At 71.1% G+C, this 112,071-nt stretch carries 105 protein-coding genes, 4 tRNA genes and 1 pseudogene (2 of these 110 cut by a window edge); 52 read left to right on the top strand and 58 right to left on the bottom strand.

The features are described from left to right. The 3 genes in view from ACZ7LU_RS36395 to ACZ7LU_RS36385 are tightly spaced (at most 11 nt apart) and all read left to right on the top strand, a layout consistent with a single transcriptional unit that may run on beyond the window. Positions 1 to 5: the 3' portion of an ABC transporter permease gene (locus ACZ7LU_RS36395; RefSeq protein ID WP_468717044.1), read on the top strand. 817 nt of this gene lie to the left of the window's left edge; 5 of the gene's 822 nt are visible here — the last part of the coding sequence; its start codon lies beyond the left edge, outside the window; it ends in the stop codon at positions 3 to 5. 6 nt (positions 6 to 11) lie between these two features. After that, positions 12 to 1,013 carry an ATP-binding cassette domain-containing protein gene (locus ACZ7LU_RS36390; protein ID WP_398298205.1) on the top strand — a complete coding sequence of 334 codons (1,002 nt, stop codon included), beginning with the start codon at positions 12 to 14 and terminating at the stop codon, positions 1,011 to 1,013. 11 nt (positions 1,014 to 1,024) lie between these two features. Next, on the top strand, positions 1,025 to 1,753 hold the full coding sequence (locus tag ACZ7LU_RS36385; RefSeq protein WP_471919199.1) for a DUF1707 SHOCT-like domain-containing protein: 729 nt from the start codon (positions 1,025 to 1,027) through the stop codon (positions 1,751 to 1,753). Positions 1,754 to 1,951: 198 nt separating this feature from the next. On the opposite strand, the gene ACZ7LU_RS36380 is transcribed toward ACZ7LU_RS36385, so the two are convergent. Next, positions 1,952 to 3,274, bottom strand: coding sequence for an SGNH/GDSL hydrolase family protein (locus tag ACZ7LU_RS36380; protein ID WP_468560195.1), 1,323 nt, complete (start codon positions 3,272 to 3,274; stop codon positions 1,952 to 1,954). Between the two features lie 349 nt (positions 3,275 to 3,623). Between ACZ7LU_RS36380 and ACZ7LU_RS36375 the strand changes: the two genes are divergently transcribed. The 4 genes from ACZ7LU_RS36375 to ACZ7LU_RS36360 all read left to right on the top strand — a co-directional run bounded on the left by ACZ7LU_RS36375 (position 3,624) and on the right by ACZ7LU_RS36360 (position 8,187). After that, positions 3,624 to 4,904 (top strand): DUF445 domain-containing protein, encoded by a 1,281-nt coding sequence (locus ACZ7LU_RS36375; RefSeq protein ID WP_398298537.1) that lies wholly within the window; start codon positions 3,624 to 3,626, stop codon positions 4,902 to 4,904. Positions 4,905 to 5,160: 256 nt separating this feature from the next. Next, complete coding sequence (locus ACZ7LU_RS36370; protein WP_471919198.1) at positions 5,161 to 6,654, top strand: MFS transporter; 1,494 nt, start codon at positions 5,161 to 5,163, stop codon at positions 6,652 to 6,654. Between the two features lie 20 nt (positions 6,655 to 6,674). Beyond that, positions 6,675 to 7,682 (top strand): GlxA family transcriptional regulator, encoded by a 1,008-nt coding sequence (locus ACZ7LU_RS36365; protein ID WP_471919197.1) that lies wholly within the window; start codon positions 6,675 to 6,677, stop codon positions 7,680 to 7,682. 82 nt (positions 7,683 to 7,764) lie between these two features. Beyond that, positions 7,765 to 8,187 (top strand): hypothetical protein, encoded by a 423-nt coding sequence (locus ACZ7LU_RS36360; protein WP_471919196.1) that lies wholly within the window; start codon positions 7,765 to 7,767, stop codon positions 8,185 to 8,187. A gap of 40 nt (positions 8,188 to 8,227) precedes the next feature. On the opposite strand, the gene ACZ7LU_RS36355 is transcribed toward ACZ7LU_RS36360, so the two are convergent. From ACZ7LU_RS36355 to ACZ7LU_RS36335, 5 genes are all read right to left on the bottom strand, one after another. Beyond that, the gene (locus ACZ7LU_RS36355) at positions 8,228 to 8,530 is read right to left on the bottom strand and encodes a hypothetical protein (RefSeq protein ID WP_471144719.1); all 303 of its coding nucleotides are present in this window, start codon (positions 8,528 to 8,530) and stop codon (positions 8,228 to 8,230) included. 112 nt (positions 8,531 to 8,642) lie between these two features. Continuing rightward, the gene (locus tag ACZ7LU_RS36350) at positions 8,643 to 9,158 is read right to left on the bottom strand and encodes a nucleoside deaminase (protein ID WP_471919195.1); all 516 of its coding nucleotides are present in this window, start codon (positions 9,156 to 9,158) and stop codon (positions 8,643 to 8,645) included. Between the two features lie 49 nt (positions 9,159 to 9,207). Next, a complete protein-coding gene (locus ACZ7LU_RS36345) occupies positions 9,208 to 10,263 on the bottom strand; it encodes an SRA domain-containing endonuclease (protein WP_471919194.1) in 1,056 nt (351 codons plus the stop codon). 707 nt (positions 10,264 to 10,970) lie between these two features. Further along, positions 10,971 to 11,174, bottom strand: coding sequence for a DUF397 domain-containing protein (locus ACZ7LU_RS36340; RefSeq protein WP_468082737.1), 204 nt, complete (start codon positions 11,172 to 11,174; stop codon positions 10,971 to 10,973). Then, the gene (locus ACZ7LU_RS36335; RefSeq protein WP_471919193.1) at positions 11,171 to 12,019 is read right to left on the bottom strand and encodes a helix-turn-helix domain-containing protein; all 849 of its coding nucleotides are present in this window, start codon (positions 12,017 to 12,019) and stop codon (positions 11,171 to 11,173) included. The genes ACZ7LU_RS36340 and ACZ7LU_RS36335 overlap by 4 nt, the downstream gene beginning before the upstream one ends. Positions 12,020 to 12,246: 227 nt before the next feature. Between ACZ7LU_RS36335 and ACZ7LU_RS36330 the strand changes: the two genes are divergently transcribed. Beyond that, positions 12,247 to 12,858: an ATP-binding protein gene (locus ACZ7LU_RS36330; protein WP_471919192.1), complete on the top strand. Its 612-nt coding sequence runs from the start codon at positions 12,247 to 12,249 to the stop codon at positions 12,856 to 12,858. On the opposite strand, the pseudogene ACZ7LU_RS36325 reads toward ACZ7LU_RS36330, so the two are convergent. Continuing rightward, positions 12,848 to 15,025: pseudogene (locus ACZ7LU_RS36325) on the bottom strand (DUF3427 domain-containing protein); the annotation flags it as partial. The gene ACZ7LU_RS36330 and the pseudogene ACZ7LU_RS36325 sit on opposite strands and share 11 nt — an antisense overlap. 443 nt (positions 15,026 to 15,468) lie before the next feature. Further along, positions 15,469 to 16,509, bottom strand: a complete 1,041-nt coding sequence (locus ACZ7LU_RS36320; RefSeq protein ID WP_471919191.1) for an SEC-C domain-containing protein — start codon at positions 16,507 to 16,509, stop codon at positions 15,469 to 15,471. A gap of 200 nt (positions 16,510 to 16,709) precedes the next feature. Here ACZ7LU_RS36320 and ACZ7LU_RS36315 point away from each other — a divergent pair, with 200 nt between their 5' ends. From ACZ7LU_RS36315 to ACZ7LU_RS36305, 3 genes are all read left to right on the top strand, one after another. Continuing rightward, positions 16,710 to 17,552 carry a class E sortase gene (locus ACZ7LU_RS36315; protein ID WP_471919190.1) on the top strand — a complete coding sequence of 281 codons (843 nt, stop codon included), beginning with the start codon at positions 16,710 to 16,712 and terminating at the stop codon, positions 17,550 to 17,552. Positions 17,553 to 17,633: 81 nt separating this feature from the next. Further along, positions 17,634 to 17,873, top strand: coding sequence for a DUF3311 domain-containing protein (locus tag ACZ7LU_RS36310; RefSeq protein ID WP_471919189.1), 240 nt, complete (start codon positions 17,634 to 17,636; stop codon positions 17,871 to 17,873). Beyond that, on the top strand, positions 17,870 to 19,399 hold the full coding sequence (locus tag ACZ7LU_RS36305) for a sodium:solute symporter family protein (protein WP_468082745.1): 1,530 nt from the start codon (positions 17,870 to 17,872) through the stop codon (positions 19,397 to 19,399). The genes ACZ7LU_RS36310 and ACZ7LU_RS36305 overlap by 4 nt, the downstream gene beginning before the upstream one ends. Here the strand turns inward: ACZ7LU_RS36305 and ACZ7LU_RS36300 are convergent. Further along, positions 19,365 to 20,810: an MFS transporter gene (locus tag ACZ7LU_RS36300; RefSeq protein WP_471919188.1), complete on the bottom strand. Its 1,446-nt coding sequence runs from the start codon at positions 20,808 to 20,810 to the stop codon at positions 19,365 to 19,367. The two genes, ACZ7LU_RS36305 and ACZ7LU_RS36300, sit on opposite strands and share 35 nt — an antisense overlap. A gap of 107 nt (positions 20,811 to 20,917) precedes the next feature. Here ACZ7LU_RS36300 and ACZ7LU_RS36295 point away from each other — a divergent pair, with 107 nt between their 5' ends. The 7 genes from ACZ7LU_RS36295 (at position 20,918) to ACZ7LU_RS36265 (ending at position 27,105) form a co-directional block, all read left to right on the top strand. Then, the gene (locus tag ACZ7LU_RS36295; protein ID WP_468082748.1) at positions 20,918 to 21,448 is read left to right on the top strand and encodes a winged helix-turn-helix transcriptional regulator; all 531 of its coding nucleotides are present in this window, start codon (positions 20,918 to 20,920) and stop codon (positions 21,446 to 21,448) included. A gap of 48 nt (positions 21,449 to 21,496) precedes the next feature. Further along, a complete protein-coding gene (locus tag ACZ7LU_RS36290; protein ID WP_471919187.1) occupies positions 21,497 to 21,817 on the top strand; it encodes a DUF6412 domain-containing protein in 321 nt (106 codons plus the stop codon). A gap of 130 nt (positions 21,818 to 21,947) precedes the next feature. Continuing rightward, positions 21,948 to 22,715 carry a YidC/Oxa1 family membrane protein insertase gene (locus ACZ7LU_RS36285; protein ID WP_471919287.1) on the top strand — a complete coding sequence of 256 codons (768 nt, stop codon included), beginning with the start codon at positions 21,948 to 21,950 and terminating at the stop codon, positions 22,713 to 22,715. Positions 22,716 to 22,830: 115 nt separating this feature from the next. Then, complete coding sequence (locus ACZ7LU_RS36280) at positions 22,831 to 23,688, top strand: fumarylacetoacetate hydrolase family protein (RefSeq protein WP_468321574.1); 858 nt, start codon at positions 22,831 to 22,833, stop codon at positions 23,686 to 23,688. Positions 23,689 to 23,774: 86 nt separating this feature from the next. Further along, positions 23,775 to 24,359, top strand: coding sequence for a hypothetical protein (locus tag ACZ7LU_RS36275; protein ID WP_471919186.1), 585 nt, complete (start codon positions 23,775 to 23,777; stop codon positions 24,357 to 24,359). 176 nt (positions 24,360 to 24,535) lie between these two features. Beyond that, on the top strand, positions 24,536 to 25,366 hold the full coding sequence (locus tag ACZ7LU_RS36270) for a trypsin-like peptidase domain-containing protein (RefSeq protein WP_471919185.1): 831 nt from the start codon (positions 24,536 to 24,538) through the stop codon (positions 25,364 to 25,366). A gap of 44 nt (positions 25,367 to 25,410) precedes the next feature. Then, positions 25,411 to 27,105: a hypothetical protein gene (locus ACZ7LU_RS36265; protein WP_471919184.1), complete on the top strand. Its 1,695-nt coding sequence runs from the start codon at positions 25,411 to 25,413 to the stop codon at positions 27,103 to 27,105. Positions 27,106 to 27,120: 15 nt separating this feature from the next. On the opposite strand, the gene ACZ7LU_RS36260 is transcribed toward ACZ7LU_RS36265, so the two are convergent. The 4 genes from ACZ7LU_RS36260 to ACZ7LU_RS36245 form a co-directional block, all read right to left on the bottom strand. Further along, on the bottom strand, positions 27,121 to 27,531 hold the full coding sequence (locus ACZ7LU_RS36260) for an NUDIX hydrolase (RefSeq protein ID WP_398298143.1): 411 nt from the start codon (positions 27,529 to 27,531) through the stop codon (positions 27,121 to 27,123). A gap of 10 nt (positions 27,532 to 27,541) precedes the next feature. After that, entirely contained in the window at positions 27,542 to 28,432 is an 891-nt protein-coding gene (locus ACZ7LU_RS36255) for a radical SAM protein (RefSeq protein ID WP_471919183.1), read from the bottom strand. Positions 28,433 to 28,567: 135 nt separating this feature from the next. Beyond that, the gene (locus tag ACZ7LU_RS36250) at positions 28,568 to 29,047 is read right to left on the bottom strand and encodes a heme-degrading domain-containing protein (protein WP_398298139.1); all 480 of its coding nucleotides are present in this window, start codon (positions 29,045 to 29,047) and stop codon (positions 28,568 to 28,570) included. Further along, a complete protein-coding gene (locus ACZ7LU_RS36245; protein ID WP_471919182.1) occupies positions 29,044 to 30,156 on the bottom strand; it encodes a Gfo/Idh/MocA family oxidoreductase in 1,113 nt (370 codons plus the stop codon). Before ACZ7LU_RS36245 ends, ACZ7LU_RS36250 begins: the two co-directional genes overlap by 4 nt. Before the next feature lie 68 nt (positions 30,157 to 30,224). Here ACZ7LU_RS36245 and ACZ7LU_RS36240 point away from each other — a divergent pair, with 68 nt between their 5' ends. From ACZ7LU_RS36240 to ACZ7LU_RS36185, 12 genes are all read left to right on the top strand, one after another. Next, complete coding sequence (locus ACZ7LU_RS36240; protein ID WP_471919181.1) at positions 30,225 to 31,424, top strand: ROK family transcriptional regulator; 1,200 nt, start codon at positions 30,225 to 30,227, stop codon at positions 31,422 to 31,424. 1,147 nt (positions 31,425 to 32,571) lie between these two features. Further along, the gene (locus ACZ7LU_RS36235; RefSeq protein ID WP_471919180.1) at positions 32,572 to 33,291 is read left to right on the top strand and encodes a hypothetical protein; all 720 of its coding nucleotides are present in this window, start codon (positions 32,572 to 32,574) and stop codon (positions 33,289 to 33,291) included. A gap of 64 nt (positions 33,292 to 33,355) precedes the next feature. Beyond that, complete coding sequence (locus ACZ7LU_RS36230) at positions 33,356 to 34,138, top strand: GntR family transcriptional regulator (protein WP_471919179.1); 783 nt, start codon at positions 33,356 to 33,358, stop codon at positions 34,136 to 34,138. A gap of 148 nt (positions 34,139 to 34,286) precedes the next feature. Continuing rightward, positions 34,287 to 35,411, top strand: a complete 1,125-nt coding sequence (locus ACZ7LU_RS36225) for a TIGR03364 family FAD-dependent oxidoreductase (protein ID WP_471919178.1) — start codon at positions 34,287 to 34,289, stop codon at positions 35,409 to 35,411. Positions 35,412 to 35,416: 5 nt separating this feature from the next. Continuing rightward, a complete protein-coding gene (locus tag ACZ7LU_RS36220; RefSeq protein WP_468560244.1) occupies positions 35,417 to 36,112 on the top strand; it encodes an HAD family hydrolase in 696 nt (231 codons plus the stop codon). Continuing rightward, a complete protein-coding gene (locus ACZ7LU_RS36215) occupies positions 36,112 to 37,164 on the top strand; it encodes an ABC transporter ATP-binding protein (protein WP_470982001.1) in 1,053 nt (350 codons plus the stop codon). The genes ACZ7LU_RS36220 and ACZ7LU_RS36215 overlap by 1 nt, the downstream gene beginning before the upstream one ends. Continuing rightward, positions 37,157 to 38,029, top strand: a complete 873-nt coding sequence (locus tag ACZ7LU_RS36210) for a 2-aminoethylphosphonate ABC transporter permease subunit (protein ID WP_471919177.1) — start codon at positions 37,157 to 37,159, stop codon at positions 38,027 to 38,029. Before ACZ7LU_RS36215 ends, ACZ7LU_RS36210 begins: the two co-directional genes overlap by 8 nt. Further along, positions 38,016 to 38,813, top strand: coding sequence for an ABC transporter permease (locus tag ACZ7LU_RS36205; RefSeq protein ID WP_471919176.1), 798 nt, complete (start codon positions 38,016 to 38,018; stop codon positions 38,811 to 38,813). The genes ACZ7LU_RS36210 and ACZ7LU_RS36205 overlap by 14 nt, the downstream gene beginning before the upstream one ends. 66 nt (positions 38,814 to 38,879) lie before the next feature. After that, positions 38,880 to 39,962: a 2-aminoethylphosphonate ABC transporter substrate-binding protein gene (locus tag ACZ7LU_RS36200; RefSeq protein ID WP_471919175.1), complete on the top strand. Its 1,083-nt coding sequence runs from the start codon at positions 38,880 to 38,882 to the stop codon at positions 39,960 to 39,962. 154 nt (positions 39,963 to 40,116) lie between these two features. Then, entirely contained in the window at positions 40,117 to 40,896 is a 780-nt protein-coding gene (locus ACZ7LU_RS36195) for an HAD-IIA family hydrolase (RefSeq protein ID WP_398298117.1), read from the top strand. Between the two features lie 59 nt (positions 40,897 to 40,955). Beyond that, entirely contained in the window at positions 40,956 to 41,504 is a 549-nt protein-coding gene (locus ACZ7LU_RS36190; RefSeq protein ID WP_471919174.1) for a hypothetical protein, read from the top strand. 15 nt (positions 41,505 to 41,519) lie between these two features. Further along, positions 41,520 to 42,185 (top strand): class F sortase, encoded by a 666-nt coding sequence (locus ACZ7LU_RS36185; RefSeq protein ID WP_468716975.1) that lies wholly within the window; start codon positions 41,520 to 41,522, stop codon positions 42,183 to 42,185. A 307-nt stretch (positions 42,186 to 42,492) separates the two neighbouring features. Here ACZ7LU_RS36185 and ACZ7LU_RS36180 read toward each other — a convergent pair whose 3' ends face one another. After that, a complete protein-coding gene (locus ACZ7LU_RS36180; protein ID WP_468311804.1) occupies positions 42,493 to 43,269 on the bottom strand; it encodes a GAF and ANTAR domain-containing protein in 777 nt (258 codons plus the stop codon). Between the two features lie 158 nt (positions 43,270 to 43,427). Between ACZ7LU_RS36180 and ACZ7LU_RS36175 the strand changes: the two genes are divergently transcribed. Further along, the gene (locus ACZ7LU_RS36175) at positions 43,428 to 44,462 is read left to right on the top strand and encodes a glycoside hydrolase family 6 protein (protein WP_471919173.1); all 1,035 of its coding nucleotides are present in this window, start codon (positions 43,428 to 43,430) and stop codon (positions 44,460 to 44,462) included. A gap of 122 nt (positions 44,463 to 44,584) precedes the next feature. Here ACZ7LU_RS36175 and glxA read toward each other — a convergent pair whose 3' ends face one another. The 4 genes from glxA to ACZ7LU_RS36155 all read right to left on the bottom strand — a co-directional run bounded on the left by glxA (position 44,585) and on the right by ACZ7LU_RS36155 (position 49,394). After that, on the bottom strand, positions 44,585 to 46,522 hold the full coding sequence (glxA, locus tag ACZ7LU_RS36170; protein ID WP_471919172.1) for a radical copper oxidase GlxA: 1,938 nt from the start codon (positions 46,520 to 46,522) through the stop codon (positions 44,585 to 44,587). Continuing rightward, entirely contained in the window at positions 46,519 to 48,408 is a 1,890-nt protein-coding gene (locus ACZ7LU_RS36165; protein ID WP_471919286.1) for a glycosyltransferase family 2 protein, read from the bottom strand. The genes glxA and ACZ7LU_RS36165 overlap by 4 nt, the downstream gene beginning before the upstream one ends. Positions 48,409 to 48,517: 109 nt before the next feature. Next, on the bottom strand, positions 48,518 to 49,231 hold the full coding sequence (locus ACZ7LU_RS36160) for a FadR/GntR family transcriptional regulator (RefSeq protein WP_398298105.1): 714 nt from the start codon (positions 49,229 to 49,231) through the stop codon (positions 48,518 to 48,520). Positions 49,232 to 49,320: 89 nt separating this feature from the next. Then, a tRNA-Lys gene (locus tag ACZ7LU_RS36155) sits at positions 49,321 to 49,394 on the bottom strand. Between the two features lie 208 nt (positions 49,395 to 49,602). On the opposite strand from ACZ7LU_RS36155, the gene ACZ7LU_RS36150 reads away from it, so the two are divergent. The 8 genes from ACZ7LU_RS36150 (at position 49,603) to ACZ7LU_RS36115 (ending at position 57,787) form a co-directional block, all read left to right on the top strand. Then, a complete protein-coding gene (locus tag ACZ7LU_RS36150) occupies positions 49,603 to 50,709 on the top strand; it encodes a peptidoglycan-binding protein (RefSeq protein WP_471919171.1) in 1,107 nt (368 codons plus the stop codon). Between the two features lie 77 nt (positions 50,710 to 50,786). Next, a complete protein-coding gene (locus ACZ7LU_RS36145) occupies positions 50,787 to 51,959 on the top strand; it encodes an SPFH domain-containing protein (RefSeq protein WP_468311796.1) in 1,173 nt (390 codons plus the stop codon). After that, the gene (locus tag ACZ7LU_RS36140; RefSeq protein WP_471919170.1) at positions 51,943 to 52,587 is read left to right on the top strand and encodes an AAA family ATPase; all 645 of its coding nucleotides are present in this window, start codon (positions 51,943 to 51,945) and stop codon (positions 52,585 to 52,587) included. The genes ACZ7LU_RS36145 and ACZ7LU_RS36140 overlap by 17 nt, the downstream gene beginning before the upstream one ends. A gap of 78 nt (positions 52,588 to 52,665) precedes the next feature. After that, positions 52,666 to 53,268, top strand: a complete 603-nt coding sequence (locus ACZ7LU_RS36135; RefSeq protein ID WP_398298097.1) for a lytic polysaccharide monooxygenase auxiliary activity family 9 protein — start codon at positions 52,666 to 52,668, stop codon at positions 53,266 to 53,268. A gap of 168 nt (positions 53,269 to 53,436) precedes the next feature. Further along, complete coding sequence (locus ACZ7LU_RS36130; RefSeq protein WP_471919169.1) at positions 53,437 to 55,098, top strand: AMP-binding protein; 1,662 nt, start codon at positions 53,437 to 53,439, stop codon at positions 55,096 to 55,098. Positions 55,099 to 55,407: 309 nt separating this feature from the next. Then, on the top strand, positions 55,408 to 56,736 hold the full coding sequence (locus ACZ7LU_RS36125; RefSeq protein WP_471919168.1) for a sensor histidine kinase: 1,329 nt from the start codon (positions 55,408 to 55,410) through the stop codon (positions 56,734 to 56,736). After that, complete coding sequence (locus tag ACZ7LU_RS36120) at positions 56,700 to 57,374, top strand: LuxR C-terminal-related transcriptional regulator (RefSeq protein ID WP_468311785.1); 675 nt, start codon at positions 56,700 to 56,702, stop codon at positions 57,372 to 57,374. Before ACZ7LU_RS36125 ends, ACZ7LU_RS36120 begins: the two co-directional genes overlap by 37 nt. An 80-nt stretch (positions 57,375 to 57,454) precedes the next feature. Continuing rightward, a complete protein-coding gene (locus ACZ7LU_RS36115; protein WP_398298089.1) occupies positions 57,455 to 57,787 on the top strand; it encodes a hypothetical protein in 333 nt (110 codons plus the stop codon). On the opposite strand, the gene ACZ7LU_RS36110 is transcribed toward ACZ7LU_RS36115, so the two are convergent. The 12 genes from ACZ7LU_RS36110 to ehuB form a co-directional block, all read right to left on the bottom strand. Continuing rightward, complete coding sequence (locus ACZ7LU_RS36110) at positions 57,762 to 59,921, bottom strand: MMPL family transporter (protein WP_471919167.1); 2,160 nt, start codon at positions 59,919 to 59,921, stop codon at positions 57,762 to 57,764. The genes ACZ7LU_RS36115 and ACZ7LU_RS36110 overlap by 26 nt on opposite strands. A 151-nt stretch (positions 59,922 to 60,072) precedes the next feature. Further along, on the bottom strand, positions 60,073 to 60,744 hold the full coding sequence (locus tag ACZ7LU_RS36105; RefSeq protein ID WP_471919166.1) for a response regulator: 672 nt from the start codon (positions 60,742 to 60,744) through the stop codon (positions 60,073 to 60,075). Continuing rightward, positions 60,638 to 61,927, bottom strand: coding sequence for a sensor histidine kinase (locus ACZ7LU_RS36100; RefSeq protein ID WP_471919165.1), 1,290 nt, complete (start codon positions 61,925 to 61,927; stop codon positions 60,638 to 60,640). Before ACZ7LU_RS36100 ends, ACZ7LU_RS36105 begins: the two co-directional genes overlap by 107 nt. 88 nt (positions 61,928 to 62,015) lie before the next feature. Next, on the bottom strand, positions 62,016 to 62,660 hold the full coding sequence (locus ACZ7LU_RS36095) for a response regulator transcription factor (protein WP_398298080.1): 645 nt from the start codon (positions 62,658 to 62,660) through the stop codon (positions 62,016 to 62,018). Continuing rightward, positions 62,651 to 63,805: a sensor histidine kinase gene (locus ACZ7LU_RS36090; RefSeq protein WP_471919164.1), complete on the bottom strand. Its 1,155-nt coding sequence runs from the start codon at positions 63,803 to 63,805 to the stop codon at positions 62,651 to 62,653. Before ACZ7LU_RS36090 ends, ACZ7LU_RS36095 begins: the two co-directional genes overlap by 10 nt. A gap of 10 nt (positions 63,806 to 63,815) precedes the next feature. Continuing rightward, entirely contained in the window at positions 63,816 to 64,496 is a 681-nt protein-coding gene (locus ACZ7LU_RS36085; RefSeq protein WP_468716954.1) for a DedA family protein, read from the bottom strand. Between the two features lie 142 nt (positions 64,497 to 64,638). Next, positions 64,639 to 64,712: transfer RNA gene (locus ACZ7LU_RS36080), tRNA-Lys, on the bottom strand. 115 nt (positions 64,713 to 64,827) lie between these two features. Next, positions 64,828 to 65,595: an IclR family transcriptional regulator gene (locus ACZ7LU_RS36075; RefSeq protein ID WP_471919163.1), complete on the bottom strand. Its 768-nt coding sequence runs from the start codon at positions 65,593 to 65,595 to the stop codon at positions 64,828 to 64,830. Between the two features lie 179 nt (positions 65,596 to 65,774). Further along, a complete protein-coding gene (ehuA, locus tag ACZ7LU_RS36070; protein ID WP_471919162.1) occupies positions 65,775 to 66,590 on the bottom strand; it encodes an ectoine/hydroxyectoine ABC transporter ATP-binding protein EhuA in 816 nt (271 codons plus the stop codon). Beyond that, complete coding sequence (ehuD, locus tag ACZ7LU_RS36065) at positions 66,580 to 67,227, bottom strand: ectoine/hydroxyectoine ABC transporter permease subunit EhuD (RefSeq protein WP_398298072.1); 648 nt, start codon at positions 67,225 to 67,227, stop codon at positions 66,580 to 66,582. The genes ehuA and ehuD overlap by 11 nt, the downstream gene beginning before the upstream one ends. Next, positions 67,224 to 67,955 carry an ectoine/hydroxyectoine ABC transporter permease subunit EhuC gene (gene ehuC, locus ACZ7LU_RS36060; RefSeq protein WP_471919285.1) on the bottom strand — a complete coding sequence of 244 codons (732 nt, stop codon included), beginning with the start codon at positions 67,953 to 67,955 and terminating at the stop codon, positions 67,224 to 67,226. The genes ehuD and ehuC overlap by 4 nt, the downstream gene beginning before the upstream one ends. After that, positions 67,955 to 68,887, bottom strand: coding sequence for an ectoine/hydroxyectoine ABC transporter substrate-binding protein EhuB (gene ehuB, locus ACZ7LU_RS36055; RefSeq protein WP_398298070.1), 933 nt, complete (start codon positions 68,885 to 68,887; stop codon positions 67,955 to 67,957). The genes ehuC and ehuB overlap by 1 nt, the downstream gene beginning before the upstream one ends. A gap of 109 nt (positions 68,888 to 68,996) precedes the next feature. Here ehuB and ACZ7LU_RS36050 point away from each other — a divergent pair, with 109 nt between their 5' ends. Next, on the top strand, positions 68,997 to 69,497 hold the full coding sequence (locus tag ACZ7LU_RS36050) for a DUF3830 family protein (RefSeq protein WP_468560282.1): 501 nt from the start codon (positions 68,997 to 68,999) through the stop codon (positions 69,495 to 69,497). Here ACZ7LU_RS36050 and ACZ7LU_RS36045 read toward each other — a convergent pair. Next, complete coding sequence (locus tag ACZ7LU_RS36045) at positions 69,484 to 70,902, bottom strand: amidase (protein WP_471919161.1); 1,419 nt, start codon at positions 70,900 to 70,902, stop codon at positions 69,484 to 69,486. The two genes, ACZ7LU_RS36050 and ACZ7LU_RS36045, sit on opposite strands and share 14 nt — an antisense overlap. Before the next feature lie 54 nt (positions 70,903 to 70,956). After that, entirely contained in the window at positions 70,957 to 71,934 is a 978-nt protein-coding gene (locus ACZ7LU_RS36040; protein ID WP_471919160.1) for a D-2-hydroxyacid dehydrogenase, read from the bottom strand. Positions 71,935 to 72,222: 288 nt separating this feature from the next. On the opposite strand from ACZ7LU_RS36040, the gene ACZ7LU_RS36035 reads away from it, so the two are divergent. After that, a complete protein-coding gene (locus ACZ7LU_RS36035; protein ID WP_398298062.1) occupies positions 72,223 to 73,056 on the top strand; it encodes a maleate cis-trans isomerase family protein in 834 nt (277 codons plus the stop codon). Further along, a complete protein-coding gene (locus ACZ7LU_RS36030; RefSeq protein ID WP_471919159.1) occupies positions 73,053 to 73,790 on the top strand; it encodes a maleate cis-trans isomerase family protein in 738 nt (245 codons plus the stop codon). Before ACZ7LU_RS36035 ends, ACZ7LU_RS36030 begins: the two co-directional genes overlap by 4 nt. Before the next feature lie 21 nt (positions 73,791 to 73,811). Here ACZ7LU_RS36030 and ACZ7LU_RS36025 read toward each other — a convergent pair whose 3' ends face one another. Next, complete coding sequence (locus ACZ7LU_RS36025) at positions 73,812 to 74,003, bottom strand: hypothetical protein (protein WP_468083901.1); 192 nt, start codon at positions 74,001 to 74,003, stop codon at positions 73,812 to 73,814. Between the two features lie 65 nt (positions 74,004 to 74,068). Continuing rightward, positions 74,069 to 74,317 (bottom strand): hypothetical protein, encoded by a 249-nt coding sequence (locus ACZ7LU_RS36020; protein WP_398298058.1) that lies wholly within the window; start codon positions 74,315 to 74,317, stop codon positions 74,069 to 74,071. Positions 74,318 to 74,443: 126 nt separating this feature from the next. Between ACZ7LU_RS36020 and ACZ7LU_RS36015 the strand changes: the two genes are divergently transcribed. Further along, entirely contained in the window at positions 74,444 to 75,589 is a 1,146-nt protein-coding gene (locus tag ACZ7LU_RS36015) for an LLM class flavin-dependent oxidoreductase (RefSeq protein WP_471919158.1), read from the top strand. A gap of 17 nt (positions 75,590 to 75,606) precedes the next feature. Here the strand turns inward: ACZ7LU_RS36015 and ACZ7LU_RS36010 are convergent, their stop codons facing one another. The 4 genes from ACZ7LU_RS36010 to ACZ7LU_RS35995 form a co-directional block, all read right to left on the bottom strand. Further along, positions 75,607 to 77,094 carry an APC family permease gene (locus tag ACZ7LU_RS36010; RefSeq protein WP_471919157.1) on the bottom strand — a complete coding sequence of 496 codons (1,488 nt, stop codon included), beginning with the start codon at positions 77,092 to 77,094 and terminating at the stop codon, positions 75,607 to 75,609. Further along, the gene (locus tag ACZ7LU_RS36005; protein WP_471919156.1) at positions 77,091 to 78,659 is read right to left on the bottom strand and encodes a GMC family oxidoreductase; all 1,569 of its coding nucleotides are present in this window, start codon (positions 78,657 to 78,659) and stop codon (positions 77,091 to 77,093) included. The genes ACZ7LU_RS36010 and ACZ7LU_RS36005 overlap by 4 nt, the downstream gene beginning before the upstream one ends. A gap of 38 nt (positions 78,660 to 78,697) precedes the next feature. Beyond that, the gene (locus tag ACZ7LU_RS36000; RefSeq protein WP_471919155.1) at positions 78,698 to 80,164 is read right to left on the bottom strand and encodes an aldehyde dehydrogenase family protein; all 1,467 of its coding nucleotides are present in this window, start codon (positions 80,162 to 80,164) and stop codon (positions 78,698 to 78,700) included. Between the two features lie 264 nt (positions 80,165 to 80,428). Beyond that, complete coding sequence (locus tag ACZ7LU_RS35995; protein WP_468311756.1) at positions 80,429 to 82,243, bottom strand: putative bifunctional diguanylate cyclase/phosphodiesterase; 1,815 nt, start codon at positions 82,241 to 82,243, stop codon at positions 80,429 to 80,431. A gap of 328 nt (positions 82,244 to 82,571) precedes the next feature. Here ACZ7LU_RS35995 and ACZ7LU_RS35990 point away from each other — a divergent pair, with 328 nt between their 5' ends. Beyond that, positions 82,572 to 83,852 carry a M6 family metalloprotease domain-containing protein gene (locus ACZ7LU_RS35990; protein ID WP_471919154.1) on the top strand — a complete coding sequence of 427 codons (1,281 nt, stop codon included), beginning with the start codon at positions 82,572 to 82,574 and terminating at the stop codon, positions 83,850 to 83,852. A gap of 68 nt (positions 83,853 to 83,920) precedes the next feature. On the opposite strand, the gene ACZ7LU_RS35985 is transcribed toward ACZ7LU_RS35990, so the two are convergent. The 7 genes from ACZ7LU_RS35985 to ACZ7LU_RS35955 all read right to left on the bottom strand — a co-directional run bounded on the left by ACZ7LU_RS35985 (position 83,921) and on the right by ACZ7LU_RS35955 (position 90,798). Next, positions 83,921 to 83,994, bottom strand: a tRNA-Lys gene (locus ACZ7LU_RS35985). Beyond that, positions 83,985 to 84,572, bottom strand: coding sequence for a bifunctional DNA primase/polymerase (locus ACZ7LU_RS35980; protein WP_471919153.1), 588 nt, complete (start codon positions 84,570 to 84,572; stop codon positions 83,985 to 83,987). Before ACZ7LU_RS35980 ends, ACZ7LU_RS35985 begins: the two co-directional genes overlap by 10 nt. Positions 84,573 to 84,722: 150 nt before the next feature. Continuing rightward, complete coding sequence (locus tag ACZ7LU_RS35975; protein ID WP_398298042.1) at positions 84,723 to 85,085, bottom strand: hypothetical protein; 363 nt, start codon at positions 85,083 to 85,085, stop codon at positions 84,723 to 84,725. Positions 85,086 to 85,307: 222 nt separating this feature from the next. Next, on the bottom strand, positions 85,308 to 86,669 hold the full coding sequence (locus ACZ7LU_RS35970) for an AAA domain-containing protein (RefSeq protein ID WP_471919152.1): 1,362 nt from the start codon (positions 86,667 to 86,669) through the stop codon (positions 85,308 to 85,310). Beyond that, positions 86,669 to 88,273, bottom strand: coding sequence for a hypothetical protein (locus ACZ7LU_RS35965; protein WP_471919151.1), 1,605 nt, complete (start codon positions 88,271 to 88,273; stop codon positions 86,669 to 86,671). Before ACZ7LU_RS35965 ends, ACZ7LU_RS35970 begins: the two co-directional genes overlap by 1 nt. A 445-nt stretch (positions 88,274 to 88,718) precedes the next feature. After that, entirely contained in the window at positions 88,719 to 89,894 is a 1,176-nt protein-coding gene (locus ACZ7LU_RS35960; RefSeq protein ID WP_471919150.1) for a hypothetical protein, read from the bottom strand. Next, positions 89,827 to 90,798 carry a phosphatase PAP2 family protein gene (locus ACZ7LU_RS35955; protein ID WP_468082816.1) on the bottom strand — a complete coding sequence of 324 codons (972 nt, stop codon included), beginning with the start codon at positions 90,796 to 90,798 and terminating at the stop codon, positions 89,827 to 89,829. Before ACZ7LU_RS35955 ends, ACZ7LU_RS35960 begins: the two co-directional genes overlap by 68 nt. A gap of 253 nt (positions 90,799 to 91,051) precedes the next feature. Between ACZ7LU_RS35955 and ACZ7LU_RS35950 the strand changes: the two genes are divergently transcribed. Further along, on the top strand, positions 91,052 to 91,645 hold the full coding sequence (locus tag ACZ7LU_RS35950; RefSeq protein WP_398298032.1) for a histidine phosphatase family protein: 594 nt from the start codon (positions 91,052 to 91,054) through the stop codon (positions 91,643 to 91,645). Here ACZ7LU_RS35950 and ACZ7LU_RS35945 read toward each other — a convergent pair. Continuing rightward, positions 91,642 to 93,081, bottom strand: coding sequence for a tetratricopeptide repeat protein (locus tag ACZ7LU_RS35945; RefSeq protein ID WP_468082817.1), 1,440 nt, complete (start codon positions 93,079 to 93,081; stop codon positions 91,642 to 91,644). The genes ACZ7LU_RS35950 and ACZ7LU_RS35945 overlap by 4 nt on opposite strands. A gap of 306 nt (positions 93,082 to 93,387) precedes the next feature. Here ACZ7LU_RS35945 and ACZ7LU_RS35940 point away from each other — a divergent pair, with 306 nt between their 5' ends. Beyond that, complete coding sequence (locus ACZ7LU_RS35940; RefSeq protein ID WP_468560470.1) at positions 93,388 to 93,909, top strand: hypothetical protein; 522 nt, start codon at positions 93,388 to 93,390, stop codon at positions 93,907 to 93,909. Between the two features lie 94 nt (positions 93,910 to 94,003). Further along, entirely contained in the window at positions 94,004 to 94,864 is an 861-nt protein-coding gene (locus tag ACZ7LU_RS35935) for a spermidine synthase (protein WP_471919149.1), read from the top strand. A gap of 21 nt (positions 94,865 to 94,885) precedes the next feature. On the opposite strand, the gene ACZ7LU_RS35930 is transcribed toward ACZ7LU_RS35935, so the two are convergent. Then, positions 94,886 to 95,431: a hypothetical protein gene (locus ACZ7LU_RS35930; protein WP_471919148.1), complete on the bottom strand. Its 546-nt coding sequence runs from the start codon at positions 95,429 to 95,431 to the stop codon at positions 94,886 to 94,888. A 99-nt stretch (positions 95,432 to 95,530) separates the two neighbouring features. Between ACZ7LU_RS35930 and ACZ7LU_RS35925 the strand changes: the two genes are divergently transcribed. From ACZ7LU_RS35925 to ACZ7LU_RS35915, 3 genes are all read left to right on the top strand, one after another. Beyond that, positions 95,531 to 96,235: a response regulator transcription factor gene (locus ACZ7LU_RS35925; protein ID WP_468082822.1), complete on the top strand. Its 705-nt coding sequence runs from the start codon at positions 95,531 to 95,533 to the stop codon at positions 96,233 to 96,235. Further along, positions 96,232 to 97,638 (top strand): sensor histidine kinase, encoded by a 1,407-nt coding sequence (locus ACZ7LU_RS35920; RefSeq protein ID WP_398298020.1) that lies wholly within the window; start codon positions 96,232 to 96,234, stop codon positions 97,636 to 97,638. The genes ACZ7LU_RS35925 and ACZ7LU_RS35920 overlap by 4 nt, the downstream gene beginning before the upstream one ends. Positions 97,639 to 97,898: 260 nt before the next feature. Further along, on the top strand, positions 97,899 to 98,942 hold the full coding sequence (locus tag ACZ7LU_RS35915) for a chitinase (protein ID WP_471919147.1): 1,044 nt from the start codon (positions 97,899 to 97,901) through the stop codon (positions 98,940 to 98,942). 37 nt (positions 98,943 to 98,979) lie between these two features. On the opposite strand, the gene ACZ7LU_RS35910 is transcribed toward ACZ7LU_RS35915, so the two are convergent. The 4 genes from ACZ7LU_RS35910 to ACZ7LU_RS35895 form a co-directional block, all read right to left on the bottom strand. Next, positions 98,980 to 100,401, bottom strand: coding sequence for a GH1 family beta-glucosidase (locus ACZ7LU_RS35910; RefSeq protein WP_471919146.1), 1,422 nt, complete (start codon positions 100,399 to 100,401; stop codon positions 98,980 to 98,982). 98 nt (positions 100,402 to 100,499) lie between these two features. Beyond that, a complete protein-coding gene (locus ACZ7LU_RS35905; protein WP_468082829.1) occupies positions 100,500 to 101,378 on the bottom strand; it encodes a carbohydrate ABC transporter permease in 879 nt (292 codons plus the stop codon). Further along, complete coding sequence (locus ACZ7LU_RS35900) at positions 101,375 to 102,379, bottom strand: carbohydrate ABC transporter permease (RefSeq protein ID WP_468560308.1); 1,005 nt, start codon at positions 102,377 to 102,379, stop codon at positions 101,375 to 101,377. The genes ACZ7LU_RS35905 and ACZ7LU_RS35900 overlap by 4 nt, the downstream gene beginning before the upstream one ends. Positions 102,380 to 102,384: 5 nt before the next feature. After that, the gene (locus ACZ7LU_RS35895) at positions 102,385 to 103,698 is read right to left on the bottom strand and encodes an extracellular solute-binding protein (protein WP_471919145.1); all 1,314 of its coding nucleotides are present in this window, start codon (positions 103,696 to 103,698) and stop codon (positions 102,385 to 102,387) included. Between the two features lie 312 nt (positions 103,699 to 104,010). On the opposite strand from ACZ7LU_RS35895, the gene ACZ7LU_RS35890 reads away from it, so the two are divergent. Beyond that, on the top strand, positions 104,011 to 105,066 hold the full coding sequence (locus tag ACZ7LU_RS35890) for a LacI family DNA-binding transcriptional regulator (protein WP_398298013.1): 1,056 nt from the start codon (positions 104,011 to 104,013) through the stop codon (positions 105,064 to 105,066). Between the two features lie 104 nt (positions 105,067 to 105,170). Here the strand turns inward: ACZ7LU_RS35890 and ACZ7LU_RS35885 are convergent. The 4 genes from ACZ7LU_RS35885 to ACZ7LU_RS35870 form a co-directional block, all read right to left on the bottom strand. Next, positions 105,171 to 105,243, bottom strand: a tRNA-His gene (locus ACZ7LU_RS35885). 111 nt (positions 105,244 to 105,354) lie between these two features. Continuing rightward, complete coding sequence (orn, locus tag ACZ7LU_RS35880; protein ID WP_398298012.1) at positions 105,355 to 105,957, bottom strand: oligoribonuclease; 603 nt, start codon at positions 105,955 to 105,957, stop codon at positions 105,355 to 105,357. A 10-nt stretch (positions 105,958 to 105,967) separates the two neighbouring features. Continuing rightward, positions 105,968 to 107,197, bottom strand: coding sequence for a helix-turn-helix domain-containing protein (locus ACZ7LU_RS35875; RefSeq protein WP_398298011.1), 1,230 nt, complete (start codon positions 107,195 to 107,197; stop codon positions 105,968 to 105,970). A gap of 423 nt (positions 107,198 to 107,620) precedes the next feature. Beyond that, a complete protein-coding gene (locus ACZ7LU_RS35870) occupies positions 107,621 to 108,049 on the bottom strand; it encodes a hypothetical protein (protein ID WP_468082836.1) in 429 nt (142 codons plus the stop codon). A 376-nt stretch (positions 108,050 to 108,425) separates the two neighbouring features. Here ACZ7LU_RS35870 and ACZ7LU_RS35865 point away from each other — a divergent pair, with 376 nt between their 5' ends. Continuing rightward, entirely contained in the window at positions 108,426 to 108,950 is a 525-nt protein-coding gene (locus ACZ7LU_RS35865) for a universal stress protein (RefSeq protein ID WP_398298007.1), read from the top strand. A gap of 252 nt (positions 108,951 to 109,202) precedes the next feature. Here the strand turns inward: ACZ7LU_RS35865 and glmS are convergent, their stop codons facing one another. From glmS to ACZ7LU_RS35850, 3 genes are all read right to left on the bottom strand, one after another. Further along, positions 109,203 to 111,020: a glutamine--fructose-6-phosphate transaminase (isomerizing) gene (glmS, locus tag ACZ7LU_RS35860; RefSeq protein WP_468082837.1), complete on the bottom strand. Its 1,818-nt coding sequence runs from the start codon at positions 111,018 to 111,020 to the stop codon at positions 109,203 to 109,205. A gap of 10 nt (positions 111,021 to 111,030) precedes the next feature. Continuing rightward, a complete protein-coding gene (locus tag ACZ7LU_RS35855; RefSeq protein ID WP_398298003.1) occupies positions 111,031 to 111,288 on the bottom strand; it encodes a hypothetical protein in 258 nt (85 codons plus the stop codon). 165 nt (positions 111,289 to 111,453) lie between these two features. Further along, positions 111,454 to 112,071, bottom strand: the 3' portion of a protein-coding gene (locus ACZ7LU_RS35850; protein WP_471919144.1) for a DUF4429 domain-containing protein. Its footprint extends 264 nt past the window's final position; the window shows 618 of its 882 coding nt (coding positions 265-882); its start codon lies off the right edge, out of view; its stop codon occupies positions 111,454 to 111,456.

The following is a 112,071-nucleotide window of genomic DNA, read 5'->3' as shown; positions in this document are numbered from 1 at the left end:
GCTGAACCGCCTTGCACACAGACCTGACGGACCTGCCCACAGACCGGACGGACCTCATCGAGCTGGACGGCGTCGAGAAGGTCTTCGACGTACGCAGGAAGACGGGTTTCCTGCGCCGCGAGCGGCACCAGGTGCGGGCCGTGGACAACATCTCCTTCACCGTGCCGCGCGGCGAGATGGTCGGCTACATCGGCCCGAACGGCGCGGGCAAGTCGACGACGATCAAGATGCTGACGGGCATCCTCACACCGAGCGGCGGCCGCCTGCGGGTGGCGGGCATCGACCCGTCGCGGGAGCGCGCGAAGCTCGCCCGCCGCATCGGCGTCGTCTTCGGCCAGCGCACGACGCTCTGGTGGGACCTGCCGCTGATCGACTCGTACCGCCTGATGCACCGCATGTACCGCATCCCGGACGCTCGTTACGCCGAGAACCTCGACCGCTGCGTGGAACTCCTGGAGCTCTCCGCCCTGTTGGACGTCCCGGTACGCCAGCTCTCCCTCGGCCAGCGGATGCGCGGCGACATCGCGGCGGCGCTGCTGCACGACCCCGAGGTGCTGTACCTGGACGAGCCGACGATCGGCCTCGACGTCATCAGCAAGGCGAAAGTCCGTGGTTTCCTGCGGGACTTGAACGAGGAGGCGGGGACGACGGTCCTCCTCACCACCCACGACCTGACCGACATCGAGCAGCTCTGCAAGCGGGTGATGGTGATCGACCACGGGCGCCTGATGTACGACGGTCCGCTGGCGGGCCTGCACGAGGTGGGCGAGAGCGAGCGCACGCTGGTCGTGGACTTCGAACGCGAACTCCCGCCGATCGAGGTCGAATCGGAGTCGGCACGGGTGGTGAAGGTGGAGGGACCGCGGCAGTGGCTCGCCTTCCCGGCGGCGGAGTCGGCAGCTCCGCTTGTCGCACGGATCGCGGCACGCTATCCGCTGGCCGATCTCTCGGTCAGGGAACCGGACATCGAGGCGGTCATCGCGAAGATGTACGCCGAGAAGCCGACCTCGTAGGCTTCTGATTTATGAGTGACGACCTCACCGACCTGCCCAGCATCCCCGACCGGCCGGCCCTCCCCGACCTGCGGGCATCGGACGCCGACCGCGAGCGGGTGGCCGAACAGCTCCGGGACGCGATGGCCGAGGGCCGCCTCGACATGACGGAGTTCGAGGAGCGCCTGGACGCGACGTACAAGGCCCGTACGTACGGGGAGCTTGAGCCCCTCACCCGCGACCTGCCCTCGCACGGCGCCAAGGTGTCCATGGTGAAGCGGCCGGCCGGCGACAACCCCGCCGCCATCGACTGGGCCGAGCGGATGACGACCGGCGAACCGACGTCGACCGTCGGGATCGCCATCTGGAGCGGGTTCAGCCGCAAGGGCGGCTGGGTGGTCGGCCGGCAGTTCACCGGGTTCGCGCTGTGGGGCGGCGGCGACATCGACCTGCGCGAGGCACGGTTCACGGAGCGCGACGTCGAGATCCGCTGCTTCACGATCATGGGCGGCCTGCAGGTCACCGTGCCGCCCGAGATGACCGTCGTCGTCAAGGGCTTCGGCATCATGGGCGGCTTCGACGACAGGGCGACGGGTGAGGGCACGCCCGACTCGCCCCGCGTGGTGGTCAAGGGTTTCGCCCTGATGGGCGGCGTAGGCGTCGACCGAAAAATCCGCAAGGCCGAAAAACTCCGCCTGAAGGAAGAACGCCGCAAAGAAAAACTCCAACGCAAGGAGTCCCGCCGCCAGATCGACCCCTGACCCAGCACGTGACGCACCGAGCCCCCCGGCTACCCCAGGGGCGCGGGGAACTGCGCAACTCCAGCCCGGCCGACCCACAGTCAAGGCGCCGAGCACTCCGGGTAGCTCAGGGGCGCGGGGAACTGCGCGACCAGCCACAACCGACCCGCAGACAAAACCCCGCCCCCGGAGCCCCCGGGAAATCAGAGCTCAGGGAAATCAGAGCTCAGCCGCAGCCGACCCCTTCAGATCAGACAGATTGAACGTCTCCGCCATCCGGCGGAACCCCGCATCGGACGGATGCAAATGATCCCCGGAGTCATACTGCTTCCGCAGCCTCCGCGGATCGTACGGATCCCGCAACGCCCGGTCGAAGTCGACGACCTCGTCGAAGACCTTCCCGGAGCGGATCTCCGCGTTGACGGCCTGGCGCACGTCCTCCAGGGCGGGCTCGTACCCCCGGTGCCCCCCGAACGGCATGAGCGTCGCCCCGACGACCCGCAGCCCGCGCGTGTGCGCCTGCCGCGTCAGCTCGCGCAGCCCCTCGACGATCCGGTCGGGATCGTTCTGGTGCGGGTTGCGCAGGATGTCGTTGACGCCGAGCGCGATGACCACGGCCTTGACGCCGGTCCGGTCCAGCACGTCCCGGTCGAAGCGGGAGAGCCCGCTCGGGTTGACGGCGGGGTTGCCGTTCCCGTCGGAGAGGATGCGGTTGCCGCTGATGCCCTGGTTGGCGACGCCGTAGCGGGGCGCGCCCGACTCGGTGCGCAGCCGGTCGGCGAGGACGTCGGTCCAGCGCCGGTTGGCCCCCATCGTGGACGAGATGCCGTCGGTGATGGAGTCGCCGAAGACGACGACGGTGCCGTCGGTCTCGTTGCTGAGGACGTCCACCGCGGAGAGGTAGCGCCAGTACGGGCTCTGCTCGGTGTACGCGTCGCCCAGCTGGTCCTCGGTGCGGTCGCCCTCCGCGACGTAGCTGATCTGGCGCGCGTGCGGGTGGTAGGTGACCGGGCCGGACGGGGTCGGTGAGTACGTCGTGACGAGCAGGTCCGCGTCGTGCGGGACCCGGAGCCGCGCCGCGTCGCTCATCACCTGGGCGCCCGGCGGGATCACCACCGACGTGTTGCCGTTGAAGGTGAGCCTGCGCAGCGTGCCGGCCGCCGCGGCGGGGCTGTTCGACGCGGAGGCGAGGGCGATCGAGGCGTGCGTGATGCTGAGCGGTGTGGTCCCGTACAGGTTCGAAAGGGTGATGCGGGCGCTGGTGCCGCCGACGCTGGTGTGCACCACATTGCGGATCGAGCGGCCGGCGAACCCCTTCTGCGCCGTGCCCGGTTCGGACCCCGCGGGCGAGGCGGACCAGGAGCCGACCCAGATGCCGGAGGAGGCGGGTGCGGCGGAGTTGCGGGGGTTGCGGCCACCGGCGCTGATGGTGTCCTGCGAGCCGTCGTCCGTGCCGGAGACGCCGATGTATATGGCGCCTGAAATCACCACTATGACCGCGAGAACCGCGGCGAGAAGGGCATAACCGTGTCGCTTGGTCATGCGGGCTCTTTCTCCTCGGGCAGGGGGAGCCCCGAGGCTCCGGTGTGATCACCCCATGATGCGGCATGGGCCGGGAGACGGCCGACAGTGCCCCCCTCCGCTCTTTCAGACGCCGGGAACTTGTCGTTCGTTCCAGGAGTAGGTCAGAAGGGACGTAGAACACAGGGCATGGGAACGGCGGCAGGGGAACAGTGGCAGGGGAGCAGTGCGGACGAGGACGACGCGAACGGGCCGGGTGGAGTGAGTGGAACGCGCAAATGCGGAGGGTTCGACCGAGCGGGACGGCGCTTTCGGTGCCGATAACCCCACAAATGGCCCAAAGGGGCCCATACGGAAACCCGTGGGGCCCATGAAGGGCGGCCTCGGCGGCCTCGCCTACAGCCCCGCCGACGAGGAGAAGCGCCGGGGCGTCCGCCGCATGAAGATCACGGCGACGGGACTGCTCGTCCTGGTCGCCGTCGTCTACGTACTCGCGAAGTGGGCGCAGCACTCCGGAGCGGGCGCCTGGGCGGGGTATGTCGCCGCGGCGGCCGAGGCGGGCATGGTCGGCGCGCTCGCCGACTGGTTCGCGGTCACGGCGCTCTTCCGTCACCCGCTCGGCCTGCCCATCCCGCACACGGCGATCATCCCGAACAAGAAGGACCAGCTGGGCGCCTCCCTGGGCGACTTCGTGGGGGAGAACTTCCTCTCCGCCGATGTCGTACGAGGCCGCCTGCGCGCGGTCGGCATCGGCAGCCGCCTCGGCACCTGGCTCGCGCAGCCCGAACACGCCGACCGGGTGACCGCCGAACTGGCCACGGCCCTGCGCGGCGCGCTGACCGTGCTGCGCGACTCGGACGTGCAGGCCGTCGTCGGCGAGGCCATCACGCGGCGGGCCGACGCCCAGGAGATCGCCCCGGGCATGGGCAAGATGCTGGAGAAGGTCGTCGCGGACGGCGGCCACAAGCGGGTCGTGGACCTCGTCTGCGTACGCGCGCACGACTGGCTCGTCGAGCACGGCGACTCGGTGATGGACGCGGTGCAGGGCGGGGCGCCCGGCTGGACGCCGCGGTTCGTCGACAAGCGGGTCGGCGAGCGGGTCTACAAGGAACTGCTCCGCTTCGTCACCGAGATGCGGGACATGCCGGGGCACCCGGCGCGGGGCGCCGTCGACCGGTTCCTCGCCGACTTCGCCGCCGACCTGCAGTCCGACTCGGACACGCGGGAGCGCGTGGAGCGGCTGAAGCGCGAGGTCCTCGGACGCGGTGAGGTGCAGGACCTCATCGCCTCCGCCTGGTCGGCCGTGCGCGCCATGATCGTGGCCGCGGCGGAGGACGAGCGCAGCGAGCTGCGGCTGCGCGTGCGGGCGTCGCTGCTGTCGCTCGGCGCGCGGATGGCGAAGGACGGCCGGCTCCAGCAGAAGGTCGACGGCTGGGTCGAGGGCGCCGCGGTGTACGTGGTGACGACGTACCGCGACGAGATCACCTCGCTCATCAGTGACACCGTGGCCGGCTGGGATGCCGAGCACACCTCGAAGAAGATCGAGGCGCACATCGGCCGTGACCTGCAGTTCATCCGGATCAACGGCACGGTGGTCGGCTCCCTGGCGGGGCTCGCGATCTATACGGTGTCGCGGCTGCTGGGGGCGTAGCGGCTGCCGGGCGTGGGGCATGGGCGTACGTCTCAGGCGTACGTCTCAGGCGTACGCCTGAGGGGGGCGACGCGGGTCGGCGAGCGTGATCGGGGGATCGCTGGGCACTCTGGAGGAGCCCCTCGGCGTAGAGGTGGCCGTCGCCCGGTGGTGCGGGGTCGCAGCCCGTGTCCCGCGTAACGCGTCCGGCGCAACGCGACCGGCGTAACGCGTCCCGCGTCCGGCGACGTGGCTGCAGCGGAAGGAGTCACCCGCCATGACCGCGTCGTCCACGCCCGCGGAACCGCGTGACCAAGAGGGCTCGGGCAACACCGTCACCACCGCCGTCCCCGCCCGCCTGGACCGGCTGCCCTGGTCCCGCTGGCACTGGATGATCGTGATCGGCCTCGGCACGGTCTGGATCCTGGACGGCCTCGAAGTCACCACGGTCGGCAACATCGCGAGCCGCCTCTCCGAGGAAGGCAGCGGTCTTGCGATCAGCTCGGCCCAGGTCACCGGCCTCGCGGCGGCCCTCTACGTGGCGGGCGCCTGCGCCGGTGCGCTGTTCTTCGGGCGCCTCACCGACAAGTACGGCCGCAAGAAGCTCTTCATGGTCACCCTCGCGGTGTACCTCGCCGCCACGGCCCTCACGGCGCTCTCCTTCGACGCCTGGTGGTTCTTCCTCTTCCGGTTCCTGACGGGCTTCGGCATCGGCGGGGAGTACGCGGCGATCAACTCGGCCATCGACGAGCTCATCCCGTCCAAGTACCGGGGCCGCGTCGACCTGATCATCAACGGCAGCTACTGGCTGGGCGCGATCGGCGGCTCGCTGCTCTCGGTCGTCATGCTCAACACGAGCATCTTCCCGAAGGACCTGGGCTGGCGGCTGACGTTCGCCCTCGGCGTCGTACTCGGCCTGGTGATCCTCCTCGTACGCCGCCACGTCCCGGAGAGCCCGCGCTGGCAGCTGATCCACGGGCACGGGGAGAAGGCAGAGGAACTCGTCTCGTCGGTGGAACGGGAGATCGAGGAGGAGAAGGGCAAGCCGCTGCCGCCGCCCGACCGCGAGATCACCATCCACCAGCGCAAGAGCATCGGCTTCGGCCTCATCGCGAAGACGGTGTTCCGCGACTACCCGAAGCGCGCGACCCTCGGTCTGTCCCTCTTCATCGGCCAGGCGTTTCTCTACAACGCGATCACGTTCGGCTTCGGCGCGATCCTGACCAAGTTCTACGACGTCCCGTCGGGCAGCACCGGCTACTACTTCGCCGTCATCGCGGCGGGCAACTTCCTCGGCCCGCTCTTCCTCGGCAAGCTCTTCGACACGGTCGGCCGCCGCATCATGATCTCTTCCACATACATCCTCTCCGGCCTCCTCCTCTTCGCCACGGCCTGGCTCTTCGACCGCGGCTCGCTGAGCGCGGCGACGCTCACGGCCTGCTGGTGCGTGGTCCTGTTCTTCGCGTCGGCGGGCGCGAGCAGCGCGTACCTCACGGTCTCCGAGATCTTCCCGATGGAGACCCGAGCCATGGCCATCGCCTTCTTCTACGCGGTGGGCACGGCGGCAGGCGGCATCAGCGGCCCCCTGATCTTCGCCAAGCTGACGGAGTCGGGAGTCGTCGGCGACACGGTCCTGGCCTTCCAGATCGGCGCGGGCCTGATGTGCGCGGCGGGCCTGGTGGCGGCGGCGCTCGCGGTGCGGGCGGAGCGGAGGTCCCTTGAGGACATCGCGACACCCCTGTCGGCGACGACGGCGCCGACGGCGAAGTGAGGGGCCGCTAGGTTCTGCTCATGGCCATGAGTTCCGGGACGCACGGGGTGGCGGTGCTCGTACGAGACGGCGTACTGCCCATGGAACTGGGCCTGGTGCACCAGCTGTTCGGCGGCGCGCGGGGCCCGGCGGGGGAGCGGCTGTACGAGGTGCGGACGTGCGCGGTGACGGGTCCGGGCATGATCCGCACGGACGCGGACTTCCCGGTGGGCGCACCGCACGGCCCGGAGGCGCTGGCCTGGGCGGACACGGTGATCGTGCCCGCCTCGCACGAGGAGGACGAGCAACTGCCCCCGGGCGGCCTGCCGGCACCGCTGGCACGGGCACTGGAATCGGCGTCAGGGGCGAGGCTGGCGTCGATCTGCACGGGAGCGTTCGTCCTGGCGGCGGCGGGTCTGCTGGACGGCCGCAGGGCGACGACGCACTGGTTGTCGGCGGACTTGTTCGCCCGTACGTTCCCCTCGGTGACGGTCGACCCCGATGTCCTGTACGTGGACGAGGGCCGGATCCTCACCTCGGCGGGGGAGGCAGCGGGCGTGGACCTGTGCCTCCACATGATCCGCGGGGACCACGGCGCGGCGGTGGCGGCGGACGTGGCACGCCGCACGGTGGTGCCGCCGCACAGGGAGGGCGGCCAGGCGCAGTACATCCAACGGCCGGTTCCGGTCCGGGAGTCGACATCGACGACGAGCGCGGCGCGGGCGTGGGCGGAGGAGCACCTGTCCGACCCGCTGACGCTGGGTGAGCTGGCCGCCAGGGCCTCGATGAGCGTACGCACGTTCAGCCGCCGCTTCCGCGAGGAGACGGGCCTGACGCCGATGCAGTGGCTGACGCAGCGGAGGGTCGACCGCGCGCGGGAACTCCTCGAATCCACGGACCACACGGTGGACCGGGTGGCGACGGAGGCGGGCTTCGGCACGGCGGCGTCGCTGAGGGCGCACTTCGTGGCGGGGGTGGGGGTATCACCGGCGACGTACAGATCAACGTTCCGCGGCCAGGCCCCACTTCGGAAATGCCGAAGGGGCTGAGAGCTCAGCCCCTCCGAGGCGCTCCGGGAATGAGTACGCGTACTCTGTCGTGCCACGCGGCCGGGACGGCACCGTCGTACACATGAACGCGACGCTGATACCGCTCCGGCACACGGCACCGCTCCCCAGATACGCGACCCGCCTCCTGGGCGCGGCGCTGGCGGCCACGGCATACGTGGCGTGCCTCCCCTGGGACCTGCGCAACCGCGCGGAAACCGCGGGCGCACTCAACGAAACGTCCCCGGTGACGACGTCAGGAGCAGCACTCCTGGCCCTGTCGCTCCTGACCCTCGCGGCCTACTTCGGCATCAGAGACCGCCTTGTATGGACGCTACTGGTGGTGGCGGCTCCACCGGCGACGCTGATGTACGCCTCCTTCAACTCCCACCCCACGCAGGACGCGACCGCGTGGCCACTGGCGTGGGCGTTCTGCACGCTGGTGATGGGGGTGGGGGCGTTGGTGACGGCGGGGGCGGCGCGAAGCGCGGCCCGCCGCAAGGCATGAGGCAGGGCTGGGCCGCAGCACCCGCGCCCGCCCCCTCCCCTCAACTACGGCGGTCGGCGAGGACCCAGGAGGCGACCCCGACCCCACCCGCGACGCCGAACACGGCGGGCCAGGCGCCCACCTTCTTGGCGAGAGGATGCGACCCGGCGAACCCGGCGACGTAGGCCGCGCTGAGCGCGGCGGCGGTCTTCGCGCCGGCGGCCTCGCGCCACTGCCGAGCGGCGACGACTCCCGCGGCGGCGAGCACGGCGCCCCCGAGGGGCCGCTTCTTGGTGAACCGGGCGGTGGCGTACCCCCCGACCAGCCCACTCGCAGCCACGACTGCGCCGGGAATCCTCGCCATGATTTATCCGCCTCTCGGTATTACACCCACATTGTCTGTCTACGGATGAGGCTAACGCGGAGCAATGAGACGGCGGCCGACCCCCTCAGAGCTTCGGCTCAGGTTGGCACCCTCAAAGCTTCGGCTCGACCGGCTCCGGCTGCTCGGCGGCCCACGCGGCGAGCACCCCGACCGCATCGGACCGGACCTCCCCTTCGACGGGCACCTCGTCCAACAACCGCCGCTCCCTGTTGGGCAGCGCCAGCTCCCGATAGAACTGCAGGTCCGGGTGCCCGTTGCGGGCAGCGTCGTGCCGGTCGGCGGCGTAGACGAGACGACTGATCCCCGCCCAGTAACAGGCGGTGAGACACATGGGACAGGGCTCGCAACTGGAGTACAGCGTCGCCCCCTCCAAGAGATACGTCCCGAGCCGCTGCCCCGCGTCGCGCAGGGCATTGACCTCAGCATGAGCGGTCGCATCACATGACTCGACGACAGAGTTGCTCCCGGTCCCCACGACTTCCCCACCCTGGACGACGACGGCCCCGAAGGGCTTCTTGCTGCTGCCCTCCTCAAGCGAGCGCCGAGAGTTGGCGATGGCCATGTCCAGGAACTTGCGGTCTTGGTCGTTCTCACGGGCGTAAGGCACGGATCTCCCTCTCCATCGACACATCGAGCAGAACCACCGTAACTCGGCCCTAACGGGCGAGTGCAGGGCATTCAGCGCAGGGGTATGTCGGGTTCTCCGACATGCTGAATGTGGGACTTGAGCTGGAGAACTCGATGAATTCTCCAGCTTCGTCGCGATATATAATGCCGACGTTATTCGCTGCGAGAAGATCGCGAATGTCGTCATCAGGCAAGCCAGGCAGGAGGACCATGCGCCGCAGTGGCCTGTTGTCGGTTGACTCCACGTATCTACTGATTTCCAAGAGCTGTACAAAGGCGTCCTTGGTTGCCTGGCGGGAGGCGCTTCCGGAAGGTTCGTAGACGGCATGCTGGGTCTCGTCGAACAGTTCGGCGACTAGGGTGTCTTCGAGGCCTCGGGCCCGCACTTCAAGACGGCCAACGGAGTGTTGATCACCGCTGAGTGTGGCTGCATAGTCAACAGTCAAGTCCTCCCGTGTCTGAGCAGCAGCAGTTGCCGCCGAGGCGTCCCGCCCGCCGACTACCCTCCCTCGCTTGGGCGCCCTCGGGCGGCGTAGTGCCCCGCCTCGGACGAAGGTCACTTTCGTCTCCCGCGCGGGCGGAATTACGTCATCCTCCGACCGGTAGAATTCCCCGATAGGTCGCAGACGGAAAACGATGACATCGCGCTCTGTTTGGTTCTCGTCGAGCGCGCGGCGTATGACATACGGTCGATCTTCATCGACCCCGAAAGCCCCTATATAGCGGTGGGTCCTGATGCCCGTGCCCGGGACCTTTCCAGCCGCGATAAATAGATGAAGTATGCGCCCATCAGTGGCGTGCAGGGCAATCGCCGCGTTCCCTGACCCGCGCAGCCCTTCGAACGACTGGTTTCCGACAGCGCCCGCACCTGTGTACTCGAAAATGGGGCCAAATCTATCCGGCTCCCGCAGCCACCCGTCCCGGTACCCGTACTTCTCGCCAGCGCTGATGTCGGAGTAGAGAACTACCGTTCCCTTCTCCCTTGACGGGCAGATACCCCCTTGGGGGCTTCCTCCCAGTTCCGCACGAATTTCCGCACGTGTACGGATGTCTCCGGGTCTGAACGAAGGGGCGAGAGTCGTCATGCCTCAGAGGCTAGTCGGCCCGATCCAGCCTGAGAGTGAGGGGGCAAGGGGCCAAGCCAGGGGGGCCGTTGGGGCGTACTGGCGAGTCGGGGATGATGAACTCATGGACCAAGGACTCGCTGCGGTGATAGCTGGAGTGTCCGGAACCGCGGGGGCCGTCGCAGGCGCTTTCATCGGCGCGCTCGCTGGCCTCCGAGGCGCTCGCATTGGCGGAGAGAAGACAGTGGAGTCCGCTCGACTGCAGGTTGAGGGACAAGCTGCTGCCGGGCATGTCCAATGGGTTCGCAGCCAACAGCAGCAGGTCTACGCGAAGTTGCTCGACGCGCACTCCGCGGTGGAGGACTCGCTGCGTCGAGCAGCGGCTGGCGTGCGCGGGGGCGGAGTTCTCGCAAGCGACGCCCGTACTGAACTCGGTTCGCGCATATTGGCTATGCAGCCCTGCCTCAACCAACTCGCTCTGTGGGGGCCGCAGGAGGTGGTGGATCTCGCTCAGCTACTCAGAGCCGAGACGGCTGAGGCAGCACAGGCTCTCGTCGACGCTCAGCGTGGGATGCCCCAGACCGCAGGAGACCTGGACTCACGCTGGACCCAGTGGGAGCGAAAAATGCAGGTCGTGGCAGATCACCGCGCCCTCTTCCTGGAACGTGCCGGGGAGGTAGTCCGAGGTACGGAGCAGTCAGCCACCTAGAAGCTGAGCGGTTCGCTAGCTAGGCATCGATGGACTTCGCATCGCGAACGGCGCCTATGAAGCCCTCCCAGGCGCGAGCGCCCACGGTAATGCAAGGTCGCGTAGGCACCTTGGAGTCCCTCACGACAATGTCAGTCGACAACTGGGCGACCTCGACACACTCCCCGCCCATGCCATTGCTGTAACTGCTCTTCCGCCACTGGACGGTTGGAAGTGAGGTCATAGGGAGTGCTCCTTCAGGATTTGCTTGATCAGCAATACTGAGCGCTGTGGGCCGAGGGCCAAGGCCCTGAGGTGGTCGAAGGCCTTCGAGTAGAGGGCGACGTCCCTGGGCTCCTCGAGATAGACGGAGTCCGTCAGTCCTTCCCGGTACACCACGTCTGGGTCCTCTTGTTCCGGGAAGCCGAGCACAGTGAACGACCCGGTCGTGGGGTATGCGCCTGCGTCAAACGGCAAGACCTGGACCGTCACGTTCCTCAGCTCCGCCATTTCCAGCATACGTTCGAGCTGGCCGGCCATGACCCGCCGATTTCCGACGACATGCATCAGCGTGCTCTGGTGTACGACTGTCCACAGGTCAGGAGGGTAGTCGCCTACCAACAGAGCCTGGCGTCGCATGCGTACGTCGACCATCCGCTGGATCTCGTCGGCTGTGTGATCGACCCAGGAGCGACTCAACTCCGTTGCATAGTCATGCGTTTGAAGCAAGCCGGGGATGAACTCTCCCTGATAGCTACGCAGGCCGGATGCCGCCTGCTCCAGTCCCACGTAGACGGAGAACCAGGAGGGGACAGCAGTCCCGTGGGCGTGCCACCAACCCTTTGTCTTGGACTCCTTGGCCAGGGACTTGAGCAGGTCGCGCAGTTCATCCGAGGTTTCGTAGAAGCGGCACAGAGCGTCCACATCGGATGGTTGGACCCGCCCCTGCCCCGTCTCCATGCGGTTCACCTTGGAGCTGCTCCAGTCCAGCGCTTTGCCGACCTGGTTGCAGGTGAAGCCGTTCTCCTCGCGCAGCCTCTTGACCTCGATCGCCAGTCGTCGGCGGCGTGCGGTGGGCGAACCGGACACGTCAACTCCTCTTGCTGTAGCGGATGTGCCATCACATCGGAAGTGGCGCCAACTTCCAATCACTCCATCAGGGGAATCTCTTCGTGCATGTTGCACGGCGGGATGGTCACTGGGAGTCTCTCACTAAGAGTGACCCGTGGTCACGCAATGCACGGATGGTGTGGAAGGTAGGCATGGTGACCCCTGCAGGTAGCTGCCCTAGGCAGAAATCGTGGGACCTATCCTTCGTGGCAGATCTCGGCGAGGTAGCGGTACTGCGGCGCGCGTTGAAGAACCACCTCACCGGGTGGGGGGTTCCGGGGCTCGTCGATTCGGCTCAGACGTGCGTCACGGAATTGGCCTCGAACGTCATCAACCACGTGGGTGTGGGAACGCCCGCTACGCTCATGGTCTCCATGAAGTGCACGTATCTGCGCATCGAAATGCGAGACCCTGACGCGCGAGCGCTACCCACTCTCCACGCCGCCGGAAGTGACGCGGAATCGGGGCGTGGAATGCAGCTCATCGATGCCGTCACAGAGCAACGATGGGGCATTATCCTCCACGCGGATTCCAAGGTGGTGTGGTGTGAATTGGCAATGGACCTCGTTGCCACGAATGGTCATGGGGACTGCTCACCTACGCCGCGGGCGGTGCAGCCCCTTGCGGTGTACAGCGGCGCCTGCTTTGCGCAGCAACTAGGGCAGGGGCGCCTGAGAGCCGTGGTGGCGGAGGAAGCGGCAATCGGTCAGATCGCCGGCCTCCTCCATTGGCTCCGCGCGTACGGATGTGACCCCGACGAGGTGTTGGACCGTGCACAACTGCAGTTCGAGGCTGAGGAAGAGACTCCTAGGTTGTGACTGAGGAGTACGTCCAGACGTCGGCCGGGACCTCGTGCTGGAGTTGCCAGGTAATCGCCATCGGCTTGCTGCCCTCGTGGGATACGTACTGGGCGGGACCCAAGAACATCCATGGCTCGGCGCCACCGATGTCGGTGCTCTTGTAGCGGCGCACGAACAGCAGGATGTGACTGCCGCGTTGGGCGTGCTCGCGGTAGCGGCGGCCGGTGGCGGAGTTCTCATCCGTGGCGTTCTGCGACTCCCAGTGGAATAGCGTCGGGCTCATCGCGTAGTCCTTGTACCGGATGGTAGGAGTGAAGTCCTTGTCATCCTTTTCAAGAGTGATGAGGAGGGCGTCGGTGTTGAATTCCTTGGCCTCCACTACACCTTGCGCAAACGAACGCGGCATCTGCCCACCCAAGCGCGCCACGTTGAGGGCCGCAAGAATCTCCGAGCGGTTGTAGGAGCTGTGAATGTTCAAGGGGAGGCTGCTGTGCGGCTCTTCTAGGCGGATCGGGTAGTGATCTGCGTGGGCCAGGCAGTGTTCAAGGACCTGGCGTAGCTCGTCGCGTACAGCTTCATGCTCCTGTAGTGAGGCTAGGCCCTCCTGGTAGGACGAGTAACCACCGGCATTGTCCCAGAAGTTGAAGAACAGCATGCGGGCGAAGCTCTGCTCGATCGGACTCATGGCGTCGTAGATAGGTGCATCATCTGAAAGGAGACGCTGATACGCCTCGATGCGGTCACGATCGTCCACGTGGAGGAAAGACGAGATGCGCTTCAACAGGCCTAGCTCGCCATGAGGGGCCGCTTCCGGTAGCAGTTTCGCGCGGCGGAGAAGGCTGGTCCACGAGTTGCCGTTGCCGCCACGATAGATTTCCTTGATGTCTCGCCCGCTTTCTGTCAGATATGTAGACAGGTAGGGCTCGTCGTACTCCCTGACTTCGCGAGCAAGCGCATTGGCGTTGACGTTAAGTTGCTCCTTGATGTTCTTGATGATGGCTTGCTTGGCCTTGGGCTCCAGAATGATTTGGCAGGACGATGGCAGCGATGGGAAATCGTGCTCCAAGTTGTCCAGCAGGCGCTTCCTTGTGAGGTTCGTGAGCGCTCGAAATTGATTCTCGAAATGAAACTCTTTGCGGTGCTGGCCGATGAAGTCTAGAACGGTCAGAAACTCTTTATGGTCCGTGCGGCGCAGTCCGCGGCCGAGTTGCTGCAGGAACAGGGTCGCGCTTGCGGTGGGGCGGAGCAGCAGCAAAGTGTCTACATCGGGGATGTCGAGACCCTCATTGAACAGGTCAACAGAGAAGATCACTTGGATCTTTCCGGCCTTCAGGTCGCTTAGGGCTTCTTTTCGCTCATCGCGGTGGCTCGCGCCGGAGAGAGCGGTGGCCTTTATCCCAGCCTCTCGGAAGTAGTGGGCCATGAACTGCGCGTGAGAGACGGATACGCAGAATCCCAGGGCTCGCATACTTCCCAGGTCAGGAACCTTTTCCTTGACTGCTTCTACGACGAGTTGGGCTCTCTCACCGCTCTGCGTGAATATTTCACTGAGGGAGGCCAGATCGTAAGTGCCACGCTTCCACGCCACAGACCGCAGGTCAGTGTCATCGCTGATCCCGAAGTAACGGAAGGGGCTGAGGAGTTCGTTCTCTAGCGCCTCCCATAGGCGCATCTCTGCCGCGATGTGACCGTCAAAGAACTCATCCTGAACGTTCTTTCCGTCCATGCGCTCGGGGGTTGCGGTCAGGCCGAGAAGTTCCATCGGCGTGAAGTGATCGATGATCTTTCGGTATGTAGGGGAAGTGCTGTGGTGGAACTCGTCGATGACGATTACGTCAAAGTACTCTGGGGATATTCCCTCTAGCACTTGAGGGTTGAGAGATTGAACGCTCGCGAAGACATGTGACCACTTTTCAGGGCTGTCGCCACTGTGTAGTGATTCGCCGAACGTGGCATCATTAAGTACGCGTCGATATGTTTGCCGTGATTGATCCAGGATTTCCTTGCGGTGTGCGACGAAAAGAAGTCGCAGACTGCGTCCTGCTTCGCGGCACAGCTCCTGGTAGTCGAGCGCCGCCATCACCGTCTTGCCCGTTCCAGTCGCGGCAACCAGGAGGTTTCGGTGGCGGCCACGGACTGAGCGCTCTACTGCTAGACGCTCCAGCATGTCTTTCTGGTGCGGATAGGCAATCATTCCACGTTCAGCAGCTAGGCGATTGACCCAGTCACGGACACCGTCCAACGTTGCCACTGACTCCAGAAGGCTGTGTGCCGTGTGCACCCGTTCCTGCTCAGGCAGCTGCTGGAGTGCGCTGCGTATGGCCTCGGCAATGCGCCATGCGACGTCGCGAGGTGTCGACGCAGAACCGGTCAGGCCGTTGATGGTGGGCAAGTTGGCTGCATCGAGGCCCTTCAACTGGTCCTCGATGCGGAGCGCCACCAACTGCTCGTACAACCCAGAAGTGGCCTCGTTGGGCCCCAACGCCGCAGTCACGCCTCGTCCTCCCCAGGAAAGTGCCGCACGCGATATCACCTAGCGGGCGGTATGCCGAACCAGCCTATGGACTCGGTCGGCAGCAGGAGGATCTTTAACGTTGTGTCGGTGGGGCTAGTCAGAGGTCGTCCCGGTCAGGCGGAGGGAGCTCCGTGGCACGAGGCGTAAGTCTGGCCCGACCCGCACCAGCACACCCCACCCTTCTCCGGTGGCCAAGGGACCGCTCGGCCTCGGGCTGCCAGTGTCGTTGCGTACTGAGGGAGGAGGGACGGGTCCTCCGGGGATGTGGCTTCTGAGGCGGCGAAGGCTTCGTAGGAGGGGACTGTGCCTGTGACGATGCCGAGGTTCGGGGTGCCGGAGGTGGAGAGTTCGCGGAGGGAGGACTCTATGGTCGACAGGTGGGCCTCGTGGGACGGGTACTCCGAGGTCAGGGACGGGTATGCCGTCAGGAGTTCTGTCAGTTCCGCGGCCGGCCAGTGGAGGATTGCCACGGGGAACGGGCGGGACAGCGCCTCGCGGTAGGAGCCCAACTCCGCCTGGATGCGGGCGATTTCCGCGCGGAGTTCCGCGGGGTTCTCCGAGCCGAGGGACCAGGTCCGCTTCGGGTCGTGGAGTTCGTCCAGGGAGACGGAGGCCGTCGAGACGCGGTCCGCGAGCGCGTCCCACTCGTCGTGCTCCGCGCCCAGGAGGCGGCGTACGCGGTGGCGGCCGAAGAGGAGGGGGTGCGTCGCGTACGGGGGGTTCGTCGTGGTGGCGGGGATCAGGAGGGATGCCGCCTCTGTGAAGGTGGCCTGTGCCTGTTCCAGTTCGTCGTGTGCCTCCAGCGACTCCGCCACGATCACCCACGGTGCCGGGTCCCGGGGCGACGCCGTGCGGACTCCGTCGATGATCGCGCGGGCCTCGGCCTCGTGGCCGTACTCCCAGAGGTTCGAGGCCTTCAGCGCGCGGATCAGGAGCGGGGCGGACGCGGGGTGCGGCGCGGAGGGTGACAGGAGGCGGTCGTAGAGCGTCGTCGCGCGGTCGCGGGCGCCGGCCAGTTCGAGGTGGGCCGCGGCCTGGATGAGGAGCTGTTCGGCGTCCTCCGGATACAGGTCGGCCGTGCGTTCCAGGCGCGCGGCTTCGGCGATGTGGTCGACGTCGACGTGGTCGGCGGCAGCAGGCTTCTCGGGGCGCATACGGGACACGGTACTGCCGAGCGTGCCTCCCGCAGGAGGGTCGGGGCGGGGGCAGCGCTGAGTCGGTGCGGGGGCTGCTCCGGTTCGGCCATGGAATGTTGTCGGTGCAGCGCCTATCCTCCGGGCCGCCGGGGAACGTCGGCCTGCCGGGCAACGGCACCCCGCCGGGCCGGGCGGGGGCATCGGGCGGAGGAGGTCTTGTGCGTAGTCGCGTGCCCGTCGTTCAGCAAGGGGGCCGCCCCCGTCGCCCTCAGCAAGGGCGCCGCCCGCCTCGCCCCCTCGGCCTGCGGCTGCTCTGGAACGGCGCCGAAGTCGCCGTCACCCTCGGGCTCGTCCTGCTCCTCCTCGTCGCCCATCAGCTCTGGTGGACCAACCGGCAGGCCCGCGCCGCCGCCGAGCGGAAGGTCGAGGCCCTGGAGGAGGCGTGGGCCGCTTCCCCTGACGGGGAGCCTGGTCCGGCCGCCGGTTCCGGGCGGTCTTCGGGGTCCCCTCCCCGGGCCTCTTCGGAAGGTGGTGACCGACCATCGCCGCGTGACGGCCGCCCAGCCGCGGGGGCCACCGATGGGTCGACCGGCGCGTCCGAGCCCCGCTGGGACCAGGCCTACGCCGTCCTCCGCATCCCCCGCATCGGCATCCGCGTCCCCGTCGGCGAGGGCGTGAGCAAGGGGGCCGTGCTCAATCAGGGGTACGCCGGGCACTATCCCCGCACCGCCCAGCCCGGCCGGGCCGGGAACTTCGCTCTCGCCGGGCACCGCAACACCCACGGGGAGCCCTTCCGGTACATCAACCGGTTGCGGCGCGGGGACGAGATCGAGGTCCGGACCGCGGACGCCCGCTACACGTACGTCGTCGACAAGACCCTGGCGCGGACCTCCGCCCGCGACAGCGGTGTCATCCGGAGCGTGCCTCGTAGTGACGTGCGCGAGGGATACGGGTATCGCGACGCCGGGTACTACATCACGCTCACCACCTGCACCCCCGAGTACACCTCCAAATACCGGCTCGTCGTCTGGGGCAAGCTGCGGTCCATGCGGCCCGGGTAGGCCCAGGTAGGTCCGCGTAGGCCCGCGTAGGCCCGCGTAGGCCCGCGTAGGCCCGCGTAGGCCCGGATAGGGTCGGCTCTCGTGATCGCTCGCCGACCCCCGTCATACCTGTCCCGCCCCCATCTCCTCTGGCTCCTCGGACCCTTCGTGCTGTACCTCGGGGCCCTGCCCCTCGCCAACCGCGTCCGGCCCGTCGTCCTCGGGCTGCCCTTCCTCTTCTTCTGGCTCCTCTGCGCGACCCTCCTCACGCCGCTGTGCGTGTGGCTGGCCCACCGAGGGGATCGAAGGAAGGGCCGGCAGCAGAGGAAGGAACAGGCATGAGTGACGGAGCCGTCGCCACCCTCGTCTTCGGTGTCTTCATGGCCGGCACCGTCGCCCTCGGCCTCGCCGCCGTGCGCGGGCGCGGGCGGCAGGGCGGGATCGCCGAGTGGTCCGTGGGCGGGCGCAGCCTCGGGGCCGTGTTCATCTGGGTGCTGATGGCGGGGGAGGGCTACACCAGCTTCAGCTATCTGGGGGCGGCGGGCTGGGGGTACAACTACGGGGCGCCCGTGCTGTACGTCGTCGCGTACATGTCCTGCGGTTACGCCGTGGGGTACGTCGTCGGACCCATGCTGTGGGCCTACGCCCGGCGGCACGGGCTGGTCAGCATCTCCGACATGGTCGCCCACCGGTACGGGCGGCCCTGGCTCGGCGCGGGCGTCGCCCTGCTCGCCACCGTGTTCCTGCTGCCGTACATCCAGTTGCAGATCACCGGCATGGGCGTGGTCGTCTCCACCATTTCCTACGGTGCCATCAGCCTCAACTGGGCCTACTTCATCGGCTTCGCGGTCACGACCGGGTTCGTGGTGGTGAGCGGGCTGCGCGGCAGCGCCTGGGTGTCCGTGCTCAAGGACGTCCTCGTCGTGGGGACTCTTGCCTTCCTCGCCGTCTACGTACCCCTGCATTACTTCGACGGATACGGGCCGTTCCTCGACCGGGTCGTGAGCGAGAAGAGCGACTGGCTGACGTTGCCGGGGAGCGGAGGCAGTGCCTACGGAGAGGCGTGGTTCGCCACGACCTCGCTTCTCAACGCGCTCACCGTCGTCATCTTCCCCACCACCGTCGCCGGCTACCTCGGCGCCCGCAGCGCGGACGGGCTGCGGCGCAACGCCATCTGGCTGCCCGCCTACAACGTGCTGCTCTTCGTGCCCATGCTCCTCGGCATGGCCGCGCTCTTCGTCGTGCCGGGGCTCGTCGGCGCCGAGTCCAACCTCGCGCTCTTCAAGCTGGTCGTCGACTCGCTGCCCGCGTGGGCCGTGGGCGTGATCGGGGTCGCCGCCGCGCTCTCATCCATCGTGCCGATGGCCGTGTTCATGCTGGTCATCGGGACGATGTGGGGCAGCAGCGTGCTGTCGCTGCTGCCCCGGTGGCGTACTCCGCAGCGGCAGAAGCTCGCCTCGCAGGGCGTGGTCGTCGTCGCGGGCGCACTCGCCCTCGCCCTGACCTACGGGGCGCCCAACACCCTCGTACGGCTGTCTCTCATCTCTTACGAGGGGATGGCCCAGCTCGTACCGATGCTGCTGCTGGGTCTGGTGTGGCGGAAGTTGACCTTGGCGGGGGTGTTGAGCGGGCTCGTCGTGGGGGTCGGGATCGTGTGCGCACTCGTCTTCAGCGAGCACGACCCCGTCTTCGGGGTGAACGCGGGGATCGTCGCGCTCGCCGTCAATCTCGCCGTGGCGCTGACCGTGACGTACGTCGGTCCGGCCGGTCGTGTGGACGAGCGGCCGGACGCGGACGTGCTCGCGAGCGATCCGCTCGGCGACGAGGATGTTCTCAGCCCCGCCGTTCCCTCAGCAGCAGCACGATGACCGCGGCCAGCAGGCCGAGGCCCGCCGAGACCGCCATCGCCACGTCCGCGCCGTGCGCGAGGTCGTCCGTGGACGTCGACACCGCGATCATCAGCGCGACGCCCGCCGCCGAACCGATGTAGCGCGCCGTGTTGTTGGCGCCCGAGCCCATCGCGGCGCGCTCGGCCGGCACGGACTCGACCGCGAGCAGCGGGAGCGCGGCGTTCAGCAGGCCGCTGCCCACGCCCGAGAGGACGAGGCCCGGCAGCAGCCGGAGCCAGGAGCCGCCCCCGGCCGCGCCGAGCATCGTCAGGACGGCGACGGCGTGCAGGGCAAAGCCGACGGCCAGCTGGTGGCGGGGAGAGATCCGGCCCGCGAGACGCCTGGCCTGCAGCGCCGCCACGAAGGACGTGCCGGACCAGATCACGAACAGCCAGGCCGCGTGCATCGTCGACAGGCCCAGCGTGTGCTGGAGCAGGGTCGGCAGGTAGCTGAAGAGGGCGATCACGGAGAAGCCCGTGAACAGGCCGCCCGTCGTCGAGGCCAGGAAGAGCGGGCGGCGCAGCAGGCCGAGGTCGAGCATCGGGTTCCTGCCGCGGCGCTCCACGGCCACGAACGCGGCTAGCAGGGCGACCGTCGCGGCGAGGAGCGCGCCCACCGGCGCGCGCAGCCAGCCGTCCCTGCCGAGGGTGAGCGCGGCCACCAGGGAGGTCAGGGCGAGGCCGAGCGCCGACGCGCCCGCCAGGTCCGGGCGGCCGGGGTGCGCGGCGCGGGATTCCGTCACGGCCCGCGGGACGAAGGCGGCGACCACGAGTGCGGCGAGGCCGAGCACCGCGTACGCCCAGCGCCAGCCGTCCGGGCCCACGCTCGCGATGCCGCCCGCGACGGGCGGGCCCGCGGCGATGCCGCCGCTGACGAACGCGCCCCAGATGCCGGTCGCCCTGATCCGGCCGGGCCCCGCGGGGAACGCGTGCACGAGCAGGCCGAGGCTGCTCGCGAGGATCGCCGCGCTCGCCGCGCCCTGGGCGACGCGGGCCAGCGTGAACAGCCAGGTCGAATCGGCGAGCGCGGCGAGTGCGGTGGTGATGCCGAGCGCGACGGTGCCGGAGAGGAAGATCCGGCGCCTGCCGTGGTCGTCGGCGAGGCTCCCCGCGACCAGGAGCACGGCGGCGAGGCCGAGCGGTGTGCCGTTGAGCAGCCAGGCCTGGGCGGAGAGCGGGGTGTGCAGGGCGGCGGCCGTGTCGGGGAGCGTGATCATCGGCGCGGTGTACGTCATGAGGGCCACGGCGGTGGCGGCGCTGGTGACGGCGAGCGTGGCGGCGGCGCGCGGCGCGGTGGGCGTGCGGGCGCCGGGTGGCGGAGCGGTGGCGGTCGACGGAGCGGTGGCGGTCGAGGGAGCGGTGGTCGGCGTGTGGACGAGCCGGGTGGACATGGGTCAGCCCTTCGAGGTTCAGTCAATGAACTCGGTGAGGTGAGTGACCGTAGCATCCGAAGTTCGTTCACTGAACCTCGTATGGGAAAAGTGGTTAGAGTGGGGCCATGGCTCTCGGCAAGGACTACGCGGCGCAGGAGTGCTCGATCGCCCGCGCGCTGGAGGTGGTCGGCGAGCGCTGGACGCTGCTCGTCGTCCGCGACGCCCTCTACGGAGTGCGGCGGTACAACGACTTCCTCGTCCACCTCGGCATCCCGCGCGCCGTCCTCGCCGCGCGCCTCCAGGCGCTCGTCGCCGCCGGGGTCCTCGACAAGCGGCCGTGCGCCGAGGCGCCAAGACGGCACGAGTACGTGCTCACGGAGCGCGGCGAGGCCCTGTGGCCCGCGCTGCGCGCACTCGGCCTGTGGGGGCGCGACCACATCCCCGGCACCGCGCCGCTGCGGTACTTCCGGCACGCGCGGTGCGGCACGGAACTGGGCCTCGTGGGGGACTGCCCGGCCTGCGGCGGGCCCGTCCCCCTCGCGGACGTCGAGATGCTGCCCGGCCCCGGACTCGATCCGGAGCCGGCGGATCCGGTCAGCCGGGCGCTCGCCCGGCCCCGCAGGCTCCTTCAGCCGGTCGACCTCGATCCTGTATAAACGGCAGTACCGCTGAACGGCAGTACGACAGATGTGAGGAGGGGGGACATGCGCGACGTGATCCGTGGCTGGAAAGCAGCCGCACGCCCCGCCCTGCTCCTCCTGTTCCTCCTTGTCGAGGTCGTCCTCCTCGACACCGGCGGCCTCGCCTCCGCCGTCGCGCTCGCCGCGACCGCCGCCGCGGGCTCCGCGCTCGCCGCCTGCTCCGTGATCGCCGCGCGCTGCGCGCCCGCCGTGCCCCGCACCAGAGTGCGCACGGCCATCCGCGACCGCGAGATGCGCACCGCCTTCCTGCCGCAACGCGACCCCGACGCCCGGGGCCGCAGGCGCCCCCGAGCACCCGGCCGTCTCCTCCTGACGGCCGCGTAGGGGATCCCGCACCACAGCAACAGCCCCTGCCCCGACCCTTCGTGGGCCGTCACGCCGACGCGACGTCTTCCGTCGCTTTCTCCTTCCGGCACGACGGAACCCCTCGGAGGGCTTCTCCATGTCCGATCTCATGTCCGCGTTCATGTCCCTGTTCGCCGACCTGGTCGAGCACATCGCCGACCTGCTCGACCCGTTCTTCCACGGCTCGGCGACCGCCGCCGCGATCGTCCTGTTCACCGCCTGCGTACGACTCCTCGTACACCCGCTGTCGCGCGCCGCGGCCCGCGGGCAGAAGGCGCGCGCCAAGCTGTCGCCGCAGATCGCGGAGTTGCGCAGGAAGCACGCCAAGAACCCCGAGAAGCTCCAGCGGGCCGTCCTGGAACTGCACAGGAAGGAGCAGGTGTCGCCGCTCTCCGGCTGCCTGCCGAGCCTCTTCCAGCTGCCGGCCTTCTTCCTCCTCTACCACCTCTTCTCCAGCTCCCGCATCGGCGGCGAGGCGAACGCGCTGCTCGGCCACACCCTCTTCGCCGCGCCGCTCGGCGGCCGGTGGACGGACGCGCTGGCCGACGGCGGGTTCTTCGGGGCGCAGGGCCTCGTCTACGTGGCGCTGTTCGCGGTCGTCGCCGCCGTCGCCACCTTCAACTACCGGCGTACCAAGGCGCAGATGAGCGCGAATCCGCTGCCGCAGGGGCAGGCCGGGGACCAGCAGGTGCCCGGCATGGGCGCGATCACGAAGGTGATGCCGCTGATGTCGTTCATGACTCTGTTCACGGTGGCCGTGGTGCCGCTGGCCGCCGCGCTGTACGTGGTGACCAGTACGACGTGGAGCGCGGTCGAGCGGGCGGTGCTGTACCGGGACATGCCGGGCGGAGCGGGAGCGCTGGCTACCGCCGGGTAACGGTCCAGTACGTGAACCGGGTATTGCATACGGCACAGGGACCTTGGAGGATCGACCAATCCTCCGATGGCCGCACCCCATCGGCCGGGCCACGCTCGACCAAGGGAGACTGACCATGAAACTGCTGCGAGTCGGTACGGCGGGGGCGGAGCGCCCCGCGCTGCTGGACGCCGACGGGACCCTCAGGGACCTGTCCGGCGTGGTCGCCGACCTCGACGGCACCGTGCTCGCCGACGCGGCGGCGCTCGACCGGATCAGGGCCGCCGCCGACGCGGGCGACCTGCCCGTACTCGCGGCCGAGGGGCTCCGCGTCGGACCGCCGGTGGCGCGGATCGGCAAGGTCGTGTGCATCGGCCTCAACTACCACGACCACGCCCGGGAGACCGGCGCCGAGCCGCCCGCCGAACCCGTCGTCTTCTTCAAGGCGGCCGACACGGTGGTCGGCCCCGACGACACCGTCCTGGTGCCGCGCCGCTCGGTCAAGACGGACTGGGAGGTCGAGCTCGCCGTGGTCATCGGACGTACGGCGCGCTATCTGGAGTCGCACGAGGAGGCGCTGGCGCACGTCGCGGGGTACGCGGTGGCGCACGACGTCTCGGAGCGGGAGTTCCAGATCGAGCGGGGCGGCACCTGGGACAAGGGCAAGAACTGCGAGACGTTCAACCCGCTGGGCCCCTGGCTGGTCACCGCCGACGAGGTGCCGGACCCACAGGCCCTCTCCCTGAAGCTCTGGGTCAACGGCGAACTGAAGCAGGACGGCACGACCGCCGACCAGATCTTCCCGGTCGCCGAAGTGGTGCGGTACGTGAGCCAGTTCATGACGCTGTACCCGGGCGACGTCATCAACACGGGTACGCCCGCGGGGGTTGCGATGGGACAGCCCGAGCCGAAGCCGTACCTGCGGGCGGGCGATGTGGTGGAGCTGGAGATCGAGGGACTCGGGCGGCAGCGGCAGGAGTTGAAGGACGCGTAGCCCGTCCGGAACGCGCAGCCCCCCCGCCCGCACGCAGGGCCGGCGTTCCCGGTTCGCCGGGGGCGCCGGCGCGCCATGATGACGCCATGGGACTGACTCCGGCCGAAGCGGCGCTCACCGGCACGGCGTTCGGTGCCCTGGCCACGTTCTCCAGCGCGTGGCTCATTCAGCGGGCCACGACCAGACGCGAGCGCGAGAACCGCGTGTGGGACCGGCGGATGGCCGTCTACGACGAAGTGATGATCGTCGTCAGACGGATGGCCGACCTCAGGGAGGCCGTCCGGCGGACCGGCACCTTCCCCGAACGGCGGTCCGGTGAGACGGTCCCCACCGACGACATGTCCCCGCTCCTCGCCCGCCTGGAGATCTACGGCAGCGACGAGCTGCTCGCCGCCTGCAAGCACGCCTTCGCGGCCCGCAGGCGATGGAAACTCGCCTGGGGAAAATGGCACACCCAGCGCGAGAACAACCCCCGGATCAGCGACAACGACGCATTCTGGGTCGAGTTCAAGAAGGCCGTGAAGAAGTCACGGAAAGCCGACCGCAAGGTCCTTTCGCTGCTGCGCGCGGAGGTCCATCCCGAACGGATCTCCGCGAGACGCAAGATGTTGATGCGGCTGAAGCGGTTCAGGCTGCCGAATCCACGGCGCGGACGCTCGATCGACCCCTGAGTGATCCCTGGCCACCCGCCGGCCGAATATTCCAAGAGATGTGCCACAGGCCCATTCCACGGCAACCGATTCTGGCTACCATGGCGTCTTCCGGGTGAAAGCGGGAGTTCGCTCAGGGGTGGCGGGGGTTCGCTCAGGGGTCTCGCTCAGGGGTCCGGACGGGGGGCTGGTCCGCGGTGTACGACGAGCACTTCATCGAGATCTTCCGGAGCGGCTGCCGCCAGGGCGGCGAATGCCGACGGGGGGACGACTGCCGGCGGGACGAAGGCCTCGGTCAGGACGAGAGCTGCCGTCGGGGCTCGGGCGTGCGGCTCACCCGGGAGTTCGCCCTCACCGCCGCGCACTGCCTCAAGGCCCGCGAGCTCAAGGGCCTCGACCCGGTCATGCTCCGGCTCTCCGACGGCAAGCAGGTCACGGGCGCGGTCCTCGACTACGACCGGCGGTCCGACCTCGCCCTGCTCAACCTCAGCTTCGCCGAGGGCGAGGACGTCCAGCTCCCGGGAGTCTGCTTCGACGACGCCCGCCGCGACGAGCTGTGGAAGGCGACCCACCAGCCCCCGGAGACCGACGACGTCCTGACGGGCATCGTGGCCGACGTCTCCTACGAGTACGGCGAGCCCCAGAAGGGCGTGAAGATCTGCGCCCTGCGCCTCAACTGCCACGCCAGCCTCGAGGACTACGGGATGTACGCGGGCAGCCCGGTGGAGCGCGGCGACCCCTACCGCCCGACGGCGGTACTGGGACTCATCGTCGAGCGGCGCGCGGCGGCCGGCACGGCGGGCGACACGGTCTACGCCGGCACGATCCGCGAGGCCGTCCGGCAGTTCGACCGCTTCCGGTTCCGGATCGAGGACCTGGCGAGGGACCAGTGGCCCCTGGCCGTCCGGCCCTACTCGGTGGAGGCGACCGAGACGGAGCAGAAGCTCCGGGTCAGTGCCGCCGTGGCCGAGGCCCTCAAGAAAGCGGGCCACGACTCCGTGGTGGCAGTGCACTGGATACGCCGCTGACCCAGCAACCGGCACGTGGGCCGGCGACCTCCTGGGAGGGGACCATGACGACGATGCGGTACCTCGACGACGCCATAGCCGTCGCCGAAGAGATGCTCCTGGCCCCCGCCGGGCCGCGACGGCAGGACAAGGGCCGCCTCGCGGCCTATGTGAAGCACGTCCGCAGGCCCGATCCCTCCGACACGTCACAGCAGTTACGGGCGGGACAGCTCATCCACCTGGCCAAGCTGCTGAGCGCCCTCGGCATGAAGACGCTGTCCCTGTCGGTGGCCGACATGACGCTGCGGCACATGGAGATAGTGGAGGCGGACCGCGAGGTGTACGCGGCGTCCGTCTGGAACGAGCTGGGCTCGCTGCTCGCCGAGCACGGCGAACTGGAAAGGGCGCGGCTCGTCCTCGGCCGCGCGCTGAGCAGGGCCGAGCGGGGCAGCGAGGTCCCCGAGCGGGGCCGCATCCTCGCCAACCTGAGCGCCGTCAGCCTGCGCAGGGGCGACCTGGGGGACGCCGACTTCTGGGCGGAGAAGGCGCTGGAGGAGATGGACACGCGGCCGGGCGACGACCCCGATGCCCGGCTGACGGCGGACCTGGTGCGGCTGGAGGTCGCCAGGTCGGGCAAGGACATCGACCGGATCCACGACACCCTGCAGAAGTTCGACCGGTCGGCGGAGCACTCCATCGCCCTCAAGGGCGGCGACCACCCCGCGGCCATCGCCGCCCGGCGCGCCCTCGCCACGGCGACGTTCGAGGCGGCCGCGGCCGCGCACGACGTGGAGCTCAGCGAGCGGCAGCTGGGCGAGCTGGAGATCGTGAAGCTGAACGCGTCGGCGTTCCTGGGGGCGACCCACCGCGAGACCATCGTGGCCCAGGCGGCCCTGGCCGTCGCGGAGTTCGAGGCGGCGAGCGGCGGCTCGGGGAGTCTGCTGCGCCGGCGGCGGGCCGTGGTGCTGCTGGAGAGCGCCGAGGAGATGGCCGTGGAGGCGCTCGGCAGGGAGCACGCCCAGACCCTCGCGATCCGGGAGGCGCTCGCGCACTTACGGGCGGCCACGGTGCAGACGGACGATCTGCCGTACCGGATCGACCGCACGTACACCCCGCAGGAGAACGACGTACGCAACACCGCCAAGAAGAAGGCGATCGACGCGGAGCGGAACGTGATCCGGCTGACCGCGCACGCGGGCGCCTCCTATTTCCTCGCCGACCTGGACATCTTCTACTGGCAGATTCATCGCGCCCTGGAGCGCGGCACCTATTTCCACGTGATTCTGAGCAGTCCTTGGAACAATCTCGCGATCTTCATGCAGCACAGCGCGGACTCGGAGCCGGTGAGTCATCAGAACATCGTGGACCGGGTGCGGGCGAGCACGTATTACCAGGAGACGTTCCTGCCGGTCATCGCCTCCTATCAGGACCTGCGCGACCGATTCCCCGATCACATCGAACTGAAGCTGACGCCCACCGACATATCCGGCTCGACGCTGCTCACGTCGGAGGCGGGATTCTTCGAGCCGTACATCACGATGAATCCGCTGCAGCGCACCCGCAGGGGCCTGAGCGTCTTCGAGCACCAGTTCCTGAAGGACAGCAAGTACTACGAGGACAGCCTGGCGGCGTTCCGTACGCAGTGGGAACTGACCAGCACGTGGGAGCAGTTCGGCATGCACGAGGAGAAGCACAAGGAGAGGCTGCGCGCGCTGATGACGACACAGTCCGACGACCGGTGGAGCAAGAGCCAGGAATAGGGATGCCCCGGCAGGTCAGGGGCAGTGCACCGCGCCGTCCCTGATGCTTCTGAGGACACCCGCGGAGCCGACGAAGAGCGCATCGGGCAGCGCGTCCAGGGGCCAGAACTGCCAGCGCAGACAGCGGTCCGGTTCGCGTACGAGGATGTCGCCGGTGTAGTCGACGACCTCGACGCCGACCTGCATGTGGTGGTTGGCCGCCGGGTCCGGGTCGGTCACGCAGGCGACCCGCAGGTCCAGGGCGTGGATGCCGGTCTCCTCCGCCAGCTCCCTGCGGGCGGCGTCCGTCAGGGACTCGCCGACCTCCAGATGGCCGCCGGGCAGGCCCCAGGTGCCCGCGCCGAAACAGTTGGCCCGCAGACCGAGCAGGACGTCACCGCCGAGGCGGACGATCGCCTGGACACCTACGCGTACATGCGCTGTCATCGGGAGCTCCTCACAGGGCCGGCGTGCCGTCCGGGTCCGGATAGGTGCCGGCGAAGTTCTCGACGTTCCGGGCAGGGGTGATCAGCTCGGCGGGCCGGAGCGTGCGGTCGGCGAGCTTCTCGAAGAGATTCCCGATCCTCCGTTCCTCACCCTCGTCGACGACGACGATCTCGCAGTCCGGATCGATGAAGAAGTAGCTGCCGGTGCGGGTCGAGTTGCGGTACACCCGCAAGGTCACCCCGCGCCGCCGCGCGGCCTCCTCGCACTCCGCGACGACGTCCTCGAACTCCGCGTCGCCGATGGAGAGCCAGTCCCGGTTGTCCGCGCCGTAGTTGGTCTCGGACATCTGGTAGACCTTCCACACGTCGGGCAGCGAGGTCTCGTCCTCGATCAGGTCCAGGACGTGCGGCGCGCCCTTCACGTTGAGGCGCGTGACGACCGTGCCCAGCTTCACCCGGACGTGCGCGTGGTTCTTGCGCACTTCCCTCAGCAGGCCGAGCACCCTCTCGCGGTGCGGTGCCGGGCTGCCGGTGCGCAGCAGGCCGTGCTCCGCCGCGTCCTTGGACTCCAGTGGCAGGGCGAGCCACGAGAGGTGGGGGAGGATGCGCTGCATGGACTTCAGCGGGGCGAGGCCGTTGGTGCTGAGGACGACGCGGGGCGGCCGCCCGGACGGCAGTGGGCGGCTCAACTCCTCGGCCAGTTCGGGGAGGTAGGGCAGCAGTGTCGGTTCTCCACCGGAGATGACGACGCCTCGCACGCCCGAGTCCCGGAGGACGGAGGCGATCCGCAGCGCCGTTTCCCGGGGCATCGAGGGGACCTCGTGGCGGGGGCCGAAGCAGAAGGGGCAGCTGAGGTTGCAACGCCCGATGGGACGCAGGTCTACAAACGCGGGCAGTTGCATGGACGGACACTATGGGGTCCGTGGGGCCCCGGAGTATCGCTTCCCCTCATTCAAGCGAGTGGTTTTCACTCGTTGCGCTGAACAATCCCGGTTCGGGCTGCGAGGAACCGTTCCGGCGGTGACGAACCGTACCGTTCAGGCTGCGGTGAACCGCTCCAACGCCTCCACCACCAGCGCGTGGTCCTCCACCTGAGGCAGCCCCGACACCACCACCGTGCCGATCACCCCCGCGCCCTCCACCGCGATCGGGAACGCGCCGCCGTGGGCCGCGTACACGTCGGGGTCGAGGCGGGAGGAGTCCTCGAACGTCGTGCCCTTGGCGCGGAAGCGGGAGCCGACCAGGTAGGAGGAGCAGCCGTAGCGCTCCACGACGCGGCGCTTGCGGTCGATCCAGGCGTCGTTGTCCGGGGTGGAGCCGGGCAGCGCCGCGTGGAAGAGCTGCTGGCCGCCGCGCCGGATGTCGATCGCCACGGGGGCGCGGCGCTCGCGGGCCAGCTCCACCAGGAGCGTGCCGAGCGCCCACGCGTCGTCGTACGTGAAGTGGGGGAGGACCAGGCGGCGCTCCTGCGCCTCCAGCTCGTCGATGCTCGGCGGGGTCACCTCGTGCGCGGTCACAGTGTCACCGCCACGCCGTCGCGGGCCGAGCGGCGGGCCGCCTCGAGGACGTCCAGGGCAGCGGCGGCCTCGTGCGCGGTGACGGGGTTCTCGCCGGTGCCGTGCAGGGCGTTCGCCACCGCTTCGTAGTACGCGGGGTAGTCGCCCGGCAGGGTCGGCAGCGGGCGGCCGCCGCCGGTCAGCGGGGACTCGCCGGAGCCGACCGTCCCCCACATCGACTCCGGCTCCACGCCCCACGGGTCATCCGTGGCCGGGCGCCTGCCGTCGCGCAGGGCCGCCTCCTGCGGGTCCAGGCCGTACTTCACATAGCCCGCCTGCGAGCCGAGGACCCGGAAGCGCGGGCCGAGCTGGGCGGTGGTGGCGCTCACATAGAGGTGCGAGCGGACGCCGTTCGCGTGGGTGAGTGCGAGGAACGTGTCGTCGTCGGCCTCCGCGCCCGGGCGCCGGACGTCCGACTCGGCGTACACGCTCACGACCGGGCCGAAGAGCACCAGGGCCTGGTCGACGACGTGGCTGCCCAGGTCGTAGAGGAGACCGCCGATCTCCTCCGGGTTGCCGGACTCGCGCCAGCCGCCCTTCGGCTTCGGGCGCCACCGCTCGAAACGGGACTCGAAGCGCCATACGTCGCCGAGGTCGCCGTCGGCGAGCAGCTTGCGCAGGGTGCGGAAGTCGTTGTCCCAGCGGCGGTTCTGGAAGACGGAGAGGAGCAGTCCGCGCTCGTCGGCGAGGGCCGCGAGCCCGCGCGCCTCGGCGGCCGTGCCCGCGACCGGCTTGTCCACGACGGCCGGCAGGCCCGCCTTCAGGGCGGCGGTGGCCAGCGCCACGTGCGTCTTGTTCGGCGACGCGATGACGATCAGGTCGAGCTCGTCCGCCCGCTCCCACAGCTCGTCGGCCGAGGCCGCGCAGCGCAGGCCGTCGCCGAACTCGGCGCGGGCCTGCGCCTGCCGCTCGGGGTTCGACGTCACGACCGTGTCGAGGACGAGGCCCTCGGTGGCGGCGATCAGCGGGGCGTGGAAGACGGAACCCGCGAGGCCGTACCCGACGAGGCCGACGCGGAGGGGAGCACGCGTGCCTGTGCTCGTCTCAGTACCAGTACCTGTGCCAGTCATGTCCTCCACTTAAGCAACGGTGTTGCCAAAGTGCAAGCGGGCGGGACAATGGGCAGGTGAAGTCGTACGTGAACAGGGTGAACCCCGGAGTGAACCTCCCCGCCGTGCGCGGGCACAACGCCGCGCTCGTGCTCGATCTGCTGCGCGCCGCGGGCGACGAGGGCATCAGCCGACTGGAGCTCGCCGAGCGCACCGGGCTCACTCCGCAGGCCGTCAGCAAGATCACCGCGAGGCTGCGGGCCGAGGGTCTGGCCGCGGAGGCGGGCCGCCGCGCCTCGACGGGCGGCAAGCCCCGCACGGTGCTGCGCCTCGTCCCCGGCGCGGGCCACGCGGTCGGCCTCCACCTGGACCGCGACGAGCTGACGGCGGTCCTCGTAGACCTCACCGGCACAGTGGTCGCCGAACGCCGCGCCCCACTCGCCTTCCGCGCGGGCGCGGAGGCGGTGGTGGAGGTGGCGGTGGGGGAGGTGCGGGGGTTGCTCGCCGGGGGCGGCGGCATCGGTGCCGGTGCCGGTGCCGGTGGCAGTGGCACCGGCGGTGGCGGTGGTGGTGACGGCGTCGGTGGCGCCGGTGGCGCCGGTGGGGGTGTCGTGTCCGTCTCCGGGGTCGGGGTCGCGTTGCCCGGGCCGCTCGACCACGCGGCGGGGGTGCTGCACCGGGTCACCGGGTTCCCGGAGTGGGACGGGTTCGCGCTGCGGGACGTGCTGTCGGGGCGGCTCGGGCTGCCCGTCGTGGTCGACAAGGACACCAACGCCGCGGCTCTCGGCCTCGCTCTCGCGGGTGCCGCCGACTCCTTCGCGTACCTCCATCTGGGTACGGGGCTCGGCGCCGGGCTCGTGCTTGGCGGCGCCCTGCACCGCGGGGCCCGTACCGGCGCGGGCGAGTTCGGCCACCAGGTGCTCCAGCTGGACGGGCCGCCCTGCGAGTGCGGGGACCGGGGCTGCGTGGAGGCGCTCTGCCTCGCAGCCGTCGCCCGGGGCGACCTGGACGAGGCGGCGCGGGTGCTCGGCACGGCCGCCGGCAATCTCGTCGGCCTCCTCGACATCGACCACGTCCTCCTCGGCGGACGGACCGTCTTCGCGGCGGGTGACCTTTTCGTACGGGGAGTGGGCGCCGTCGTCGCCGAGCGCGTCCGACGCGGGGGCGGGACCCTCCGGGTGCCGGTGAGCCTCGCGCCCGGCGGGGAGCGGGGGGTGGCGGAAGGCGCGGCACAGCTCGTCCTCGCACCGCTCTTCGGGCGGGCTGAGGTGGCTTTTCCGGTGCGTTGAGGGCGGGTTGGCGGTTGGTAGGTGTCACGGCCGGGAGTTATGCGTGGGGTTGGGGATCTCGCCTGAACGGGGGGCTTGGGTGGGCCGGTCGGTCCTGTCCGGCGCTGGTGGGGTGGCCGCGCCGCACACGCATGGCAGGGTCAGAAGCGGGAGCGGTTCCGGGGCGGCGCGGTGTGGCGTCGGCTGGTGGTCCGGTGTCGTCCGGCGGTCGGTCCGGTGCCGCCCGGCGGTCCGGTCCGGTCTGGTCCGGTGCCGTCGGCGCCGTCCGGTGGTCCGGCTCGGTGCGGTCCGGTGCCGTCCGGCGGTCCGGTGGTCCGGTGTGGTCCGGTCCCGTGCGGTCCGGTGCCGTCCGGTGGTCCGGTCCGGTCTGGTCCGATGCGGTGAGGTCCGGTGGTCCGGGCCGTCCGGTGGTTCGGCCCGGCCCGGACCACCGGACGGCCCGGTCTGGTGCCGTCCGGCGGTCGGTCCGGTGGTCTGGTGCCGTCCGGTGGGCCGGCGCGGTCCGGTCCGGCCATGTCGGCTGCCGACCCCTGGGCCTCCGCTCCCCGTCCCCTGTCCGTCCACGTCGTCAGCCGGCCCCCGAGTCTCCGCTTTCATCCCCAGTCCGTCCGCGAAGTCCGCCAGTTCCTGCACGTTCGCCTTCGTCCCTCGTCCGTCCGTGTTGTCTGCCGGCCCCGAGTCTCCGCCCCCGTCCCTCGTCCGTCCCGTGTCGTCTGGCGGCTCCTGAGCCTGAGCCTCAGCCTCCCGTCCGACCGCTTGTCCCGTTGGCTGCCGAGTCTCCGCCTCCGTCCTCCGTCCGTCCGCCTGGTCAGCCAGCTCCCGAGCCTCCGTCTCCGTCCCCCGTCCGTCCGCCTCCCCAGTTGTTCGTACGCCCTGTCCCCGTCCCTCGTCCCCTGCCCCCGCGTCCCCCACCCGTCCCCATCTCCCTTCGCCAGCCGGCGCCGAGTAAAGGTCTTTCATGGGCTTCCGCAGTTCTCTCGCCTTCGGTGGCACCGCCGTGGTCGTCGCAGCCGCCGCTCTCGTGTCCGCCGTGCCCGGTGTGGCCGTGGAGGGGGGCGCGCGGGCTGGTGGCGGGGCGGGGTGTGTGGCGGCAGGGGGCTCGGTCCGGGATTCTTGCGCTGCCGCCCCCGGGGAGTCCGGGGTCCGTGTGGCCCAGAAGCGGGAGCGGGAGCGGGACCGGGAGCGGGGGCGGGGACCGGAGGAGGTCCGGGGTGGCGCCGGGTGGCGGCCCAGCTGTGTGGATGAGGAGCGTGTCGACTTTCCCATCGACACCCGTATTCGCCGGGGGCCCGCCGACTATGAACCCGGTGGCGGTCACGAGGAGTGGACCGTCGACCTCACCAACGCCACCGACGAACCCTGCGGCAACATCCACCCCATCCTCGTCCTGGTCGACGAGCAGCGGACGCTGACGGCCCGGCAGGTGCGGCTGCGGTTCGACGACGGGACGCGTTGGCGGGACGTCGCGTTCGAGCGGACCGGGCAGGGCGAGCACGTCGGTGTCTTCGACGACGGCTTCGCCGGCTTCACGGTCGCGCCCGGCCGTACCGTCACCGTCAAGGTCCGGCTCGCCTTCACCGCCGACGCCGGGCCCAACCACGTCGTGGCGTCCGCCGCCGTGGTGCAGCGCAGAGGCGGCGACGGCGACTGGGTCGGCGCCTCCAACGACTACCCCTTCGACCTCGTCCCCGTCGCATCCGCGGAACGGGACGCCGAGCCGCCCGCCGGCCTGCGCGCCGAACTCGCCGAGACCGGCCGGCACGTCCCGCTCGCCACGCGCATCGCCGCCGCCGGAGCCGTCGTCCTCGTCGGGTGCGGCGTCCTCGCCCTGTGGGGCGCCCGCCGCCTGCGGGCCCGGTCGCGCTGAACGCGGGCACGGGCACAGGCAGGCTCCGGCGCCTCCGTTCACGTACATCTGCGAACATCCCCGGGTGGACAACCCGAACACCGCGCACCACCCCGCCCACCTGCTCGACCAGGCGCCGGGCGCTCCCATCCGCTCCGGCATCCCCGAGCACGGCCGCATCCCGAAGTACTACGCCGTGAAGGCCAGGATCGCCGCGCTCATCGAGGAGTTGGGGGACGGACGGCCGCTGCCGACCGAGCGGGACCTCGCCGAGCGGTACGAAGTGGCGCGCGAGACCGTGCGGCAGGCGTTGCGCGAGCTGCTTCTGGAGGGGCGGCTGCGCAGGCAGGGGCGCGGCACCGTCGTGGCGGGGCCGAAGCTGGAGCAGCCGCTGTCGCTCGCGAGTTACACCGAGGGCGTGCGGCGGCAGGGGCGTACCCCCGGACGCAACCTCATCTCCCTCGACCGGTTCCCGTGCCCGGCCGCCCTCGCCCGCGAGATCGGCGCCGACGTGGGCGAGCCCGTCTGGCACATGGAGCGCGTGCTGCTCGCCGACGACGAGCGGGTGGGGCTGGAGAGCACGTACGTCTCCGTGGCGCGGGTGCCCCGGCTCGACGCGGACTTCGAGCCCGACTCCTCCTTCTACGCCTATCTGCGCGACAGCCTCGGCATCTCCTTCGGGGACGCCGACGAGCGGATCGAGACGGTCCTCGCCACCCCGCGCGAGGCCCTGCTCATCGGGACGCCGCCCGCGCTGCCCATGCTGCTGATCCACCGGCTGTCGCGGGACACCTCGGGCCGCCCGCTGGAGCGGGTGCGCACCCTCTACCGAGGTGACCGGTTCTCGTTCACCACGCGTCTCGGCTGAAGCGGCCGCCCCGCGAACCACCTCAGCCACATAATGGAAACGCGCATAACGGAAACGTAACGGGTCTAGGCCAAGCTTGGGTGGCCGTTCACCGTCCCGTTGCCGTCCGGCCCCGCGCGGGACACCGGTCCCCAGGAGCGTTGCCGCCGTGAGAGTCATCGTCGTAGGAGCCGGCGTGGTGGGAACCATGCACGCCTGGCACGCAGTGGAACGCGGCCACGAGGTCGTACAGATCGAGCGCGAGGGCGAGGCCCGCGGGGCGTCCCTGCGCAACTTCGGGCAGATATGGGTGAGCGGCCGGGCGGGCGGCGAGGAACTCGACACCGCCCTGCGCGCCCGCGAGCTGTGGGAGCACATCGGCGCACGCGTGCCGGGCCTCGGCTTCCGGGCCAACGGCTCCCTCACCCTCGTGCGCAACGAACACGAGCGCGCCGTCGCCGAGGCCGCCCTTGCCCGGCCGGACGCGGCGGCCCGCGGCTACAAGCTGCTGGGCGCCGACGAGGCGCGTGCCCTCAACCCGGCCCTGCGCGGCGGGTTCAGCGCCGCCCTGTGGTGCGAGCGGGACGCGGCCGTGGAGCCGCGCACCGCTCAACTCCGGCTGCGCGAGGCCCTCCTGGCCTCCCCGCGCTACACCTTCCTGCCCGGGCGTGAGGTGCGCGAGGTCGTCGGCGAGAGCGCGGTCCGCGACGACCACGGCGACGTGCACACCGGTGACGCCGTCGTCCTCGCCACCGGTGCCTGGCTCGGCGGCCTCGTCCGCGAGCTGGCGGGACCCGACCTGCCCGTGCGCCGCGTACGCCTGCAGATGATGCAGACCGAGCCCCTCGGCGAACCGCTCACCACCTCCGTCGCCGACGCCGACAGCTTCCGCTACTACCCGGCGTACAAGTCGCCGGCACTCGACGCGCTCAACGCCGGCCAGGCCCAGACGCCGACCGCCGCCGAGCACAAGATGCAGCTGCTCATGGTGCAGCGCGCGGACGGCGGCCTGACCATCGGCGACACCCACGAGTACGAGCACCCCTTCGCCTTCGACACCGTCGAGGAGCCCTACGACCACCTCACCGAGGTCGTCGAGGGCTTCCTCGGCCGCCCGCTGCCGAAGATCCGGCGGCGCTGGGCCGGGGTGTACGCGCAGTGCGTCGACACGAGCCGCGTCGTGCACCGGCAGCGGGTGCGCGACGGCGTGTGGCTGGTCACCGGGCCCGGCGGGCGCGGCATGACCTGCTCGCCCGCGATCGCCGAGCGGACCGCCGACGAACTGGGATGGTGAGGGAATTGACCGCGAACGAACACATCGGCCTGGTCGTGCTCGACATGGCCGGCACCACCGTCGCCGACGGCGGCCTCGTCGAACAGGCCTTCGCCGCCGCCGCGCGGGAGCTCGGCGTCGAACCGGACTCCGCGGACCACGCCGCGAAACTGGAGTACGTCCGCGCCACGATGGGCGAGTCCAAGATCTCCGTCTTCCGGCACCTGTTCGGCGAGGAGAAGCTCGCACAGCAGGCGAACATCGCCTTCGAGAAGGCGTACGGGACGCTGGTCGACGGCGGCCGCATCGCACCCGTCCCCGGGGCGCGCGAAGCCATCGAGGAGCTCGCGGACGACGGCCGCACCGTCGTCCTGACCACCGGGTTCGCCCGGGTCACCCAGGACGCCATCCTCGACGCGCTGGGGTGGCGGGACCTGGTCGGACTGACCCTGTGCCCCGCCGACGCGGGCGGCCGCGGCCGCCCCTACCCCGACATGGTGCTCAGCGCGTTCCTGCGGACCGGCGCCGTGGCCGGCGTCCGGGACGTCGCGGTCGCGGGCGACACGGCGTACGACATGCTCAGCGGCGTACGCGCAGGCGCATCCGTCGTCGCCGGAGTACTCACCGGCGCCCACGGTGCCGCCGCGCTCCGCGAGGCCGGGGCCACCCACGTGCTCGGCTCCGTCGCCGAACTGCCCGCGCTGCTCCGGGGAGCCGGCTGATGGGCAGCGGCATCCGCTTCGACGGGGTCTCCGTCGCGTACGACGGGCACACCGTCCTCGACTCCCTCGACCTGACCGTCGAGCCCGGCGAGGTCATGGCCCTGCTCGGACCCTCCGGCTCCGGCAAGACCACCGCGCTGCGGGCCGTCGCGGGCTTCGTGCGGCCCGCCGCGGGGCGGGTGTTCATCGGGGACCGCGACGTCACCGCGCTGCCGCCGCACCAGCGGGGCATCGGCATGGTCGTCCAGCAGTACGCCCTCTTCCCGCACATGCGGGTCGCCGACAACGTCGCCTTCGGCCTGAAGGCGCAGAAGACGCCGAAGACGGAGATCCCAGGGCGGGTCGCCGAGGCCCTGGAGATGACGGGCATGGCCGCGTACGCGAAGCGGTTCCCGCGCGAGCTGTCCGGCGGGCAGCAGCAGCGCGTCGCCATCGCGCGGGCGCTCGCCATCCGGCCCGGCGTGCTGCTCCTCGACGAGCCGCTCTCCGCGCTCGACGCGCAGCTGCGCTCCGGCATGCTGGCCGAACTCGCCCGGCTGCACCGCGAGTTGCCCGACGTGTCGATCCTGTACGTCACCCATGACCAGGTCGAGGCGCTGACCCTGGCCGACCGCATCGCCGTCATGGACCGGGCACGGCTGCGGGACTGCGGGACGCCGCAGGAGCTCTACCGGGCGCCGCGCACGGAGTTCACGGCGTCGTTCGTCGGCAACGCGAACCTCCTCGCGGTGACGGTGGGGACGGGGGCCGTCTCCTTCGGCGGGGTGTCGCTGAAGGTGGACACGGGGGAAGTCGCCCCGGGGGCCGCCGCCACGCTGTGCGTGCGGCCGCACCTGGTCGGCCTCGGGGACGGGCCCAACGCCCTGACCGGGCGGGTCGCCGAGGTGCAGTGGCGGGGCGCCACGCACCGGTTGTACGTCGAGGTGTCCGGGGAGCGGGTGAAGGCGGACGTCCGTGAGCTGCGGACGCCGCCGGCCATCGGGGACGAGGTCACGCTGCACTTCGCGCCCGACGACGCGGTGCTCCTGGCCGGAGGGGTGACCGATGGCTAGCTCGGCGCTCACCGCCGCACCCGTGAAGCAGTCAGGGCCGCCCCTGCGGGTCCCCCGCTGGGTATGGGTGCTGCCGCCCGTCGGCCTCCTCGGGGTGTTCTTTCTCTACCCCCTCTTCCTCGTCGTCCAGCAGTCCTTGCAGCCCGACACCGGCGGGACCTCCCTCCAGCCGTACGCCGACGTGTTCGCCTCCGAGGCGTTCCGGGAGGCGCTCGGGACCACCGTGTGGCTGGCGGCCGGGGCGACCGTGGGATGTCTCGTGCTCGGGTTCGCGCTCGCGCTGGTCATCGCGTTCGTGCCGTTCCCCGGCGGGAAGGCCGTCGCGAAGTTCATCGACGTCTTCCTCTCCTTCCCGTCCTTCCTGATCACCCTCGCCCTGCTGTTCATCTACGGCACGAAGGGCATGGCCAACGGAGTGTGGACGGACGCGACCGGCGCCGCCGAGGGACCGTTCCAGTTTCTGACCACCCCGTGGGGCGTGCTGCTCGCCGAGATCACGTACTTCACGCCCTTCGTGATGCGGCCGCTGCTCGCCGCGTTCTCGCAGCTCGACACCGCGCAGCTCGAGGTCGCGTCGAGCCTCGGGGCCAAGCCCGCCCGGATCGTGCGGCGCGTCATCCTGCCCGAGGCGCTGCCCGCGCTCGCCGCCGGCGGCAGCCTCGTCCTCGTCATGTGCCTGAACGAGTTCGGGATCGTCCTCTTCACGGGGGCGAAGGGCGTCACGACCCTGCCGATGCTCGTCTACAGCAAGGCGATGCTCGAAGCCGACTATCCCGCGGCGTGCGTCGTCGCCGTCGTCAACATCGCGATCTCCGTGGGCCTCTATGGCCTGTACCGGGTGGTGAGCCGTCGTGTTGGTGCATAGCCGCAAGGGCAAGTGGGCCACCTGGGCCCTGTTCGCCGTGCTCTTCCTGCCGCTCTTCGCGCTGCCGCTGCTCGTGATCCTCACGGCGTCGTTCTCCGAGCACTGGTCGGGGGCCTTCCCGTCCGGGCTCACCGGCGAGCACTACGCGTCGGCCACCCGCGGGGAGTCGCTGCACGCCCTCACCACCAGCCTGGTCACCGCCGTCGGCGCCAGTCTCCTCGCGCTGACCGTCGGCTCCTGGGCCGCGCTCGCCGCCGCATCCCTCAAGGGGAGCGGCCGCAAGCTGCTCGACGCGCTGTTCGTGCTGCCCGTCGCCGTGCCGTCCGTGGTCGTGGGCCTTGCGGTCCTCGTCGCCTTCTCCAAGCCGCCGATGATCCTCAACGGGACGCGGTGGATCGTGATCCTGGCGCACGCCCTGCTGGTCACGGCGTTCGCCTACCAGTCGGTCACGGCCGCGATCGCGCGGCTCGACCCGGCGTACGAACAGGCCGCAGCGTCGCTGGGCGCCCGTCCCTCGTACGTCCTGTGGAAGGTGAAGCTGCCGCTCCTGCTGCCGTCCCTCAACGCGGCCGCCGGGCTCTGCTTCGCCCTCTCCATGGGTGAGCTGAGCGCCACGATGATGCTCTACCCGCCGGACTGGACGCCGCTTCCCGTGCGGATCTACGCGGCCACCGACCGCGGGTCCACCTTCACCGGCGCCGCCCTCGCGGTGGTCCTGATGGCGGCCACGCTCCTCGTGCTCCTCGCCGTCTCCCGCGTCCGCACCCGCGCCTCCTACCGCTGACCCCGCCAAGCCGACCTCCGCAAGCCGACTTCTCCAAGCCGACTTCTTCAAGGAGTACGAAACGTCATGTCGCGTCACACCCGCATCCGCATCAGAACGCTCGCCGCCGTCACCGGCGGCCTCGTCCTCGCAGGATCCCTCACCGCGTGCGGCGGCGGCTCGGCCGCGTCCGACGACAAGGTCGTCACCGTCTACAGCGCCGACGGCCTCAAGGGCGAGAACGGCGACGGCTGGTACGACCGGGTCTTCAAGGACTTCGAGAAGAAGACCGGCATCAAGGTGAACTACGTCGAGGGCGGCTCCGGCGAGATGGTGCAGCGCGCCGTCCGCGAGAAGTCCAACACGCAGGCCGACGTCATCATCACCCTGCCTCCGTTCATCCAGCAGGCCGACGAGAAGGGCCTGTTGCAGGCGTACGAGCCCAAGGGGTCGGACCGGGTCAGCGGCGCGGACAAGGCCCCCGACGGCAAGTGGACCGCCGTGGTGAAGAACTACTTCGGGTTCATCCACAACAAGAAGGAACTGGCGGGCGGCAAGGCGCCGAAGACGTGGGAGGACCTCACCGACCCCGCGTACAAGAACAAGGTGCAGTACTCCACGCCGGGCGTCGCGGGCGACGGCACCGCCGTGCTCATCAAGGCGATGCACGACTTCGGCGGCAAGGAGCCGGCGATGGCGTACCTGAAGAAGCTGCAGACCAACAACGTCGGCCCGTCCGCCTCCACCGGCAAGCTCGCGCCCAAGGTCGACAAGGGCGAACTGCTCGCCGCCAACGGCGACGTCCAGATGAACTACGCGCAGTCCAAGGACATGCCGAACCTCGGCATCTGGTTCCCCGCGACGAAGAAGAACCCGGACAGGCCCACCACGTTCGCGCTGCCGTACGCCGCCGGCCTGGTCAGCAAGGCGCCCCACAACGCCAACGCGAAGAAGTTCCTCGACCACCTCCTGGGTGAGCAGGCCCAGCGGCAGGTCAGCGAGATCGGCGGCGGCTTCCCCGCCCGCGAGGACATCAAGGCCACCGACGCCAACGCCATCGCCCTCGACAAGATCATCGACGGTGTGGAGATCTTCGAGCCGGACTGGAAGGACATCTCCGAGAACCTCCAGTCGTACGTGGAGGACTGGAAGTCGGCGACGGGCAGCTGAGCCCTCCCGCCGGAACCGTCCTGCTCGGACCGTCACGCCCAGGCCGGACGTGATCGGCGGGGTCAAGATCACCGCATCCTGATTAGGCTGTGGGCTGTCGGCACAGCGCTGTTCCGGCGCCCCAGCCAACCCGTACACCGCAGGAGTGCACCCCATGGCAGAGCGCAAGCCCATCGAATCGTGGCTCACCGACATGGACGGCGTGCTCATCCACGAGGGAGTGCCGATCCCCGGCGCCGACGCCTTCATCAAGAAGCTGCGCGAGTCCGGCAAGCCCTTCCTGGTCCTGACGAACAACTCCATCTACACCGCGCGCGACCTCCAGGCCCGGCTGAAGCGCATGGGACTCGACGTGCCCGTCGAGAACATCTGGACCTCGGCGCTCGCCACCGCCAAGTTCCTCGACGATCAGCGCCCCGGCGGCACGGCGTACGTCATCGGCGAGGCGGGCCTGACCACCGCCCTGCACGACATCGGATACGTCCTCACCGACCACGACCCGGACTACGTGGTGCTCGGCGAGACCCGCACGTACTCCTTCGAGGCCATGACCAAGGCCGTCCGCCTCATCAACGGCGGCGCCCGCTTCATCTGCACCAACCCCGACGAGACGGGCCCCTCCACGGAGGGCCCGCTGCCCGCCACCGGAGCCGTCGCGGCGCTGATCACCAAGGCGACCGGCAAGAACCCGTACTTCGCGGGCAAGCCCAACCCGCTGATGATGCGGACCGGCCTGAACGCGATCGGCGCGCACTCGGAGACCAGCGCGATGATCGGCGACCGCATGGACACGGACGTCCTCGCCGGGCTCGAAGCCGGCATGGAGACGTTCCTGGTGCTCACCGGCCTGACGACCAGGGCCGACATCGACCGCCACCCCTTCCGCCCGTCGAACATCGTCGACTCCATCGCGGACCTCGTCGACCGCGTCTAGCGCCCCGCCGAGATGCGGAGTCGCCCGGGGCGGGTGAACCTCGTAGGTGGAGGTTCACGATGCGTATACGTTCCCTAGCTCTCCGTCGGGCCGGGGTGGCCGTCGTCCTGGCGGCCGCCCTGCCCGTCGGTGCGGCCCAGGCCCACGACAAGGACTCGGTGCGGGCCACTGTCACCCCGGCCAGTGCCGCGCCCGGCGCCACCGTGGAGGTGAGCGTCTCGGGCTGCGGGGGCACCACCGGTACGGCGGGGTCGGGCGCCTTCGAGGGCGACGCCGAGCTCACCGGCCGCGACGGCGGCAAGTACGCGCTCAACGGCAGCACCAAGATCAGGAGTGGTGTCACCGGGACGTTCGACGTCACGGTCACCTGTGACGGCCACCCGCACCAGGGTGTCGGCACGGTCCAGGTGGCCCGGCACGACGCGGCCCCGGTCTCCCCGGTGCGGGCCGGTGGCGGCGGCGCCGCGCAGCTGACCACCGCCACCTCGGCCGAGGCGGAGGAGGCGGGGCCCGGCACCCGGCACGCCGTGATCGGCCTGGTCCTCGCCGGTGTCGCCGCCGTGGCCGTCGCGTTCCGCAGCGTCCGCCGCCGACGACGCTCCGAGTGACGGGCGGGCGGAACCGTGTCCAGCGGTGGACGCGCGACCGGCTCGGGGCGCCTGCTGACCGGCGTCGCCTGGGCGGTCCTCCTGGTCGGCCTCTGGCTCTGGGGCAGTGACATCTCCGGCCTGCGCGGCGGGCTGTCCGCGCCCGCCACGGGTGACGTGGCCGCGGTCGGCCGCCCCCTCGGCGTGCAACTGCCGCCCGCGCACGAGCCGTTGACGCCCGCGCGTCCGCAACGTGTCGACGTGCCCTCGCTGGAGGTGCGGGCCCCGGTGGCGGCCCGCGGCCTGGACGCCGACGGCGCGATCGACCCGCCGTCCTTCGCACAGGCCGACACCGTCGGCTGGTACGCGGGCGGCGCCCGGCCCGGGGAGCCCGGCGCGGCCCTCTTCGTCGGCCACGTCGACACGGAGACCGAACCGGCCGTCTTCTACGACCTGAGCGCGCTGCGCGCCGGCGAGGAGATCAGGGTGGCCCGCGACGACGGCACGGTCGCGGAGTTCACGGTGGACGACGTCCGGGTCGTCACCCGGGCGCGCTTCGACGCGGAGAAGGCGTACGGCCCGCACCAGGAGGGCCGCGCCGAGCTGCGGCTCATCACCTGCGGCGGCGTCTTCGACAAGACCGCCCGCACCTACTCGGCCAACGTGATCGTCTCGGCCTACCTCACGGGCGTCCGGTCGTAGCGAAACTGCCGTGGCCTCCCGGTGTGCGGCTCCCGTACCTGGCCCGGTCGGCGGCCCGCTCCCCCCGGAGCCGCCGACCGGGCTGGTCCTCGACCGCGCGCGCACGGGCTGCGGGAGAAACCCGGCGCCGGCGCGGGAGGTACGGGGACCATTCCGGAACGCGGAATGGTCGACTGGCCGGGGGCTTGGGCCGTGCAAGAAACTGTAGAACGAATGAGCGCGTGGGCCTAGAGGGCGATCGGGGCGGAATGACGCCACGTCGCGGATCCCTCTCCCTGCGTGATCGGCGCAGGTGGAGGCCCGACCCTCAGGACGGTCCTCCCCTGTCCCGGCGGAGCGTCTCGGCGTCGATCAGCCCCTTGATCACCTGTGCCGCGACCACGTCGACGACCTGCCGTTCTCTGCGTGCGTAGCTCCGCATCGCCTCGAACGCCTCGTCCATGCCCGTCTGCCAGCGCTCGGCGAGTATGCCCTTGGCCTGTTCGACACGGATGCGGCTGTCCAGCGCGGTCTGGAGCTGCTCGGACAGGAGCCGGCACGCGAAGTGGGTGCGGTGGTTGTGCAGGCCGGTCGCCGCGGCGTTGGCGAGGGCCTGCGCGATCCGCACCTCGCGGTCGGACGTCGGCCCGCTCTCGTGGCCCACCGCGCGATGTGCCGCCGCCACGAAGACGTTGACCGCGCCCAGTACCGTGCCGTTCCGTCTGATCGGCACCGCGTACGTCTCCGCGATGCCGTACTTGCCGGCCCGCGCGGCGAACGCCGGCCAGCGGGCCCCCGCGCCGGCGGAGTCGATCCGCACCGGCGCCACGGGCTCGCCGGTGCCGAAGCTCTCCACGCACGGTCCGCCGAGGTGCTGGATCTCCAACAGCTCCTGGATCGCCGCCCTTGGGCGTCCGCAGGCGGCGAGGAGCACGTCGTCGGCACCGCCGGTGTACATCACCCCGGCGCCCCGGGCGCCGAGCAGCTCCACGCAGCGGTCGGCGAGCCGCCTCAGATAGCGGCCGAGGTCGAAGTCGTCGATCAGAGTGTCCGCGGTCTCCACCAGGACTTCCGCAAGCCGCAGTTCGCTGTCGCGGTCTCGCATGCCCCATGCACCTCCACTCCCCGCGGACTGCGCCTACCCCGCTGCGGCGGGCTGTAACAGCTCTCGTACAGCTCCCTGCGCCGGGCCTCGCGGGCCTCGTGGGGAGGGGGGAGGTATGCCAGGATTGGGGCAGGGCCAGTGCACCCGAGGGGGAGTGGATGGACCGCAAACACACCGGCCGCGCACGGGGTTTCGCGGCCCGGGGGGTGAGGACGGGAGCAGCGCTCGCGGGGGCCGCGCTGCTCCTCGCCGGGTGCTCCTCAGACGGCGGCTCGGAGGACGACGACACGTCGAGCCGGCCGGTGAAGCAGCAGCCCAAGGAGAAGGACCCGTACTGGGTCAACCCGGACGGCAACGCGGCCAAGCAGGTCGCCGCGTACGCCAAGGAGGGCAAGAAGGACGACGCCGAGCTGATCCGGAAGATAGCGGAGCAGCCGGTCGCCGAGTGGATCGTCCCGGAGAACGCGGAGGACCAGGCGCGCGGCTTCACCGAGGCGGCGGAGAAGGCCGACCGGGACGCGCTGTTGGTGGTCTACAACATCCCGCACCGCGACTGCGGCCAGTACTCGGGCGGCGGCGCGGCCGACGGCAACGCGTACCGCGCCTTCATCGACCAGGTCGCCAAGGGCATCGGCGACCGGCACGCCACGGTGATCCTGGAGCCCGACGCGGTCCTCCACCTGGTCGACAACTGCACGCCGGAGCAGTTCCACGAGGAGCGGTACGACCTCCTCAGGGGCGCCATCGAGAAGCTCAAGTCCCTGAAGAACACGAAGGTGTACCTCGACGCGGGCAACGCGGGCTGGCAGAACCCCGACGCACTCTGGGAGCCGCTGAAGCGGTCCGGCGTCGAGCAGGCCGACGGCTTCGCGGTGAACGTCTCCAACTTCCAGACCACGGAGGCCAGCACCGAGTTCGGCAAGAACCTCTCGGCGAAGATCGGCGACAAGCCGTTCGTCATCGACACGGGGCGCAACGGCGCGGGGCCGTACACCAAGGGCAAGGACCCCTGGTGCAATCCGCCGGGGCGGGCCCTCGGCGAGACGCCCACCACCAAGACGTCCGACCCGCTGGTCGACGCGTACCTCTGGGTCAAGCGCCCCGGCGAGTCCGACGGCACGTGCAGGGGTGGCCCGAAGGCGGGCGAGTGGTGGCCCGAATACGCGTTGGGCCTGGCTAAGGCGGCCCGTTAGGGGCGCGGGGAACTGCGCGCTCAGCCCGCGAAAAGCCGCAGGCGCGTCTGCCGAGTTGCTGTGCAGACGCGCCTGCGGCTTTGTTGTGGTTGCTCGCGCAGTTCCCCGCGCCCCTGACGGGGCTACGGCACCCGCACCCAGCGGGCCTTGCTGGGGGTGCCCTCGTCGTCCGTGACGAAGAGCATGTACCAGCCGGACTCGACCAGGCTCCGGTTCTTCGGGACCGTCACCGTGACCTCGCCCCGCGACTTCTTCAGGTCGAGCGCGATCGACGTCTGGTCGATGTCCGTGACATGCGTCGACGCACTCGGCTTGATGAGGCGGGCCGTCTTGACGGCCGACGCGCGCTTCGTCGGGAATGTGCCCGACTCGCCCCGTGCGATGGTCTTCGGGCCCGCGCCGAGCGCCGGCCGCGAACCGTGGTAGAGATACGGCGGCGTGTAGATCTCGATGCGCTGCTCGAAGACGCCGGGCTTGGTGTTGGCCTTGTCGGCGTAGAGCGAGTCGGAGCCGAAGAACATCACGCGGCCGTCGGGCAGCAGGACCGAACCGGAGTGGTAGTTGCGGCCCACCTCGGGGTCGGCCACCCGCCGCATCTTCCCGGTCTTCGCGTCGTAGATCCGCGCCTGGTGGATGTTGGAGTCGCCGCGCCCGCGGTAGTCCTCGGAGCCGCCCGAGATCAGCACGGTGTCGTCGGGCAGCGTCGAGATCTGCGGATAGCGCGTGCCCTTCTCCAGCGAGGGCCCGTCGACGAAGCGCGGCTCGTCCGCCTTCAGGTCGACGACGCGGGTCTTCTCGCTGGACTCCTCGGACTCGCCGACGCCACCCCCACCGACGACCATGTACTTCTGGTCCTGCGCGGGCGGCAGCTCGACCGTGCCGGAGGTCTCCAGGAGCTTCTGGTCGCTCAGGCCGGGGATGCCCCGCCACTTGTTGGTCCGCAGGTCCCAGATGCCGGGCTTGCGGCCGACGTCGTCGGGGCCGTAGCCCGCGTTCGAACCGGAGTAGAAGAGCTTGCCGTCGGGCAGCTGGAAGATCGCGGGGTACGTCGGGAACTGGCGGATCCCCTTCGTGTACGTCCACTTCTTCGTCTTCGGGTCGTACACCTCGTTCTTGCCCGGCACCAGCTGGCCGATCTCGTCGAGGCCCGAGGTGGAGAGGATCCTGCCATCGGTGAGGGTGGTCAGCGTGGGGTACCAGCGCGCCTCGTTCATCGGGTCGACCTTGATGTACCGCTCGGCGACCGGGTCGAACTCGAAGGTGTCCTTGATGCCCTGGAAGTCCTTCTTGTCCAGGGCGAGCTTCTGCGCCATGCCGTAGACGTTGCGGGTGTCGGAGCCCTTCAGGCCCTGGATGCGGTAGTTGTCCTGGGTGCCCGTCTCGTACTTGGCGCCGCTCCTCGCCGCCTCCACGTAGACCCGGCCGAGGCCCGGCTCGGTGCGCAGGAACCGGCCGGTCCGCTTGTCGAAGACCTTCTTCGCCTTCTCGACCAGGACGCTGTCCTGGGAGACGAACGTCCTGCCGTTCTTCTTCCCGGTGAACTTGGTGCCCGCGGGGATCGTCTTCGGCTCGTCCGGGTCCTCGTTGTGGACGATCATCAGGCCGCCGGCCTTGGTGACATCGCCCTTCAGCTTCTCGTAGCGCTGGGTGCCGCCCGCGATCAGCAGATTGCCGTTGCCCAGCTGGGTGTGGCCCGTGCAGAACAGGTCGGTGGGCGTCGGAATCTTCTTGATGGTGTTCTTGACCGGGTCCCACAGCCGGGTGTCGAACTTCTTCTTGTCGAAGTTCTTCTGGTTGTTGCCGGAGCCGGCGACCAGCAGGACTTTGCCCGTGTGCAGGAGCGCCGCGTGGATGGTGTTCTGCCGGTACTCCTCGGGGAAGTCGAGGACCTCCCAGTGGCCGTTGTCCGCCTTGTACTCCGGCCTGTTGATCTTGTACTCGTGGTACTTCTCGGAGCCCACGCGCCACAGCCACGGGCCGTTCAGCCCCGCCAGCGCGAGGACGACCGCCGCGCCTATCGCGATGCGGCGGGCGCGACGACGGCCGGCACGCTCTTTCATTTCTCACGCCCCCCGAGCGAGATCCGTGGAATCTGGTCGGGCGGGGCGGCCCAGCTGGGCTTCTGCCGCGGAACGACCACGTCGGGCGCGGGCGGCCCGGGCCTCTTCCTGTCCTGCCGCATGCCCCAGCGCCACGCGAAGATCGGCGCGGCCGTGATCAGCAGGGCGAAGGTGGCCCAGGTGATCATCGCGGGGTGGGAGTGCCCGTACACGAAGGCGGCGGCCATCGAGCCGCCGAAGACCAGGATGAAGAACAGATGGATCCGGAAGGTCCCGAACAGTGTGTCCGGGCTCGCCGAGTCACCCTTGGGGGTCACCACGAACTTGCTCTTGCGGCGCAGGGCCGCGTCGAGGAGCGAGCGCGCGTAGATGGGTGCGGAGAGCGCCGACATCACCATGCCCGCCACCCCGCCGGAGCCCTCGGGCTCGTGCGGGGAGACGTTGTGCCTGCGGTTCCAGATGTAGAGGCCGATCTGCAGCGCGGAGGCGTTGCCGTACAGCATCAGCCAGATGGCCGGGTCGATGTTCACGCCGGACGCGCCGAACCCCAGGAACAGTGCACAACTCAGCGCAGCCAGAATCCAGTTCAGGGCGGACATCGGATAGAAGATGACCATCATCGTGTAGTTGAAGAGGCGTCCGGGGGGCAGCGAGAACGGCGCCTTCCAGAACTGCTTGAGGATCGTCTCGTACGTGCCCCGGGACCAGCGCAGCTGCTGCGTGAAGAAATCCGTCCAGGCGTTCGGGCCCTCGCCGACCGCGAGCACGTCCGGGGTGTAGACCGACTTCCACTTCTTGCCGGTCGCCGGGTTCGTGGCGCGGTGGATCTCGAAGCCGGTCGCCATGTCCTCGGTGATCGAGTCGTACAGGCCGCCGATCTGCTTGAGTGCCTTGACGCGCACCGCGTTGGACGTGCCGACGAACATCGGGGCGCCGTACGCGTTGCCCGCGCGCTGGATCAGCGCGTGGAAGAGGAACTGCTGCGACTCGGCGGCCTTGGTGACGAAGTTGTCGTAGTTGCCGTAGACCTGCGGGCCGATGACGAAGCCGACGTTCTCGTCGCGGAAGAAGCCGAGCATCCGCTCCAGGTAGTTCGGCATCGGGACGTGGTCGGTGTCCACCGACGCGAAGTAGTCGTAGCCGTCGCCGTGCGCGTCCAGCCAGGCGTTGTAGTTGCCGTGCTTGGTCCTGGCGCGGTGCGGGCCCTTGGCCGTGTTCCACCGCGCCACGCCCTTGCGGGAGAAGTGGTGCACGCCGAGCCGCCGGCAGACCTCCTTGACCTCGGGGTCGTCACCCTCGTCGAGGAGCCATACATGCATGGGACCGCGGTGACGGATCTTCACCGCGGCCTCCAGCGTCTTCGTCACCATCTCGATCGGCTCCTTGCCGGGCACGAACGAGGTGAGGAAGGCGACTCTGGTGCCGGTCTCGGGGACCACGGGTATCGGGTCCCGGGCGACGAGCGTGGCGTGCGCGTTCGACAGCACGTTCATGCAGCGGAAGAACTCGATCAGACCGATCGATATGAGCATGACGACGTCGAGGGCCGGCAGCCAGTCGTTCGCGACGTGGTCCCGCTCGGTCCAGTGCTCGGGCTGCAGCAGCCAGCCGAGCAGTACGAGGGAGAGCAGCGGGGCCGCGCCCAGCATCAGCGCGGCCCGTATCCTGTGCGGCTCCTGCGAGAGCAGTGAGCGGTACCTCACCCTGTAGGGCCTGCCCGGATCGGGCCGGGTCAGGGGTCCGGCGAGCCGGCTGTAGTGCTCGTAGTCGTACCGCGGCAGGGTCTTCTTGATTCTGCGGAACCCGCCCGTCGCGTGCGACGGCACCCGTAACCGGGTCGTCTCCGACGGGTCGTTCTGTCGGGCGCCCGGCGGCGTCGACGTCATGAGCATCCCCCCGCACGCGGTGCGCCGCGTGGTCGTTCGCATGCTGCCCCCCTGGCATCGCCAGGGTTCTACGCCTCACGGCATGATCGCAAGAGCGAAAACAAGGGGTTTACCGGTCATACGAGCGATTTGGAGTGTCTGCTGGGACGGGTGAGCTCAGACGGGTACGGATGTTGCCGAAGTGCTCGCGTATGGCCTGCTCAGCGCGGAGAACGTCACCCGAGCGCACCGCGGCGAGGATTTCCCGGTGCTGGCGGCAGGTGACCCGGGGATCCAGCGGAACGTCCACCAGGTCCGTACGAACCTTGTGGAAAGCGTCCCAAAACGCCTCCAGAACCTCACCGAGCAGCAGGTTTCCCAGGCCGCGGTAGAGCGTGGCGTGAAATGCCCGGTCGGTCTCGGCGCGCACGGCGCCCTCCGGGGATGCCGCCTCGGCCTCCATCCGTTCCACCAGGGCGTCGAGTTCGGCCAGGTCGTCGTCCGGGACGCGGCCCGCGAGGCGCGCGATCAGCCCGGTCTCCACGGCCTCGCGCAGCTCCAGGAGCTGGAGCAGGCTGTCCTCGCCGCGGTAGTGGCCCGCGACCGTGCGGAAGGCGAGGCCCTCGATCATCGGCGCGACGGACATCGGACCGACATATGTCCCGAAACCGTGCCGGATCTCCACGATCCCCATCGCCTGGAGCGCCTTGAGGGCCTCCCGCACGGAGTTCCTGCTGACCCCCAGGCGCTCCATCAGCTCGGGCTCCGTCGGCAGGGAGGCGCCGGAGGGCAGCCTGGAATCGATGATGAGCTTCTTGATCCGCTCCTGGATGTCGCGCGCCATGGCGACACGTTAGCGGTACGGATGCGGGGACCGGCCCCGCGCGGACACGACGAAGGCCCCCCGCGTGAACGGAGGGCCTTCGCTGTCTGTGCGCCGCCAGGGACTCGAACCCCGGACCCGCTGATTAAGAGTCAGCTGCTCTAACCAACTGAGCTAGCGGCGCCTGCTGACCTGGATAACTCTACCGGATGCCGAGGGGTGGTCCCGACCATCCGGCGGCCGCCCGGCGGGGCCCGCCGGGCCCCGGCGGGCCCCGCCGGGCGGCCCGATCCATCATTCGGACCGTCAACATGCGATATCCCGGGACAGTTGAGAAACTGACGGACGTGCAGATGCGCGAACATTCTTTTCCGGGGTGTGAGGGGAATCGCATGGAGGCCGCTCCGCTGTTCGAGGAATTCATCCCCGAGAGCGACTGCGACTGTCCCGGCTGTATTCACCGGCGCCGCACGACGGCGCACGCGCTGCCCCGGCGGCTCGGTGGTCACCCCGCGGCGCACGGCGCGCGCCGCGCCCTCGTCCTCGCCGCCGCGGCCGGCACGGTGCTCGGCGGCCAGACGCTGCCCGCGGTGGCATCGGCCGAGGTGGGAGGCCGTTCGGCAGGACCGGAGGCGAGCCCGGCGGACGACGGCGGCCCCGACACCCCGCAGGGCACCGCGAGCCCGCTGTACGGCCGCCCCGGCGTGGGTCTGGCGGGCCCGCCAGGGGCGAGCGGGGTCCGGGCGATCACCCGGACGGAGATCATCAACCGGGCCAAGGCGTGGGTCGCCGAGAAGGTCCCGTACAGCATGGAGAAGTACCGCCCCGACGGCTACCGGCAGGACTGCTCCGGCTTTGTCTCCATGGCCTGGAACCTCGGCGGCAACGAATGGACGGGCAGCCTCGACACCTACGCGACGCGTATTACGAAGGACCAGCTGCAGCCCGGCGACATTCTTCTCTTCCACAATCCGGCGAACCCCACCAATGGCTCACACGTGACCATTTTCGGGGGCTGGACGGACTACACACGCACGCATTACCTCGCATACGAACAGGCCCGCCCGCACGCCCGCAAACAGTCCACTCCCTATGGCTACTGGACGTACAAGGACCGCTACGTGCCCTACCGCCACAAGGGCGTGGGCGTCGGCCCTCCGGCCGGCTCGGGGCCTGCGGCCACCGCGCCGACCGACGTCGGCAGCAAGGTGACGCAGGGCGATGGCAGTGCCGGTTCCGCTTCGTCCGGCGGTGCGGGGGTGCCCGCCTATCCGGGGCGGGGTGTCTTCCGTCCTGGCCAGTCCCATCCGGCGATCGAGCAGCTCGGCAGACAGCTGGTGCGCAAGGGCTTCGGCCGGTACTACACGCGAGGTCCCGGCCGCTCCTGGAGCGAGAGCGACCGGCGCAACGTGGAGGCGTTCCAGCGCTCCCAGGGGTGGCGGGGCGCGGCGGCGGACGGCTTTCCGGGGCCGGAGACGTGGCGGCGGCTGTTCCGGTGAGCGGAGCGTTGGGTGGACGCGCGCTTCCGGAGCGCGCGGAGGTGCGGGAGCCGGACAAGGTCGATGCGGAGGCAGGGATGAGCGCGACGGCAGCTTCAGAGTCACCGGCCCCGCGGGCCGACGGGGGGCCCGAGACGGGCGCCGCGCGGTTGCCGCGGGTGATCCAGAGCGAGGCCACCACAGAGATCCCCGTGCACCTGCTCTTCCGCGACGATCCGGACGACGTGACGGGCGTCGCGCTCCCGCCCGCCGTGGTGCGGCGCAGGCGGGGCACGGGGGAGCAGCCGCGGACACCGCGCCGTCCCGCGCCGATGCCCCTCGCCGCGCCGGTCGCCCGGCCGGTGCCCGACGTCGACCCGGCTCTCGTGGAGCGGCGGGCACGGGTCCTGCCCGGCCTCGCCGGGGTGCTCGGCGGCTGCGCGGGCGTCGCGGGGTGCGCGCTCTCGCTGTGGTGGGCGGGCGTGCTGCCCGAGCCCGTACCCGCGGTGACGGGACTGCCGGGCCACGAGGGCGTCCGGCTCGGCCCCGCGCAGTGGGCGTCGCTCGCCGGGTCGGGGGCGCTCGGCCTCTTCGGGTTCGGCGGCCTGGCCCGCGGCCGGGTCGGCAGGGCCTGGGTGCTGAGCCTCTTCGGCCGCTACCGGGGCACCGTCCGCCGCACCGGCCTGATGTGGGTGAACCCGCTCCTGCTGCGCCGCCGTGTCGACGTACGGCTGCGGCACTGGCGGAGCGAGCCGATGCCGGCCGTGGACCGCGGCGGCGTCGCCCTGCGCGTCGTGCTGCTCGTCGTGTGGCGGGTGAAGGACCCCGCGCGGGCGACGCTCGCGGTCGAGGACCACCAGGAGTATCTGCGGGAGTGCGTGGAGGCGACCACGGCCCGGGTCCTCTCGCGGCTGCCCGCCGACGCCTTCCACGACGACGCCCCCACCCTGCGCGACGCCGAGGCCGTCGGCGCCGCGCTGACCCGGACGCTCGCCGCGGACGCGGAGGCGGTCGGCGTCGAGATCTTCTCGGCGCAGCCGACCCGTATCGAGTACGCCCCCGAGGTCGCCGCCGCGATGCAGCGCCGCCGGGTCGCCGCCCTGGACGCACGGCACCGCGACACCGTCCTGACCTCGGTGGTCGACTCGGTCGAGGACACGGTGACGCGGCTGACCACGCGGGGCCTCGTGGATCTCGACGACTACGAGCGCAAGGCCTTGGTGAAGGACCTGACGGTGGCGTTCTATACGGGCCATGGAGAACACCGATGACCTCGACCGTCTCGCCGCCGACGCCCGGAGGCTGACGGCCGGCGTCCCGCGCGCCGTCCTCGGGATCGCGGGGCCGCCCGGCACCGGCAAGTCGACGCTCGCGCGGGCCCTGGTCGAGCGGATCGGCGCGGACGCCGCGTATCTGCCGCTGGACGGCTTCCACCTGTCCAACCGGCAGCTGGCGCGGCTCGGCCTCACCGGCCGCAAGGGCTCGGAGCCGAGCTTCGACGTGGCGGGGTACGTCGCGCTGCTGCGCCGGGTGCTCGACGACCCGGCGCACGACATCTACGTACCCGACTACGACCGCACGCTCCACGAACCGATCGCGGCCCGGCACCTCGTCCCGCCCACCGCCCGCCTCGTGATCACCGAGGGGAACTACCTCGCCTGCGACCTGCCGGGCTGGCGTGCCGCGTACGGCCTCATGGCGGAGTGCTGGTACCTCGACTCACCTGCGGAGGTACGCCAACAGCGGCTCATCGAGCGGCAGTTGGCGGGCGGCAGGACACTGGAGGAGGCCGTGGCCTGGGTCGGGACGAACGACGGGCCCAACGGTGAACTCGTGGAGACGTCGCGGGGGAGATGCGGACGGATCCTCTCCGAGATTGGTATGGACATGTTCAACTAACGCCAATAATCTGAACTTGGTCTAGACCGCAGTGCGCGCACGTCCCACGGAACTCCCCACGTTCGGCAGGAGCGGCACATGCGAAACAAGAAGATGTACGCGGCCCTGGTCGGCCTCGGCACGGTCGGCGCGTTCGCGCTCTCCTCCGGTGGCGCCAGCAGCCACGGCTACACGGACCTGCCGGCCAGCCGGCAGATCAACTGCGCCAAGGGCGTGGTGGCCAACTGCGGCTCCATACAGTACGAGCCACAGAGCGTCGAGGGCCCGAAGGGCTTCCCCGCCGGGGGCCCGGCCGACGGCAAGATCTGCTCGGCGGGCATCGCGGGCTTCAACCAGCTCAACTCGCCCAAGACGCCCGGCGGCGCGGCCTGGCCGACGACGAAGGTGAGCGGCGGTCAGAACTACACGTTCCGCTGGCAGTTCACCGCGCGCCACCGCACCACCGATTTCAAGTACTACATCACCAAGCAGGGCTGGGACGACAGCAAGGCGGTGACCAGGGCGGCCCTGGACACCACGCCGTTCCTCAGCGTTCCCTACAACAGTCAGCAGCCGCCCGCGACCCTGTCGCACAGCGGCACCATCCCCGGCGGCCGCAGCGGTCACCACGTGATCGTCGCCGTCTGGACGGTCGCGGACACGGCGAACGCGTTCTACGCCTGCTCGGACGTCCAGTTCTGACGAGGTCTCCCCGCGTCCTTGCCGGTTCTGGGCACAGCCCGAGGGTCTTCCCCACACCCCACGGGTAGGGTCCGCGCACGCCGTGCCGACCACACGGCGTGCGCGGAGCCGTACGCGAACACGCGCCGGACTCCCCATCTGACGCTCCATCAATTACCGTGCGCGGCCATGGAGAGCACCGGAAGCACGGTCGCGGAACTCGTACAGGCGCGCTGGGGCGACCACCGCACCGGCCTGCGCCACGCGGGCGGCCGGCTGAGCCACCACCAGGTGACGGCCGGCGCGGCGGCCAGGGCCGCGCTCCTCGCCGACCTGCTGCCCCCGCACGGCGAACGCCACATCGGCGTCCTGCTCGACAACACCCCCGAATTCCCCCAGTGGTTGAGCGCGGCCGCGCTCGCGGGCGCGGCGGTCGCCGGCATCAACCCCACGCGGCGCGGCCCGGAGCTGGCCCGCGACATCCTGCACACCGACTGCACGGTCCTCGTGACGGAACGGACCCTTCTGCCGCTCCTCGCCGGGCTCGAACTCCCGGGCGTACGCGTCCTCGTGACCGACACCGACGCCTACGCCGACCTGCTGGCCCCCTACGCCGACGCGAAACCGGAGATCGACCGGACCGTCCGCCCCGACAGCCGCATGCTGCTCTACTTCACCTCCGGCTCGACGGGCGCGCCCAAGGCGGCGATCTGCAGCCAGGGCAGGCTGGCCGCGGCGGGCCGCTCCCTGGTCCAGCACTTCGGGATGCAGGCCTCCGACACGCACTACATCTGCATGCCCATGTTCCACGGCAACGCGGTGATCGCGGACTGGGCTCCGGCGCTGGCCGCGGGGGCGGGGGTGGCGCTCCGGTCCCGCTTCTCCGCGTCGGGCTTCCTCCCGGACGTCAGGGAGTTCGGCGCGACGTACTTCACCTACGTGGGCCGGGCCGTCCAGTACATCCTGGCCACGCCCGAGCGGCCCGACGACCGGGAGAACCCGCTGCGCGTCGGCTTCGGGACCGAGGCGGGGGCGGTGGACGCGGCGCGCTTCGAGGAACGCTTCGGCGTGCGGCTCGTCGAGGGCTACGGCTCCTCCGAGGGCGGTGCGGCCATCCAGCGCACCCCCGGCACACCGGCCGGGGCGATCGGCCGCGCGGCACCCGGGGACGACCTCGCGGTGGTGGACCCCGAGACGCGGCGGGAGTGCGAGCCGGCTCGATTCGGGGTGGACGGGCGCCTCTTGAACGGCACGACTGCCATAGGGGAACTGGTCAACCGGGGCCCGAACCCCTTCGAGGGGTACTGGCGCAACGAGGCGGCGCAGGCGGAACGGTGCCGCGACGGCTGGTACTGGACGGGTGACCTCTTCTACCGCGACGCCGCGGGGTTCCTCTACTTCGCGGGCCGTACGGACGACCGGCTGCGGGTGGACAGCGAGAATCTGGCGGCGGCGATGATCGAGAACATTCTCGCGCGGTACGAGGGGGTGGTGGCCGTGGCGGTGTACGCGGTGCCCGACCCGGTGGCGGGCGACCAGGTCATGGCGGCGCTGGCCCCACCGCCGGACACCCCCTTCGACCCGCGCTCCTTCTCCGCCTTCCTCCTCGCCCAACCGGACTTGGGGACGAAGATGGCTCCTGCCTACGTCAGGGTGGTTCGGCGGATGCCGACGACTGCGACGAACAAGGTGGCGCGGGGGTTGCTGCGCCGCGAGGCGTTCCTCTGCGAGGACCCCGTCTGGTGGCGCCCCCCGGGCTCCGGGTCCTACCGCCGCCTCACCCCCTCCGACGTGTCATCCCTCCTGACGAGGTACGCCACGCAATCCCGTGCGGTGCTTTTGGGCCGGTGACTTGTGCCCTGCGACGTCCCGCTCGGGTAGGAGCACCGAGCCCGCCGCTTCGCGGCGGATGTTTCCCACCCACCCACCCGTTTGCCCCGCGACGTCATGCGGGAGTAGGGGCAAGGCCCCCCACCGGGCCGCAGCCGCGAGCGCGCCCGAGGGGACGTGGGGGTATGTGCGAACGGAGCACCGAGCCAGCTCTGGCGTCTTTGTTCGGGCAGCGTGGCGCAGGGATGGCGAGTACGCACATACCCCCGCGGCCCCGCCCCACAGGCGGGCAGGAGGCGGACCCCGCCAGCATCCGTCTACCGTAGGGCCATGGCTCGGGGGAGTGTGGTGGTTCGGCTTTCGGAGGGCGCTGTGCCTTGGCGCAGTGTCGTGTATCTGCTGGGAGGGGGGGTCCTCGGTGCCGGGATCCTCGTCCTGGGGCTCGTCCTCACCACCGTAGGCGTCCTCCTCAGCCTCGTCCTCATCGGCATCCCCCTCCTCGGCGCCCTCGCCTTCGCCGGCGTCCCGGTCGCCGCCCTGGAACGCCGCCGCCTGCTCTTCGTCGATCCCACTCGCGCACGCATCCCCGCACCCACCCCCCACCGCACCCCCACCACCCCGGGCATCCCCGCCTGGTTCCGTCTCCGGCTGAAGGAGCAGGCGACCTGGCGCGAACTCGCGTACACCGTCCTGTTCGCCCTCGTCCTGTGGCCGCTCGACCTCCTCGTCCTCGCCTGCACCACCGCCTTCCCCGGCCTCCTCCTCGTCGCCCCGGCCCACCTCGCCCTGACCGGCGGCCCGGGACAAGGAGGGGTCCGGCCCGCCAAGCTGTGGCTCGTGGAGTCGTACCCCGCGGCGTGGGGCACCGCGCTGCTGGGGCTCGTCCTGCTCATCGCCCTCGCGTACCCGCTCGGCGCGTACGCCACGGCCCGCGCCGCGTTCACCCGCCTCCTTCTCGCCCCGCGCGAGACGGAGGCCGCCGACGCCCTCGCGGAGGTCACCCGTTCACGCGCCCGCCTCGTGGACGCCTTCGAGGCCGAACGCCGCCGTATTGAGCGGGACTTGCACGACGGGGCGCAGCAGCGGCTCGTCGCGCTCACCATGACCCTCGGGCTCGCCCGGCTCGACGCACCCCCGGACAGTCCCCTCGCCGAGCAGCTCGCGACCGCGCACGACGAGGCGGGCCGCGTCCTCACGGAGCTGCGTGAGCTGATCCGCGGCATCCACCCCCAAGTGCTCGCCGACTACGGCCTCGCCGCGGCGGTCGAGGACGCCGCGGACCGCTCGGCCGTCCCCGTGGAGACGGTGACGGAGACCGACGACGGCACCCCGCTCCCGCGGCTCCCCGAAGCCGTCGAGTCCGCCGCCTACTTCGCGGTCCGCGAGGCCCTCACCAACATCGGCAAGCACAGCGGCGCCACCCGGGCCCGCATCACCGCCACCCACACCGGCGGTGTACACGGTGTACTCCGCATCGACGTGCGCGACGACGGCCGCGGCGGCGTCGACCCGGCCCGCGGCACGGGACTCACCGGCCTCGCGGACCGGCTCGCCGTCCTCGATGGCACACTGACGGTCGTCGGCCCACCGGGCGGCCCGACCATCCTGTCCGTGGAGATCCCGTGCCAAGCAGCAGACCGACCGGCGGCCGAAGCCTGAGAGTCGTCCTCGCCGAGGACAGCGTGCTGCTGCGCGAGGGTCTTATCGGCGTCCTGGCCCGCTTCGGGCACGAGACGGTCGCCGCGGTGGGCGACGCGAACGCGCTGCGGGACGCCGTGTCGGCGTACGACCCGGACATCGTCGTGACCGACGTGCGGATGCCGCCCGGCTTCCAGGACGAGGGACTGCGGGCGGCCGTCGCGCTCCGGGCGGCACGGCCGACGCTCCCGGTGCTCGTACTGAGCCAGTACGTCCAACGGTCCTACGCCGCCGAGCTCCTGGACACCGGTGACGGCACGGGCGTCGGCTATCTCCTGAAGGACCGCGTGGGCCAGGTCGAGCAGTTCGTCGACGGGCTCACGACGGTCGCGGAGGGCGGCACGGTCGTCGACCCGGAGGTCGTACGGCAGTTGCTGCGCCGCCGCCGCGACCCGCTGGAGCAGCTGACTCCGCGCGAGCGCGAGGTGCTCGCCCTCGTCGCCGAGGGCAGGTCGAACGCGGCGATCGCCGCCGAACTCGTCGTCTCCGAGGCGGCGGTGGGCAAGCACATCGGCAACATCCTCGGGAAACTGAACCTGCCGCCGGCGGACGGCACGCACCGCAGGGTGCTCGCGGTCCTCGCGTATCTGCGGGCGTGAGGAATCCGGGCGTGAGGAATCCGTGGTGAACGAACACAAGTCGGTAAAACCGCGCGTGTGACCGATTACGATTCTGGTCCATGAGCGCGCCAGACCAGACCACCCCGGCCCCGAGCGACACCCCGCAGGGCACCCCGGACACCCCGGAGAACGAGGCGCCCACCCCCGCCGCCCGCGCCCGGCGCGCCCGTATCGCCGCGGCCTCGCTGCTGATGGCCGCGGCGGCGGTGGTCCTCGCGCTCCGGCTGGCGAGCCGGTCGTCCGTCCTCGTCGTCGGCGTCTACGGACTGCTGCTCATCCTCTGCGGCGGAGTGATCGAGCTGAGCCGCCGCGGCCGGACCAGGCTCGGCACCTGGCTCCTCGCCGCGGGGCTCGCGGCGGCGCTGGTCATGGACGGTTTCGTTCTGTCGTAGCTGTCGTAGCACCTTTCTCGGACATGGGCGAGGTCGTGAACTCCCTTACGCCATAACGCTCGTGGAGGCGCCGCAGCGGCCCCGGCGCCCACCACGCCCGGCTCCCGAGCAGCGCCATCGTCGCCGGAACGAGGAGCATGCGGACCACGGTCGCGTCGATGAGGACGGCCAGGGTCAGACCGAGCCCGATCTGCAGGATCGGTGAGAAGCCGCCGGTCATGAACCCGGCGAAGACGATGGCCAGGAGCAGCGCCGCACAGCTGACCACGCGCCCGGAGCGGCGCAGGCCCTCGACGACGGCGGTGCGGTGGTCGCCGGTCTCCGCCCAGCTCTCCCGCATCCGGGAGAGGATGAACAGCTCGTAGTCCATGGCGAGCCCGAACGCGATGGCGATGATGAGCGGCGGCGCCGTCAGGCTCAGCGCGCCGAGCCCCTCGCCGCCGAGCAGCGACGCCCCGTGTCCGTACTGGAAGACCCAGGTGACGACGCCGAGCGCGGCGCCGAGGCTGAGCAGCGTGGTGGCGAGGGTGCGCAGGGGGATCAGGACGGACCCGGTGAAGGCGAAGAGCAGCGTGAACAGGCCGACGAGGACGGTCAGTACGGCCCAGGGGGCGCGCTCGGCGAGCATCGAGCGGAAGTCGACGAGGCGGGCGGCGTTGCCGGTGACCTGGACCGGCTCGGCGCCGCGCAGATCGCGGACCCGCTCGACGAGGCCGGTCGCGGTCGGCCCGTCGACGGAGCCCTTCGGGGTGAGTTCGAGAAGGACGGTGCCGTCGCGGAGACGCTGGCGTTCGGACGCCGCGATGCCGGGCAGCGCACGGATCTTGCGCTCGCAGTCGGCGGGGGCACCGGGGCGTACGAGGACGCTCACGGGGTCGGTGCCGGCCGCGGGCGGAAAGTGCTCGCGCACGGTGTCGTGGAGCTGCCGGGCCTCGGTGTCGCGCGGCAGCTGCCGGGCGTCGCCGATGCCGATGCGCATCCCGAAGGCGGGCACGGCGAGGACGACGAGAGCGGCCCCCACCAGCACGAGCACGGCAACCGCCCGCCGGGCGGCGAACCGCCCCACCCGCGCGAAGACCTCCCCGTCCCGGCCCTTCCCGTCCCCGCGCGCCCCGAATCGTCCCGCCCCCGCGGCCGAGATCTTCCCGCCGAACCGTGCGAGCAGCGCCGGGAGCAGCGTCAACGCCGCCAGCATGTCGACGACCACCACAGCCCCGGCCGCGAGACCCATGCTGCGGAGGAACGGGCTGGGGAACCAGAGCAGGCCCGAGAGGCAGATCGCGACGGTCAGGCCGGAGAAGAGGACGGTGCGCCCGGCACGGGCGACCGTCGCGTGCACGGCCCCGGCGACATCGAGCGCCCGTGCCCGCTCCTCGCGGAAGCGGACGACCATCAACAGCGCGTAGTCCACGGCGAGTCCGAGCCCGAGCATGGTGACGATCTGGACGGCGTAGACGGAGATGTCGGTGAGCAGACTGAAGCCGTACAGGATCAGGAAGGCCCCGGCGACGCCGCTGACGGTGACGAGCAGCGGGAGCCCCGCGGCGCGCAGGCCGCCGAAGATGAGCAGCAGCACCAGCAGCACGGCGGGCAGCGTGATCAACTCGGCCTTGGCGACGTCCTCCTGGGCCCGCGTGCCCAGCTGCTCGCCGAGGAGGGGGCCACCGCTGACGGCCACGTCGGCCGCGTCGATCTGGCGGATCAGGTCGGCCGCGTCGCCGACGGTGTCCTCCTCGGCGTCGTCGTCGAGCCCGCTCTTGAGGGTGACGGGGATCAGCAGCGCCCTGGCGTCCTCGGCCACGAGACCGCGCCGGTCGTAGGGGTGGGGGACCTCGGCGACGCCGGGCAGCGCACGCACCGCGGCGACGGCGCGGCCGACCTCGGCGCGCAGCCGGGGCCGGTCGACGTCACCGCCGCCCGAGACGACGGCGGTGATGGTGGCGCCGGACGGGTCGAGGTCGTCGAGGAGCTCGTCGGCGACGACCGACTCGCTGCCCGGCACGTCCTCCACCGTCGAGGTCAGATCCCCGAAGACCCGGCTCCCGAAGCCGAGTCCGAGGACGAGCAGGCAGATCCACACGGCGATCACGGTGAGCGGGCGGCGTGTCGCCGTCCGGGCGAAGGTGGCGAGCATGACGGCTCCTGGGGAGTGACCGGACTGTCCGCCCAGAGTCGTCCCGGAACCGCCCCCGCGAATCACCGCGCGGAGCGGTCTTGTCCCCTCCCTCGCCGGAGCGAGCACTCACCCGCAGGAGGGAGCCCCGCACGAGCGCCGCCCCACCCCTTCACCCCTCGTCGTCCCCCGCCACCACGAGCCCCGTCTCGTACGCGCAGATCACCGCCTGCACGCGGTCCCGCAGCGCCAGTTTGGAGAGGACGTTGCTGACGTGGGTCTTCACCGTGTGTTCGCTGACCACGAAGGACGCCGCGATCTCCGCGTTCGTCAGGCCCCGCGCCAGCAGACGCAGCGTCTCCTCCTCGCGGGCGGTGAGGACGGCCAGCCGTGCGGCCGGTGCCCCCGGGCCCGCGCCCCGGCCCCGCCGCACGATGTCCGCGACCAGGCGCCGCGTCACCGTCGGCGCCAGCAGCGACTCGCCGGCCGCGACGACCCGGACCGCGTGCACCAGGTCGTCCCTGCGGACGTCCTTGAGGAGGAACCCGCTCGCTCCGGCGTACAGCGCCTCGTACACGTACTCGTCCAGGTCGAAGGTGGTGAGCATGACGACCCGGCAGCCGGACACCGAGCAGACCCGGCGGGCCGCCTCGATGCCGTCCATGCCGGGCATGCGGATGTCCAGGAGCAGCACGTCGGCGGCGTGCAGACGCACCGCGGCGACCGCCTCCGCGCCGTCACCCGCCTCCGCGACCACCTCGATGTCCGGCTGCGCGTCCAGGATCATCGAGAAGCCGCTGCGCACCAGCTCCTGATCGTCGGCGACCACCACCCGGATGCTCATCCCCCAAGGATGCCGTGGGCAGCCACGCGGCGACACGGAATCCCCCACCGGGCCCGGGCCCGGTCTCCGCACGACCCCCGCAGGCGGCGGCACGCTCGTGCACCCCGACGAGCCCGTGCCCGCCACCACCACCGTCACTGTCACCGTCCCCGCGCCCGTCATCGGTCACCGCGACCCGCAACTGCCCTGCGCCCCACTCCAGTCGCACGCGCACCCGCGTGGCCCGCGCATGCTTCACCGTGTTGGTCAGTGCCTCCTGGACGATGCGGTACGCCGCCACCTCGACGTCCGCGGGCAACGCATGCGGCGTACCGCTGACCGTCAACTCCGCTGCCAGGCCCGCTGGTTCGACCTGCTCGACCAGGCCGGGCAGGGCGTCGAGGGACGGCTGCGGGCTCCGTTCGCCGGGCGCCCTAGGCTCCCTGAGCACGCCCAGGATGCGGCGCAGCTGCACCATCGCGTCGCGCCCCGCCGAGGCGATCGCGTCGAACGCCGCCTCCGCGCGCGGCGGATCACTGCGCACCACCACGGGCCCGGCCTCCGCCTGCACCACCATGAGGCTCACCGCGTGGGCGAGGATGTCGTGCATGTCCCGTGCGATGGTGGCCCGTTCGAGGGCCACGGCCCGCGCGGTCTCGTTCGCCCGCTCCCGCTCCAGGCGCCGCGCCCGGTCCTCCAGGGCAGCGGTGTACGCGCGCTGTACGCGGGCCAGGACCCCGAGGGCGTACGCGCTGACGAGGCTCAGCAGGTGGAAGGGGTACTCATAGGGCTCCGCGCGCTCGTGGAACGCCATGGTGACCGTCGTGCCGACCAGCCACCCGGCCAGCACGGCCCGCCGCTGCCACGGCCGGGCGAGGGCGGCCACGGTGTACAGCACGACGAGCCCGCCGTACACGATGTCCGGCGGCGGCCGGTGGTGGACCGCCATGGCGGGCGTGCAGCAGGTGACGGCGCACGCGACGAGGAAGGGCGCGCGGCGCCGCCACACCAGCGGCACGGCCGTACCCGCGCCGAGCAGGAAGCCGGGCAGGGACAGGGCGTCCCCGCCCTCGTCGGGGAAGAGGAACTGCAAGGACACGGCGAGCAGGACGACGGCGGCCAGCGCCGTGTCTACCACCCACGGCGGAGCGGCACGCACCCACGCGAAGGACCGGACGAGAGCGGACCGGGCGACACCGGACATACGGCGGCTCCTCGGGAGGGAGAGCGCCAGTATCACCGCGCCCGCACACCACCGTCCTCACCGGTGAGAGGGATATGACGAGGGGGAGTCACGACTCCAGGTACCGCAGCACCGCGAGCACCCGCCTGCTGTACCCCGTCGTCTGGGAGAGCCCCAGCTTGTCGAAGATCGCGGCGAGGTTCTTCTCGACCGCGCTCAGCGAGATGTGCAGCTTCTGCCCGATGGCCGCGTTGGTGTGCCCCTCGGCCAGCGCCTCCAGGACGGTGCGTTCCCTCGGGGTGAGCCGGGTCAGCGGGTCGGCGTGGGTGGTGCGGATGAGCAGCTGCCGTACGACCTCGGGGTCGATGGCGGCGCCCCCGGCATGCACCCGCTCCAGCGCGTCGAGGAACTCCTCGACCTGCGCGACCCGGTCCTTGAGGAGGTAGCCGACCCGCTCGGCGCTCGACGTGAGCAGCTGGGCCGCGTAGTTGCGCTCCACGTACTGCGAGAGGACGACCACGCCGATCTCGGGGCGCAGTTCGCGGATCCGTACGGCGGCGCGCAGGCCCTCGTCGGTGTGGTCCGGCGGCATCCGGATGTCCGTGACGACGACGTCCGGCTCGTGGGCCGCGACCTCGCGCAGCAGCGCGTCGGCGTCGCCCACGGCGGCGAGGACCTCGTGGCCCTCCTCGGCGAGCAGCCGGACCAGGCCTTCCCGCAGCAGGGTCGAGTCCTCGGCGAGGATTACGCGCACGGCAGCTCCGCGGTGATCGTGGTGGGGCCCCCGAGGGGGCTGTCGACATCCAGGGTGCCGTCGAGGGCGGCGACCCGGCTGAGCAGCCCGGTGAGTCCGCTGCCCGTGGGGTCGGCGCCGCCGGACCCGGTGTCGCGGACGACGACGGACACCTGTCCGCCCTGCTGTCGGATGCCGACGAAGACCTCCTCGGCCGCCGAGTGCTTGGCGGCGTTGTTCACGGCCTCCGACACGACGAAGTAGGCGGCCGTCTCGACGGCGGAGGGCAGCGGGTCCGGTACGTCGTACTCCATGCGCACGGGGATCGCGCATCGCTCCGACACCCCGCCGAGCGCCTCGCGCAGGCCCAGGCTGTCGAGGGCGGTGGGGTAGACCCGCCAGGCCACCTCGCGCAGTTCGGTGAGGACTTCCCTGGCTTCCTTGTGGGCCTGTTCGAGCAGGGCGTCGGCCTGTTCCGGGGTGCGGCCGCGGCGGGCCCTGCCGAGCAGCATGGCGAGGGCGACGAGCCGCTGCTGGACGCCGTCGTGCAGGTCGCGCTCGACACGGCGCCGCTCCACGTCGACCGCCCGGACCACCGCGGCGCGGCTGGTGGCCAGCTCGTCGATGCGGCGCTGGAGGAGCTCGCGCTCGGAGGGGCCGAAGCACTCGCGGGCCAGCCGCGCGTCCTGCTCGGTCAGTGCCCGCAGCCCCTGTACGGCGAGGAAGAGCAGGGTGCCGCCGAGGACGACCTGGCTCAGCACGTCCACCCAGGTCATCGACGACCGGGCGAGCGAGACGGCGAAGACGCCCGCGAGGACCGCCCCGAAGTCGACGAGGCCGACGACGACGGCGCACAGCAGCCCGGAGTACGTGCGGGCCGCGAGGTAGCGCAGGATCTGCTGGTCGGAGGCGCGGTGCTCAGGGAAAGCGTCGTGGAAGAAGAGGGACCGGCGCCGCCGCTCCAGGGCGGTGAGCCTGCGGGCACCGGCGGCGAGCAGGGCATGGGCGCGGCCGCGCGTGCGCGGCCAGAGCAGGAAGGCGCCGAGTGCCGCCCCGGTGACCACGAAGTACAGCAGCCCGATGAGCGCGGTCAGACACCCGACGAGCACCCCGACGACCCGCATGACGAACGGCGCGGCGACGGGTTCCCTCACGTCGTCCGACATTAGCCGAGCCCTAGTGGGTGCGGCGGTGGCGGGCCTCAGCAGTGGTCCCGGGCTGTTTCCGGGACCGTACGCGCACCACCACATACCCGGCGACGGCCACGACGACCAGGGCGAGGACGGCCTTGGACAGGAGCCCCACGTACGTCTCGACCACGTCCCACTGGTCGCCGAGCCAGTATCCGGCCATGACGAGCACCGAGTTCCAGACCAGGCTGCCCAGTGTGGTGAGGGCGAGGAAGACGGGCAGCCGCATGCGTTCCACACCGGCCGGCACGGAGATGAGGCTGCGGAAGATCGGCACCATCCGGCCGAGGAGGACCGCCTTGGTGCCGTGCTTGGCGAACCACGCCTCGGTGCGCTCCAGGTCGGAGATCTTGACCAGCGGCAGCTTCGCCCACAGGGCGTGCATGCGCTCGCGCCCGAACCAGACGCCGATCCCGTAGAGGGCGGCCGCGCCGACCACCGAGCCGAGCGTGGTCCAGAACAGCGCGGAGGCCAGGCTGATCACTCCCTGCCCCGCGGCGAAGCCGGTCAGCGGCAGGATCACCTCGCTGGGCAGCGGAGGGAAGAGGTTCTCCAGGGCGATGGCGAGCCCCGCGCCGGGGCCGCCCAGGGTGTCCACGAGGTCGGCGGCCCAGCCGGCGATGCCGCCGGCGGGTTCCTGGGGAAGGGCGAGAGTCATGAGGTCCATGGAGGCCACGCTAGAAATTGCAGGTCAGCGACGGTATGGGGGTTGCCGTCGGATGGGGGTGCGGAAAACCGCACCCTGCTGGGGGAGGGGTACGCGAAAGGGCGTCCCCGGAGACCGGGAACGCCCTTTCGGCATTCGCAAGTGCGCCGCCAGGGACTCGAACCCCGGACCCGCTGATTAAGAGTCAGCTGCTCTAACCAACTGAGCTAGCGGCGCCTGCTGACGAATAAATAGTACCTGGTCCGGGAGCGTGCTTCCGACCACGGCGGCCGGGCCCCTCAGGGGCGCGGGTAACTGCGCGGCCGGCCACAGCGGACCCGCGGATGAAAACCTAGATCGCCAGGGACAGCAAGACCGGCGCCGCCCGGCGGTTCAACGTGTCCGCCGCCTCCCGCAGTCGGTGCGCGTGCTCCACCGGCAAGGACAGGGCGAGGCACCCGACGGTGGAGCCCGCCGTGATGGGGACGGCGGCGCAGACCGTGCCCACCGCGTACTCCTGGAGGTCCAGGACCGGGACCGTGGCGGGCTGGGCGGCGAGGCGGTTCAGCAGGACCCGCTCGTTGGTGATGGTGCGCGACGTGAGCCGGGCCATCTTGTGCCGGGAGAGATGATCACGGCGGCCGTCCACGTCGAGCTGGGTGAGCAGGCTCTTGCCGACCGCGCTGGCGTGGGCGGAGGAGCGGAAGTCGACCCATTCGTTGACCGCGGGGGTGCGGGGCCCCGCCGCGCAGTCGGTGACGCGGACCTCGCCGTCCACGTACCGGCTGATGTAGACGGCGGCGCCGAGGGAGTCGCGCAGCCCGTCCAGGGTGTTCCGGAGCTTCTCGCGGAGCGCCTCGGCGTGGTTCTCGGCCGAGCCGAGGCGGTCGAGGGCCTCCCCGGTGACGTACGCGCCGGTCGCCTCGCCGGTGAGCTGTTCGACGTACCCCTCGCTGCTCAGCATGCGCAGCAGGGATGCAAGGCGGACCGCGGGCAGTCCGGTGTCGCGGGCGATGCGGGCGGCGGTGACTCCGGTGCCGTGCCGGGCGACGGTCTCCAGGACCCGCAGGGCGTCCTGGACGGAGCGGTGCGGCGTGATCGCCTCGTGCTGCAACGCCACGGCATCCCCCTGCGTGGAACGGTTCCGGACAGCTGGGCCTCGTACCAAGATAGCGGCCAAGTGGCGCATATGGAGCGTCTGTTGGGGAGATTGGTGGCGCGCTCCGGCTCTGTACGCAGGAACGCGCCACTCTGGCATATGCCTCTGTCATGCTCCAGGCGGGATGCCGTCCCCACCGGTCACAGCACCGCGCTGAGGAACTCCCGGGTCCGCTCGTGCTCGGGCTCGGTGAAGATCTTCTCCGGCGTCCCGGACTCGATGACCCGGCCCGAGTCGAACATGAGTACCTGGTCGGAGATGTCCCGGGCGAAGTTCATCTCGTGCGTCACGCACAACATCGTGATGTCCGTGGTGTGCGCGATGTCGCGGAGCACGTCCAGGACGCCCGCCACCAGCTCCGGGTCGAGAGCGGACGTGACCTCGTCGAGCAGCAGCACCTGCGGGCGCATCGCCAGGGCCCGCGCGATGGCGACCCGCTGCTGCTGGCCGCCGGAGAGCTGCGTCGGGTACGCGTCGCAGCGGTCGCCGAGCCCCACCAGGTCGAGCAGCTCGCGGGCCCGCGCCTCGGCCTCGTCCTTGGGCAGGCCGAGGACGGAGACCGGCGCCTCGGTGATGTTCCGCAGCACCTTCATGTTCGGGAAGAGGTTGAACTGCTGGAACACCATCCCGATGTTCTTGCGGACCTCGCGGACGTGCTTCTCGCCCGCGGGGACGAGCTTGCCGTTCTTCTCCTCGTGGGTGAGGTACTTGCCGCCCACCTTGATGGTGCCCTGCTCCGGCTTCACCAGCGTCATGAGGAGCCGCAGGATCGTGGTCTTGCCGGAGCCGGAGGGGCCGATCAGCGTCACGTGCTTGCCGGAGGCGACGGAGAAGTCCAGCTCGTCGAGGACGACGTTGGAGCCGTAGCGCTTGACGACCTTGTCGAAGCGGATCAGTTCGCTGCCGTCGACGGCCGGGTTGGCGATTTCCTGGGAAGTGCTGCTGTCAGCGGACAAGGCGACGCTCCAAAACTCGCAGAAGAAGAGAGGCCGGGTAGGCGATGACGATGAAGGCGACGCCGACCACGCTGATCGCCTCGTAGGTGAAGGTCGCCTGGCTGTAGCCCTGGGCCTGGCCGAGCATGTCGAGCGCGCCGATGGCGGCCATCTGCGGCGACTCCTTCAGCATGACGATCACGTAGTTGCCGAGGGCGGGGATCACCCGGCGCACCGCCTGCGGCAGGATCACGGACGTCCAGGTGCGGCGCTTGGAGAGGCTGAGCGCGGTCGCCGCCTCCCACTGACCGGCCGGCACACCGTCGATGCCCGCCCGGTAGACCTCCGAGGTGTACGTCGAGTAGTGCAGCCCGAGACCGACGATGCCCGTGGTGAGCGGGGACATCGAGGGGCCCCACTCCGGCACCACGTAGAACAGGAAGAACAGCTGCACCAGGAGCGGGGTGTTGCGGATGAACTCGGTGACCACCGTGACCGGCCACCGGATCCACTTCTTCTCCGAGCGCTGCGCGACCGCCCACACCAGGCCGAGCGAGAAGGCGATCAGGGTGCCGAAGAGCAGCGCCTTGAGGGTGAGCTCCACGCCGTCCCAGAAGAGCGGCATGAAGTCGTCGACGTGCGACCAGTTCCAGTTCACTTGGCACCCCCCGTACCGGCGACGACGTCGATCGACGACTTGGCGCGCATCCCGCTGAACAGGCCCGTCTTCTCGGGCGCCTGGCCGACGCGTTTCTTGGCGTGCCGCTCCAGGAGCCGCATGCCGCGCGTGAGGACGAACGCGAAGACGAAGTACAGGGCGAGCAGCAGCGTGTAGATCGGCGCGCTCTCGTTCGTGACGAGGCGCAGCAGGTCACCGGCGAAGGTCATGTCGGCCACCGCGATGAGGGACACCAGCGATGTGCCCTTGAGCAGCTCGATCAGCAGGTTGTTGAACGGCGGGATCATCTCCGGCCAGGCCTGCGGCAGTTCGATGCGGTGCAGCCGCTGCAGCGGCGTGAAGTTCAGGGCGATGCCCGCCTCGCGCTGCGCGGGCGGCACCGCGGCGAGCGCCCCGCGCACGATCTCCGAGGCGTACGCGCCGTAGGTGATGCCGAGCGCGAGTACGCCCGCGAACATCGGCTGGAAACTGATGTTGAAGACCGGCGGCACGGTGAACGCGATCCAGAACATGAAGACCAGCGACGACGTGCTGCGGAAGATCTCGAAGTAGGCCCCGGCGAGGAACCGCACGATCCACAGCCGGTTGGTGCGCAGCACGCCGATCGGGAAGGCGATCACGAAGGCGAGGGCCGCGCTGTAGAACGTGACCTGGACGGTGATCCAGACACCGGGCAGGAACCAGTTCCCGAAGAACTCCGACGACATCATGAGGAGAGGCCCTTCGCCGGGGGACACAGCTTCTCCACGGTCAGCTTCGTCATCTCCGCCTCGGTGAATCCGAACGGCTTGACGATGCGCAGGAGCTCGCCGCTCTCCTTGAGCTTGTGCAGCTCCTTGTTGAAGGCGTCCCGCAGATTCTTCTCGGACAGCCGGAAGGCGAAACCGCCCGCGCCGTAGGCGGGCTTGCCGTCGACCATGGGCTGGAACGGCTCCGTCGCCTCGACCCGCGGATTCTTCTTGATCACCGTGCGCACGGTGACGTTGGTGCCGGCGAACGCGTCGACCCGGCCCTGGGCGACGGCGTCGAGCCCCGCCACCTGGTCGGGCAGCACGAGGACGGACTTCACGCCCGCGGCCTTGGCGTAGTCGATCTCCGCGTAGGCGGTGCCGCTCGCCAGCTTCAGGCCCTTCTTGGCGATGTCGTCGTAGTCCTTGATGCCGTGCGGGTTGCCCTTCTTCACGATGAACGAGTCGAGCATGAGGTAGTCGGGGTCCGCGAAGAGGACCTGCTCGCACCGGACCGGGTTGATGTACATGCCCGCCGACACCACGTCGAACTGCCGCGCCTGCGTGAGCCCGGGGATCAGCGCGCCGAACTTGGTGGGCACCGCCTTCACCTCGGGCACGCCGAGGCGGGGAAAAATGACCTTGGCGATGGCCGGCGCCTCGCCGGTGACCTCGCCGTTCTCGTCGATGTATCCGAACGGGACCTCGCCCGCGACACCGATCCTGACCGTGCCGCTGTCGCGCAGGCGGTCCAGCAGATCGCCCCCCTCGACCTTCCCCTCCTCCGGCACCCGGCTGCATGCCGAGAGCCCGAATGTGCCCAGAGCCGCCCCGCCCGCTCCGGTGAGCAGGGCGCGGCGGCGAACCGCTCTGCCAGTGAATCCCTCGTTGTTCCCAAGTGGTGGAGCCATGGGCGCGCGGCTACCCGACCCGACGCGAGATATGCCGACGAATTCCGGCCCCTGATGCAATCGTTGTGCTCTTGACCCGGGGAGTGAACCAGGGAGGAGCATGGGGCACATGGCGGAGCGATTCATCGAAGTCTCCCTCGCGAAGCGGGGAGTCCAGTGCACGGCAAAACTGCTCGACGACCGGGCCCCGGTGACCTGCGCGGCGGTGTGGGAGGCGCTGCCGCTCGGCTCGGACGTCTACCACGCGAAGTACGCGCGGAACGAGATCTACGCCCTTTTCCCGGCGTTCGCGGACCGCGAGCCGCCGCTGGAGAACCCGACCGTCACCCCCATCCCGGGCGATCTCTGCTATTTCTCCTTCTCCGGGACGGAACTGGGCACCCAGGCCTACGGATACGAGGCGGAGGCGGGCGTGCGGGCGGGCACCACCGTCGTCGACCTCGCCCTCTTCTACGAACGGAACAACCTGCTCCTGAACGGCGACGTCGGCTGGGTCCCCGGCATCGTCTGGGGACAGATCGTCGACGGCCTCGACCGGATGGCCGAGGCCTGCAACGACCTGTGGCGCGCGGGCGCCCAGGGCGAGACGCTGAGCTTCAGGAGGCTGTAGTACCGGTCCGCGGGGGCGGGGCGATGCCCCCGGCCCCCGCCTCGTACAGCGCCTGCGCCGCCCGCAGCACCAGCGCGTCGGCGTGGCGCGCGGCGACGATCTGCACACCGATGGGCAGCCCGTCCTCGTCCACCCCGCAGGGCACGGTCGCGGCGGGCTGCTGGGTCAGGTTGAAGGGGTACGTGAACGGGGTCCAGCCCGTCCACCGCCGGTGCCCCGACCCCTTCGGCACCTCGACGCCCGCCTCGAAGGCGGTGATCGGCAGCGTCGGCGTGACCAGCAGGTCGTACGTCTCGTGGAAGCGGCCCATGCGGCGCCCGAGGTCCATGCGCACGTCGACGGCCTCCAGATAGTCCAGCGCGCTGTACCGCGCGCCCTGCCCGCAGATCTCCCGCAGCCCGGGGTCGAGCAACTCCCGCCGTTCTGCGGGCAGATGGTGGACGACGCGTGCCGCCCCGCTGAACCACAGGGTGTGGAAGGCCTCCACCGGCTCCGAGAAGTCGGGGTCCACCTCCTCGACGTACGCGCCCCGCGCCGCCAGCGACTCCACCGCCCGCCGCACCGCCGCCGCGACGGCGGGCCGCACCGCGACCTGCCCGCCGAACGACGGCGAGTAGGCGACGCGCAGGCCGTGCACCCCGCCGCCCAGGCGCGAGCTGAAACTCTCCGCCACGGCGTCCAGTTGGGACCAGTCGCGGACGTCCGGGCCCGTGATCACGTCCATCATGAGCGCCGCGTCCGCCGCGTCCCGCGTCATCGGCCCCACGTGGGCGAGCGTCCCGAAGGGGCTCGCCGGATACAACGGCACCCGGCCGTACGTCGGCTTCAGCGCGAAGATCCCGCAGAACGCCGCCGGGATGCGCACCGAACCGCCGCCGTCCGTGCCGAGCGACAGCGGGCCCGCGCCGACGGACACGGCGACCGCGCTGCCCCCGCTGGAGCCGCCGGAGGTGCGCGACGGATCGTACGGATTACGGGTGACGCCGCTCTGCGGACCGTCCGTCACACCCTTCCAGCCGAACTCCGGGGTCGTCGTGCGGCCGACGAACACCGCGCCGTGCTCGCGCAGCCGGGCCACCGACGGCGCGTCCTCGTCCCACTTCCCCTCCGGGCGCACCGTCAGCGAGCCGCGCAGCGTCGGCCCGCCGCGCATCAGGATCAGGTCCTTCACGGACACCGGCACGCCGTCCACCAGGCCCTGCGGCTCGCCCCGCCGCCACCGCTCCGCGCTGGCCTCCGCATCCGCAAGGGCCTGCTCCGCCTCGATCCGCACGAACGCGTTCACCGTCGGCTGTGTCTCCTCGGCCCGCCGCAGCGCGGCCCTCGCCGCGTCGACCGGACTGAATTCGCCCTTGCGATAGCCCTCGACGAGTTGTACCGCGGTGAGATCCGTGAGCTCGGTCATGCAGGCTCCTCAGCAGGCAGACGGGGTGTGGCCGGGGGAGAGGGGCGGGGGTGATCAATGGCCTGGGACATACCCACGTTCCTTGTCCACCACGTTCGTCAGCGGCCGGCCCGCCGCCCATGCCTCGTACAGCTCGACGAACTGCGCGCCCAGTTCGTCACGCCAGCCCACCGTGTCGCCGCTCATGTGCGGGGAGATGAGCAGGCCGGGCGCCGTCCACAGCGGACTGTCCGCGGGCAGCGGCTCCCGCTCGAACACGTCGAGGGCGGCGCCCGCGATCCACCGCTTCGACAGGGCGGCGACCAGGTCGTCCTCGACGACGAGGGGTCCGCGCCCGATGTTGATGAACCGGGCGGAGGGCTGCATGAGGCCGAAGCGCCGCGCGTCGAACATGCCGCGTGTGTCGTCCGTGAGCGGCGCCGCGCACACCACCCAGTCGGCCCGCGCCATCAGCCGGTCGAGCTCCGCCGCGCCGTGCACCCCGTCCCGCGCCGTGCGGCCCACCAGGGCCGTGATCATGCCGAGCCCCTTCAGCGTGCGCACGATGGTCCGCCCGATGGGCCCGGAACCGACGACGCACGCGCGCGTGCCCGCGATCCGCTGGGTCTCGCGGTGGCGCCAGGCGCGTTCCCGCTGCAGCTCCAGGGTGCGCGGCAGGTCCTTGGCCATGGCGAGCACCAGCGCCGCCACGTACTCGGCGATGGGCCGGTCGAAGACGCCCCTGGCGTTCGTCACCACCGTCTCCGACGCGGCGAGTTCGGGGCACATCAGATGGTCGACGCCCGCGCTCGCGGTGTGCACCCAGCGGGGCCGCGGCCCCTCGCCGGGCCAGGCGCGGCGCACGGCGTCGGAGGTGAAGTCCCACACCAACAGCACGTCGGCGAGCGGCAGTCGGCCGGCCAGCGTGGTCGCGTCGGCGTGCACGATCCGGGCCCGCCCGGCCAGCCTTCCCAGGCGCGGCGGCGGGGCCGGGGGCGCCGCGTCGAGGACGAGGAGGGTCGTTTCGGAAACCGACGGGACACCGTTTCGCAATGAGATTCCGCTTCCCTGTCCGGAGGTACGGCCGAGCCGCGTCCAAACACGACTCAGCCGTCTGAGATGTGCGGATTGACCACGCTCGCACCCGAACCTACCTTCGTCAACAGAGGCACTGCTGTACCGGCAGTGCGGGAACCAGTACTCTCCGTGCAGCCGCTCACACCCTCTGTGTGGTACGCCCGCGCAGATCTCCCCGTCCCGACGTCCCGGCGCGTCGCCGGCATCGCTCGTCCCCGGCCCCCGGCCGGTCCCTGAATACACGCACGAACTTGGGGACTGCTCATGGACGTCTCTTTTCTCGGCGGACCTCACCCTCAGCGCGGTGTGGGCGTCGTCGCCCCTTTCGACTTCGTCCTCGACCGCGAACTGTGGCGCTGGATCCCCGACGAGGTCTCCCTCCATCTGACCCGCACGCCGTACGTCCCCGTCGAGGTCAGCCTCGACCTGGCACGCCTCGTCAGCGAGCACGAGACGCTCGCCGAGGCGGTCCGCGCACTGACCGCCGCCGAGCCCGAAGTCCTCGCCTACGCCTGTACGTCGGGCAGTTTCGTCGGCGGCACCGCGGGAGAGCGCGCGATGTGCGAGGCGATGACGCGCGAGGGCGCGGTCGCCTCGGTGACCACGTCGGGCGCGCTCCTCGAAGCCATCGAGGAACTGGCCGCACGGCGCATCGCGCTCGTCACGCCCTACACCTGGTCGGTCACCCAGGCCCTGGAGGAGTACCTGGCCGCGGCGGGCGTCGCCGTCACCGGCCGCGCCTACCTCGGCCTCACCCGGCACATCTGGAAGGTCCCCTACCGGGACGTGGCCGACATGGCGCGCCGCGCGGTCCTCGGCAGCGACGGCGGCGTCGACCTCCTCTTCATCAGCTGTACGAACCTGCCGACGTACGACGTCATCCCGCAACTGGAAGCGGAACTGCGCATGCCGGTGATCTCCGCGAACCAGGTGACGATGTGGTCCGCGCTGCGTCGGCTGGGTACCCGTGCGGTAGGGCCCTATCAGGCACTGATCGACCCGACGGCGCGACCGGGCGCGAGCAGCCCGCTGAATCCGCCGGCACCGCCGCAGGGCCTGCCCGAAGGACCACCCGCAGAAGGAGGAGGCTGGACGTGACGGCACTCGGATTTCTCTACCCGGGGCACTCGGCCGAGGACGACTATCCCCGCATGGAGCAGATGCTCGGCAGCGGCATCCGGCTGCAGCTCGTCCACACGGACATCGGCGAGGACGCCCACCGGGTCGACGCGCTCCTGGAGATGGGCTCGGCCGAACGGCTCGCCGCGGGCGTCGAGGAGCTGCGCCTGTCCGGTGCCGAGGCGGTGGTGTGGGCGTGCACCAGCGGCAGCTTCGTCCTCGGCTGGGAGGGCGCCCACGACCAGGTCCGCAAGCTGGCCATGACGGCGGGGCTGCCCGCGTCCTCCACGTCGTTCGCCTTCGCCCACGCCGCCGGCGAGGTGGGGGCGGCCCGCGTCGCGGTCGCGGCGACGTATCCGGAGGACGTGACGGGACACTTCGCTGCGTTCCTGAAGGCCGGGGGCACGGAGGTCGTGTCGGCCAGGGGGAGCGGCATCATCACGGCGGCGGAGGTCGGCACCTGGGGCCGCGACGAGGTCTTCGCGCTGGCCCGCGCGGGCGACCACCCGGACGCCCAGGCGGTGCTCCTGCCGGACACGGCCCTGCACACGGCGGCGTACGTCCGCGACCTGGAGGCCGAGCTCGGCAAGCCGGTCCTGACGGCGAACCAGGTCACTGTCTGGGAGGCGCTGCGCCTCGCCCAGCGCCGGGTGAACGCGCCCGCGCTCGGCTTCCTGTTCACGAAGGAGCCGCTGGTCCAGGCCGGGAAGTAACGCGCGGGAGGCCGTGGGAGGTCACGGGCTGAGGATCAGTCTGACCACCGTTAACGTCTGGACCGATCCGGAGACGTAGTACAGGACTATGGCCCCGTCGACCGTGGCCTCCCTGCGGTCGGGATCGTCCCGCACGGGCGTGGAGCCGTGGCCGTACGGATCCCGGCCCACGGTGCGCGCGAGGACGGCGCGGAAGGCGTCGGCGTCGCCCATCTTGGTGAGGGTGTCGTCGGCGGGCGGCGCGTAGGTGACGCGGTAGCCCTTGCGGTGGCGAGGGCTCACGACGTGCCCCGCCTCTCGGCCTCGTCGGACGCCAGCCGGACGAGCCGGGCCTCGGCGGCGGGGTCGGGCACGGCCTCCAGCATCCAGTGCCGCATCACCGCGTGGATCTCGTCGACCCCTGCCGTGTTGATGGCCCGGTCGAACTCCGCGCGCCGGCCCGCGGGCAGGGCGGCGCGGATGTCCGGGATGGTGTTGGGCACTTCGACCTCGACTCCGTCGACGAGAGTCTTCAGGGGATCAGCCATGGCCAGCACCGTAGCCGGGCGGGTGCCGCGACGCGCCGGGACGGGCCGGGAATAAAACGGAGTGAGCCTCCTGTTGGCGTCTCCGTACCCACGTGACGCATGTACGCAGTGCAGGAGGCACCCCCAGTGACAGTGGACCCGACCGGCGAAGGCACCCGCGACGACGGCATCCGCGGGGAGCGGCCGGACGACGACGGCATCCGGGGCGAGCGGCTCGGCTCCGCGCCCGTGCCCCTGTCCGTCCTCGACCTCGTCACCGTCGGCGCAGGACGCACCGCCACCGACGCGCTGCGCACCAGCGTCGAGATCGCCAAGCTCACCGAGGCCCGCGGGTACCACCGCTACTGGGTCGCCGAGCACCACTCCATGCCCGGCGTCGCCTCCTCGTCGCCGGCCGTGATCCTCGCCCACCTGGCCGCCCACACCGGCCGCATCCGGCTCGGCTCCGGCGGCGTCATGCTGCCCAACCACGCCCCGCTCGTCATCGCCGAACAGTTCGGCACCCTGGAGGCGATGGCCCCGGGCCGCGTCGACCTCGGCCTCGGCCGCGCCCCCGGCACCGACGGCGCGACGGCGGCCGCCCTGCGCCGCACCGACCGCCTGAACGAGGGCGCCGACGACTTCCCGCAGCAGCTCGCCGAGCTCACCCGCTTCCTCGACGACGACTTCCCCGACGGGCACCCCTACGCCCGCATCCACGCCGTCCCCGGGCCCGTCCAGGCGACCTCGCCCGGCGGCGTCCAGTCCCCGCACCGGCCTCCGCTGTGGCTGCTCGGCTCCTCCGGGTTCAGCGCCCGCCTCGCCGGCACCCTCGGTCTGCCGTTCGCCTTCGCGCACCACTTCTCCGCGCAGAACACGATCCCGGCCCTCGACCTCTACCGCGAGACGTTCCGGCCCTCCGCCGTCCTCGACGCCCCGTACGCCCTCATCGGCGTCTCGGCGCTCGCGACCGACGACGAGAAGGAGGCCCGCCGCCAGGTGATGGCCGCCGCGCTGAACATGGTCCGCCTGCGCACCGGCCGCCCCGGCCTCGTGCCCACCCCCGAGGAGGCGGAGGCGTACGCGTTCAGCGAGATGGAGCGGGACTTCATCACCAGCTGGAACGCCAACGTCGTCCACGGCACCGCCGACCAGGTCCGCGCCGGCCTCGACGACCTCGCCAAGCGCACCGGCGCCGACGAACTGATGATCACGGGCAACGCGCACAGCGGCGACATCCGCCTGCGCTCCTACGAACTGATCGCGGACGCGTACGGCCTGCCGAAGGCGTAGCCGCGACCCCCGCCGTCCTACGGCCGGGCGTCGTCCGGGTCGGGCACCGCGTTGTCCGCCGGGGCGTCGCTGCGGCCGTAGTGGTGCGTCGTGAACATGTACACCAGCCCCGCGAGCACCACGATGCCGCCGCTGAGCAGCACGATCCAGTTGTCGTACCACGCGGCCTCGGGGGTGCGGGGCCAGGCGATGTTGACGATGGCGAAGATCCCGTAGGCGAGCGCCCCGAAGTTGACGACCATGCCCCAGCGGCCGAGCCGGTACTCGCCGCTCGGCTTCCAGCCCTTGAGGCGGGCCCGCAGCGCGGCGAGGACGACCATCTGGAAGGACGCGTAGATGCCGAGGATCGCGAAGGACACGATCTTGGTCAGGGCGTTCTCCGAGATCAGCGAGCCGACGGCGATCAGCGCCGGCACGACCGCCGCCACCAGCAGCGCGTACTCGGGCACCGCGCGGCTCGGCGAGAACTTCCGCAGCAGCCGGTGCCCGATGATCATCTCGTCGCGGGCGTACGAGTAGATCAGCCGCCCGGCCGCCGCCTGGAGGCTGACCGTGCAGGACAGGAACGAGATGAGGACGACGGCCATCACGGTCCGCGCGCCCGCCTCGCCGAGGGCGTCGAAGAGGACCCTGACCACCGGGTCGGCGTCCTCCCCGGAGATCACCTTCCGGTAGTCGACGACAGCGAGCAGCAGCGTCAGACAGGTGAATGTCGCCGCCGCCCCGCCCACGTAGATGGTGCGGCGCATCGCCTTCGGGATGACCTTGCCGGGGTGCTTGACCTCTTCGGCGACGTCCCCGCAGGCCTCGAAGCCGTAGTACTGGTAGAAGCCGATGATCGCCGCGCCCAGGAAGACCGGCAGGTAGGAGCCGTCACCGGCCGCGCCGAAGTCGTCGAAGAGGACCCCGAGACCGTGGAAGCGGTGCGTGGTCAGCAGGATCACGCCGACGACGAGCGCGCCGAGCAGCTCCGCGCTGAAACCGATCAGCGCCGCCCACGAAAGGGCCTTCGTACCCGCGTAGTTGATGAGCACGGAGATCACGATCAGGGCGATCGTGCAGAGCACGGTGGTGTGCACGGTGGGATCGAAGCCGAGCAGGATCGCGATGTAGGGCCCGGCGCCGTACGCGACGCTGGTGATCGTGACGAGCAGCGCCCACATGTAGACCCAGCCGGTCATCCACGCCCAGCGCTTGCCCCACAGGCGCCGCGCCCACGGGTAGACGCCACCCGCGACCGGGTACTGCGCGACGACCTCGCCGAAGACCAGCGCCACGAGGAACTGCCCGCAGCCCGCCATGACGAAGGCCCAGATCATCGGGGGCCCGCCGTCGGCGAGAGCCGTGCCGAAGAGGGTGTACGTGCTCACCACGGGCGAGAGGTACGTGAAGCCGAGGGCGAAGTTCGCCCACGGGCCCATGTCCTTGCGGAACTCCGACTTCTCCTCGCCCGGCGCGACGGCGTCGGTGTCCGCGGCGCCGTCCGGGGGGCCGGGGGCGGTCACTGGACAGGTCCTTCCGCGGCCGCCGGGCCCGGGGCGGGCCGGGCCATGATGAGGTCCGCCGCGCGTTCCGCGGCGAGCAGCACGGTGACCATCGGATTGATGGACGGCATGGTCGGGAAGACCGACGCGTCCACGATGCGCAGCCCGTCGTGCCCGCGCAGCCGCAGCTGTGGGTCGACCACCGCCATCGGGTCGTCCTCGGCGCCCATCCGGCAGGTGCCCGCCGGGTGGTAGACGGTGTGCGCGGCCCGGCGTCCGTACTCCGACAGGTCCGCGTCCGACGTGACGTCAGGACCCGGCGCCACCTCGCGCAGCAGCCAGTCGCTGAGCGGGGCGGTGGCCGCCACCTCACGGGCGATCCGCAGCCCGTCGAGGATCGTGCGCTCGTCGTGCCCCTCCGGGTCGGTGAAGTAGCGGAAGTCCAGGGCGGGTTTGACGGTGGGGTCGGCGCTGCGCAGCCACATGCGGCCGATGGAGCGGGCGCGCGGCACGTTCGGCGTCATGCAGACGCCGTGCTCGGGGACGGGATAGCCGAGACGTTCCGTATTGACGGTGAACGGCACCTGGTAGAAGTGGAACATCAGGTCGGGGCGCGGGCCGCCCGTCGCGTCCCTGCGCAGGAAGAGACCGGCGTCGGAGTCCATCGCCGAGTTCGGCGGCAGCGGGCCGCGGGTCTCCCACACCATCACCGACTCGGGGTGGTCGAGAAGGTTCTCGCCGATCCCCGGCAGGTCCGCGTGGACCTCGATGCCCAGGTCGCGCAGCTGGTCGGCGGGGCCGATGCCGGAGAGCATGAGCAGCCGCGGCGTGTCGATCGCCCCGGCGCACAGCAGCACCTCCGCCTCCGCCTCCAGGATCGACACCGAACCGTCGGCGTTGCGCACCTGCACCCGCGTGAAGCGCCCCTCCTCGTCCCGCAACAGGCGGTACGCCCAGGTCTCCAGACGCAGCGTCAGGTTCGGCCGGTCCATGATCGGATGCAGATACGCGACGGAGGCGGAGGACCGGTTGTTGGTCTCCGGGTCGTACGCGAGCGAGAAGAAACCGGCGCCGTCGGTGAAGGGACGGGCGTTGAAGTCGTCGACGACGGGGACACCGAGCCGGGTGGCCGCCGCCGTGACGAAGTCCTGGGCGATGGCGTTACGGTCGGCGGCGCCGACGGGCACGATGGTGTTCTGCAGCCGCGACCGGTACGGCAGGATCGTCTCGGGGCCCCACCCCTCGCAGCCGCTCGCCACCCACTCGTCGAGGTCCTGCGGGAACGGCAGGAAGCTGATCAGGGTGTTGTGCGAGGAGCAGCCGCCGAGCACCCGGGCCCGGGAGTGCAGGATGTGGGAGTTGCCGCGCGGCTGCTCCTCGGTGGTGTAGCCGTAGTCGAACTCGCCGCCGAGCAGGTTGATCCAGTTGCGGAGCTTCAGGATGCGGTCGTCGCCGACGTCGCTGGGCCCGCCCTCCACCACGCACACCCGGGAGGCCGGGTCCTCGCTCAGCCGCGCGGCCAGCACGGACCCCGCCGTACCGCCGCCGATGACCAGGTAGTCGTAGACCGTCGTCTCGTCGCTCATGCCGTCGCCCTCTCTCTCGCCCGCCTCGCCCTGTCCGCTCAGCCCTTGAACCAGCCGGAGGGGCCCGGCCGCAGGTTCTGGTAGATGTGCTTGGCCTCCTGGTACTCGCGCAGGCCGGTGGGCCCGAGCTCCCGGCCGAAACCGGAGCGGCCGAAGCCGCCCCACTCCGCCTGCGGTACGTACGGGTGGAAGTCGTTGATCCAGACCGTGCCGTGCCGCAACCGGGCGGCGACCCGCTGGGCGCGGCTCGCGTCGCTCGTCCAGACCCCGCCCGCCAGGCCGTACCGCGTGTCGTTGGCGAGCTCCACGGCCTCGTCCTCGGAGCGGAACCGCTCCACCGTGACCACCGGGCCGAAGACCTCCTCCTGCACGATCCGCATGGAACGGTCGCAGTCGGCGTAGATCGTCGGCAGCAGGAAGAAGCCGCGCGCCAGCTCGGGGTCGTCCGGGCGGCGGCCGCCGCAGACGAGGCGGGCCCCTTCGTCGCGGGCGATCTCCAGATAGCCCTCGACCTTCTCGCGGTGCTCCGCCGAGCTGAGCGGTCCGCTCTCGGTCCGGGGATCCATGCCGTTGCCGAGCCGGATGGCGCTCGCCCGCTCGGCGAGCCGCTCCACGAACCGGTCGTGCAGGGAGTCCTCCACGAGGAGCCGCGACCCGGCCGAGCAGACCTGCCCCGAGTGCAGGAACGACGCCTCCAGGGCGTGGTCGACGGCGGCCTCGAAGTCGCAGTCCGCGAAGACCACGTTCGGGTTCTTGCCGCCGAGCTCCAGCGCGAGGTTCTTCACGCCCGGCGCGCACGCCTCCATGATCCGGCGCCCGGTGGCGAGGCCACCGGTGAAGGAGACCAGATCCACCTCGGGGTGGGCGGACATGGCGGCGCCGACGGTGGCGCCGGGGCCGAGCACGAGGTTCGCGACCCCGGCCGGAGCCCCCGCCTCGGCGATCAGCCGCATCATGTGGATGGTGGAGAGCGGCGTCGTCTCGCTGGGCTTCAGCACGAAGGTGTTCCCCGCGACGAGCGCCGGGGCGACCTTCCAGGAGGCCTGCAACAGCGGATAGTTCCACGGCGCGATCAGCGCGCAGACCCCGATGGGGTGGTACGTGACGCGGCTCAGCACGTCCGGGCCGACGTCCACGACCCGGCCGCCGTCCTTGTCGGCGATCTCGGCGAAGTAGCGGAACGCGTTCAACACGTCCTCCACGTCGATCCGCGCCTCGGCGAGCGTCTTGCCGGTGTCGAGGGACTCGACGTGCGCGATCTCCTCCTGGTCCCGCAGCAGGAACCGCGCCACCCGGAGCAGCACGTCGGCTCGCTCCCGGGTCGGCGCGCCCGGCCAGTCGCCGCGGTCGAAGGCGCGCCGGGCGGCCTGGACGGCGAGCTCGACGTCCGCCTCGTCGGCGTCGTCGACCTGCTGGATGACGGACGCGTCGAACGGATTGACCACGTCCCGCCGCGCGCCGTGGACGGTCCCGGTCCACTCGCCGTCGACGAACAGTTCCGGCATCGTGGGCTCCCTAGCTCTCGTCCTCGTCAGGTGCCGAGGTCACCCACCGGCACGCACACCGGGCACCAACATCGTCCGATCGGCGCGCACCGGCCACGGGGACGCACCGGCCGGGGGAGGGTTGGGCGCAGATGTGACCTGGTTGGGCTAGGGAGAGCCCGGCGGGCCGGGGCCGGTCGACCCGCCGAGCGGCAGCAAGAGGCCGGTCGGCCCCGCCGAGCAGTACGGCGAGGCTAGGCGGCCCCGCCGAGCAGTACGGCGAGGCTAGGCGGCCCCGCCCAGCAGTACGGAGATACGATCCGCCGGAACCGGCCGGGAGTAGAGCCACCCCTGCCCCGTGTCGCACCCGATCCGCCGCAGCCGCGCCGCCTGGGCCGCGGTCTCCACGCACTCCGCGGTCACCGTGAGCCCGAGCCGGTGCGCGAGCTGCACCATCGCCTCGACGATGACCTCGTCGGCGGGGTTGGTGTGCTGCTCGCCCTCCTCGTACTGGAATCCCCGCACGAAGGAACCGTCCAGCTTCAGGACGGACACCGGCAGCCTGCTCAGGTACGCGAGGTTCGAGTACCCCGTCCCGAAGTCGTCGATGGCGATTCGCACCCCCATGTCGCTGAGCGCCTGGAGCGCCTGCAACGGCCGGCCCGCCGACCCCATGACGGCGGACTCGGTGAGCTCCAACTGGAGCAGCCGGGCGGAGAGCCCGGTCTCGGTGAGGATCTCCGCGACATCGGCGACCAGATCGGAGTCCCACACCTGCCGCACGGCCACGTTGACGCTGACGAAGACCGGGTCCCGGTCGGGGTGGTCCAGCTGCCAGCGGCGGGCCTGCCGGCAGGCGCTGCGCAGCACCCAGCGGCCGAGCTGCACGATCGACCCGTCTTCTTCGGCCAATCCGATGAACCGATTCGGCGTGAGGAGGCCGAACTGCGGATGCTGCCACCGCACCAGCGCCTCGACACCGTGCAGCCCCTCGTCGTCGAGCCCCACCAACGGCTGGTACTCCAGGACGAATTCGTCGCGGTCGACGGCGGGCCGCAGCGAGCTGGAGAGCGCCTGGCGGGTCATGCGGTGGGCGTTGCGCTCGGGGTCGAAGAGCGTCCAGCGGGCCTTGCCGTCCGTCTTCGCCCAGTACAGCGTGGTGTCGGCGGCCTGCATGAGCCCCGTCGTGGTGGTGCCCGCGGCGCGCCGCTCCACGACGCCGATGGACGCGGAGACGGAGAGCCGCTGCCCGGACAGGTCGAAGGGCTCCTGGAGCGCCTGCAGCGTCGTCTCCGCGAGCTCCGCCAGCTGGTCCGTGCCGGTCGACTCCTCGACGAGCAGCGCGAACTCGTCGCCGCCGAGCCGCGCCACGAGCGGCGCCGCCGCCCTGCCGTATCCGGCCCGGTCGGCGCAGCGCGTGAGCCGCTCCGCGACGGCGGCGAGCAGCCGGTCCCCGACCCGGTGGCCGAGGGTGTCGTTGACCGCCTTGAACCCGTCGAGGTCGAGGTAGCAGAGCCCGATCCGGCCGGTGCTCGTGTCGTCGTACGTCCCCGCTTCGAGCGCGGACGCGAGGCGCTCGAAGAAGAGGTTGCGGTTGGGCAGCCGGGTCACCGGGTCGTGCATCTGCACGTGGCGCAGCCGGGCCTGGAGCTCGCGGCGCGCGCTGATGTCGGTGGCGGCGAGCAGCACGGTGCCGCCGTCGTCCCGGTCGGCGGCCCCCGGCATCGGCTCCACCGTGACCTGCACCCACAGGGAGTGCCCGTCGGGGTGCTTCAGGCGCCGGGTGCAGCGCAGCCGGGCCTGCCGGCCGCGGAGCACTTCCAGATACGTGTGCCAGGTGCGGGCGTCGGACGCCAGGTCGACCAGGTCGGCGGCGACCCGTCCGGCGAGCGCGCCGGGGGCCTCCCCGAAGAGGCCGGCCAGCGCGTCGTTGGCGCTGATGACGAGGCCCTCGCCGTCGACGACCGCGAGGGGCAGCGGGGCGGCCGCGAAGGCGGCGCGGTAGTCGGACCGCTCCGTGCGGCGACGCTCCGTGACATCGGGGCGGGTCCGGCCGGGTGCTGTGGCCGTGGGGGTGGGCCCTTCGGACGTTCCGTTCACCGCTTGCTCCCGCAGTGCAGTTTGTTCTCGAACAGGTCTCGTCGGGCGGCGGGCAGGTGGCGGGTGGTGGTGTGGGGACCGGTCCCGCGCAGGAAAGTGTGCCGATCATAGAGGTTGGCCGGATGACCGTTCCAGCCGTACCGCCGGTCCGGGCGGACGCCACCCCGGTCGGCAGATCGTTTCTGCTCGGCCCTGGACCGCTTCCGTTGCGACCCGATCGCTTGTGACGTTCCGTGAGCGGTCGGGGTGTCGCCCCCTCGCCTCGTCCTCACTCGGAAGGGCCAGACAAACAGGGCAGAGGTCAACAAAGCGTCACAAGGTGGGTGGGGTGTCCCGCATTCCGCACCCGGAGGTCGACGTGCCGCGTCAGCTCCCCCCTTGGGGACTCACCCGTGGAGGGGAGAAATCCCGCCTGCGCAGCACCGCCGCCCTCATCACCTCACTGACCGCTCTGGCCGCCACCTCACTGGTCGCGGGCCCCGCGACCGCCGAGTCCACCGCGGGGCCGTGCGCCCTGCGCCGCACCGCCGCGCACCACTCGGAGGGCCTCGACACCTGGAACACCGCCTATCCGCGCCCGTCCAGGACCCTGAACGCGGCGATGGTGTTCCTGTCCTTCCCGGACTCCCCGCCGCTGACCACGCCCGACGAACTGGCCGCCGACCACTTCCCGGCCACCAGCCGGTTCTTCGAACGCGCCTCGTACGGCAAGTTCACGCTGGTCCCGCACCCGCTGCGCCAGTGGGTCCGGATGCCGGACGACTCCCTTTCGTACGCCATACAGCGCGACTGGAACCCCAAGCGCCGCGCCGCCTATCTGCGGGACGCGGTGGCCGCCGCCGATCCGCACGTGGACTTCTCGCGGTACGACATCGTGTACCTCGTCGCCGACCCGGACGCGCCCGGCGTCGACTCGGACGCCACGAAGGTGGTCAACTTCGACCGGCCGATGCGGGCCGACGGCACGGACATCCGCCGCATCGTCACCGTCTTCGAACGGCATCCGCCCGACCGCAACGTCCTGGCCCACGAGACCGGCCACGTCTTCGACCTGCCCGACCTGTACCACCGGCCCACCGACGGCAAGGGCGACTGGGACACCCACGTCGGCGACTGGGACGTCATGGGCAGCCAGTTCGGACTCGCCCCCGACCTCTTCGGCTGGCACAAGTGGAAGCTGGGCTGGCTGGAGTCGCGGCAGGTGCGGTGCGTGGGCGCGGGCACTGAGCGGCTGACCCTGGACCCGCTGTCGGCGGCCCCGGCGCCCGGCGCCCTCGGCGGCACCCGGCTCGCCGTGATCCGCACGGGCCGGGACGCGGTGCTCGCCCTGGAGGCGCGCGGCCCCGTGGGCAACGACCACGCCACGTGCACGGAGGGAGTGCTCCTCTACGAAGTACAGAACGGGACGGCGTCGGGCAGCGGCCCCGTCGAGGTCGTCGACGCCCATCCGGAGTCCGAGTCCTGCTGGGGCGACTCGGTCTACCCGCAGCTGGCGGACGCGCCGGTACGGGCCGGCGAGAGCTTCACGGTGCCCGGCCACGACGTGCGCGTGGAGGTGGCGGGGCGGACGGCTTCGGGGGCATGGACGGTGGAGGTCACCACGGGCTGAGGCGGCGCAGGTCGCCGGCCATACACGCAAGAAGCCCCTCGCTTCCGCGAGGGGCTTCTCACCGTCTGTGCGCCGCCAGGGACTCGAACCCCGGACCCGCTGATTAAGAGTCAGCTGCTCTAACCAACTGAGCTAGCGGCGCCTGCTGACGTCGTAGACCTTAGCACCCTGATCGCCGCGAGGAAAAATCGATAAGCGGACGGCGGGGGAGGCCGCCGACCTGGCCGCCCGTACGCAGGCCCAGAGGAACACCTCGGGTCCCGGGAGCCACGGGTGGCGGGTGCCGGGGGCCACCAGCCAGCGCGATCCGAGGCGCCCGCCGACCTCCCCGCCCGCCACGAGCGGCGGCACGGTGACCGCGTCGCCCGTGCCGTGACAGAGCACGGGCGGGACGGCGGGGCCCCACTCCTCCCACTCCAGGAGGGCGGGCAGGCGCTGCGCGGTGCCGGGGGATGCGAAGAGCAGGACGCGGCCGCGGTGCGCGGCGACCGGCCCCGAGCCGGGGCCCTCCCCCCACAGGCGGTCGAGCATCCGGCGACCGAAGACCGCGGGGACACTCACCACGTCGAAAGCGGAACCGCAGGGAAGCACGGCGGGGGCGTCGGGCCTGCTCCGCCAGAGGGCGAGAGCGCTGCGCGGATACGTCTCGGCCGAGGCGAGCCAGGCGGCTCCCTCCGCGGTGACGTCCCAGACGTCGTGGCTGGGCGAGGGGCTGCTCATGCCAGCTACATCTACAGAACACGGAAGCCCCGTTCCCGAGAGTTGCCGGAAAAGGGGACGGGGAGGGGGGCGGGGGAGTACCTTGCCCCGCTGGGCATATGCCAGAAGATCGTGAGCGCGGGCTGCTCCGACTCCGGCTCCGTCGCCGGGCTAGTGCTTGTCCGCACCGCCCCGCATCAGGTCACGGCCGTACTCCACCATCTTCTTCGCGTAGTCCTCGGTCCACTCCGCGCGCTCCGCGATCAGCGCGGGCGTCAGCCGGTCGAAGCGGCGCGGGTCGGCGAGCTGGGCGGCCGCCATGGCCTGGAACTCGATGGACCGGTCCGTCGCGGCGCGGAACGCGTGCGTCAGCTCGGTGGCGCGGTCGAGGAGCTCGCGCGGGTCCTCGATCGACTCCAGGTCGAAGAAGTGCTCGGGGTCGGCCGTGGCCTCCGCGGGCTCGAAGAGCAGGGGCGCGGGGCGCATGCGCTGTTCGGTGCGCTGTTCGGTCCGGGGCCGCTCGGGCTCCGCCATGGTTGTTTCCTCCTCGTACGGTGCGCGCCGTCCGTCCGGTGCCGGCCGACTCCCATTCTCCCTTGCCGCGCAAGTGGGCCGCCGGGTGCTCTACAGGGGCGCGGGGAGCTGCGCGCTCAGCTCGCGGCGGGCCGCAGACGCGTCTGCGGGGTTTTCGGCAGGTGCGTCTGCGGCTGGTTTGTGGTTGCTCGCGCAGTTCCTCGCGCCCCTGACGGGCCCCCATCAGGGGCGCCAAGTCACCCTGTGTTCGGAGAGGCGGGCCAGGACCGCGTGATTTGCCTCCCAGCCGTCGGGGAACTTCACCGTGACGCCCAGCTGGACCGGCTCCGTCGACGGATGGTCGTCGAGCAGGGCGCTGACGCCCGCGCGGCAGACGACGATGCAGGCGTGCCGGTGACGGGACGCCAGAACGCAGAGGCGCCCCGTCTCCAGGTGGAAGGCCGTGGCGTCCGGACGCCCGGAGAGCGGGTGCAGGACGACCGTCACGTCGTACTCCCGGCCCTGGAGGCGATTCGCCGTGTCCACCGTGACGTCCAGGACGCCGAGGTCCGCGAGGGCGGCCCGCACCGTTGCCGCCTGGTCGCGGTGGGCGGTGCCGACGGCGATCCGGTCGGCGGTGAGCGGCGTGGGATCAGGGCCGCGCTCGGAGGTTGCCGCGCCGCCGCGGTCCAGCAGGCGGCGCACGACCTGCGCCAACGCGCGGACGGCCTCCGGATCCGTACGCGGCGTGTTCCGCGCGGGCAGCTCCAGCAGGCCCCAGCCCGACTCCGCCGCCTCGTCGATCACCCGGTCGGGGGCCGAACCGTCCGACGGCACCCCGAAGTTGAGCACACGGTCCCCGTGCCCCGTACCGCTGCGGAAGGGCGTGTACGGGTAGAACGCGTCCGAGACGAGGGGCGCCGCCGAGGCCGGCAGCCGCCACGACACCGGCAGGCGGTGCTGCGGCAGCTCGGGATTGTGGGCGAGCAGCGTCGACACGGCGGACGCCGAGGGGTCGTACGAAAGGCCGGCCCACTGCTCGGCGCCGACGATGGAGAACGGGTCCAACTGCCCCGGGTCGCCCACGAACAGCGCCCGCTCGAAGAGCCCCGCCACGGCGAGCAACGCGTCCGAGCGCATCTGATAGGCCTCGTCGACGATGGCGTGGCCCCACGGCGCGTCGAGCTGGTCGGCCTTGACGTGTGCCCACTTCGCGGCCGTCGAGATGACGATGTCGAGGCCCGCCAGGTCGCCCGCCTTCGTCGACGTGCGGACGTTCGCGAGGTCGTCGAGGGCCTTGTCGTACGGATCGGGGTCGCTGCTGTGCAGCCGGCCGACCGGCAGCTCGGGGTCCTTCTCGGCGAGGCGCAGGACCAGGTCGTCCACCTGCGCGTTCGTCTGCGCGATCACCATGAGGGGGCGGCCCGCCGCAGCCAGTTCGCGGGCCGCGCGGACCACGAGGGTCGACTTTCCCGCACCGGGCGGGGAGTCGACCACGACGCCGCGGTGCGTGCCGTGCAGCGTGTCGTGGAGGATCGCCTCCGTGGCGCGCGCGGCCTCGGCGCCGGGGTCGAACGTGCCGCCCGCGGGCGGGGCGAGCTGCATCACAGGGTGTCCTCCGCGGTCACGGGGTCAGGACTCTCCGCGGCGCCCGACGGCGGGCCGCCGTGGGTCCACGGGGTGGCTTCCGGGTCGGGCAGCTTGGGGCCGCCGCGCTGCTCGTGCTCGAAGAGCGTCCAGCAGATCCGGTCGCCCTTCTCGGGGACGGATCCCGGCTCGGGCTCCTTGCCGCGCCCCATCTTGTCGGTGATGCGCAGCACGACGGCCGCCGTGCCGCTCTCCCTCTCGTACGCCTCGTACCCCACGAACTCCGCGGTCTGCGGCTTGCCGCCGAGGGCGCGGTACACCTTCGTGCGCTCGCCGAGGTGCGGCTGGTCGTCCGTGCGGACGGTGATCAGGGGGCGCGGCCGCGGGCTCTTCCCCTCGCTGTACGCCATGACGACCTCCGTCACCTCGCCGACGAAGGCCTCGCCCGCGAGCCGGCGGCCGGCCATCACCAGCGGGTCGTCGAGGGCCTCCTGGGCGTCCAGGCGGGCCTGTTCGCGCTCGCGGGTCGCCAGTTTGTTCGCCGCGGTGACCGCGTCGTCGACGCGCGGCTGCGGCGGCTCGCCCGCCGCCACCCTGTCGCGGTGGCCGGTGAACGACCAGCGGTCGCGGGTCCACCGGTCGGCGGCGTGCGCCGCCTCGGGGAGCGTGCACAGGGCGTCGAGGCCGCGCCACACGGCGTCCCAGGTGGGCCGCGTCCTGCTGTCGATCAGGGCGTGGATCTCCCGCTCGGCGGCGGTCAGGAGCGCCAGCCGCTCGTCCGCCTCGACACCGTCCTCGGCGGCGGCCAGGGCGGTGCGCGCGCGGTCGTAGCGCTCGATGGCGGGGGCCAGCAGGTCATTGTCGAACGCCGGGTCGGTGGCCGGGCCCGCGGGCGGACACAACAGCTGGCCGTCCCGGTCCCGGGCCAGCTCGGCGCGGAGCGCGGCCTCGGCGCCCGAGGTGCCCTCCGGGGCCTCGATCCAGGCGAGCAGGGCGCCCAGGTGCTGGTCCTCCAGGCTGGACTGACCCGTCGCCCAGTGCCGGGACAGCAGCTCGGTCATGGCGACGAGCAGAGACGACCCGGGGACACGGGCCCGCTCCCCGAAGTGCGTCAGCCAGCGGCCGAGGAGGGGGACGCGGGGCGGGGCGGGGTAGGGCGCGTCGGGGTCCTGCTCGGCGGTGCGCCGGAACCGCATGGAGCGGCCGAGGAGCCTTACGAACTCGATGCCCGCGCGGCTCGGCACGATCAGCTGCGGCGCGTCCGTGCAGAGCTCCACCTCGACCTTGACGCGCTTGCCGGTCTCGGGGTCGGTTTCGTTGCGCTCGGCGGTCTCGACGTCCTGCGCGAACGCGTCCACGTACGGCAGAACGATCTCCGCGAGCTGCGCGAGGAACGCGAAGCGGAGGTCGCGGTCGCGGGGCTGCGGCACGACCAGCAGGCGGGGCGAGGTGCGCTTCGTCCCGACGAGCGCGCCGAGCGGCGCGCCCGCCTCACCGGCGGTGATGAGCGGCACGAGCACGAGAGGCCGCTGAGACACATGCCGATGCCGAACGGTCGCCCGCACCTGCGCCCGCCCCGCCTTGACCGCCTCCAACCGAGCAAGCCCATCAATCAACGACACGAGGGCCCCTTCCCCATCCGCACAAGCCCCCCACCGGCCTGCCCCCAACTCCCCACCCACGGGCCCCCGACGCCACCCGCCCGGGAGTGGGCGGACTCTTCAGCGCGAGGGCGAGGACCGGCGTCACGTGGTCGAGCAACCAGGGATCGTTTGTCGGGCTCGGCGCCGCCCGGCTTACCGCCGGCGGGCACGCCCGGGTGTGCCATACCCGGCGGGCAGCCCGGCCCGGCAGTGGCCGACTGTGCGTCGGTAGGCCGACCGTCGGGCTCGGTGGCGGTCCGGCGGGGGCTGGCGGCTCGGTCGCCCGGCACGGCACAGGCCAGCCGGCTGCTGTTGGCCCTGCCGCCGCTGTGGTCGGCGGCGCCGACGCGCGGTGGGGGCGGGGCCGGTCGGTGGGTGAAGGGTGGGTGGGTGGGGAGGTGACCTTCGGGCGACGGGACGACGGTCAGCATTCCGCACCGCCCGAGGCGCCCACGCCAGAAATCGCGCCCACGCCAGAAAGCGCCTCGGCCCGCAACCCCGCCGCCCTCCGCAGCGCCGCCACCGCCGGGTCGTCCGGATCGCCGGTCGAGCCCGCGGCCGCCGCCAGGACCTCGCCGATGGTCGTCAGGCCGCCCAGCTCGCCGCGGATCGCGCGGCCGAGGGACGTCACCTCGCCGTGCTCACGGGCCCGCTCCCGGCAGTGGAAGGCCAGCTCGCAGGCGGCGAGGCACTCCGGGGCGTACGCCGCGGGGACCGCCTCGACCGCCGCCGCCAGCTCGTCCGCGGGACGGCGCACGTCGAAGGTCGTGCCCTCCGGAAGCTCCGCCGCGATGTCCTCGACCCGGGTCAGCCGGGCCAGCTGGCGCCGGGTCACCGACAGCTGCTTGCGGACGTCGACCGCGGACGCCGTCGGCAGGTTCGAGAAGTCCTTGGGGCAGACGAGGACGACGTCGTGCCGGACGCGGGGCGCCGGCTCCATGCGCTCCGCCACCCGCTCCAGCGCCAGCGCGTACACCGCGGACTGGCGGGCGGCCGCGCCCACCTTCGCCGCGTCCGCCGAGCCGTCGATCATCGGGAAGGACTTGATCTCGACGACCGTCCAGCTGCCGTCCGGATGGACCACCACCGCGTCCGGCTCCAGGAAGGCGGGGCTCCCCGCGACGTCCAGGGCCAGCATGGGGTGGTCGAGGAGCGTCCAGCCGCCCGCACCGGTGGCCTCCCGCAGTGCGAGCGCGGTCCGCGCGGCGCGGCCCTCGGGGCCCGCCGCCGACAGGTCGGGGACGGCCGACTCGCCGGGCACCGGCTCGGCCCCGCCGCCCACGCGCGCGTGCGTCAGGCGCAGCAGCTCCGCGCCGCCGTCGGCCTTGACCCGCGCCTCGAAGGCATTGCCCCGCATGAACGCGAACTGGGACTGGCCGAAGCCCGAGGGAGAGCCGAGGGACTCCGCGAGCGCCGCCTTGTCCACCCCCGCGCCGTCCAGCAGCGCACGCCGTCCGCACCCCGGGTTGGCCGCGAGCGCGGCCAGCGCCCGGGCGTCCAGCGGCCGCGCGGGAAGATCCGCGCCGCGCAGCTCAGCGAGCCGGTGCCGCAGCGCCTTCCCCCGCGTCGGTGGGTCGGCCGACGTCTGCGGGGCGGGCACTCGACTCGGTGCCGGGGGCGACACTCTGCTTGCGCTGTCGGGGAATTCGCTCACCTGTCGAAGTCTGGCATCCACCACCGACAATTGAGGACTCTGTGGCGGACGAGGGCACCGAGGACGGCAGGAAGCGGGTCCGCAACCGGTTCATCACGGGCTCCGCGAGCCGCTGCACGGGCCGTACGAGCAGCAGCCCGACGCCCATCACCGCGGCGCCCGCGAGCGCGTCGAAGAGGTAGTGGTTGGCGGTGCCCATCACCACGATCGTGGTGATGAGGGGGTAGGCGACGGCGGCCACCCTGGTCACCGGCGTGCGCCCGCACCGCCACAGCATCACGCCGCACCACAGCGCCCACCCCACGTGCAGGCTGGGCATCGCCGCGTACTGGTTCGTCATCCCGCCGAGCCCGCGCGGCGCGCTCGCCTCGCCGCCCCACCAGCCGTAGTTGCTGTACTGCGCCATGGTGTCGACGAAGCCGTACCCCTTGCTCAGCAGCCGGGGCGGGCAGGTCGGCAGGAGCGTGAAGCCGATCAGGCCGATCATGGTGGAGATCATCAGCCACGCGCGTGCGGCCCGGTAGCGGACGGCACGGCTGCGGAACAGCCAGACCAGGACGGCGGGCGTGACGAGGTAGTGCAGTGACGCGTACCAGAAGTCGGCGGGGACGCCGATCCAGGCGTTGTCGGTGAAGAGACGGTTCAGCGGGGTCTCCGCGTCGATACGGAGGAACCGCTCGGCCTTCAGGATTCCCACACCGTGGTCGATGGCACTGGAGACATCGCCTCGGACGATGAGCCGGCCCGCCGAGTACGCGGCGTACACCAGGACGATCAGCGGCAGCTCCGTCCACCAGCGCAGCCGGGGCCCGGATATGCCGGTGATGCCCGGCACGTCGGTCTTCGGCATCCGATAGGTCCCCCATGTCTTTGTTCACGCGGCGTCTGCCGCCGCCTCACTTTACGGCGTACGCGAAGGCGGGCGAGGCATCCCCCGGCCGACTAAGACGCAGAGATCGGCGCCCGGGTTGCCCACCCCGGCGGGGGCTCGATCACAGGTGGGCGATGATGGAGGGGCAGGCGCGCCCTGTCCGCGAAAAGCATCAAAAGTGTCATCGGCGCACGTGGCCGGATTCGACATGTGTACGACTTGGAGTGACCCCATGGCCCCCCGCATCCTGCTGGCCCGGCACGGACAGACGGAATGGTCCCTGTCCGGGAAACACACCGGCAGGACCGACATCCCCCTCCTCGAAGAAGGCCGCCGCGGCGCCAAGCTCCTGGGCGAGCGGCTGCGCCGCGCGCCCTTCGACGGCCTCCCGGACGTCGAGGTGCGCACCAGCCCGCTCTCCCGCGCGCGGGAGACCTGCGAGCTCGCCGGCTTCGGGGACCGCGCCACCGCCTGGGACGCGCTCATGGAGTTCGACTACGGCGCGTACGACGGCATGACCCCCGCCGACATCCAGGCGATCCGGCCCGGCTGGCTGATCTGGCGCGACGGGGTCCCCGAGGGCGAGACGCTGGAGCAGGTCTCCGCGCGCGCGGACGAGGTCGTTGAATGGGCGAGGAGCGCCGACCGCGACGTGCTGGTCTTCGCGCACGGCCACATCCTGCGGGTCATCGGCGCGCGCTGGCTGGGCCTCGGCATCGAGTTCGCCGCCCGCATCCGCCTCAACCCGACGTCCCTGTCGGTCCTCGGCTGGGCCTACGGAGAGCCTGCCGTCGAGTCGTGGAACGAGACCGGTCACCTGGCCTAGTGCCCCGCGCCTTGGGCCACGCGCGGCAGGGCGGCGTGCCCCTCCAGGAAGTCGCTCACCCCTGAGGTGCTGCGATGCGGCAGGAGGACTCGTGCCGTCGTGGCGAGCATCGACTGGATGCGTGAGGACTGCACCTCTCCCAGGAGCGCGAGGACTTCGAGACCCGCCGCCGCGGCCTCGTCGGGGCGGCCCGCGCGGGCCAGGTCGTCGGCGAGCTCGGCGGTGTAGAGCGCGATGTTCCGGGTGAACTGCGGGGTCTGCGAGGAGGCGGTGTCCACGGCCTGCCGGGCGTGCCCGGTGGCCCGCGCCCACTCGCCGAGGGCCGACCAGCACTGCGCCTCCAGGCCCGCGAACTCGGCGGGGCCGTAGAAGCTCATCCACTCCGGGTCCTCCGCGCGGGCCCCGCGGTCGAAGAGGCCGTGGGCGCGGGCCAGCGCCTGCTCGCAGCCCGAGCGGTCGCCGAGCCCCGCCCAGCCCCCCGCCTCCCGCAGCGCGATGAGCGAGAGCAGCCGGTGCGAGCCGAGGTGGCGGGCGGCGCGCGAGGCCGCCTGGGCCGCCCGCACCGCCTCCCGGGGCCGCCCCGCGTCCCGCGCGAGGAAGGCCGTGTTGCAGAAGGCGTGCGCCTCCAGGGCGTCGTCCCCGGAGACCCGGGCCGTCGCCAGGGCCTCGGCGTAGTGCGAGCGGGCGTCGTCGAAGCGGCCCGAGTCGTGGGCCAGCCAGCCCACCGAGATCGCCAGCTCACCGGCGCCCGCGTGCAGCCGGTCCGAGGTGGCCTGCCGGGTGGTGGTCCCCGCGTCGAGCAGGGTGTAGGCGGTGCGCAGGGGGGCGGCCGCGCGCCGGTAGAGCCCGTCGGCGCCGTGCCGGTCGTCGAGCAGCCTGATCTTGCGCACGGCCTCCTCGACCGCGCCGGCCTCGGCATCGCCGACCCTGCGGCCGCGCAGGGCGGCCGCCTCCGCCGGACCGCCCAGGGTGAGGCCGATGGGGCCGAGGGCGGCGGCCACGGTGGCCGTGGAACCGGTCATGAACGCGCGACGCTGCACGTCGCTCTCCTCGTGGGTCTGGACCGCGTACGGATCGCAGGCGCGGGGGTCGGACCCGGACGGATGGGACTCGTACAACTGGATCGTGGTCGGTTGTTCGGCGCGCGCCCCCCTGCCGCGCACCAGGGCGCGGGGGGCGAACCCCAGGTCGGTCAGGGACCGGCCGGGGAACATGTGCAGGAACACGCGCTCGTAGGCGTAGTTGGGACAGCGGATCTCGCCCGCCTCCACGCGCCCGATGTAGCGGGCGTCGCAGCTGACGCGCTCGCCGATCTCACGGGCGGACCGCCGGACGGCCGCGGCGAACTCGCCCGGCGAGCGCTGTCCGCGGAGTTGTCGGAATGCGAGGTTCGGTCGTGGGGACTGAGTTGACGATGCCATCGGTGACGACGCCATGGCCGGACCCTCTCGTGCGGATCGTGCCGGATGGTGCACACGCTCGCGCACTGGACGCCGCGCCCGCGCGCTGGGTCTCGCGGGCCTGCCCTGTTCCGGCGGAGCACGAACGTACCGGCTGTGACGGGTCCGCCACGCGGGGTTTGGCTACAAACCGGATATCTCATCCGGGATCCGCCATGAAATGCCATCCTTTGCGGCGGCGTGCCGCAGTGCCTGTTGACGTCGTCGCGCGTTGAACCATGAGGAGCGGGAGCCGGGCGGCTGCCGCACTGGCGAGGAGGGGTTTCCTTGTTGGAGATCGGCATGGAGAACGGCGACTCCCGTAAGGGGAACGGCACATCCCCGGCGTCCCTGACGACGGCGCGACACCGGCCCACCCAGGACCGCAGCGCCCCGCCCCCCGGCTCGATGCCCTGCGACGACGAGTGCTGCGACCTGGTCACCGTCCCGGCCAGGCAGGGCCTCGAAGCGGTCGACATCCTGCGCCGCGGCGCGGGCGACACCATCGGCCCCGTGCTGCACGACGGCGGCTGCGCCACGCTCGGCTTCCTCGTGCCGCCGGGCACCGCCGACGGCTGGGACCTGCCGGGCAGCGCCTGCACCCAGACGTACGGACGCGGCATGAGCGTGTACACCCACCCGGCGGCCGGGCAGCCGGGCCAGGGCGGGCCCGCCGGGTCCGTCGTCCCCGACCCGCCGGTCGCGGGCACCGGCTGGCTGCTCCCGCCGGGCGGCGAGACCGACCCCGTTACCGACCCGGCCGTCCTGCGGGCCGCGCTCGGCCAGGCCGCCCGCACCATCGAGGCCGCCGACAACTGCCGCTGAGCCGGCCCACAGCGCACCACACCGCACCGCAGGGCCCCGGCGCCCCGCGCACCGCCGGCGGGCCGTGCCGTTCGCGTACGCCGATAATGGCCGGATGGCAAGGAACAAGCGGGCCCGGGAAGCGCGGGAGGCCGTCGTCGAGAAGGTGGACGGCGGACTCGCCGAACTCATGCCGGACCGGGACAGGCCGCGCGCCTGGACGCTGCTCGTGGATGGCGCCCCGCAGTCCCACGTCGACCTCGACGACCCCGCGTACCTCGACTTCGAGTACCAGCGCAGAATCGGCCACATCGCCGACCTCGTCGCCCCGCCCGGCAAGCCCGTGCACGCCGTGCATCTCGGCGGCGGCGCCTTCACCCTCGCCCGCTACATAGCCGCGACCCGCCCCCGCTCCACCCAGCAGGTGGTCGAGCGCGACACCGCCCTCGTCCGGCTCGTCCGCCGCGAGCTGCCGCTGGACCCGCAGAGCCGCATACGGGTGCGCGGCACCGACGCCCGCGAAGGCCTCGCCAAGATCCCCGACGGCTGGGCGGACCTCGTCATAGCCGACGTCTTCAGCGGGGCACGCACCCCCGCCCATCTCACCAGCACGGAATTCCTCACCGACATACGCAGGGTCCTGAAGCCCGGCGGGTACTACACCGCCAACCTCGCCGACGGCCCGCCGCTCGCACACCTGCGCGGCCAGCTCGCCACCGCCGCCGTCCTCTTCCCCGAACTCGCCCTCGCCGCCGACCCCGCCGTGCTCCGCGGCAAACGCTTCGGCAACGCCGTGCTGCTCGGCTCCGACCGGGAGCTGCCGGTCGCCGAGCTGACCCGGCGCTGCGCGAGCGACCCGCACCCCGGCCGGGTCGAACACGGGCGCGCACTCCGGGACTTCGGCGGCGGAGCGGCGGCCGTCACCGACGCGGGCGCGGTCGCCTCACCGGCGCCGCCGCCATCGGTCTTCCGCTGACGCCTCCGGGGTCCGCGAAGCTCAGGACTTGTCGATCTCCACGCGCGGCGCCGTGTCGTGCCACGTGCAGAACACCGAGACGCGGGCCGCGCCCCCGGTGAACTCCACCCGGATCCACTTGTCCTGCTTCCACGTCTGCACCGACCAGCCCGCCGCGGGCGTCGCCGAGACCAGCGTCGCGGAGTCCTTGCCGAGGTCGAGGACGACCCGGCCGCCGTCGGTGCTGTAGCTCTTCACCGTGCCGGAGTTCGTGGGTGGTGGGGCCGAAGGATCGTCGGAGGGTGTCCTGGACGGTCCGGCGGATTTCGGGGCAGTCGGCGGCTTCGGTGATCTCTCGGGCTTCCGGGACTTCTCGGGCTTCTCGGCCGGTGTCGACTCGGGGCGGTGCGTCGAGGACGCCAGCGGCTCCGCGCGGCCCGCGCCGCCGTCCTCACCGGCCAGCGGCAGGGCGCGCGGCGGGTCGTAGGCGGTGCCCGCCAGCACAGTGTGGACGCCCCACCAGGACAGCGTGACCGCCGCGCCCGTGGCGAGCGACCAGGCGATTCCGTGTACGAGTCCTCTGCGCATCGCGGGCCATACTGCACCACGCGTCGCGCCGCTGTCCCCCGGGGGCACGGTCACCCGGGAGGGGGACCGCGTTCCTCCGTATGGCGTACGGTGCCGCCCATGGCAAGTGTGCTCGTCGTCGAGGACGACCAGTTCGTACGCTCCGCCCTCATCCGGCATCTGACCGACGCGTCGCACACCGTGCGCAGCGTCGGCACGGCCCTGGAGGCGCTGCGCGAGGTCGCCCATTTCCGCTTTGACGTGGTGATCCTGGATCTCGGCCTGCCCGACCTCGACGGGTCGGAGGCACTGAAGATGCTCCGCGGCATCACGGACGTCCCCGTGATCATCGCGACCGCGCGGGACGACGAGACGGAGATCGTGCGGCTCCTGAACGACGGCGCCGACGACTACCTCACCAAGCCGTTCTCCGTCGAGCACCTCTCGGCACGCATGGCCGCCGTGCTGCGCCGCGCGCGCGTCCCGGCCGGCGAGGCGGCGCCGGGCAGCGTGCTCCGGGTCGGCGGGCTCTCCATCGACCCGCTGCGGCGCCAGGCCGAGCTGGACGGGGCGCGCCTCGACCTGACCCGGCGCGAGTTCGACCTGCTCGCCTTCCTCGCCGGGCGGCCCGGTGTCGTCGTGCCGCGCAAGGAACTGCTCGCCGAGGTCTGGCAGCAGAGTTACGGCGACGACCAGACCATCGACGTACATCTGTCGTGGCTGCGGCGGAAGTTGGGGGAGACGGCCGCCCGGCCGCGCTATCTCCACACCCTGCGCGGGGTCGGGGTGAAGCTGGAGCCGCCGCCGGCGGAGCCCGCGCCGTGAGGTGGGCTCTCGTCAAGGTGTGCCTGGCCGTCACGACGATGGTCGTGGTGGCGTTCGCGGTGCCGCTCGGCCTCGTCGTCAAGGAGATGGCCAGGGACCGCGCCATCTCGAACGCGGAACGGCACGGCGCGGGCATGGGCCCCACGCTCTCCATCACCACCGACCGCGAGGAGCTGACCCGGGCCGTCGCCTCGTCCGAGGCGGGCGGCGACGGCCGGATGGCCGTGTACGTGCCGGCCGTGGACGGCGCCGACGCCTTCGAGGTCGGCGAGCCGAGGGCCGGGGCGCGGGCCGTGGCGGCGACCCGCGAGGAGGGCCGGGCCAGGACCACCGGGGTGCCCGGCGGCTTCGTGGTGCTGCAGCCGACCGCGCTCAGCTCGGGCACGGCGGTCGTGGAGATCTACGTCCCCGAGGCCGAGGTCAGCAATGGCGTGGCCACGGCGTGGCTGGTGCTCGCGGGCGTCGGCATCGCGCTCGTCATCGGCTCGGTGGCGGTCGCGGACCGGCTCGGCGTACGCATGGTCCAGCCCGCCAAGCGGCTGGTGGGCGCCGCACACGACCTCGGTGAGGGGAAGCTGGGCGCGCGGGTGCCGGAGGAGGGGCCGAAGGAGCTGCGGCTCGCCGCGGTGGCGTTCAACTCGATGGCGGACCAGGTGGTGCGACTCCTCGCCAATGAGCGGGAGTTGGCGGCCGACCTGTCGCACCGCCTGCGGACGCCGTTGACCGTCCTGCGGCTGAACGCGGCCTCGCTCGGCGAGGGGCCCGCCGCGGAGCAGACCCGCACGGCGGTCGAGACGCTGGAGCGCGAGGTCGACACCATCATCCGCACCGCGCGCGACGCGAAGCCGCAGACCGCGACGGTCGGACCCGGCGCGGGCTGCGACGCCGCCGAGGTGATCAGGGAGCGGATGGCGTTCTGGTCGGCGCTCGCCGAGGACGAGGGGCGCGAGGTGCGGGTGGCGGGTGTCGAGCGGCCGGTCCGCATCCCGGTGGCCCGCGCCGAACTGGTCGCCGCCCTCGACGCGTTGCTCGGCAACGTCTTCCGGCACACGGGCGAAGGCACCGCCTTCTCGGTGGACGTGCACAGCGGCGAGGACGCCGTGATCGTGCTCGTCTCCGACGCGGGCCCCGGCATCGCCGACCCGGAGGCCGCGCTCGCCAGGGGCGCGGGCTCCGGCGAGGACGGCTCCACGGGTCTCGGCCTCGACATCGTGCGCCGCCTCGCCGAGTCGACGGGCGGCGACGTCCGCATCGGCAGCTCGGTCCTCGGCGGCACGGAGGTCCGCATCTGGATACAGCTGGACGCCCGCCGCCCGGCGGAGGGGCGCCGGGGCCACCGGGGGACCGCGGTGCGCGGCCGCAAGCGCGCCCCGGGACCGAGCCGCCCGGGCCGGACGGCGTGACGCCGGCCGGGGAGAGCTACTTCCTCGGGAACATCGCCTGACTGGCCGAGTCGACGAACGGCGCCACCACATTGACGCAGTCCGCGCGCCGGTTCGCCCGCCCCGTACGCGATCTTTAATCGGCCCCCATCCCTCCCTTAAGCGCACCCTAAGATCGCCGGCCCCCGCCCCGCATGGGCGTTTTGTCGTTTCTCGCGCGGCTAGCGTGCTGCCGCACCCCCACCCCGTACAACTCCCCCTACAGCTAAGGCAGGCACGCCATGAGCAGCACGCACCGGCGCACGGTCAGCACCCGGTCCAAGGTCGTCGGCGGACTCGTCGCCGCGTCCCTCGTCGGCGGCGGCGCGTTTCTCTTCTCCGGGACGGCGCTCGCGACGAAGGCCGCCCCCGCACAGACGAAGGCTGCCCCCGCGAAGGCGAAGTTCGCGCCCTTCGTCGACACCTCCCTCGCCCCGGCCTACGACCTCCTCGACACCGCGGAGAAGACCGGCGTGAAGGAGTTCAACCTCGCGTTCATCACCTCCGGCGGCGGCTGCGAGCCGCTGTGGGGCGGCACCACCGGACTCGGTGACGACAAGGTGGCCGCGCAGATCGACGGCCTGCGCGCCAAGGGCGGCGACGTCCGCGTCTCCTTCGGCGGCGCGGCCGGTTCCGAGCTGGGCCTGAAGTGCGACAGCGCCGACTCCCTCGCCGCGGCGTACGGCAAGGTCGTCGACGCGTACGACCTGACCAAGGTCGACTTCGACATCGAGGGCGCCGCGCTGCCCGACACCGCGGCCAACACCCGCCGCGCCCGCGCGATCGCTCAACTGCAGGAGCGGCACCCGGACCTGGACGTGTCGTTCACGCTGCCCGTGATGCCCGAGGGCCTGACGCAACCCGGCGTCGACCTGCTCACCGACGCGAAGAAGAACGGCGTGCGGATCGACGCGGTCAACATCATGGCCATGGACTACGGGCCCGCCTACAGCGGCGACATGGGCGAGTACGCGATCCAGGCCGCCACCGCCACGCAGAAGCAGCTCAAGACCGCGCTCGGCCTCTCCGACAAGGCCGCGTGGCAGACCGTCGCCGTCACCCCGATGATCGGCGTCAACGACGTCACCACCGAGGTCTTCAGGACCGAGGACGCCACCGAGCTCGTGAAGTTCGCCGAGTCCAAGGGCGTCGGCCGGCTCTCCATGTGGTCCTCGACCCGCGACAAGGCCTGCGAGGGCGGCGCGTCCGGCTCCGCGCAGCCGACGTGCTCGTCCATGGAGCAGCAGCCGCTGGAGTTCACGAAGGCGTTCGCCGCGTACAAGTAGCGAACCCCCGGCCGGGACGCCGCCCTGCCCGCACCCGTCAGCCCACGACGGACTCCGCGGGCAGCGCGCCCGCCCCCGCGACCGTCGCGTACCAGTGGGCGCTGGACTTCGGGGTGCGGACCTGCGTCTCGTAGTCGACGTAGACCGCGCCGAACCGCTTGCCGTAGCCGTACGACCACTCGAAGTTGTCCAGGAGCGACCACAGGTAATAGCCGCGCACGTCGGCGCCGTCGGCGATGGCGCGGCGGACGGCGCTCAGGTGGCCGTGCAGATAGGCGATGCGCTCCGGGTCGTGGACGCGGCCGTCCGGGTCTGGCTTGTCGTCGTAGGCCGCGCCGTTCTCCGTGATGTACATCGGGAGCCCGGGCGCCTCCCGGGAGTACCGCATGATCAGCTCGTGCAGGCCCGTCGGGTCGATGGTCCAGCCCATCTCGGTGCGCTCGCCCGGCGTCTGGTGGAAGGCGACGTCGTCGGAGCCCGGCCACGGGGAGTGCTCGCTCACCCCGTGCCCGTCGGCGCGCCGGGTCGCGGAGCCGTCCGGCGCGGCCGAGACAAGGGCGGGCGTGTAGTAGTTGAGGCCGAGTGCGTCCAGCGGCTGGTGGATGGCGGCCAGGTCGCCGTCCTGCACGCAGGACCAGTCGGTGATCCGGGCCGTGTCCGCGAACAGGTCCGCCGGGTAGGCGCCGTGCAGCATCGGGCCGTGGAAGACGCCGTTGGCGAGGTTGTCGATGCGCCGCCGGGCGTCCTGGTCGCCCGGCGCGTCGGAGACCGCCCTGACCACCGCGGAGTTGAGGCTCACCGCGACACCGGCGCGGGCCGGCAGGACGGCGCGCAGCGCCTGGGTGCCCAGGCCGTGCGCGAGGTTCAGGTGGTGGGCGGCGTGCAGGGCGGCCGCCGGGTCGGTGCGGCCGGGGGCGTGCACGCCGGAGCCGTAGCCGAGGAAGGCGCTGCACCAGGGTTCGTTGAGGGTGATCCAGGACGGGACGCGGTCGCCGAGCGCCTCGCCGACGATGCCCGCGTACTCGGCGAACCGGTACGCCGTCTCGCGCGCCGGCCAGCCGCCCGCGTCCTCAAGCTCCTGCGGCAGGTCCCAGTGGTAGAGGGTCAGGGCGGGCTGGATGCCGCGGCCGAGCAGCTCGTCGACGAGGCGCCGGTAGAAGTCCAGGCCCCGCTGGACGGCGGGGCCGCGCCCGGTGGGCTGCACGCGGGACCAGGAGACGGAGAACCGGTAGGCGTTCAGGCCCAGGTCCGCCATGAGCTCCACGTCGTCGCGGTAGCGGTGGTAGTGCTCGACGGCGATGTCACCGGTGTCGCCGCCGGCCGTCCGGCCCGGGGTGTGGCTGAAGGTGTCCCAGATGGAGGGCGTGCGGCCGTCCTCACGCACGGCACCCTCGATCTGGTACGCGGAGGTGGCGGTGCCCCAGAGGAAGTCGGCGGGAAAGGCAAGGGATTCGGACATGGAAGCGCTCCCACGGGAGAGAGGAAAGGGGTACGAGAGGAAGGCGAAGCGGGGGTGAGGGCGGGGGAGGCCCGGGAGCCCGGAGGCTCCCGGGGAGTTCAGCCCTTGACCGCGCCCTGCATGATGCCGCTCACGATCTGCTTGCCGAACAGGACGAACGCGAGCAGCAGCGGCAGCGTGCCGAGCAGCGCACCCGCCATGATCACCGCCCGGTCGGGGATGTAGCCCGTACCCAGGGAGTTGAGCGCCACCTGGACGGTCGGGTTCGACTGGTTGAGCGCGATGATCGGCCACAGGAAGTCGTTCCAGGCCATGACGAACGTGAGCAGCCCGAGGACGGCCATCGCGGGCCGCGCCGCGGGGAACACCACGTGCCAGATGATCCGCAGGCTGCTGGCCCCGTCCATCCGCGCCGCCTCGATCAGCTCGCTCGGCAGCGCCTGCGTGAGGTACTGCCGCATGAAGAAGACACCGAAGGCGCTCACGAACGTCGGCAGGATCACCGCCTGGAGCTGGTTCGTCCACTGCAGGTCGGCGACCCACAGATAGAGCGGTACGACGCTGAGCTGCGGCGGCACCATCATCGTGCCGATGGTCAGCAGGAGCAGCGCCCCGCTGAACCTGAACTTCAGCTTGGCGAAGGCGAAGCCGGCGATGGTGGAGAACAGGACCGTGCCGATGGTGATGCTGCCCGCCACGATCGTGGTGTTGAGCATCGCGTCGCCGAGGCTCGCCTCGGTCCAGGCCCGTTCGAGGTTCTTGAAGAGGTTGCCGCCGAACCACAGGGGCGGCGGGGTCTGGGCGAGCCGCCCGCTCGTCCGCGAGGCCGCGATCGCCGTCCAGATCAGCGGCGCCAGCGAGACGGCCGTGAACAGCGCGAGGACGAGGTAGGTGACGGGCCCCGCGTGCATCGTGCGGCCGGCCTTCGGACCCAGCCGACGCCCTCCGGACTTCGGGTCCACCGTGCGGGCCTTCATCGGTCCTTCCTCAATCGTCGGGCGATCAGCAGATTGACCGCGGCGATGAGCAGCAGGATCACGAACATCAGCCAGGCGACCGCGGACGCCCGGCCCAGGTGGCCGTTGATCCAGCCCTGGTCGTACAGATAGAGCCCCAGCGTCTGGAACTGGTGGTCGGCGCCGCCCTTGGACCCGGCCGTGCCGCCGAACAGCAGCGGCTCGCCGAAGAGCTGGGTCGCCCCGATGGTGGAGACGACCACCGTGAACAGGATCGTCGGCCGCAGCATCGGGATGGTCACGTGCCAGAACTGCTGCCAGCGCGAGGCGCCGTCCAGCGAGGCCGACTCGTACAGGTCGTGCGGCACGGCCTGCATCGCCGCCAGATAGATCAGCGCGTTGTACCCGGTCCACCGCCAGATGACGATCGAGGACACCGCGAACTGCGAACCCCACGACGACTCACGCCAGTTGACGGGATCGATGCCCACCGACCCGATCATCCAGTTGACCATGCCGCCGTCCCACGCGAACAGCAGCGTGAAGACCAGCGAGGCGCTCGCCACCGACGTGGCGTACGGAGCGAGCATCGCCACGCGCCACAGCGTGGAGCCGCGCAGCTTGTAGTTGAGCAGGTGAGCGATGCCGAGGGCGACGGCCAGCTGCGGGACGGTGGAGATGACACCGATGGTGAAGGTGTTGCCGAGCGCGTTCCAGAAGTAGTCGCTCTGCAGCAGGTTGGTGTAGTTCTCCAGGCCGATCCAGGTGCTGTCGTCGAGGTTGGTCAGCGACAGGCGGTGCAGCGACGCCCAGCCGGTGTAGAGCAGCGGGAAGAGGCCGAAGGCGCCGAAGAAGAGGAAGAAGGGGGCGACGAAGACGTACGGCGACGCTTTTATGTCCCAGCGGTACAGACGGCTGCGCCACGACGACGTGGGGGAGGCCTTGCGGCTCCCGGACGCGGCCGGGGCCGCGTCCCCCGCACCGGGGGACGCGGTCTCGGCGTACTCAGTGGTCTCGGACATGGGCGTCACTGTCCCAGAACGTCCTTGATCTCTTCCTGCGCGGCCTTCCAGCCCTCGGCCGGGGACTTGCCCTGTTGCTCCACCTGGAGCACACCGATGTCGGTGATGGACTGGCCGATCTGGGCGTCCTTCAGGCCGTAGACGGCCGAGGGGGTGTTCTTGGCGATGCCGGCGTAGATCTCCGTGATGGGCGCGTCGTTGAAGTACGCCTTCGTGGCGGGCGACGGCTTCAGCGTGTCGTAGACCGACGGGGTGGACGGGAAGCTGGCCTGCTTGGCGAAGATCTTCGCGAGCTGCTCGGGCTGGGTCAGCCAGACGGCGAGCTCGGTCGCCTCCTTCTTGTGCTTGCCCGCGCTCGGCACGCCGAGGAACGTGCCGCCCCAGTTGCCGTCCGTGGGCGCCTTGGCCATGTCCCACTGGCCCTTGCCCTCGGGGCCCGTCTTCTCCTGGATGTAACCGGCCATCCACGCGGGGCAGGCCACGGTCGCGAACTTGGCGTTGGCGAAGCCCTGGTCCCACGTCGGGTCGAACTGCTTGAGCTTGGCGGACATGTCGCCCTGCGCGACCTTCATCGCCGCCGCCCAGGCGTCCTTGCGGCCCTGGCTGTCCTCGTAGATCTCCTTGCCGCCCTTGTCGTAGTACCGCTCTTTCGCCCCGGCGAAGACGGCGTTGTAGACACTGGAGGCGGAGTCGACGAACTTGCTGCCCCCGGGCGCCTTCTTCATGTACTTCTCGCCCATGGCGACGTACTTGTCCCAGTCGCCGGCCCACTCCTCGGCGAGCTTCTCGCGGTCGGTGGGCAGGCCTGCCTTCTCGAAGAGGTCCTTGCGGTAGCAGAGCGCCGTCGGGCCGATGTCGACGCCGAGGCCGATCGTCTTGCCGTCCTCGGTCGTGGCCTGCTGCCACTTCCAGTCGAGATACGTCGACTTCTTGACGCCCTCGGCCTTGCTCAAGTCCTCGAACTTGGCGCCCTGGGTCTGCACGACCTCGGTGATGTTGCTGACCTCTATGGCCGCGACGTCGTTGACACCCGCGCCCGACTGCAGCTGGGTGAGGAGCTTCGGGTAGTAGGCGTCGTTCCGCTCGATGACGTTCTCTTTGATCTTGATGTTCGGATGCGACTTCTCGTACTCGTCGTAGAGACCGGCCTGCTTCAGGCCCAGTACGCCGAACGTGCCGACATTGAGCGTGATCTTGCCGTCGCCGCCTGCCGAGCCACTGTCGTCGTCGCTCGAACATGCGGTCAGCAGGCCCGTGGCCAGCGCGGTCGCTGCCGCGTAGGCCACCAGTCGGCGGGACCGGCGGTGATTGGTGCGCATGACGTCCTCCTGTTGCCTGACGTGCCGACCCCCCGGCCAACTGCACTGCTGGGCCCGTTGGTTCACGCTGCGGCTCGGGCGGGGAACGTGCGGGTTGTGTACGTGTCAGGTAGTGTGGGAGCGCTCCCACAGGTGATGAGTTGAAGACTCGTGGCTGGGGACGGGGGTGTCAAGGGACCGGACAGAGAGTTATGTCTTCGGTTATCGGGCCGTTACGGGAGGCCCCTGGTTCGGCCCGGCTCCGGCTCGGCGGCCCGCCAAAGATCGGGCTGTTACATTCCTCGCCGGGGGAAGTGTGACGGGAGGCGGACAATGGCAGCTCACGCAGCGCGCGGCCGCAGTGGCGGCCGGCCCACTCTGGAAATGGTCGCCGCGCGGGCGGGGGTCGGCCGGGGGACGGTCTCCCGGGTGATCAACGGCTCGCCCCGGGTGAGCGAGGCGACCCGCACGGCCGTCGAGGCCGCCGTCGCCGAACTGGGGTACGTCCCGAACACCGCGGCCCGCGCCCTCGCCGCCAACCGCACGGACGCCATCGCCCTGGTCGTGCCCGAGCCCGAGACCCGCTTCTTCGCCGAGCCGTACTTCTCCGACGTCCTGCGCGGGGTCGGCGCCGAGCTCAGCGAGACCGAGATGCAGCTGCTGCTGATCTTCGCGGGCAACGACCAGCGGCGCCAGCGCCTGGCCCAGTACCTCGCGGCCCACCGGGTCGACGGGGTGCTCCTCGTCTCGGTGCACGCCGACGACCCGCTGCCCGACCTGCTGTCCCAGCTGGAGATCCCCGCGGTGATCAGCGGCCGCCGCTCCGCCGAGGAGGCACTGCCCTCCGTCGACTCCGACAACTACGCCGGGGCGTGCTCGGCCGTGGAGCACCTGCTCTCCCGCGGCCGCACCTCCATAGCCACCATCACGGGCCGCCTCGACGTGTACGGAGCCCAGCGCCGCCTCGACGGCTACCGCGCCGCCCTGCGGGACGCGGGCCGCCCGGTGGACGAGCGGCTGATCGTGCCGGGCGACTTCACTGAGGAGGGCGGCCGGCGGGCGATGCGGGAGCTCCTCGCCGCCTGCCCCGAGGTGGACGCGGTCTTCGCGGGCTCCGACGTGATGGCGGCGGGCGCCCGGCAGGCGCTGCGCGAGGCGGGCCGCCGCATACCCGACGACGTGGCGCTCGTCGGCTTCGACGACTCGGCGATCGCCCGGCACATGGACCCGCCGCTGACGAGCGTGCGGCAGCCGATCGAGGAGATGGGGCGGGCGATGATCGACCTGCTGCTCGCCGAGATCGCGGACAGCCGCCCCGCGGCCGCCCGGCGCCTGGAGCGGCGCCAGCTGGTGCTCCCGACGGAACTGGTGGAGCGGGCGTCTTCCTGACGCCCGGGGAAGCGGTCGGCCCGTGGGAGAACACGGAAAACCCGTGGGAGAACACGGAAAAGCGGAAGGGCCCCGGTTCTCTCGAACCGGGGCCCTTCCTTCAGGGTGAGTGACGGGACTTGAACCCGCGGCCACCTGGACCACAACCAGGTGCTCTACCAACTGAGCTACACCCACCATGTCCGGTCTTTTGTCGTTCTTCCGACCGGCCGAGAAAAAGTGTACAGGGTCCGAAGGGGTGCTCGCGCACACCTTTTCCGGACCCCGTACGAAGGGGACCCGCGGAGGCTACTCCGCAGGCAGGACGTGCTTGGCCGCGATCGTCCGCGCGGTCTCCGAGTCCGGGCCGGGCTGCGGCACGAAGATCGCCTCGCGGTAGTAGCGCAGCTCGGCGATGGACTCGCGGATGTCGGCGAGCGCGCGGTGGTTGCCGTTCTTGTCCGGGCTGTTGAAGTACGCCCTCGGATACCAGCGCCGGGCCAGCTCCTTGATCGAGGAGACGTCGACGATCCGGTAGTGGAGGTACTCCTCCAGCGTCGCCATGTCCCGCAGCAGGAAGCCGCGGTCGGTGCCGACCGAGTTTCCGCACAGCGGAGCCTTCCGCGGCTCCTTGACGTGCTCACGTACGTACGCCAGGACCTGCTCCTCGGCGTCGGCCAGCGTGGTGCCGCCGGCCAGCTCGTCGAGGAGCCCCGAGGCGGTGTGCATGGCGCGCACCACCTCGGGCATGGTCTCCAGCGCCGCGTCCGGCGGGCGGATCACGATGTCCACACCTTCGCCGAGCACGTTCAGTTCCGAGTCGGTGACCAGTGCGGCCACCTCGATAAGTGCGTCATCCGTCAACGAGAGCCCGGTCATCTCGCAGTCGATCCACACCATGCGATCGTTCATGCCCCCAACCCTACGGCGCGCTCCTCTGGCCGGGCAGGGGAGCACGTCCTGGCGCGTACACGTCGGAGTTCGGCTTGCCGGAGTCGGTCGGCACCGAGGTCGACGGGCCGAGCGCGCTCGCGGCCGCCGTGCGCCGGGTCTGGGTCGGCACCGGGCCTGCCTCGACCAGCGTGGGCACGGCCTGCGCCGTCGCGGACACCGGCTCGAGCACGCGCTCGCCCTGCGGCCTGCGGGCGCGGTACGCGGCGCGGTAGGCGGCGGGCGACGAACCCAGCTGGCGCCGGAAGTGACCCCGCAGCGCCACCGGCGAACGGAAGCCGCAGCGGCCCGCGACCTCGTCGACGGAGTAGTCGGAGGTCTCCAGGAGCCGCTGGGCCTGCAGCACCCGCTGGGTGATCAGCCACTGGAGCGGCGCGCTGCCGGTGAGCGAGCGGAACCTGCGGTCGAAGGTCCGCCTGCTCATGTACGCGCGCGCGGCCAGGGTCTCCACGTCGAACTGCTCGTGGAGGTGCTCCAGCGCCCAGGCGACGACCTCGGCGAGCGGGTCGGCGCCGATCTCCTCGGGTAAAGACCTGTCGAGATAGCGCTCCTGGCCGCCGGCCCGGCGCGGCGGCACCACGAGCCTGCGGGCGAGCGCGCCCGCCGCTTCGTTGCCGTGGTCCGTGCGCACGATGTGCAGACAGAGATCGATTCCGGCCGCGGTGCCGGCGCTCGTCAGGACGTCACCGTCGTCGACGAACAGCTCGCGCGGATCCACGTGGACGGACGGATAGCGCTTCGCGAGCGTCGGCGCGTACATCCAGTGGGTGGTCGCGGGACGCCCGTCGAGCAGTCCCGCCGCGGCGAGCACGAACGCGCCGGTGCAGAGCCCGACGATGCGGGCGCCCTCCTCGTGCGCGCGGCGCAGCGCTTCGAGCGCTTCCGGCGGCGGCGGTGAGGTGATCGACCGCCAGGCCGGTACGACGACGGTGCCGGCCCGGCCGATGGCCTCCAGGCCGTGTGGCGCGGTGAGTTCCAGTCCGCCGGTGGTCCGCAGCGGGCCCTCCTCGCCGGCGCAGACCAGCAGCCGGTAGCGGGGGACCCCCGCGTCCTGCCGGTCGATGCCGAACACGGAGAGCGGTATGGAACTCTCGAAAATGGGACCGCCGCTGAAGAGCAGCACCGCTACGATCTCCCGGCGGCGCCGCCCCGAGAGTTTCCGAGCCGCGGCCTCCGGCGCGGCAGTGGAGTCGTGGCTCATGGTGCTAAACCCCCCTTGGGCTTCGCGGCTCCCTGTTCCTGGCGTGCTTGACGTTTTTGACGTGCTTGACGCGCTTGCCTGGCTTGTCGCTGCTGCACGTTTCCCCTCGGTCCTCCACCAGTCCCCCGCCGTAATACAGTCAAGATCGAATCTACTGCGTCCCGTGCTGCCGGGGTGACCAGTTCATCACTCGGCAGATTGTCGACATGGCAACTTGGCGTGAAGCATTCGATCACGAAGCGTTGCACTCGGGCGGCTTGCTGGGAAGTGCGCCTTGGCTCCATGGCCGGTCCCCGTAGGGTGCGGGCGGCTCGTGCGCGTCTTTCAGCCCTGGTCGGACGGGGGTTGAGGGGGCGTTCGGCCAAGGAATCGACGGCCCCCGGAAGTTGGCTGAAAAGCTACGGGAGCGTGTGTGTGAATTGGTCAGTCGACCGGCGCACTGTCGGCACTGTGACGAGTGCCCCTGTGCGCCCCCGAGCCCGTTCTGCCGTGCCGTCCCCGGTGCCCGTTGTTCTGTTCTGCAAGCAGTCGCGCGGCGCCCCGTTCGGACTGCCGCAGGAGCACCCGGCAGACCCCGGTGACGGCCACGAGGCCGAGCGCCGCGCCGGCGGCGCCGGCCAGTGAGCCCCCGTACCCGACGAGCACGACGGGGACCAGTACACAGCTGAACGCGGCCCAGCGGACCACATCGCTCACCGAGTCCGCCGGGGGCGCGTCCCGCGGGTCGCGGGCGCGCGGCGCGGGCACCGCGGCCGGGTGACGCTCCTGCGCGCCCTCCCGGCCCGGCCGGCCTTGCTCGGGTGAAGGCGGGAAGAGGGTGGAAGGTGAGGACGCGGGCGAAGGTCCAGGCACGGCGTGCTCCCTGTGGCGGTGGCGTACGGAGATCCAGCGCTGTCCAACGCCTGGCTTCCCGGCGGGTCACTGGGGAGGCCGCCGGGTGGCGCCGGACGGGTGGGCAAACCGCCTGTAGGAGGCAGCAACCATTGCCATCCGGGCGACGCTCATGCATGCTCCGGTGAAGCCGGGAGGCCCTGTGCAGGCCCGGCGCGGCCTCTGTGCGGGGCTCTTCGCAGGTCCCGGGCAGGCTCTGGGCAGGAGGGGAGTGTCGCCGTACCCTTGGGGGTATGGGGTTGGGAAGATGATTCCCGGACGACCTTTCAAGTCCTGAACTTTCGCACCACCAGAAAAAGCCGACCCTCCCACAGAGGACTCCTTCGCCGAGACACCGATGGCCGGTCACGAATTCTTCGAACCTGCGGACCGCAAGCGGCAGGTCGCCGATCCGACAGCGACCCCCCGAGCGGCGGAAGAACCGCGTCACTCCTGCGATCCCGCCTTCAGGCACGGTGTCGTCGTCGGCTTCGACGGCTCGACCTCCAGTGAGCGGGCCCTGTCCTACGCGATCGGCATGGCCCACCGCTCCGGATCCGGCCTGATCATCGTCCACGTCGCCAACCGGCTGCCCACCACGGTGTGGGCGGGCTGCGAGCCACCGGTCTTCGTCGACGTGCCGGACCACCGCACCGAGGTGCTCGGCCTGGAGCTGGCCTGCGCGGACTATCTCGCCGAGGTGCCGTGGATCCTCGTCGAGCGCGGCGGCGACATCTGCCACGAGCTGGAGGAGGTCGGCCGCGAGTACAGCGCGGACGCGATCGTCGTCGGCTCCACGCACGGCATCGTCGGCCGCATCTTCGGCTCCGTCGCGGGCCGTCTCGCGCGCCGTGCGCAGCGCCCCGTCGTCGTCATTCCGTAACGCTCCCCGGCAACGCTCCCCGGCTTCCGGCGAGTTGGGTCCGGCAGCCCTCAACTCCCGTGCGCGGGCGGTTCCATGAGCAGATAAATCTACTCGTGCGTAGAGGTGGTTTGCGCCCTCGTCAAGGGTACATAACGGTCGGCGGCGCGGGTCGGGGTAATGGGCGACCCCGGCCCTTGAGGAACGACCCCCTGTGCGCTGGTGGCACGCACGGGGGGTCGTTCATGTCGCGGCTCGACGGGGGCCGTTCGGCTACTCGACGGTGACCGACTTCGCGAGGTTGCGCGGCTTGTCGATGTCCCGGCCGAGCGCCAGCGCCGTGTGGTAGGCGAGGAGCTGGAGCGGGATGCCCATCAGGATCGGGTCCAGCTCGTTCTCGTTCTTCGGGACGAGGATGGTCTGGTCGGCCTTCTCCTGCTCCTGGTGCGCGACCGCGAGGATCTTGCCGCTGCGGGCCTTGATCTCCTCGAGGGCGGCGCGGTTCTTCTCCAGGAGGTCGTCGTCCGGGACGATCGCGACCGTCGGCAGGGCGGGCTCGATGAGGGCGAGCGGGCCGTGCTTCAGCTCGGAGGCGGGGTAGGCCTCGGCGTGGATGTACGAGACCTCCTTGAGCTTGAGGGAGGCCTCACGGGCGACGGGGTAGCCGCGTACGCGCCCGATGAAGAGCATCGAACGGGCGTCCGCGTAGCTCTTGGCGATCTTCTTGATCTCGTCCTCCTGCTTGAGGATCTCCGAGATCTGGCCGGGCAGCTTCCGCAGGCCCTCGATGATCCGCTTGCCGTCGGAGACCGACAGGTCGCGGATGCGGCCGAGGTGCAGGGCGAGCAGGCCGAAGGCCACGGTGGTGTTGGTGAAGCACTTGGTGGAGACGACGCAGACCTCCGGGCCCGCGTGGACGTACACGCCCGCGTCGGCCTCGCGGGCGATCGCCGAGCCGACGACGTTCACGACGCCGAGGACGCGGGCGCCCTTGCGCTTCAGCTCCTGCACGGCGGCCAGCACGTCGTACGTCTCGCCGGACTGCGAGACCGCGATGTAGAGGGTGTCGGGGTCGACGACCGGGTTGCGGTAGCGGAACTCGCTCGCGGGCTCGGCGTCGGCGGGGATGCGGGCCAGCTCCTCGATCATCTGGGCGCCGATCATGCCCGCGTGGTACGAGGTGCCGCAGCCGAGGATCTTGACGCGGCGCACCTTGCGGGCGTCGTGCGCGTCGAGGTTGAGGCCGCCGAGGTGCACGGTGGAGAAGCGGTCGTCGATGCGGCCGCGCAGGACGCGGTCGACCGCGTCGGGCTGCTCGAAGATCTCCTTGTGCATGTACGTGTCGTGGCCGCCCATGTCGTACGACTCGGCCTCCCACTCCACGGTGGTCGGCGAGGCCGTCGTGCGCGAGCCCTCGGTGGTGTAGGTGCGGTAGTCGTCGGCCTTGATGGTGGCCATCTCGCCGTCGTCGAGGGTGACGACCTGGCGGGTGTGCGAGACGAGCGCGGCGACGTCCGAGGCGACGAACATCTCCTTCTCGCCGATGCCGAGGACGACCGGGGAGCCGTTGCGGGCCACCACGATGCGGTCGTTGAAGTCGGCGTGCAGGACGGCGATGCCGTACGTGCCCTCGATGTGGCGCAGCGCCTCGCGGACCTTCTCCTCGAGGGTGTCCGCCTGGGAGCGGGCGATGAGGTGGGTGAGGACCTCGGTGTCCGTCTCGGAGAGGAACTCGACGCCGTCCGCGGTGAGCTTGGCGCGCAGCTCGGAGGCGTTGTCGATGATGCCGTTGTGGACGACGGCGACCTTCTCGTCCTGCGAGAGGTGCGGGTGGGCGTTCTCGTCGGAGGGGGCGCCGTGGGTGGCCCAGCGGGTGTGGGCGATGCCGGTCGTGCCCTTGAAGCGGGCGGGGACCCTCGCCTCCAGGTCGCGGACGCGGCCCTTGGCCTTCACCGTCTTCAGGCCCGTGGCCTTGGGGCCGGTGACGGCGATGCCCGCGGAGTCGTAGCCGCGGTACTCCAGGCGCTGCAGGCCTTCGAGGAGAAGCGGGGCGACATCACGCTTGCCGATGTATCCGACGATTCCACACATAGAGGGATTCCTAGCCGTAGACGATGCGGCGCAGCTGCCGGAGCGTGAGCTCCGGCGGTGCGACCGCGCGGTATGCGAGGTCCGCCGAGATCTGTTCGAAGATCGCCGCGTTCAGCAGGCCCTGACCCTGCAGCTCGCGGTGGCGGCGACGGACGAACTGTTCGGTCGTCTCGTCGAAGTAGGCGAGCACGTCCTGGATGACCCGCAGCGCTTCGCCCCGCTGGAGCGGGGTGCTGCGGGTGAGGTGGTCCACCAGGTCGTCGTGCATTCGTTGATCCTGGGGTATCGCATGCCCTTTCGCAAGAATCCTGCCCGGAATCGGGCAGGATCGTGTCGCATCGGCGCTCGCACGCCATGGAATCGGTGGTCACGTGCACCGGAATCGGTGGTCACGTGCGCCGGAATCGGTGGTCACGTGCGAGGGAATCCGTGGTCACATGCGGCGCAGGACCGCCTGCTTGGCCGTCGCGAACTCCTCGTCCGTGAGGATGCCGCCCTGGTGCAGCTCGCCCAGTTCGCGCAGGCGGCGCAGCAGCGTGTCGTGGTCGTCGGCCGGGGGCGGCGGGGTGAGGCTCTTGGTGACGGCGGGCGGCGCGTCCGCCGGGGCCGCGGGGGCCGAGGGGTGCGGCAGCCGGGCCTGGACCGCGGCGGCGACCAGGGCCATCAGCGGGTCCTTCTTGAAGCCCCACAGCTCGACGGAGTTCGGGTCGTACTTCGGCGGGGCCTTCGTCGGCGCGTTCTTCACGGTGAACCGCAGACAGCCGTTCTCCAGGCCGACCGCCGGCTGCCACTCGACCGCCGCGATGTCGGCGAGCGCCAGGGACCGGGTGCCGGACACCGACTTCGCCTCCTCCGTCTTCCAGTTCCACTCCAGGCGTACGCGCTCCCCGTCGAAGCTCGCCGTGCCGTCCCCCGCGGAGACGGACAGCGGCACGGACGGGCCGGGGAGGAGATAGGCGTCGCAGGGCGTGGTCGGCACCTGTTCGATCAGATGCGCGTTGCGGACCTCGTCGACCAGGTACTCCGCGACCCCGTACCGGTCCGCATCGAC

It is taken from the genome of Streptomyces sp. NPDC039462, assembly GCF_055639375.1.
Note: the sequence above shows the minus strand (reverse complement) of the source record. Positions and strands in the feature narration are given on the sequence as shown.

Bases quoted from the DNA above. Each gene is read 5' to 3' on its own strand.
- ACZ7LU_RS36385 (WP_471919199.1), top strand. From the start codon at position 1,025: ATGAGTGACGACCTCACCGACCTGCCCAGCATCCCCGACCGGCCGGCC.
- ACZ7LU_RS36380 (WP_468560195.1), bottom strand. From the start codon at position 3,274: ATGACCAAGCGACACGGTTATGCCCTTCTCGCCGCGGTTCTCGCGGTC.
- ACZ7LU_RS36375 (WP_398298537.1), top strand. From the start codon at position 3,624: ATGAAGGGCGGCCTCGGCGGCCTCGCCTACAGCCCCGCCGACGAGGAG.
- ACZ7LU_RS36370 (WP_471919198.1), top strand. From the start codon at position 5,161: ATGACCGCGTCGTCCACGCCCGCGGAACCGCGTGACCAAGAGGGCTCG.
- ACZ7LU_RS36365 (WP_471919197.1), top strand. From the start codon at position 6,675: ATGGCCATGAGTTCCGGGACGCACGGGGTGGCGGTGCTCGTACGAGAC.
- ACZ7LU_RS36360 (WP_471919196.1), top strand. From the start codon at position 7,765: ATGAACGCGACGCTGATACCGCTCCGGCACACGGCACCGCTCCCCAGA.
- ACZ7LU_RS36355 (WP_471144719.1), bottom strand. From the start codon at position 8,530: ATGGCGAGGATTCCCGGCGCAGTCGTGGCTGCGAGTGGGCTGGTCGGG.
- ACZ7LU_RS36345 (WP_471919194.1), bottom strand. From the start codon at position 10,263: ATGACGACTCTCGCCCCTTCGTTCAGACCCGGAGACATCCGTACACGT.
- ACZ7LU_RS36340 (WP_468082737.1), bottom strand. From the start codon at position 11,174: ATGACCTCACTTCCAACCGTCCAGTGGCGGAAGAGCAGTTACAGCAAT.
- ACZ7LU_RS36320 (WP_471919191.1), bottom strand. From the start codon at position 16,509: ATGCGCCCCGAGAAGCCTGCTGCCGCCGACCACGTCGACGTCGACCAC.
- ACZ7LU_RS36305 (WP_468082745.1), top strand. From the start codon at position 17,870: ATGAGTGACGGAGCCGTCGCCACCCTCGTCTTCGGTGTCTTCATGGCC.
- ACZ7LU_RS36300 (WP_471919188.1), bottom strand. From the start codon at position 20,810: ATGTCCACCCGGCTCGTCCACACGCCGACCACCGCTCCCTCGACCGCC.
- ACZ7LU_RS36295 (WP_468082748.1), top strand. From the start codon at position 20,918: ATGGCTCTCGGCAAGGACTACGCGGCGCAGGAGTGCTCGATCGCCCGC.
- ACZ7LU_RS36290 (WP_471919187.1), top strand. From the start codon at position 21,497: ATGCGCGACGTGATCCGTGGCTGGAAAGCAGCCGCACGCCCCGCCCTG.
- ACZ7LU_RS36285 (WP_471919287.1), top strand. From the start codon at position 21,948: ATGTCCGCGTTCATGTCCCTGTTCGCCGACCTGGTCGAGCACATCGCC.
- ACZ7LU_RS36280 (WP_468321574.1), top strand. From the start codon at position 22,831: ATGAAACTGCTGCGAGTCGGTACGGCGGGGGCGGAGCGCCCCGCGCTG.
- ACZ7LU_RS36275 (WP_471919186.1), top strand. From the start codon at position 23,775: ATGGGACTGACTCCGGCCGAAGCGGCGCTCACCGGCACGGCGTTCGGT.
- ACZ7LU_RS36265 (WP_471919184.1), top strand. From the start codon at position 25,411: ATGACGACGATGCGGTACCTCGACGACGCCATAGCCGTCGCCGAAGAG.
- ACZ7LU_RS36260 (WP_398298143.1), bottom strand. From the start codon at position 27,531: ATGACAGCGCATGTACGCGTAGGTGTCCAGGCGATCGTCCGCCTCGGC.
- ACZ7LU_RS36255 (WP_471919183.1), bottom strand. From the start codon at position 28,432: ATGCAACTGCCCGCGTTTGTAGACCTGCGTCCCATCGGGCGTTGCAAC.
- ACZ7LU_RS36245 (WP_471919182.1), bottom strand. From the start codon at position 30,156: ATGACTGGCACAGGTACTGGTACTGAGACGAGCACAGGCACGCGTGCT.
- ACZ7LU_RS36215 (WP_470982001.1), top strand. From the start codon at position 36,112: ATGGGCAGCGGCATCCGCTTCGACGGGGTCTCCGTCGCGTACGACGGG.
- ACZ7LU_RS36210 (WP_471919177.1), top strand. From the start codon at position 37,157: ATGGCTAGCTCGGCGCTCACCGCCGCACCCGTGAAGCAGTCAGGGCCG.
- ACZ7LU_RS36200 (WP_471919175.1), top strand. From the start codon at position 38,880: ATGTCGCGTCACACCCGCATCCGCATCAGAACGCTCGCCGCCGTCACC.
- ACZ7LU_RS36195 (WP_398298117.1), top strand. From the start codon at position 40,117: ATGGCAGAGCGCAAGCCCATCGAATCGTGGCTCACCGACATGGACGGC.
- ACZ7LU_RS36190 (WP_471919174.1), top strand. From the start codon at position 40,956: ATGCGTATACGTTCCCTAGCTCTCCGTCGGGCCGGGGTGGCCGTCGTC.
- ACZ7LU_RS36180 (WP_468311804.1), bottom strand. From the start codon at position 43,269: ATGCGAGACCGCGACAGCGAACTGCGGCTTGCGGAAGTCCTGGTGGAG.
- ACZ7LU_RS36175 (WP_471919173.1), top strand. From the start codon at position 43,428: ATGGACCGCAAACACACCGGCCGCGCACGGGGTTTCGCGGCCCGGGGG.
- glxA (WP_471919172.1), bottom strand. From the start codon at position 46,522: ATGAAAGAGCGTGCCGGCCGTCGTCGCGCCCGCCGCATCGCGATAGGC.
- ACZ7LU_RS36165 (WP_471919286.1), bottom strand. From the start codon at position 48,408: ATGACGTCGACGCCGCCGGGCGCCCGACAGAACGACCCGTCGGAGACG.
- ACZ7LU_RS36160 (WP_398298105.1), bottom strand. From the start codon at position 49,231: ATGGCGCGCGACATCCAGGAGCGGATCAAGAAGCTCATCATCGATTCC.
- ACZ7LU_RS36150 (WP_471919171.1), top strand. From the start codon at position 49,603: ATGGAGGCCGCTCCGCTGTTCGAGGAATTCATCCCCGAGAGCGACTGC.
- ACZ7LU_RS36145 (WP_468311796.1), top strand. From the start codon at position 50,787: ATGAGCGCGACGGCAGCTTCAGAGTCACCGGCCCCGCGGGCCGACGGG.
- ACZ7LU_RS36140 (WP_471919170.1), top strand. From the start codon at position 51,943: ATGGAGAACACCGATGACCTCGACCGTCTCGCCGCCGACGCCCGGAGG.
- ACZ7LU_RS36135 (WP_398298097.1), top strand. From the start codon at position 52,666: ATGCGAAACAAGAAGATGTACGCGGCCCTGGTCGGCCTCGGCACGGTC.
- ACZ7LU_RS36130 (WP_471919169.1), top strand. From the start codon at position 53,437: ATGGAGAGCACCGGAAGCACGGTCGCGGAACTCGTACAGGCGCGCTGG.
- ACZ7LU_RS36125 (WP_471919168.1), top strand. From the start codon at position 55,408: ATGGCTCGGGGGAGTGTGGTGGTTCGGCTTTCGGAGGGCGCTGTGCCT.
- ACZ7LU_RS36115 (WP_398298089.1), top strand. From the start codon at position 57,455: ATGAGCGCGCCAGACCAGACCACCCCGGCCCCGAGCGACACCCCGCAG.
- ACZ7LU_RS36110 (WP_471919167.1), bottom strand. From the start codon at position 59,921: ATGCTCGCCACCTTCGCCCGGACGGCGACACGCCGCCCGCTCACCGTG.
- ACZ7LU_RS36105 (WP_471919166.1), bottom strand. From the start codon at position 60,744: ATGAGCATCCGGGTGGTGGTCGCCGACGATCAGGAGCTGGTGCGCAGC.
- ACZ7LU_RS36100 (WP_471919165.1), bottom strand. From the start codon at position 61,927: ATGTCCGGTGTCGCCCGGTCCGCTCTCGTCCGGTCCTTCGCGTGGGTG.
- ACZ7LU_RS36090 (WP_471919164.1), bottom strand. From the start codon at position 63,805: ATGTCGGACGACGTGAGGGAACCCGTCGCCGCGCCGTTCGTCATGCGG.
- ACZ7LU_RS36085 (WP_468716954.1), bottom strand. From the start codon at position 64,496: ATGGACCTCATGACTCTCGCCCTTCCCCAGGAACCCGCCGGCGGCATC.
- ehuC (WP_471919285.1), bottom strand. From the start codon at position 67,955: ATGTCGTCGGAGTTCTTCGGGAACTGGTTCCTGCCCGGTGTCTGGATC.
- ehuB (WP_398298070.1), bottom strand. From the start codon at position 68,887: ATGGCTCCACCACTTGGGAACAACGAGGGATTCACTGGCAGAGCGGTT.
- ACZ7LU_RS36050 (WP_468560282.1), top strand. From the start codon at position 68,997: ATGGCGGAGCGATTCATCGAAGTCTCCCTCGCGAAGCGGGGAGTCCAG.
- ACZ7LU_RS36045 (WP_471919161.1), bottom strand. From the start codon at position 70,902: ATGACCGAGCTCACGGATCTCACCGCGGTACAACTCGTCGAGGGCTAT.
- ACZ7LU_RS36035 (WP_398298062.1), top strand. From the start codon at position 72,223: ATGGACGTCTCTTTTCTCGGCGGACCTCACCCTCAGCGCGGTGTGGGC.
- ACZ7LU_RS36025 (WP_468083901.1), bottom strand. From the start codon at position 74,003: ATGGGCGACGCCGACGCCTTCCGCGCCGTCCTCGCGCGCACCGTGGGC.
- ACZ7LU_RS36020 (WP_398298058.1), bottom strand. From the start codon at position 74,317: ATGGCTGATCCCCTGAAGACTCTCGTCGACGGAGTCGAGGTCGAAGTG.
- ACZ7LU_RS36005 (WP_471919156.1), bottom strand. From the start codon at position 78,659: ATGAGCGACGAGACGACGGTCTACGACTACCTGGTCATCGGCGGCGGT.
- ACZ7LU_RS36000 (WP_471919155.1), bottom strand. From the start codon at position 80,164: ATGCCGGAACTGTTCGTCGACGGCGAGTGGACCGGGACCGTCCACGGC.
- ACZ7LU_RS35980 (WP_471919153.1), bottom strand. From the start codon at position 84,572: ATGAGCAGCCCCTCGCCCAGCCACGACGTCTGGGACGTCACCGCGGAG.
- ACZ7LU_RS35975 (WP_398298042.1), bottom strand. From the start codon at position 85,085: ATGGCGGAGCCCGAGCGGCCCCGGACCGAACAGCGCACCGAACAGCGC.
- ACZ7LU_RS35970 (WP_471919152.1), bottom strand. From the start codon at position 86,669: ATGCAGCTCGCCCCGCCCGCGGGCGGCACGTTCGACCCCGGCGCCGAG.
- ACZ7LU_RS35955 (WP_468082816.1), bottom strand. From the start codon at position 90,798: ATGCCGAAGACCGACGTGCCGGGCATCACCGGCATATCCGGGCCCCGG.
- ACZ7LU_RS35950 (WP_398298032.1), top strand. From the start codon at position 91,052: ATGGCCCCCCGCATCCTGCTGGCCCGGCACGGACAGACGGAATGGTCC.
- ACZ7LU_RS35945 (WP_468082817.1), bottom strand. From the start codon at position 93,081: ATGGCGTCGTCACCGATGGCATCGTCAACTCAGTCCCCACGACCGAAC.
- ACZ7LU_RS35940 (WP_468560470.1), top strand. From the start codon at position 93,388: ATGGAGAACGGCGACTCCCGTAAGGGGAACGGCACATCCCCGGCGTCC.
- ACZ7LU_RS35935 (WP_471919149.1), top strand. From the start codon at position 94,004: ATGGCAAGGAACAAGCGGGCCCGGGAAGCGCGGGAGGCCGTCGTCGAG.
- ACZ7LU_RS35930 (WP_471919148.1), bottom strand. From the start codon at position 95,431: ATGCGCAGAGGACTCGTACACGGAATCGCCTGGTCGCTCGCCACGGGC.
- ACZ7LU_RS35925 (WP_468082822.1), top strand. From the start codon at position 95,531: ATGGCAAGTGTGCTCGTCGTCGAGGACGACCAGTTCGTACGCTCCGCC.
- ACZ7LU_RS35915 (WP_471919147.1), top strand. From the start codon at position 97,899: ATGAGCAGCACGCACCGGCGCACGGTCAGCACCCGGTCCAAGGTCGTC.
- ACZ7LU_RS35910 (WP_471919146.1), bottom strand. From the start codon at position 100,401: ATGTCCGAATCCCTTGCCTTTCCCGCCGACTTCCTCTGGGGCACCGCC.
- ACZ7LU_RS35905 (WP_468082829.1), bottom strand. From the start codon at position 101,378: ATGAAGGCCCGCACGGTGGACCCGAAGTCCGGAGGGCGTCGGCTGGGT.
- ACZ7LU_RS35900 (WP_468560308.1), bottom strand. From the start codon at position 102,379: ATGTCCGAGACCACTGAGTACGCCGAGACCGCGTCCCCCGGTGCGGGG.
- ACZ7LU_RS35895 (WP_471919145.1), bottom strand. From the start codon at position 103,698: ATGCGCACCAATCACCGCCGGTCCCGCCGACTGGTGGCCTACGCGGCA.
- ACZ7LU_RS35890 (WP_398298013.1), top strand. From the start codon at position 104,011: ATGGCAGCTCACGCAGCGCGCGGCCGCAGTGGCGGCCGGCCCACTCTG.
- orn (WP_398298012.1), bottom strand. From the start codon at position 105,957: ATGAACGATCGCATGGTGTGGATCGACTGCGAGATGACCGGGCTCTCG.
- ACZ7LU_RS35875 (WP_398298011.1), bottom strand. From the start codon at position 107,197: ATGAGCCACGACTCCACTGCCGCGCCGGAGGCCGCGGCTCGGAAACTC.
- ACZ7LU_RS35865 (WP_398298007.1), top strand. From the start codon at position 108,426: ATGGCCGGTCACGAATTCTTCGAACCTGCGGACCGCAAGCGGCAGGTC.
- glmS (WP_468082837.1), bottom strand. From the start codon at position 111,020: ATGTGTGGAATCGTCGGATACATCGGCAAGCGTGATGTCGCCCCGCTT.
- ACZ7LU_RS35855 (WP_398298003.1), bottom strand. From the start codon at position 111,288: ATGCACGACGACCTGGTGGACCACCTCACCCGCAGCACCCCGCTCCAG.